The organism is Micromonospora sp. NRRL B-16802 (assembly GCF_001279555.1).
GTDB classification, from domain to species: Bacteria; Actinomycetota; Actinomycetes; order Mycobacteriales; family Micromonosporaceae; genus Micromonospora; species Micromonospora profundi.
In genome coordinates, this window is record NZ_LGEB01000064.1 from 1 (window position 1) to 115,343 (window position 115,343).

The window sequence follows — 115,343 nt, forward strand, 5'->3', positions numbered from 1 at the left end:
GACGCTCGGCGACGACCCGCCGCCCACCACACCGCCGCCCACCACCCCGCCCCCCGGTGGGAGCCCCGCCTGCACCGCCGTCTACTCCGTACAGGACCAGTGGAACGGTGGGTTCGTCGCCAACGTCAACGTCACGGCAGGAGCCACCCCGCTCACCGGCTGGCGGGTTACCCTCAACCTGCCGGGCGGCGCCTCGGTCACCTCGCTCTGGAACGCTGTCACCAGCGGCACCAGCGGGACCATCACCGTCGCGAACCAGAGCTACAACGGACGGCTGGCCGCAGGCCAGACCACCAGTTTCGGATTCCAGGGCACCGGAAACGGCAACGGCGCCACCGCCACCTGCACCGCAAGCGTGAACTAAGAGCGACCGGCAGTAGGTAGGGCGTCTGGACGGAGGGGACCCCGAGGTAGCAAGCAGGCACGGGTCCATTGATCATCGGAGTCTTTACGCTTCGTGACCGATGGAGTCCCGTGCCTGCACCAACTCGACACCCCGGCCACCGCCGACCTGCTGCACCAGCACGGCATCCTCTGGGCACCGGACATCATCGTCAGCGCCGGCGGCATCATCCACGCCACCGCCGTCGAACTGCACCGGGAAACGTCCGCCCAGGCCACCGTCCGGGTCCACGGCATCGCCGACACCCTCACCGACATCCTGCGCACCGCCCGCGCCACCGGCTCGACCCCGGCCGCCGCCGCCCGCGCCCGCCACCACATCGAACACGGCCGCCGCTGACCCTGCCGCCACCCGACCGCAAGTCACGGTACGCGTGACCTGCTTGGCCAGCTGGCGGTGCGAGGCCACCGGTGGAGAAGTCCGGCAGTGCGCTGGGCGAGGACCATCGCCTGGCCAGTATCGGTGGCTGGAGGAGGCGTTCCGCAGCCATTGATCCACCGTCGCACGCACGTCCCGCCCTGGCCGCCGCGATCCCGACCCCGTTCGGAGATCCCGCCCGTGGCGAGCGTCCTGGTGGGAGCCCGAGCATGGCCGTTCCGACGGCACGACGATCGACTTTTCATATACGTGTATCGATCTCTGGTATATCGTCCTTCGGGTATATGTCAGCCTCTCAGCTCTCTCTGGAGCGGACATGATGAGTACGCGACGCTGGCTCGGTACCGCCACGGCGGTCCTGCTCGTTGCCACCATGACCAGCACCGTGCCGAGCGGCGCCCACGCCGCGCCGGCCAACGACGTCACCACCGCCGTACAGCAGAAGCTGCTCGCGGAGGCCGCAGTCGCGGCGGACCAGGCGTTCCGGACCGCCGATGTGGCGGACACCCGGGTGAACGTCACCCGCAAGGACGGCCGGGCCTGGGCCTTCGGCACCGCCGTGCTCGTCGCCCCGCAGGGAGAGGATCTCCACCCGTCCGGTTGGCTCTTCGTCGCCCGTCAGCAGCGCGGCGGCTGGCAGGTCGCCTTCGAAGGCGAAGCCACCTTCGCCGAACTGACTGCGGCCGCGCCCGTCTCCGTCGTCGCTGAGCAGGAGAGGGACACCTTCACCGCCCCGAAGACGATGTCCGCCAACGGGGACTTCCGCACCGGCATGCGCCTGCCGTTCACCGTTGGCCAGTCCTGGATCCTCCGGGGCGGCCCACACGGCTGGTCCGGCTCCCCGCGACCGTTCAGCTCCATCGACCTCTACGGCGGTGACGAGCGGGTGCTGGCCGTGCGCGCCGGCACCGCGTACACGATGTGCAAGGGCTGGATCCGGGTGGTCCACGACCGGGGGTACGCCACGGACTACTACCACCTCTGGAACAACATCAACGTCGACGGTGCCTCCGTTTCGGCGGGCACCTTCCTCGGCAACACCGGCACCGACATCACCTGCGGCGGCTCCGCCAGCAGCCGGCACGTGCACCTGGGGCTGCGGCAGAACAGCGCGTACGTCGCGGTCGCCACCCACAACCTCGGCAAGTGGGTGCCGCGAGAGGGCAGCACGGCCTACGAGGGTTACGCGCTGCACGGCTCGACGCGCGTGAACGTCAAGGGCACGCTCTACAACTACGGCGCGCTCGGCTTCACCGAGGGCATCGTCGACAGCAACGGCGGCACGTCGATCAGCCGGCGGTCCGGGCCAGGCACCGGGTACGGCGTCGTCGGCACGATCGCGGACGGCGCCACGGCGGCCGTGGCCTGCTCGGCGAACGGCACCACCCACACCGGCCGCTGGGGCACCACCGCCCTGTGGAACCGACTCACCGACGGTACCTGGATCCCCGACGCGTACCACTACACCGGAGCGGCCAACCCGGTCAACGGCTGGTGCTGACGCGCCGCCCCGCCCCACCCGGTGCGAAAACAGCCGACGAACTGTTCCACCTGTACAACGAACGGGTCGATACCGGCACGGACTCGTTCGACGCTGACGACGGGGAGTGCCCCTGCTTCCATTCCTGGATGCAGGGGCACTCCCTCGCCTTGGTCGCTGACCACCGGACCGCCCGGGTGTCGGGGTACGCCTACGGCAGCCACCACGGTGCGAAGTACGGCGCCGACGCTCCCTCGTTCGAGAAGGACCACCCGCCCGCCGGCGCGCTCTGCAGCCTGACGACGACGTTCGCGACGTACGGCGAGCTGACCGGGCTGAAATCAACGTCGCTGTACCAGGTCCTCCCGTTCGGGGCGCAGAAGTCCGACGCGCTGTCGGTGTAGGGCACCACCACGCCGTTCTGGTAGGTGATGACCATCTGGACTCGGACACACTCGCCGGACGCGTTGTTGATGTAGATACGTCCGAGCAGCCGGGGCTCCCAGGCGCCGTTGACCAGATCCCACTCCAGCCGGCCGTCAGCCTTGGGATCTCCGGAGATGTTGCCCAGGTCGCCGTCGCCGAAGTCGAAGTGCGGCTGGGTGATGGAGAACCGGTCGGTCCGCTGCACCGCGGCCTGCGCCGGGCTCGCCCCGATCAGCGCGAGTGCGCACACCATGGGCAACATCAGGAGCCGGGTCGCCGTTTTGCTGAATCGCATGTCTTTCCTCCTCGATCGCGCCGCGGCCTTTGCGCGGCGTTCGTCATCGAGTCTCGGCAGGGACGTCAGGGTCACGTCACGATCCGCTCCGGGTGGCGGCTCGGGCGGGCGAACCATGACGCCACCCTGAGGTCCGACCGGACCATGGGTGCTGCCCGGCCCGAGTGGGCCGGCGAGATCGACCATCGCCCGGCCCGAGTGAGCCGGCGAAACCGGCCATCGCCTGACCCGGACGGGTCGGCAGAAGTGAAGGAGCACGATGCGCACAATGGACATGGCGCGGCGGACCGCGGCAGGCGCGGTCGTTGTCGTGCTGGGTACGGCGGCCGGGGCGGCCGCACCGGACCGGCAGGCCCACGCGGGAGGGTTCGCACCGGTACGGGTCGTGGAGGCCAGCGAGAGCGACGGGAGCGGGACGAAGGTCGTCACCGCGACCTGCCCGGGGGCGCGATCCGTCTTCGCGGCGGGCGCCCGGATCGTGGATGGGAACGGCGGGGTCGTGCTGACCGCGATGGAGCCTGACGCGGAACTGAACACGGTGACAGTCGCCGCGACAGCCCGCACGGGATACGCGAGCGCGTGGTCGGTGGTGGCGTATGCCACGTGCGACTTGTCGACGAGCCCACCGGTGCGGGCGACGTCCACCGTCGAATCGGCGTCAACTGTGGAGGTGAGCTGCCCGGGCAGCACACGGTTGTTCGGCACCGGCTTCCGCTTCGAAGGACCGGTGGACCAGACGTACGTCGACGAGGTTGGCTTCGGTCCCGGACTGCGGACGGTGCGGGTGCATGCGGGCGGCGCCGAGCCGGAAAGTCTCACCGCCGTCGGAATCTGCAAGGAACCCACCCAACCGACCGGGCCGCCCGGCGAACGCGTCGAGGCCGTCACCGAGTACGACGGCACGTGGCCGAAGACTGTCGTCACCGCGGAAGCCGGTCCGGACGTCCACGTGTACGGCGTCGGCGCCCGCGTGACGGGCGCGGGACCCTTCTTCCTCAGCGCGCTTGTCCCCAGCCCGAACCTGCGTCAGGCGGGTGCCGAGGCCGTTCGGGCGAGCCAGTTGCCGTGGGCACCCGCCGCCCGGACCGATGCTGAAGGGGACGGTGAAGGCTCGCTGGCAGTAGCCGCTCTGGAGTCGGCCGTCTTCCACTGACCGGTCGCCATTCGCGGGCCGGCGACACTGGTCGGGTGCCGGCATTCCGCGGCAGGTCAACGCCCGCGATCGGGCGCCGGGTCCCGCCGGCCGTTGCCAGCGGTCGGCGGGACCTGGCGAACGACGGCCTGTGGTTGTGGGCCTGGCCCGGCCGGCGCGAGGATGAGCTCGTCCGGCGGATGCACCCCGATGGCCCGCATCGCCTCGCGGTACCGGGCGAGTGCCCGGCGCGCTTCGCCGTGCTGGCCGCCGGCGACCAGCGCGCGCACCAACGCCCGGTGCGCCGGCTGGTCGTACGGGTCGCGTTCAAGGAGCCGCAGCAGGTACGTCACCGCCGCCGCCGGGCCCGCCGTGGCACGGCTGACCTGGGCCAGCATGCGCAGCAGGCCGAGGTACGCCGCGCGCGCCTCCTCGCGCAGTGGGCCGGACCAGTCGGCGTACGGCTCATCTTCGAACGCGTCTGCGCGGTACTGCCGGTCGGCGGACAGCAGCACCGTGCGCGCCTCCGCCAGCGCCCCTCGTTCCAGCAGGCGTCGCGCGTGCGCGACGTGCGCGAGGAACTCCTCGACGTCCACCCGCAACCGGCTGACGTCGAGCGCGATGCACGCCTGATCGGCGATGAGGAAGTGGTCGGGCGCGAACGACTTCGTCGGGTCGAACACCCCGCGGACGATCGAGAGCAGGACCGACAGCCGGTGGCCGGTGCGATCCGGGTCGTCGTCCGGCCAGAGCAGTTCGCACAGCTCGCCTCGTGGCACCGGCCGGCCACGCCGAGCGACGAGGACACGCACCAGGTCACGCGCCTTGCGGGACTGCCACTGCGAGGCCGGAACCGGGTGGCCGTCCAGGTGCACCTCGAAGCGGCCGAGGGCCCGAATCACGACCCGCTGGTAGACCGGCCCGGTGCCCGGCGCCCACCCGCCGAAGCTGCTCGCCGTCCGATCCACAAGGGCGCCGGCGAGGGCAACCTGCTCGCCCGCGAGGAGACCGGCCAGCCGATCGTCGATGTCGGCCCCGGGCAACCGTCCGAGGAGGACGAGCAGCCGAGCCGCCTCGACCGCCGCACCGGCCCGGGTCCAGATGGCGTACCCCTCGCGCAGCGCCTCGCGGGCCCGTTCGAGGTCCTGCTCGGCGGCGGCCCGCAGCTCGAGCGCGTCGGCCATTCCGGCCAGGTCGCCCTGAACGCGGGCGATGCGGGCCGCCTCGTCGGCGAGCACTGTGGCCCGGTCGGGCGCGGCCATCCGGAGCGCGACCCAGCCCTGGGCCAGCAGTGCCGGTACGACGATCTCGTCCCCGACGTCCCGAGCGGCCCGGTCGGCGTGCCCCGCGGCGGCCGGCACGTCGTCGTCCAGTCGTACGAGCGCCAGCCCGGCGAGCGCGGACACCAGGACGTGCACGTTACCGGTCTCCTCGGTGACCCGGATCGTCTCCTCGTAGGCGGCGCGTGCCTGCTCACGCCAGCCTCGCCGACGGTACAGCTCACCCAGTCCGAGCAGCGCATGGATGAACCGGCGGGAACCCTTCTGCTGGTAGAACCCCAGCGCCGCCTCGTACCGCTGCACCGCCTCGTCGTAACGGCCGAGCATCGCCAGCGCTTCCGCCTCGTTGCTCGTCGCGATGGCGCGCAGGCTCGGGGCGCCGGCCAGCGCGGCATAGCGGGCCGACCGCTCGGCCGTCGCCAGCGCCTCGGCGAACCGGCCGGTACGCAGGAACTGGTGGGTGCGGTTGGTGTGGATCCGGGTGAGCAGCAGGACGTCACCGATGCGTTCGGCAATCGGCAACGCCAGGGCGAAGTGCTCCTGGCTGCCCGCGATGTCACCGGCCACGCTGAGGCACAGGGCGACGCTGAGGTGGGTCGAGGCCAGTACGTCGTCCTGCCCGGCGCTTGTCGCGGCGGCGAGCGCCTGCCGCGCGTACGCAATGGCGGCCTTGGTGTCGCCGGTCAGCAGGTGCGTGTGTGCGGTCCAGGCGAGCAGCAGCGCCTGATCGGCGAGCGGGGCGGACCGGGGGAGCGGCCGGTCGAGGATCGCCAGGGCCGCCCGGGCGTCACCTCGCTGGTAGTGGATTCGACCCAGCCGCCAGGCCAGGCCGGCGTCCCAGGCCTCCTCGGCGGCGGCGTCGTACTCGTGGGTGGCCGCACCGAGGTCGCCGAGGGTGCGTAGGGCGTCGCCGAGCAGCAGGCGCAGCCGCCGGCTGCGATGCCGCTCCGGCAGCAAGCGGACCAGCTCGGCCACCGCCACGGAGCGGCCCGCCGCGATCATCCGATCGCCGTACGCTTCGAGCACCCGGGCACCCGCGGCATGGTCTCCGGCCCGCAGATACTCCCGGGCCGCGGCGACCGGCGGCCCGTGTTCGTCGTACCAGCTTGCTGCGGCGGCGGCCGTGTCGCGGATCTGATCGGCGGTCGGGGCTTGGCGCCCGTGCCGGGCGGTTTCGACGATGATCGGCACGACATGCTCCTCGGGCGCCGGTGCACCTGGCCCGGCCGCGGCCCAGGCCGGCCGGGTCAGTAGGCCGGTGCGGCGTAGCCGGTCGACGATGCGCGGGGCGCCGCGATGGCCGAGCGCACGGCACAGCCCCACACTCACCGGCGTCAGCGCACCGACCTGCCGCAGCAGCCGGTTCGCGTCCGCCGGCAGCGCGGCCAGCACCTCGTCGGCGACGTACCGCGCGATCGGCCCACCGGGCTCGCTGAGGATCGGGGCGAGCGGCCCGGACGGCACCCCACCCAGCCGCAGAGTCTCGGCGGACAGATGGACGAGCGCCGGCCAGCCACCGGTCGCCGCGTACACCCGGTCGGCAAGGCCCGGCATGGAGAGGCCGTACTCCTCGGCGATCAGGTCGGCGATCCGTTCCGGGGAGAGCGCCAGGTCGGCCGGGCCCAGCTCGGTCCAGAGGCCGCTGCCCAGCAGGCGAGTGGCCGGTGCCGACAGCGGCGACCGCGATGCGAGGACGACTGTGACGTCGTCCTCCCACCGGCCGACCTCCTTGAGCAGTAGGTGCAGCTGCTCCGCCGAGGTCGGCGGCAGGTCGTCGACCACGACCAGGCGGTCGCCGGCCGCGACGGCGTCGGCGACGAGCTGGCGCACTGGTGCGTCCTCCCCCCGGCACCAACGGGCGCCCGCTCGGGGAAACCAACGGTGCAGCGCGGTGGTCTTGCCATAACCGGCGGCGGCCACGACGCAGTAGACCCCCCGCTGATGGCCTGCCCGCAACGGATGCACCGCGCTCCTCCTGGCCGTGCGGCGCGGACGACTGGCGTTCGCCCGCCCGTGGATTAAGGTTCACCGTCGGCATCGGGGGAGGCAAGACCCCCGATTGGTCGCGTACCCGATCCAGAATGCGCGCGAGTGCTGACTATGGGTACTGAATTTCCGCTGGCCAGGGCTTTTATGATCGCCGATCGGAATCAGGCGTTTCGGGTCCGGTCCCCGGTCCAGGCCGCGTCGAGGATCGCGGTCAGGCTGGCGGTGTCGGTTGGTCCCGGATGGTTCTGGATCAGGCGGGTGACGCCACCGGCCATTTCCGCGAAGCGCGGGAGGTCGGCGCGTGCCACGCCGACGTCCGCCAAGGTGGGAGGGATGCCGATGTCGGCAAGGAGCCCGTCGAGCCAGGTGAGGAACACATCTGCGGCCTCGCCATCCGACGCACCGGCCACGTCGAGCCCGCACACCCTGGCGAGGGTGGCCAACCTGTCGCTGATCGCGTCCTTGGCGGCGTCCAGCGCGTAGGGCAGGAGCAGCCCGACGCCCAGGCCGTGCGGCGTGTGCGTGGCGGCGCCGATGGGGTACTGGAGAGCGTGCGGGGCTGCGTTGCCCGCGTGGGAGAACGCGAGCCCGGCGAGCACCGCCCCATAGGACATGTCGGCGCGCGCGTCCGTGTCGCCTCCGTCCCGGACAGCACGACGCAGGCTACGGGCGATGCGTTCCGCCGCCAGGAGCGCGTAGTGGTCGGTGATGGGGTTGCGGCCGAGGAAGACCTGCTCCACCGGGTCGCGCGGCCCGTGGGGCCGACGTCGCGCGGTGTAGCTCTCCACCGCGTGACAGAACGCGTCGATGCCGGAGTGGGCGGTGACGGTCGCAGGGCAGGTGTAGGTGAGTTCGGGGTCGACGATGGCGAAGTCGGGCACGATGTGGACGCTGGAAACGCCCACCTTCAGCTCGCGGTCCGGGTCGGTCAATACCGAGACGGGTGTGAGCTCGGAGCCGGTGCCTGACGTCGTCGGGACGGCGACGAGAGGAATCGTCGGCCCTGGCACCTTCGACTCGCCGTAGAAGTCGCGCGGCGTCCCGCCGTGGCGACGGATGACACCGACGATCTTGGCGAGGTCGATCACCGTGCCACCCCCGATGGCGAGGATCACGTCGGCTTCCACAGCGGCGGCGGCCGCGACGGCCAGTGCGACGTCGGCGAGTGGTACGTCCGGAGTCGCGTCGGAGAACACCTCGACGACCTGGACCTTCTCCCGAACGGCGGCCACGATCTCGGCCACGCCCGGCTGCCCCAGAAGAACCTTGTCGGTCACGATGAGGACTCGCGAGCCGCTCTCGGCCACCACTCGTGGGATGTTCTGCGCGACCCCTTCGCCCACAATCAACTGGCGTGGTCCGCGGACGGTCTCAAGCATGTCGGTGCCTCTCCGGAACGTCGGCGGCGGCGTGCGGGGCGGACGTCCGGGTCACCTGCGGGACCCCGACGGCGTCGGCAAGGTCGGCCGCCAGGGTGGTGCGGGCGCGCGCGCCGGGCGGCCGGAGCAGCAGGCCGGTCACGGTAGGTCGATCGCCGCGTAGGTGAGGTCGAGGTACTCGAGGATCCCCTCGTGCGACCCCTCCTTGCCGATGCCGGACTGCTTCACGCCTCCGAACGGAGCCGACGGGTCCGATATCAGACCGCGGTTGACGCCGATCATCCCCGCCTCCAGCCCTTCGGCGAACCGGAGCGCCCGCTGGAGGTCACGGGTGAAGACGTATCCGACCAGGCCGTACTCGGTGTCGTTGGCCTTCGCCAGCACCTCGTCGTCGGACGTGAACGAGATGATCGGCGCCACCGGGCCGAAGATCTCCTCCTGCAACATCCGAGCGTCGTCGGGCACGTCGACGAGGACCGTGGGCGGGTAGAAGTGGCCCGGCCCGTCCGGCCGTTCGCCGCCCACCAGGACCCGGGCGCCACGGTCGACAGCGTCGGCCACGAGTTCGTCGATCTTGGTGACCGATGGGTCGTCGATCAACGCTCCGACGTCCACGCCGTCGTCGAGACCGTGGCCCACCGACAGCGCGCCCATCCGCTCGGCGAAGCGCGCCGTGAACTCCTCGCGCACGGGCTCCTCGACGTAGATCCGGTTGGCCGCGATGCACGACTCACCGATGTTGCGCATCTTGGCCACCATGGCACCGTCGACCGCGACGTCCAGGTCGGCGTCCGCACACACGATCAGGGCCGCGTTGCCGCCCAGTTCCATCGAGGTACGCAGTACGTTGTCAGCGGCCTGCCGGAGCAGCACGCGCCCGACCTCGGTCGAGCCGGTGAACGACAGCTTGCGGGTACGCCTGTCGGAAAGCAGTGCGGAGACCACCTCGCCGGAACGCTTGGTGGTGATCACGTTGACGACGCCCGGGGGTACGCCGACCTCCTCCATGATGCGGGCCAGCAACAGCATGGTGAGTGGCGTCTGGGCTGCCGGCTTGGTGATCGTCGTGCAGCCCGCGGCCAACGCGGGAGCGATCTTGCGGGCACCCATCGCCAACGGGAAGTTCCAGGGAGTCACGAAGACGCACGGTCCGACCGGCTTCGGCACGGTGAGGATGCGGTATCCACCTGCGGGAGCGGTGCTGTAGCGCCCCTCGACGCGTACCGCCTCCTCGGCGAACCACCGGAAGAACTCGGCGCCGTAGGCCACCTCTGCCCGAGCCTCGGCGAGCGGCTTGCCCATCTCGAGCGTTATCAACCGGGCGATCTCCTCGGATCGCCCGGTCACTGCCCGGTACGTCGCTGTCAACAACTCCGACCGCTTCCGCGGCGGGGTCGCCGCCCATTCCGCCATCGCCCTGCTCGCCGCGTCCAGAGCGGCGAGCCCGTCGGCGACGCCGGCGTCCGCCACCTCGGCGATGGTCTTGCCGGTGGCCGGGTCCTCGACGGCGAATGTGGCTCCGCTCGCGGCGTCACGCCAGGCGTCGCCGATCCGGAGCCGCCGGTGCTCGGGGGCCAGGACGTTCATCGGGTCACTCATTGCGCCGCCTCCTGTGCTCTTCGTGGTGATGTGCAGGGCGACGCACCGCGCCACCGATCGCCTTCTGACCGGTGACGGTTCGCGGGCCGGATTGCCATGTGCGGGCGCAATGGCGCCGTCGCCGCCCGGCGCGGCTACCGCCCGGCCTCGGACACCGACAGCCCGGTGTCCGCATCGAACAGGTGCGCGCGGTCCAGGTCGACAGTCACGGACAGCCGCTCGCCCGGCGTACCGGCGACGGTAGGTCGCGCCTTGACCTTGAGGATCGCCGTCCCCACTCGGACGTCGACCACCGTTCGGTCGCCGAGCGGTTCGAGCCCGTAGAGTTCCCCCGACAACGACGCGCTCCCACGCTGCTCGACGGACAGGTCCTCCGCGCGCAGGCCCAGCAGCAGCGCACGACCGTCCTCGGCAGTGGTCCAGCGGGGCCGTGGCAGCGTCCAGCCGCCCGCGCCGACCAGGCGATCCCCCTCGGCGTGGCAGGGGAGCAGGCTGATCGGTGGGCTCCCGACGAACCCCGCGACCCACTTGTTGGCGGGACGCTCGTACACCTCGGTCGGCGTTCCGACCTGCTGCACCTTGCCCTCCTTGAGGACCGCTACCTGGTCGGCCATGGACAGGGCCTCGACCTGGTCGTTCGTCACGTAGATGAAGGTCGCTCCGAGGCTCCGGTGGATGCGGGTGAGCTCGGTACGCATCTCGACGCGGAGCTTGAGGTCGAGGTTCGTCAGCGGCTCGTCCATGAGGAACGCGCGCGGGCGACGGACCAGCGCCCGGGCCAGGGCGACACGCTGCATCTCGCCGCCCGACAACTGCGCGGGACGACGCTGCAGCAGACGTTCGATGTGCAGCAGGCTCGACATCTGCTCGACGGCAGCAGCGATCTCGCTCGAAGAACAGCGGCGTGCCCGCAGCGGCGAGGCGATGTTCTCGTACACAGTGTGTCGCGGGTAGAGGGCGTAGCTCTGGAAGACCATTGCCAGGTCGCGTGCGGCCGGGGCGTCACCTGTCGCGTCCCTGCCATCAAGATGAACCGTCCCTGCGTCGAGCTTCTCCAGGCCGGCGATCGCCCGCAGGGTCGTCGTCTTGCCCGCCCCGGAGGGTCCGAGCACGACGAAGAACGCGCCGTCCGGTACGTCCAGCGTCACCCCGTCCAGGGCCTGGACCTTGCCGAAGGACTTGCGCAGCCCGTGCGCTGCCACGGTTCCCATCAGGCCACCAACTCTTCCGTGCGCACGTCGTAGACTGCCGGGGTCCCGCCGGTGTGGCGCAGCCCGACCAGTGCGTCAGCGTCGAAACGGACGGTCGTTGGCATCCGGACCCGTACGTCACGCTGGCCGCTGTGGTCGACCACATAGATGATTTCGTCGCCCAGCCATTCCGCCGAGACCACGCGGGCCGGCACCGAACCGTCCGCCCCCGGCTCGGTGACCTCCAGCGCCTCCGGCCGGACGCCTGCCACCAGACGACGGTCGCGCGGCAGGCCTGCCGGTGGCGTGAGGGCCAGTCCGCCCTGACCGCGCAGCTTCCCGTCCTCCACCTCCACCTCGATCAGATTCATTGGCGGAGAGCCGATGAACGCGGCGCAGAAGAGACTCGCCGGACGGTCGTAGACCTCAAGCGGCGTGCCGATCTGCTCGACGCGGCCCTTGTTGAGGATGGCGATCCGGTGACCGAGCGACATCGCCTCGACCTGGTCGTGGGTGACGTAGACCATCGTCGCCCCCAGCTCCCCCTGTAGGTGCTTGATCTCCGTGCGCATGTCCGCCCTCAGCTCCGCGTCCAGATTGGTGAGAGGTTCGTCCATGAGGAAGGCTCGCGGCCGTCGTACCAGGGCACGAGCGAGCGCGACGCGCTGCTGCTCCCCGCCGGACAGCTGGCGAGGTCGCCGGTTCAGCAGCGGTCCGAGCCGCATCAGTCGGGCGGCTTCCTCGACCCGCTTGTGTACCTCCGACTTGGGCAGTCCCTCGGCCCGCAGCGGGAACGCCAGATTGTCGCGGGTCCTCAGATGCGGGTAGAGGGCGTAGAACTGGAACACCATGGCGATGTCGCGCTCGGCGGGCGGCAGGTCGTTGACGAGGGTGTCGCCGATGCGGATGTCGCCCGTCGTCTGCCTCTCCAGACCGGCTATGGCCCGCAACGTCGTCGTCTTGCCGCAACCCGAGGGGCCGAGCATCACGAACAGCTCGCCATCGTCGATGGACAGGTCCACGCGGTCGACCGCGACCGTTCCGTCCGGGTAGCGCTTGTGCAGGGCGGTGACCTCGATGCCCGCCATCAGCGTCGCACCGCCCCGAGCGTCACGCCGGCGACGAGGTGCTTGCGCACCAGGTACGCGAAGACGAGCACCGGTAGGGCGAACACCACGGAGGCGGCGGCCACGAGACCCCAGTCGACTGTGGTGCCGCCGATGAGGCCGGCGATGGCGGGTGGGGCCGTCCGTACGTCGTCGCTGGAGGTGAGGAAGATGGCGAACACGAACTCGTTCCACGAGAAGATGAGTGCGAACACCGCTGTCGCGGCGATGCCGGGTAGGAGCAGGGGAAGTGTGTATTTCCAGAACGCCTGCAAGCGGGTGTAGCCGTCGAGCATGGCGGCGTCCTCGTACTCCGCGGGCACCTCGTCGACGAATCCCTTCATCATCCAGATCGTGAACGGGACGTTGAACGCGGTGTAGATCAGGATCAGGCCGAGCTTGGAGTCGATGAGTCCGACCTGCCGGTACATGAGGAAGATCGGAACCACGACCACCACTGGCGGCATGAAGCGGGTGGACAGGATGAAGAACAGTTGGTCCTTCTTGGCCTTCACGCCGAAGCGTGAGTAGGCCCAGGCCGCCGGAACCCCCAGCACCGTGGCCAGCACCGTGGAGACCCCGGCGACCACTACGGAGTTGAGGAACGCGACGGACAGCGCCGAGCGGCCGCCGCCGGGGGCGACGAACACGTCCTTGAAGTGGTCCATGGTGACCGTGAAGCCGAAGAACTTGGCCGGGATGGCGTACACGTCCCGGTTCTCCTTGATTGACGTCTCGATCATCCAGAGCACCGGAAAGAGCATCACGACGGCCAGGACGATCAGCAGCACGATCTCCAGCGCGGAGCGGCCCCGGCCGCCACTGCGACGCGCGGGCGGCGTGTGACCCGGGGCAGGACCCGCTGACACTGCCTCGTCGACGGAGACTGCCATCAGTCCTCCTTGAGCTTGTTCAGGTAGCGCAGGTAGAGCTGCGTGAGGACGATGACGACGAGGACCATGAGGATCCCGTACGCCGAGGCGGTGCCGGTGTTGAAGCCGAGGAACGCGACCTTGTAGACGTGGAACGACAACGTCTCGGTGGAGACACCCGGGCCTCCGCTGGTGAGGATGTAGACGAGGTCGAACAGCCGGAAGGCTTCGATGGCCCGGAACAACACGGCGATGAGGAGCAGCGGCCACACCAGCGGAAGAGTGATGGTGCGGAACTTGAACCACTCGGACGCCCGGTCGATCGAGGCGGCTTCGTACAGGTATTTCGGCACCGCGGTGAGGCCCGCGAGTGCGATGAGCATGATGAACGGCGTCCACTGCCAGGTGTCGACCACGATCAGGGAGACCAATGCCGTCCGCTGCCGGGTGAGCCACTCCACCTGCCCCAGGCCGAGCGAGCCGAGCATGCTGTTGACCACGCCGAACTGCGCGTCGAGCATGAATCGCCAGAACAGGCCGACCACGACCGGCGACAGCATCATCGGAACCAGGAACAGGGTGGTCAGCGCCCCTCGTCCGTGCGTGCGCCGTGAGATCAGGTACGCGATGCCGAAACCGAGCACGGTCTGCAGGCCGACAGCACCGACCACGTAGATCAACGTCGTGAGGGCCCTCTGGTGGACCTGTGCCGACGTCAGGATGGCCGTGTAGTTCCCGAACCCGACGAAATGGGCGGGCCCTCCGCGGGTGGCCGAGTAGTCGGTGAAGGACAGGTACAACGCCCACAGCAGCGGGAACACCGACATGGCGAGCAACAGCAGCAGCGCGGGGGAGATGAAGGCCACGGCGAGCCCGCGGTCACTCAGCCGGCGGGACCGGCCCGGTGCAGGCGGCGTCGCGGACGCCACCTGCCCGGGCTGGTCGGTCGTCAGAGGGACGGGATCGCTCACAGTCCGCCGCCACCCTTGCGGCCACTGGAGTCGAGCACGCCCTGCTGCTCCTTGGCGATGTCGTTCAGCGCGGTCTTCGGGTCCTTCGCGCCGTTGAGAGCCGCGTTGACGTTGGTGTTCTCGATGTCGACGAGGCGCGCGTACTCAGGCACGTTCCACATGTCCCGCATCCGCGGAACCGAGTCGGCGTACACCTGGTTGAACGGCCCGGCGTTGATGAACTCGGGCGACTGCAGGGCGTCCGTACGCGATGGCACGCCGCCGGCCGCGGCCCACTTCTTCTGGATGTCGGCCCGCTGGAACCACTTCATGAAGTTCAGGGCCTCGGCCTGGTTCGCCGTGGGGGAGTAGGCCGACACGTGCATTCCCATGCCGCCGAGAGGGACCAGGTTCGTCTTCTGGCTAGGGAGGGTGGCGAAACCGAGCTTGTCGAGAATCTGCTCACGCGAAGTGCCCAGCGTCGACTGCTTCGGATCGAGCAGGCCGCCGCTCGCGGCGATCCAGTTGAACGCGATGCAGGCCTTGCCCTGGGCGACCGCCGCGTTCACCTCGTCGATGAACCAGTTGCCGGAGCCCTTGGCGGTCAGCGGCTTCATCTTGTTGACCAGGACGTCCATCGCCTCCTGGCCCGCAGCGTCGTTGAGGACGCCGTCGATCTTGCGGGTCTTGGCGTCCCAGAGGTTGCCGCCGTAGACGCCGTTGACGGTGTTGTAGGTGACTGCCGCGGCGTCGGAGCCGTTTGCCTGGTGGAAAGCCAGCCCGCTGACGCCGGGGTTGTCCGCCTGGCACTTCTCGGCGGCTGAGATCATCTGGTCCCAGGTCTGCGGTGGCTTGTCGCCGATCAGATCCTTGCGGTAGATCATCGTCCAGGTGTCGCCGAGCAGCGGTAGCCCGTACAGGCTGGCGTTCTCGTCGCGCTTACCGGTCTCCGCCTGGGGGAACTGGCCGTAGGCCGCCAGGAGGTACGGGTTGTAGGCGTTGACGTCGATGTTGTTCTTGACGAAGTCGGTGAGGTCGAGGATGTTGCCGTTCGTCACGGCCTCACCGATGTGTTGCGAGTCCAGGATCGCGATGTCGAAGTCGGTCTTGCGCGCGGCGAACTGGGTGAACATCGCGTCGTGCCAGTTCGCGTTCGGCACGGTGTTGACCTTGATGGTCGCGTTCGGCCGCTCCTTCTTGTACTCCGCGTTCGCGAAGTCCTCCAGGGCATGGGCCGGGGGCCAGTCGAACCAGATGAAGCTGAGGGTCAGCGGGTCCTTCGTGAGTTCCGGGATGGTCGCCGGCGCCTTGGGGGCGCTCGCCTTCCCGCCGTCGTCCTCGTCACCGCCGCACGCCGCCACTGTCGTGGCCACCAGCAGCATGGCCGCCGCCGCCAACTGCACCTTTCGTCCGGGAGTGGACGATCGTCCTATTCGCTTCGGGTATCGCATCTTCCGGCCTGCTTTCTGGATGGGAACTTCTAGGGCCTCGCTATGTGCTTCGCCGAGCAGTTGCTGGGTTGCCAAGGCGCGCGTTGCCGGGCGGTCGCGGGGGCCGACCTGCGGCCCGGCGTCACGAGTACGCCGCGATGTGGAGGAAGATCATCCGCCACTTTTCCTATACGATCCGGTTGGGGGCGTCAGCATGTCGCAGCGTTGTAACTGATGTCAATAGGTTCCCGAAGGCGCACGAGAGGACCTCAGGTCACGATGGACGACGAAGCGATGATCGTGCGGGGCCGTAGGGCCGCGACGGGCGGAACGCCGCCGGGAAGAGCGCGCGGCCGGCTTGCTGACGAGGTGTACGACACGCTGCTCGAACAGCTGATGTCGCTACGGATCGAGCCCGGCTCCCGCGTCACGATCGATGTCCTGGCGCGAGAGCTGGGCGTATCGCAGACGCCGATCCGAGACGCTCTGAACCGCATGGAGGCCGAGGGTCTGGTCGTCCGCGTGCCGCATGCCGGCTACCGGATTCCGCCCCAGATCACCCGCCACCGATTCGAGGACATGCTCGAGGTCCGCCTGCTCCTTGAGCCTGCGGCGGCGCGCCGATCCGCCGAGCGCGCATCGTCGGAGCAGGTGGCCGGTCTGCGACGGATGCTGGAGGAGATGGCGGAGTTGGAGGGAGGCAGCGGGCCCAGCGCCTATGGCGCCTTCGGGCTACGCGACGCCGCTTTCCACGATCTCGTCGCCCTGAGCGCGGAGAACCAGGTCATCCGCGAAGCGCTCGCCCGCCTGCACAGCCACGTGCATCTCTTCCGGCTGCACCGCGACGCCCAGGTCACCCACCTGGCAATGGCCGAGCACGAGGACATCGTGGCCGCGATCGCCGCGCGCGATCCCGACGCCGCCGCGTACGCGATGCGACGGCACATCCTGCGGTCCGGCGAGCGTTTCCGTCGATTGTTCGACGAGGTCAAGGATGCGGAGGCGATGGCGGCAGAGGCTTGACGGGTGCAGATGGGCCGGGGAATGCTTGCTCAACCGGATCGGATCGGATTGGATCTACCTCACCCACCACCAGATGCGAGGAGAAGCAGATGCCCAGAGCACTGCTCCTGACCGGCGACGCCGCCGAGGAACTCGACACCATGTATCCCTACTACCGCGTGCAGGAGGGCGGTTGGGACGTCGACGTCTCGTCCCGGACGATGCGAGACGTGCAACTGGTCATCCACGAGTTCGACCCCAACTCCGACGCCTATGTGGAGAAGAACGGCCGGAAGCTGCCTGTCGACGTGCCCTGGGCCGAGGTCGACGTCGAGCGCTACGACGCCCTCATCATCCCCGGGGGCCGTGCCCCCGAATGGATCCGGGTCGACGCCGACGTCAGGCGAATCACCGAGCACTTCTTCGCCCGCAACCTCCCCATCGCGCTGGTGTGCCACGGCGCGCAGGTCCCAGCGGTGTACGGGCTGCTGAAGGGTCGCAAGACAGCGTGCTTCCCGCCCATCACCGGTGACATGGAGAACGCGGGCGCGACGGTCATCGACGCCCCGGATGTCGTGGACGGCAACCTCGTCTCCTGCCGGGGATGGCCCGACATGCCGCAATTCGGCAGGGCGATGATGGAGGTCTTCTCGAAGTCCGTCAGCTCCGGGGCGGCGTGAGCGCACCTGGCCTGCCTCTATGACACCACTTCGGACGGTCACGGTCGGCGGTTTCCCCGTCCGCGTCCTGGAGAGCGGCACCGGATCCGCGGTGCTGATGCTGCACGGCTCCGGACCCGGCACGACCGGGTCCGGAGCCTGGGCAACGACAGCGCAGGCGCTGGGCGAGTCCTGGCACCTGGTGGCTCCTGACCAGGCCGGGTTCGGCCGTACACCCCTCCCGGCAGGCTCCAAGGGTGGGCTCCGGCTGTGGACGGAACAGGCCGCCGGCCTGATGGATGCCCTCGGCATCGACAACTACGCAGTGGTGGGCCACTCGATGGGCGGCGCCGTAGCGCTGGCGTTGGCCGCCGCGCGCCCCCAGCAGGTCACCCGTGTCGTGGCGGTCTCGACGATGGGCGCCCCCGGGGCACCCCTGTCCGCCGACCTCGACGCGATCTGGGCCGCCCCCGCCAGCCCGCTCGGGGCACGGGACATGCTGAGTCGGCTCGTCTTCGACCAGGCGCTCGTGACCGAATCGGCAGTCGATGCCCGAGCGGCTGCGATGCGGGCGGGGGCGACCGTATTCGCGTCGTTGTTCCCTGCGCCCAGGGCACGATGGGCCGACGACCTCGCCCTCCCGGCGCAGACACTGGCAGCGATCCGCGTGCCCGTGCTGCTCGTTCACGGTGCCCAGGACCGGGTCACCCCGCTCGGGACGGCAGCCCAGCCCTTGCTCGACCACCTGGCCGATGTCCGTCTGCACGTGTTCGGCCGGTGCGGGCACGTGCCGGCGATCGAGCACCCGCACGAGTTCCGGCAACTGCTGTCGTGCTTCCTCGGTCAGAACCGAGGTCACTGACTGCCGCAGCAGGTCCGCAGCACGCAGTGGCGCTCTCGCACTGACCGCCAGCGGCGCCCACGGCGTACTCGGCACCTCGGCCACTGATGCACGTCGATGTTGCCCGAACGGTCGCGGGTGTGCTGGAATGGCGAACATCGCTGCAGCGCGGAGGCAACCGCGCTGGGAACGGTCAGCGCGGGAGCATCGCAGTGTTGGCACAGCGCCGCTTCGGCGGACGCGCGCCGCACCGCCACACCATCTCCACGACGACGTGCAGGTGTCCGCCGTACGTCTCGTGTTCCCACGACACCACATCGCTCGACCTCTGGCACGCCGGAGGCGTCCGATGCGTCACGTCGACGCACCTGAACCGGTGACGAGGTGAGCAGCGATCGCGATGCCCGGAGCACTGATCCGGTCCCTGCCACGGTAGGGGCCCAACGTCATGAAGGATGACCATGCGCCGTTCCCTCGCGGTGTTCACCGCCGCCCTGATCCTCGGCACCACAGCCGGCAGCGTCCCCGCCGGGGCGTCGGGTGCCTCCCACCGCACGTGCACCCGCGACCTGCTCTTCTGTGAAGACTTCGAACGTTTGCCGCGAGGCGGCGCCAGCACGTTGGACTGGGGCATCGACACCCGCAACGGCACACTCACCGTCGAGCGCGCCCGCCACGGCAACCAGGTGTTGCACGTGCACACCGTCGACAACGGCAGGGCCTTCCTGCGCGTCGACGATTTCGCCGCGCCGGGCAACCGCTTCTACGGCCGGATGCGCCTGCGCGTCGACGCGTTCCCCACCGCCCCCGACTGGGCGCACTTCACGCTTGTGGAGGCGACAGGCACCGGCAGCCCGGAGGTCGTCCGTCCGATCGGCGGCCAGTACGCGCCCACAGTCCCCGGCATCTTCTGGGGCGTGGGCGCCGACGGCGGCCCGACCGGCGACTGGACCAACTGGCGGGAGTCGGCGCCCGTGGTCGAGGACACCTGGCAGTGCTTCGAGTGGCAACTCGACCCGAAAGACAACCGCGTCGTGGTGTGGATCGACGGGGTGGCAAACCCGGAGCTGACCGCCTCCACCACGCAACACGGCGGCAACGACGTGCCGTTCATCCTGCCGACGGTGAACACCGTGAAGATCGGCTGGCAGCTCTACCAGGGCGGCACCACGCCGGACGAGTTCGACATCTGGATCGACGACATCGCTCTCTCCACCAAGCGGCTCGGCTGCTGACGTCGTTCGTCGCGTTCCACCGCGTGCTCTCACCGGGCGCAGGCCCTCGCCGACAGCGCGCCCACCCAGCCACCGGGAGGCGGCCGGGGCGTTGCCGACCGAGGCGTACCTTCCGCGACCGCCGTGGTCGCGGAAGGTACGCCTACACCGGCTTCCAGACCGCAGAGTGCTGCCTCAGACGCGTTACCACTGCATGCTTGTCGCGGTTGCGCACGTCCGTTGTTCGGGGGCGGCACCGGCGGTCATGGAGTTGCCGACCACACCCTGCCGGCTGTCGACCATCCACAGCAGACGCAGCGGCTGTCCTTGTGTCTATCCATTCACGGTCAGTGCGTGCGACGATCCCTCCGGCGATGCGCGCGATGGGGGGCCGGGTGGGTCGGAGCCAGCGTTGGTACGCGGTGGTCGGCGTCGTCCTAACCGGCATTTTCGGGGCCGTGGTGAACCTGGCCACCAGCGGGTTCGACGTGGCCGACCGGAAATGGTGGCTGACCGTCGCCGCCGTGGTTCTTCTCGTTGTGCTGGTGGCTGTCACCTACTTTCAGACGGATTCCGGCTCGCTGGCGGACTGGGACAACACGGTCGAGGCGGAAGCCGCCCGGTTGGCTTCCGAGGTGGAGCGCAGGGGGAGCGCGCAGCGGGCCCGGTACGGCAGCTCGCTCCTGCAACTGCGGTTCCGCCTGGCGCCCGCAAAGGTTGTCGGTCAGTTGCCGAACGTGCGCGTCTCGGCCTACGCCGGCGCCTTTCCGACGACAAAGCTGGACGGCCGGCTCGACGACATCGCCGACGTGTACCGGCAGTCCACCGGATGGCTGGTGGTGCTCGGCGGGCCGGGGGCTGGCAAGTCCGTCCTCGCCCGGCACCTGGTCGTCCGCCTGATGGAGACGCGCAAGCCGGACGAGGTACGGATTCCCGTGGTGTTCCCCGTGCACACCTGGGATCCGGACGTCGAGTTCGAACAGTGGCTGGCGCAGTGCCTCATGCGCGACTTCAACGGTCTGAAGCGGGAAGGTCCGGGCGGGACGAATGTTGCCGCCGCGCTCGTCGAGCACGGGCACATCCTGCCGATTCTCGACCGCTTCGACGAGATCCCGCAACGAAGGCTCAGGGACGCCCTCCGCGAACTGAATCACGCGCCGATGCCGCTCGTCCTTCTCAGTCGCACGGAGACGTACGCCGAATTGGTCAAGGAGGGAGTCGCCCTGCGCCGTGCCGACGTCATCGCTCTGGATGACCTCACCCTGCGGGATCTCCGCAGGGCTCTGCCCACCGACACGCGGACGGAGGCCGGTAGGGCGAAGTGGGACGTGGTCCTCGACCCGCTGAGCGAATCCGGTGATGCCGGCGGTGTCTCGGCGTTGGCGAGCCCGCTGATGGTCAGTCTCGCCCGCGCGGTCTACGAAGAGCCCGGCGAGAACCCGGCCGACATGCTGGAGTCCTCCGGCCGGCGTCTCCGGGATGCGGAGGAGTTGAAATCCCGACTGCTGGCCAGGTTCGTCTCCACCGTCTACCGCCGGCAGTCGCCGTGGCGGCCGGAGAACGCCGAGCGCTGGCTGGGCTACCTGGCCCGGACGAACGGTCCTGGCGACTTCGCCTGGTGGAAGCTCGTCGACTCGGTGCCCCGCCGCCATCGGGTTGGTGCGTTCCTCGTGCTGGGCGCCGTTCTCGGTGCGGCCGCCGGGGGACTCCGGCTGGGGTGGACCGGCCTGGTCCTGGGCGCGTTGATCGTCGGGGTGTTGGGCGCGCTGATCGGCTGGTCGCAGGGCCCCGAACCGGAGCGTATGGACCTCAAGCTCTCGGGTAGGGCGAAGCACGCCCTGGCGCAGGTGGTGCCCGGGGTGGTCGGCGGCCTGATCGTCGGGATCGTCGGGTTCTTCCTGGTCGGGCAGTGGGGTTGGTGGACGCTGGGCGTCGCCGGCGCGCTCGGCAACGCGGTGGGCGGCGGCCTCACCGGCTGGGCCCGGCACCGGGCCTGGAACGACAGCGCGAAGCCGATCCTCAAGGAGGTGGGCCTGGGAGCCTGCGGCGGCGCTGCAGGCGCGTCCACGGTGGGCGCGATCGGCGCGCTCTCCCACGCGCCTACCGGCCAGAATCTGCCCCTGTGGCTGCTGGCCGGCCTCATCGTCGGAGTGGCCTTCACGCCCGGCGCCGGACTCCTGGCCGAACCCGAGGTCGAGGTCGCCGTCACCCCCACCGCACTGTTGCGGTCCAACCGCCGCTACGCCGTCCTCCAGACGATCATGGTGACGATCACGTTCGGTCTGGCGATCGGCATCTTCACCGGCATCGTGAACGGCTTCGTGTTCGGCTGCGCCATCGGTGCCGCCTTCGGCGTCGGCGCGCACGCCTGGGGACGCTGGCTCATCATCGGCCGGGTCTGGCTGCCGCTGACCGGCCGTCTCCCGTTCCGGAAGGTGTGGAGGTTCCTGGAGGACGCCCAGGAGCGAGGTCTGCTCCGCCAGCGGGGCGCGTTCTACGAGTTCCGCCACGCCCTGCTCCGGGACACCGTGGCGGCGAGGTACGCGGCAAGTAGTCGTACCAGATTCTGGTCCGACTGAGAGCCGGCCGTCAGGCGGCCAGAATGGCCCGCAAGGTCTCCTGCGGACGCTCGATCAGCGGAATGTGCCAGACGCCCGCCCGTCCGTCGATGGTGACCTCGACGAGCCCTGGAAACGCCCGCCGCCACTGATCGACCGAGTCGGCGACCAACACGAGCGGATCATCCGCCGGTTCCCGCGCTTGAAGGTAGACGACCCGCGCGGCACGCCCGGTCAGTTCCCCGTCGCGCAGGGCAGGGGAGGAGGCGATGAACTCGGCCTGACTGGTCAGCGCCGGCATCCCCACCCACGTGGAGTGCCGCCGTCCGGCTTTGACAATGCGTGGATCTGCGCCCGGTTCCGGTTCCGGCTGATCCCCGAACTGGTTCAGCAGTGCCCAGCCGAGGCTGGTCAGCGGCCCACCCCGATACCAGGAGGCGAGCCCGAACAGCCAGTCCGGCCGCTTGATGCGTGCCGCGCTGTCGGGCGCCGTGTCCAGCACGAGCACCGCCTGCCCGTACGGCGACCCATCCTCGGCGTACCGGTCGAGGAACTGCCTGGCACAGAGCCCACCCATTGAAGCGCCGTACACCCGGACGTTGCCTGGCCGGATCACCTCCAGGGCCGCCATGACCTGCCGGTAGAGCCCGTCTACATCCACTGCCCGCTCGGCGTAGTCGGCCACCACCATGGCGTCGCCCGGCCCGAGAAACGGCGCGAAGGCCCGGCTGAGCTGGGCACCCGACATGATGTACCCGGGAAACACGACCACAGCCTGCCGAGCCGCCCCAGCCCTGCTGGCTGTGACGTGCACGGTCGCCGCCGTACCGGTGCGGTAAACCGTTCCGGTGAGCCCGTCGACGGCCAGCAGCGCCAGGACTACCGAAAACGCCAGCCCCACACCTTTGACCACCCGCACCACCGGGCGCCGGCCCGCGCTGCCGGCCCCAGCCCCGAAACCCGGCGACCCGATCGGCCGCTCCCGGCCCGAGGCACTCCGCATGCCGCGCATTATCGTCCGCAGCCTGCCCACCCAAAAATCAGGCAACACAACCCATCCCTGGTACGGCCGGACAGCGCCGTACCGATCCCGTCATCCTGATCGCCGGAGCGGTTCGACCGGCCTCGCTCCAGGCGCTTGTGGAGGCGTTGTTCGCGGGCGTGAGCGCCTGAGATCGGCATCGCCGAGGGTTTGCCCGGTCAGAAGGTTGCCCGGTTCACGGGTGGGTGACGGCGCGTCGGCCGGTCCCGCCGTAGGTCGGGCTCGGAAAGCGCCAACCGAGTGTGGCCTGTGACGAGTCCGCGACGGCCTTTGAACTTTCGGAGATCCTGCGCGTCGTCCCGGGTATGGACCGTACGACAGCTGTAGTCCGCTCGATCGACGATCTCGCGCCGCAGCTGGCCAACAGCCGCGAGTATTGGTTGGGTTGGGGTGACGGCGAGGACGACGACCTCGCCATGTACCGCAGTGACCTGCCCGACCCGTTGCTGAACGGGGTCATGCGAAGCCGGAACACCGACGTCGCATCGGTCGTCGACGAGGTTCGGCGATACTTCGACGGCTGCCCCTGGTACTGGCGGGTCGCCCCGGACAGCGACGCCGGTGTGCGAGAGGCCCTCGTCGAGGCCGGTGCCGTCGAGGCGCTGACCATGCCGGTGATGGCGTTCGACCTCACCGCCCTGCCCGACGTTCCCGGTACGACCGGCCTGCGTATCAGCGTGGCCGAAGCGACGCCGCAGGGCATCGCGACGTTCGTCCGGGCGTACGGGCCCGCCCTGGGGGTGCCGCAGGAAGGGCTGCAGGCCACCACCGAGAACGAGTTCGCGCGCGCCAGCCGGTCGGACGCCGAGATCCGTTTCATCGGCTGGATCGACGATCGCCCGGTCGCCACATCGATGCTGTCGGTCGGCCACGGCGTTGCTGGGATCTATACCGTCGCCACCCAGGCCACGTATCAGAGGCGGGGAATCGCGACAGCCATGACTCTTGCCGCCCTGCGCGCCGGATACGACCTGGGCATGCGCGTTGCCACCCTGCAGGCCACCGCCCAGGGTGAGCCCGTCTACCGGCGCATGGGCGCCAAGACGGTCGCGCACTACCACATGATGTCGTTCCCGCAGTGATTCCATGACTCGCCGCTCGGCAGGCGATGATCTGACAGCACCGGTGGCAACGCGCTGCCGCATGCACCACACCGCCCGCCGTGCCGACAATGGTTCAGGCCCCGGTCTCGACGTTCGGAGGAAACCGTGACGATCACGCATTGGCGTCGGTCACTGACCGCGTTCCTGGCCGCCGGCCTCGTGGCCGGATGTTCGAGCGGCACGCCGGAAGCCGCCGATGTGAAGCCCCAGCCCCGAGCCGCTGGCCTGGCCGTGGAGAACGTCGTGGCCGGCCTGGAACACCCATGGGACATCGGCTTTCTGCCCGACGGCCGCATCCTGCTCACCGAACGGCCCGCCAGTTTCCGCATCGTCGACGGCGGCACGGCCGGCGACGTGCGGGCCGACCTCACCGATGTGTTCGTCAGCGGCGAGGGCGGCCTGATGGGCCTGGTGATTCATCCCGACTTCGACCGGACCCGTGAGTTCACCACCTGCCAGACACACCAGGACGGTGGTCAGCCGGTGGACGTACGCCTGGTCACCTGGCGCCTGTCGCCGGACGCGACAAGCGCCACCCGGGTACGCGACCTGCTCACCGGGCTCCCGATCAGCACCGGCCGGCACTCCGGCTGCCGCCCGACGATCGCCGCAGACGGGGCGCTCCTGGTCGGCACCGGCGACGTGGCCCGGCCCTCGCACCCCCAGGACCGACGTAGCCTGGGCGGCAAGGTGCTGCGTCTCGACCTGCACACCGGTGAGGGCCTGCCGGACAACCCGTTCGCGTCATCGTCCGACGCCAACGAGCGGCGCATCTACAGCTACGGCCATCGCAACATTCAGGGCGTCGCCGTGCGTCCCGGCTCCGGCCAGGTGTTCACCGCCGAGCACGGGCCCAGCGGCTTCGACGAGATGAACCGCATCCAGCCCGGCGGTAACTACGGCTGGGATCCCGCACGTGGCGGTACCGTCCAGACGTACGACGAAAGTGTCCCGATGACCGACCGCGACCGCTTTCCCGACGCCGTTCTCCCGCTGTGGACCTCCGGAGCGACCTCGACCGAGGCGCCGTCCGGGGCCGCGTTTCTCGACGGTACGCAGTGGGGCCCGTTGAACGGCCGGCTGGCCGTGGTCGCGCTGCGCGGACAGAAGACACTGCTGTTCCAGCTCGACGACGCTGGCGAGAAGGTTGTCGACCTGGCGCTGCCCACCGAGCTCAACGACGCCTACGGCCGCCTGCGCGGCGTACGCACCGGCCCGGACGGCGCCCTCTACATCACCACGTCCAACGGCACCGACGACCGCCTGTTGCGCATCACATACCGAGCCTGACGCTGTGGCCGCGAGATACGCGACAGGCAGCACCGCTGAGGCGCCCGCCGCCGGGTGGCCGCCGACAGGGGCATCCCCGGCGCGCTGAACGAACACCCGCTTCCGGATACAACACCCGGGTAGAGCCCTCCCGCATGGGCTCTACCCGGGTGTTTGCTGGCCCCACCGGGTCGACCAGATCGGCAAGGTAGCCGTATCCATGCTCACGGTGTTCAGTGAGGGCGTAGGCACGGCCTGCCACCTGCTGGTGGGGTTTGGCGGTTGGCGGTGCCGTATGTCAGACCGCATTGCCCCGCTTGAGGGCGCCGGCGATACGCACGACCCGCTCGGCCTGGTGGCGGGCGGCGTTGCGGGTGTCGTCGTCGATGGAGCCGAGGTCGGGGCCGAACACGGCGTGGTGTGAGGTGCCGTAGGGGTTGCCGTCGACGTACTTGATCGGGTCGGTGTATCCGGGCGGGACGATGATGCCGCCGAAGTGGTGGATGCTGTTGTAGAGGGCGAGCAGCGTGGTTTCGTGTCCGCCGTGCCGGGTGCCGGTAGAGGTGAAGCCGCTGTAGACCTTGTCCGACAGATGGTTCGCCTGCCACGGCCCCGACAGCGTGTCGATGAACTGCTTCAGCTGGGCGGTGATGTTCCCGAACCGGGTGGGTGATCCGAAGATGACCGCGTCCGCCCAGATCAGATCGTCGGCGCTGGGAGCCGGCACGTCGGCCGTCGCGGCGTGGTGGGCGGCCCAGATTGGGTTTGAGTCGATCGCGGCCTGGGGTGCCAGCTCGGCGGCCTTACGGATTCGAACCTCCGCGCCGGCTGCCTCCGCCGCATGAGCCATTTCGGTGGCGATCGCTGTGCCGGTGCCCGTCGAGGAGTAGTAGACGATGGCGAGATTGACGTTGTGGGACATGGTGGCTCTCTTTCCTGAGGAGATGGCTCCGGCGGTGTCGCCGGCTGTCCATGGATGGAGCGGACAGCGGGCGGCAGCCAACCGTTGGTCGAGCACTGCTGGCCCGCGGCAGCGGCCAACCAGCCGCTGTCACGGAAGGGGACGCCGGCCCTACGGCAGGTGAATCGCTACCACGCCTCCTTGCCGGAGATCGCGATGCCCTCGGGCGAGAATCCGTTCGGCAGCGGCAGCACCGCAGGGAACGGTCTCCCTACTGTGATGGATTGCCTACTCAGACGTCGGCCAGCCGGCGACGATCGGAGAGCGTCGGCAGGTGACCGGTCACTCCGCCGTCGACGTAGATCAGCTGGCCTGTGATGAACTTCGACTCGTCCGATGCGAGGAACACGACCGCGTTGGCGACGTCAGCTGGTTCCCCGAAGTCCTTGAGCATCTGGGAGTTCAGGATCAGTTGGGTCGGCGACACCTCCTCGAGCCGGTGGTTCCCGCCGGCGCTCGGCGGCATGGGCGGGATCAGCCCAGGAGCCAACGCGTTGCTGCGGATGCCGAGATGACCGAAGGACGTGGCTACCGACTGGGTCAGGTAGTTGATCGCCGCTTTGCTCGTGCCGTAGGCGATCAACGCCAGGTCACCACCTGCGGCCTGGATCGATGATGTGTTGATGATCGATCCGCCACCGGACTCGGCCATCGCGGGAACGGCGTACTTGCTGCCGAGGAAGACGCTGCCGGTGTTCACCTCGATGGTCCGCAACAGGTAGTCACGGCTGATGCCCAGCACGTCGGAGTCCTGGAGAACCCAGTCGGCGCTCACCAACCCGGCGTTACTCCACAGCACGTCGAGCCGCCCATAGGTCTCGGTGGCGAGCGCGACGGCGGCGGCGATGTGCGCCTCGACGCTCACGTCACCGGTGTACGGCGTGACGTCGAAGCCGTTTTCGGTGAGCTCCTTTGCTCGCTCGTGAACGGTCGGAGACAGGTCCATCATCACGACCCGCGCACCCTCTGCCGCCATGGCGCGCACTCCTGCGAAGCCGAGGACACCGGCCGCACCGGTGACGACGGCAACCTTGCCTTCCAGACGATCCATTGAGAGCCCCTCTCACAAGTAGTTGAAATTTCATCATCGAGGTTTACGGTAGCATGAGTCGCTGAAACTTCAACTACTTTGTGAGGGCACTTCATGACGGAGATCCGGTGGCTGGACGAGGAGGAGCAGCGGACGTGGCGCAGCTTCCTGCTGGCCAGTCGTCTGCTGTTTGACCGGTTGGAACGGGACCTGAAGCAGGACGCGGATCTCTCGTTCGCCTATTACGAGATCCTCACCCGGCTCTCCCAGGCCCCAGGGCGCTCGATGCGGATGGCCGACCTCGCAGCCGCGTGTGTGTTCGACCGCAGTCGGCTGAGTCACGCGGTCGACCGACTGGTGCGCAGCGGCTGGGTCCGCCGGGCACCCTCCACCTCGGATGCCCGAGGTCAGCTCGCGGAACTCACTGACGAGGGCATGGACAAGGTCCGGCAGGCCGCCGGCGGTCACGTCGAGCAGGTGCGATCACTGCTGTTCGACCGCCTTACCCGAGATCAACAAGTGGCCCTGAGGGAGATCAGCGAGGCGCTCGCAACCGGCATCGTCGAGATGCCGAAGCTCCGCGGGATGGGTTGGCCGTCGCAGTGACGGCCGGAGTCGTCGGCGACGCCGGGCACTGTCAGGCGGCTCGTCGCGGTGCGGCGACGTGGGTGGGGAACCGCATAACGGATGCCGAACCCCGGAGTTCAGCGCGCTGGCCATCGAAATCTGCCTACATCATCACGGCTGATCTGGGTGGTCTGCGAAAACCCACCGAGCGAAAGTTACGGCGTGCCTGGTCGGGTCGTCCAGGCTCCGGACCGACCGTCCCCACAGCAGACCACAGGAGGCATCACCATGAGCAAGAGAGCGCCGGACCTTCACGCCTGAGAGGTTCCAGTCCTTCCGGGCGTACTGACCGGGGGTGTGACGCCCGGGCGATCACCGCTCCGACCTCCGGTGATCGTCGCCATCAGCCTGGCCGCCCCACAGGCGGAGGCATGTGATCGCCCGGGCGCCGTCGTGGGTTGAACCTGCTACTCGGGCAGGGCCGTCCTCCGCTGCCCGCCTCCGCGGCCCCGGCCAGCCCTGCGCCAGTCCGCTACCCGGTGGTGGGGGAGCCCCGGGACGGGCAGCGGGAGTGGCTGCCGAGGTGGTCAGCACGGTCGTGCGTTCCGGTTGGCTGCGCAGGATAGCGGCTGTCGCGCGTACCGCGGACAGACTGTCGGCGCCGGACCGCACGATCAGGATCTCGCAGGCTGTCTCGGCGGCGTCATCGAACTCCATCACGTCTGCCTCCCGGCGTGCCAACCCGGCGGCAGAGGATGGCCATCCGGGGTGTATCCCGCGACCGGCGCGCCGAGCGTGGCACCGCCGGCGGTGGACCACGTGGCGGACGACTGCCCCACGACGTCCCAGGAGCCATTACCGCCCGAGCCGCCCCAGCCACTCGGAGCGCCCGGGCCTTGCGAGGCGGTGGGGTCGGGCACCGGGCTGGTGAACTCGGCCAGGCGCCAGTGCCCGCCGCCGTCGGTGTACACGCCCAATCTGTGCACGACGGCAGGAGGCACCTGATCCACGGCGGTCTCCGCCGGCCGCCCGGTCGCATACATCGTCCGGTGGGTGACGGTGCGGATCGTTCCTCTCACCTCGGGACGCTCGAGGATGAAGGTCAGGATGGCGTGCCAGGCCGCGTCCGGATCCGGTAGCCCTGCGATCACCGACGCCACAGCGGTCAGGTGCAGATCCCCCTCGCGGTTGCGCAACTCGCGCAACAGGGTCGCGACGACCCGTTGCAGCACCACGTCGACCTCGGCAGCCCCGTACCGGCGCTGGGGAAGCAGAGGTGAGCGGCCGGGGTGGAGCCAGGTGTTCTCGGCGCCGGCGGTGACGATGCTCGGCCCGATCGCCGCGACCGGCCGGTCGAGGCCATACCCCATCCGCCGGGTGACCGGCACGAGGTTCTGTGGGCCGGTGCGGGCGTGCACCGAGTACCGGCGATGTGCCCGGTGCCCCAGGACCAGCTCACGACTGTGCTGCGCGGACGTCTGCGCCCAGACGTTGTCGTAGTTGGTTGCCTCCCGCTGGTACAGCTGCGGCTGGGTCAACGAGTAACCTTCGCCGACGCTGGTGATGTAGTTGCTCGCGAAGGGGTGAGCCCGGGCGGCCATCATCAGATCGTTGTTCGTCCGCATTCCGAATCCGGACGAGGTGAACAGGGCGTGGAATGGGCCGAGGTGGAGGAGACGATTGTCCGAATCGATGTAGATGCCGCCGAAGTTCCACAGCAGGTGAAGGCGAAGGATATCGCTGGCCGCCACGTAGCCGAGCGTCGTCTGCCTGTTCATCTCCAGCATGAAGAACTCGGTGTCCCAGAGCGAGGAGCCGTGGCCGAAGATCTCGTACACGTTGAGGAGCGTCACGTTCGCTTGTGTCGCCCATCCCAGCATCTCGTGGATATGCGGAAAATCGTCGGGCCGCTGGCGGGCCTGCTCGAACAGGACCCGTGGCACATCGGTGAAGAGCGCGACACGCCAGCCTTGCGGGCCGACCTGACGGGCGAGGTCGGCCAGGTTGATTCGCCGCGCCTGAACGCGGGGCCCAGCGAACGGACCGCCCAACCAGATTGCGAACGCGGTCGTCGACAACTCCATCGGAGCGTTCTGGTTGTCGAGATTCTGCCGCCACTGTGCCAACTGACCCGGTAGGTGCGGATACTGCCGGCCTGGCTGAGGCGGCTCGCTCCACACGCTCTGCCCCCGGGACTCCAGATGGTCGACCGTCAGGCCGGCATGCGGCGGCCAGACGTTACGCAGGTCGAATTGCTCGAAGAGCGCCTGAACCTGCGACGTCCGCACCTGGCGAACGTCAATCGAAGGCATGCCCGGCCATGGGGCCGGCGGTCGCCGCGTATTGAACAGATCCGGCCCGATCAACGGATGAGGCGGGCCGACCGGCGAACGCCGCGACAGGGCGACCCGGTCCGCCGAGGACCGCAACCGTGCGGCAAGGGCCGCCGACCGCTGCTCCAGCGTCGGTCCCGCGGATCCCTGCACCCCGGCCGGCTGCCCGCCCGACCGGTACATGTAAACCTGGATGATCTGGCGCGGCACCGGGCCCCACAGCTGCTGCGTCGCCGGGTCCTGACCGCCGAGGCGGTACGACGTGCCCAGGCGCCCTGCCCGACCGACGCGGGCATTGCGACGCCAGCGCGCACGCTCGGCCGACATCCGCCGCTGCACCGGCACCGGACCGCTGTCCTGCGGTCGCGCGCCGATCCGAGGCAGCACCAGCCGCCCACGCCGCACGGCACCGGGCCGACGTGCCGGCGGCGACACCGGCCACAGCGGCACCGCACGGGTACCCGCCGCGGCGAGCTGGACGCCACCCCGCCCGGCCTGGCTGCGGTGACCATCCGACCCGTCCACCACCGATGGGCTCCGGTCGCCCCTGCCTGAGCTGTCACGAGCGCCGCCGCGCCGCTGATCGCCGCCCGAGCCGGCACCGCCCCGAGGTCCATCGGCACCTGGCCTGGTGGCGGGGTGCACCGATCCGGACTCCTGGCGAGCCGGCTCTGCCGGGAGGACGGTGACCACGACGTTGCGGCTGCCCTGTCCTCTGTGCTCGCTCAACTCGCCCGACATCATGGCTGGAGGCAGCATGTTGGTGACCGTTTCGGGGTCGAGGCCGGCAGCCACCAACTCCCCGCTGAGGACCGCGTGGACTGCCTCGGCCCGAGCGAGCCCGGTCCGTTGAGCCGTCTCCTCGCGGCGGAACCCGAAGCTTCCGTTGCCGTACCCGGTGATTGCCACGGTCGGCAGTGGCCCGTTCGACGCCCGGGCTACCGCAGCCACGTCTATCAGCCACTGCGCGAGCGCCATCAGATCCTGCGAACGGGGCACGTCGGCCGCCGAGGAGTGCCGGTGTGCGAACGTGACCGTCACGGGAGGCGGCTCACGCCGCGCCGCGCCGCTGTGCAAGACCTGGTCCCCGTCGAGTTCGTTGCGGTGGGCTGGTCTGACCACCACAGAGCCGTGAGACGTGGCGTGCCCGACGACCGTGAACGCACGCCGCGCCGGTGCGGGCAGGTGGATGGCCCGCCAGCCGTCCGGCGCCTCGTACAGGTCGCGGACGAATCGGATACGGTCGTCCACCTCCGACTCGGTCAGGCCCTGCAGCGCGGCCCGCCAGATCAGGTCGGGCCGTGCGTGGCTGCGGACCGCCGGCTCGACAGCCGCCAGATCCAGGACGCCATCGCGGTCAAGCGCTGCGGCGAGCGTATCGACAGCGGCCCGCACCCGAGCGAGTGTCTCGCGGCGATCGGACAGCGGGATCGGGGTGCTCGTGGCTCTCGCCGGCGCGTAGGCCCAGTTCTGGTGGTAGGCCGCGGTCAGTTCTTTGACGATCGCGTCCTCGTGCGCGGGAAGCAAGCCGCCGAAGACGTTCCAATGCCCGCCGTGGTGCACCCCCAGGTCAGGCGGGTCGATCAAGACGTCGCTGGCATCGTCGCTATCGACCTCATCGCGTGTCACGTACGACGCCGTCGAGGTCGCGTAGACCCGGACATCGTAACCGCGCTCGCGCAGCCGGGCCCAGAAGTCATGGGCACCGCCGCCTCGCCGTGTCAACGCGCCAAAGTCACACGAGATGAGGGTGACCGACCGGACGCCCGCCTCGTAGCGGCCGACGAGGAAGCCCTCCTCGATCACCACATCGGCCAGGGTCCGCCCGTTGATCAGCACAGTCTCGCCGCCCTGCCGCTCCAGCTCCGCTTCGGTCGAATCGCCATGCACCGCGACTACGACCGTCTCGCCGTCCGAGACCCACGGCGGCGTCACACTCATCGAACGGCCGTCCAGCCCGCTGGTCCCGGCGCCCACCTCCCACATGGTCATGTCGCGGGGGGAGCCGCGCCTGAACCACGGAGCAAGGAATTCGGTCGACAGGTTGGTGGCGAATGAAACGCCGTAGCGTCGGCCCGAACGATCCCAGAGGGGATTGGCCGCCACGGATCTCAGGGTGAACTCGGTGGGCTGCTGGGCCTCGTCCAGCCCTTTGTACCGCTGGCCCGACTCTGGTTGCGCCTGCCTCCAGTTCCTCGTGGCCCTTTCCGACCGACGCATACCGGGACGCGGGGACGCGGACGGGTCGAGCAGCGCATCAAGCGTCCCGTCGGCGGTGACAGCGCCGTGGGGCACCAACCCTCGGTCGGGATCCAGTTGGGCGAGCTGCCCCGTGGCAGTCACCGGCATCAGGATCGGGCCGGTGAGGGCTGGGTTGACCTCGCGGAGCGTCGGGTCGATGCGGGCGTACCGTCGGCTGTCGCTCTCCTGGGTCTCGATCAGGACGAGGTCGCCGTTCGTCAGACGCTCGACCAGCACGACGTGCATGGGGTCGTTCGGTCGGTGGACCCGGACGGCGGTGATGGCGCCCGGCTGCAGATGCGTCAGCGTGCCGAGGGAAGCCGGCTGGAACTGTTCCGCGCCCAGCGCGGCGGCGATCGCCGAGGCATCGGTGGCACCGTCGTCGCGGGTGCGTGCGTTGCCGCCCAGGTGGATCAGGGCGGATACGACCCGCGGCACGCAGTCCGGCGTCACACCGTCCCAAGCCGGGAGTGTTCCGACAACAGCGGCAACCGCCCGGGACGGGGAGACGGTGAGTGCGGCGGTGGGCGGGTAGGCAGCAGCATCCGCCTCCTCTCGCAGTCGTGTCGAGTCCGCCGGGACAAATCGTCGTTCCGGATCGATCGCGCCGGAGTACCCAGAATCGAAGCGGCCCCGATCGGCAGATCCCTGATGGGATCGAACGGCCCGGGGGGAGGTTTCGGAGGCGGCCGGGGCCGGCGCCCTCGCCTCAGAGGAGGGCGTGGCATAGCCCTTGCCTCGCGTCGGGCGCATCAGTTCGCCCAGCCACCACGTCTCGTCGTTGACCTGGTCGTTCATGCCGAGCCAGAGCTTCACGATGGCCGGTAGCGGGACCTCAACTTCGGCGACTTCTCCGCCGAGCGTCGCCGGCACCATTGTCCGGTATGTCACTGTCCGTAGTCGAGCCGCGAGGTCTGGTTGCTGAAGAATGAACTCGACCACCGCCTCCCAGGAGGCCTCCGGGTCTGGCGTTCCGTCGATCACCGACGCCACCGCCGTCAGATGGAGGTCTCCGTCCCGGTTGTACAAGCTGCGGACCAGGGTCGCAGCGACCCGTGGCAGCACGATCCGCTCGGTCTCGTCCTTGTTGTACTGCCGGTGTGCCGCGAACGGCTCCCAGCTCAGCCAACTGTTCGCGTGCCCCATCCTGATCCCCGACAGCCTGGGCAGGCTGGCGACCCCTCCGGCGAAGCCAGCAGATTTGGCAAAGGGCACCAAATTATCCGGACCAGTACGGCCCATCACCGAGTGCCGCCGGGCACGCAGGACAGGGTTCTTGGTCAAAATCTCGCTAAACTCGCGAGTCCGGTCGCCTGGGCGACCCAGGAGCTGGAACTGCGTCTTGGCGTAGTTTCCCTGCAACTGGTCCACGAGAAGCCATAGGGCAGGATGGTTTCGCGCGGCGAGAATCGCTGAGTTGCCGACGTTACCGCCGCCGCCGTGGTGAAAGGCAAAGCCTCGATCGTGGAAGTGCCGTGTGAAGTCCGCTAACCACTGAGGTTCACGGCCCGGCCTGTGGCGCCCGAACGAGTTGTCGCCGTCGGTGTAGACGCCGCCGAACAGGGCCAGAATCACTACCCGCAGGTTGTCGCTCGCCGCCGCGTAGCCCCGGCCCTGTTGTTTGTTCCGCTCCATGCGGGACTCGCGGATCAGCGGCATGTCCAGATCGGCGTGGAACATCTCGTCAACGTTGAGCAGCCGAACATGGTGCTTTCGTGCCCAGCGGAGCATGTCGCGGACCTGATCGAGGCGAGCACCCTCCGGATCATCTGTCGACTGAACGGACCCGGACCGTTCCGCCGCAGCGAACTCCTCGCGGCTGACGTCGGTCCAGAGGTTGACCTTGAAGCCCTGCTCTTGGGCCTGGTCTGCCATCTTCTGCACATTTCGCCGGAACTCGTCGGGCGCGCCCTGGCCGGCAAGTGGGCCGCCGAGCCAGATGCTGTGTAGCAGTTTCGGCATCTCCGTCGAGGGATGGAGGCGCTGTCGGTGCTCGGGCACCGCTGAACTGTCCGGTGACCAGTCCTGGCGGTCCTCGTCGCGCTCGTCGACCCAGACGGTATCGGGATAGGACGCTAGCCGGTCCGGATGCAAGGCGTTGGGACGAGGTACCGCCGGCACGGCCAGGTCGAGTTGTGAGAAGAAGGCATGCAGTTGCTCGGTGTGCAGGTCCTGATACGAGACGTCCTTCAGGAAGTCCGGCGGTGGTGCCCCCTCCAGGAGGCCGAACAGGTCCGGTCCGTAATGCTGATCGTCGGGATGCGTCGGCGCGGGGTCCTGCTGAGCACGATGTAGCGCTTCCAGCAGTGGCTCGGCTGCGGGATTGTGGTGCCGGGGCACGGTCACGTGAGACTGTTCCGGTCGGATGCCGCCGCTGGGGTGGCCGGGCGGCGGGGACGCAACAGTGTCGCCCTCGATGCGGGAGTCGCCGTACTCTCGGCTCGTCGGTCGGTCGATCACGGCCTGAGCCTGGGAGCCGGGCAGCGTGGCGTCGACCGTCCAGATCAAGACCTGCCTGCGCTGCGCGGTGTCGAGATAGTGACCGGCCATACCGGGGTGCCCGGAGAAGCGGTTGCTGCCTCTGTCCCGCTGCTTCAGTTCAATGAGATCGTCCGGCAAGGTGGCATCGTTCGGCCGAAGCTCTTGGACGTCGTTCACGAGCTTTCTGGTGGCGTCCTCCAGGGCCTCCGACACCACCTGCGCGCGCTGGCCGCTGGCCGCTGACTGTGCGTTGTTGCCGCCACCTTCGACCACCACGCGGGTGCGGACCCCACGGGCGAACCAGGCCCGCGCCGCGTTCCGAACGATTTGGTGCGCCAGTGCACCTACGTGCTGCCGCGCATTCGCGGTCAGAGCCTTCTGCCTTCTTGCGAAGGCCACCGACATCGGCTGCTCCACGACACCGGCGGATAGAGGTCGGAGGGAGCCGAGATACATATCGACGTAGTCCGAGGTGACCATCGCCGTCGTGAACGGCGCGCCGGACATACCCGCAGCGCTTGCCGACGTGGAGGGACGCTGGAAGTCCATGCTGGCGGTGATGTCCGTCGCGGTTGTGGAAAGCTCGTCGCGAGGATTCACCAATGTCCCTGGCGGCCGGACGTCGCGACGACTGCTGCCGCCGCCCAGGCTGCCGGTGCGTGGATGGCCGACGGCCAACCTGATCGCGATGCCGCGCGCGCCCTCCGTGTCGTCAGGGTGGTTGCTCAGATGGTGAGCGACAACGGAGACCACCCGCGACCCGTGCGAGGCAGTGCCGTCCTCAAGAGGAGGTCGGAGAGGCAACCCGACATCGCGAACAATTCTGATGGCAGCCAGCAAATGGGCAGGCGCATCGGAATCCTCAGGTCGTTTCTCCAGCCACCTGTCGAAGCTGTCGGCCGCTGCACGGTCCTCGTCGGTCAGTACGGCCGGCCCCTGAGTGTTCCCGAGCGTCGCGTCCTGTCCGGTGTGCCGATCCTGCGGCACCACGGGCGGTTCCGGCGCAGCCGGGGGTTGCGCTAGCTGGCGTCGTGGTGCCGTCTCTCCAGCCGGGGGTGGTGGCAGCGAGGCTGACGGCGGCGGGGCTGCTGGCGGCAGGACTCCTCCGGGACGCCTGAGCCTCGGTCTGCGCTGTGCGTTCAGTACCTCCTCGGCGCGGTGCTTGGCCTGCGTCGTCTCTCTTTCGACTTCCGGTCCGCCGGGCCAGGACTGCTCGCGGTCGTAGGCGTTGACGGCCACACCGACGAGACGCTCGTGATCCTCTCGGGCGGTTCGGACCGACGCATGCCGCTGTCCGTACGAGCGGATCTCCAACACCACCAGAGCCTCGGCGATCTCCCAGTCCAGATCCTCAAGCGTGGTCCCGACATTGACGCTGCGGTACTGATCGATTCTTTCGGCACTTCGGATCAGGCCGCTTTGGAGATAGAAATAAATTGACCGGGCGTGCTTTTCGGTTTCCGCAGCGCTTTCGCCTCCGATCCGAGATGGCGTGTACCTGACGGTCCTGAGGTTGATGGCCTGGTCGCCAGGGAGATTGCGTGTGGAGCGTAGGCGGCTATCGAAACCGGAAACCCGGTTGCGAAATAGCTGCTCGAACCGCCGCCAGATGAATTCGACGTCGCTCCTGAGATATTCTTGTATGTCCGTATCTATGTTGAGCAAGGCGTCGTGCAGGGTCACCCGGGAGGCAACCGCCAGGAGTTCCTTTCCTAGTCCGTCGTGCACCTGCATCTCCGCGAGGGCTGCGGCGTTCGATGCGAGCAGTGCGACGTGGCCGGCGACGATGGCTACCGACCGGTCGTGGAAAGGGACGGGCAGCGACGCGCTGACGTCGTCGGATATGCCCCACAGCGTCTCCTTGCCCAGCTCGCGGACGGCGAAGTACCGCGCCGCTGTCTCCCTGCCCAGTGTCAGAGCGTCGAGCAGGTGTGCCTGGGTGTTGTATCCCAATCCGACGTTCCGCCACGTCCTTTTGGCAACATGGTCGAGTAGGTCGTAAAGGCCGCTCTGGACGACGCCGATCGTCGTGTGGAAATGGGCACCGTTCCAGTCGCCGATCGGACGCTTGCCGATCGTCGTGGCCTTACCGAGTTCGGTAACGTGGAAGCCCTCGGCGGTGAAGAGGTCTTCGAGGTCGGTCTCGGGATTGTCCGATCCCTGATCGCCGGGAAGATCTGCGAGCTGTCGCTCCAACCGCTCCAGGTGGTCCCAGACCGGGCTGGGCCGCAGCCGGCCGTTCTCGAGCGGGTGGTCGGCCAGCACGCCGCTGACGAACTCCGGGATGGCTGTGGTCTCCCCCTCGCCAGTGCCGCCCGCAGCGATCGCCTGCTCTTTAGTGCGGTAGAGCATGCCGTCGGCGCCCGGATAGTAGACCTTCGTCTCGACCGTGATCTTGAATCCGGTCGCCTTGTCGGGCGTCTTCCAGACAACCAGGTCTCGACCGCGTTGTCTGGCGGGGTCGGGGACGCCGAACAGGTGCATGATTTCGGTGAATTCGGCCTCGATGCCCGAGCCGCCGTACCTCCGGCTTGTCGGTGGGTCGATGAGGGCTTGGACCTGGGACGCGGAGGCTTCGACTGCGGGGACAACGTCGCGGACGGTCCCGGTGTTGTCGACGATGAGTGCGCGGGTCTCGATCGCCGGCCTCGTCGGCCCGGCCAGGGGGCCGTCCGGCCGGTCGGCCGCACTGTCGACGTCGGTGATATACGCGCCATCACCTTCCGGATTGAGGTCGACAAGCACAGTGGTGACAGGACTCGCAGCGGTCGGGTCCGCGGCAAGGTTGTACAACGCGACGGCATGTCCCAGGTCAGCGCCGGCGCGACGCTTGCCCGTGTTGAGGGTGTGCAGGAGAACGAAAGCGATCGAGCCGGCGGGTAGCTCGCTCATCGCCGGCAGCAACGACTTCCAGTTCTCGGTCCGGGCCCACGCTGTGCTGGCGCCGAACGGGTTGTCGGCCTTCTCAGTGCCAATTGCGGAGTCGTCACGGGTGCTGGTGCGACGGATGAAGGGAAATAGCTCGTCGCGGAGGACGATGAGACGGTTGAGGCAGGCGTTGGGGTCGTTGCCGGGTGACGTTGCTGTGATCAGTTCGACGGCCGTGCCGAGGGCAGCACGGTCCAGGGGCTGTGCGGGCGTCGTGAACGGCCACAAGTTTCGGCGCAGGTCCGCGGCAGTTGGGTCGTCGAATGCGGTGCCCGCGTCGAAGAGGACTTCACCCGTGGTGGTCTGGTCGGTTGTTTCGGCCAGGGGGAGTGGCTCTTGACCTGCTGTGGAGGTCGAGGTGCTGTCTTCGTCGGTTGGTTGGGGGGAGGTCGGTGGCTCGGTCACCAGAAGCCGGTCGGCGAGGCCAGGATCGCGCAGGGTGCGATGTACGGTGCCGAGTTGGCGGGACAGGGTGGTCGCCGCTGTTCTGCCATCGGTGTCGTAGGCGGCCGCCACCATTGTCAGGAAGGCGTCGAGCAACGTGAGTTGCCGAGCCTGGTGAGGGGTGGGGGTGTGGGTGATTATGGGGCGCTGGTGGTCGATGGCGATCTGGAACTGCGCCCAGGCCAACGCGTCGGCAAAGGCCGAGGTTCGCGAGCCGAGGAGGTCGAGGTGTCGCCTCGCAGCGAGGAGCCCATCCTGGTGCCGCTGGTCCAGGTCTATGGTGCCGGTCGTGCCGTCAGCCCAGGACCAGTCGGTGTTCCTGCCGAGCGTCGCGATCAAGCTGTCCGGTGTGGTGACTGGCGCGTCGAGGAGGCTCTGCTTTACCGCTCTTGAGACCAGTTCGACGGCGAAGACCACACAGTTGTCCGTCAGTAGGTGGTAGTCGGTCTGGGACCGTTCAAGGGCGTATAGGTATGCCGCGGTTAGGCCTTCCACGTCGGTGTCGTACCTGCCGAGAACCCGTGTCTTGGGGGCCGCGATGTAGGCGCTGTCGTCCTTGATGGTGCCGGGAGCGCCCAGCAGGCCCTTGTCGGGGTAGAACCCGAGGGTGACCCGTTCGCCGTTGGGGAGTCTGAAGGCCACGACGACGTGTCCCGCGCTGAAGGGGGTATCGGCAGCTGCGATACGGGACGGTGCTGCCATCAGTACGAGTTCGATGTCGCGTGCCGAAATACCCTGTGCCGCCTCGGCATATTTCTGCAGTGGCCTGATGAGCTCGACGATCCTGTCCAGCGACACGTCGGTGTTGACGCGCTCGGATGCCGCCGGGGTGTAGGGAGTGAAGTTGCGAAGCGTGCCGTAGGTGCGACCCAAAGTCAATGAGAGCTCAGCGGCGGTACCCCGGCCGTCGCGGAGGCTGCTCGCCGCGATCAGGGTGGCCAGGTCCTCCATGAACCGCAACTGCCGTTGCTGGGTGGGACCAGACGTCCCGCCGGTTGACAGCGGGCGCTGGTGATCCAGGGCCACCTGGTAGTGCGCCCAGGTCATCGCCGAGTCCTTGAGCGCGCTGTCCGAGACGGCGTGTAGATATTCGTCGGCGTCCGACAGATCGAGCATGTCGATCTCAGGATCCAGGTCGGTCACCGGGTCTGCTGCCTCAGCCCAGGTCCGACTCGAATGGGCCGCCATCGCCTCGACGAATTGCGGGACGCTCGCTGTCATCGGCGCGTCGGTGATCTGGTGCCCGACAGCAAACTTGGCGAACCTCCTGACGAACTCCGAGTTGCCAGCACGCAGCGAGTGGGCCCACAGCTCCGCATGCAACTGTGCGAAGGCGACAGCGTCGTTCAGATGGTCCTTCGATCGGGCCCGGAGCACGGCCACGACGGCCAGCGACGGGTCGAGAACGGACCTCCCGGCGTGAGCCGGCCCCAGGTTCACCGGCTCGTCCCGACCCGGGACACGGACCGCCAACCAGACCCGCTCGGGCGTCGAGGCCGCCACGATCACCAGGTCGATGTCCGCCCCTGCTGCCGGCTCCAATCCCCGCAGAAAGTCCGCCAACGGACTGAGCCGTTTAGCCAGGACTTCGAAAGCGTCCTCATCACGTACCTCTTCCGACCACAGGACTGGCGAAGAGGACGTCTCTGAGTCGTGTGGCGCTCCTTCGACGCTGTCGGAAGATACCGTTCTGCCCACCGGTGGAACCTCAACCGGGCCGACCGGGATAAAGAAGAGCCCTGTGCTTCCGTTGGGCAACGCCGCAGGCCGCCCTGTCTGACCGTCGGCGAAGATCACGCCAAATTCGTCTCGGAAGACGTTGAACACGTGGCCCGGACTGACCACGACGAACCCGTGCGCGCCCGGTCCGGCGGCATCGATCGCCTCCGCCACCTCGTCGAGCGACGTCACCTCGGCCAATCGCCGTGGTTGCTGGCGTTCGACTGTCTCTGCCCGGGTGTCGTTGGCGTAGGTGACGAGGTCGTTGGTGGGCATTCCCGGTACGTCGGCGGGCAGCTCCACTGGCGGCGCCTCGTACCGGTTGTCGGGATCCTGTACGCCCATGTGAGTGGCGATAGCGGTCAGCAAGCAGTTGCGGAGCCAGCCGACGTCCGTGGTGCCCGAGGCCTGGCTTCGGCCGCCATCGTTGACGGTCGTCAGCCAGCCGTACCGGACGTCGAATTCCTCCGGCGTGCCGGACCAGTACGCCAGGCCGACGTTCTTGTCGGCCGAGGTGGACTCGGTGCCGCTGACGTACCACGGCGGGCTGCCGTATGGCGGAGTGCCGCCGAAGTAAGGCACATGGCCGATGGGATGGCGCCCCGATGGACCAGCTGACGGCGGCGTGCCGCCCGGCGGGAACCGGACCACCGGCACTGTCATACCCTCGGCCTCCGCGACGGCCTGCCGGACCAAACTCTCCAGACGCCGGTACCCGTCCTCCGCCTGCAGCATCGTCATCATGTACTGGCCGAAGGCCCGTACCTCGATCGGCACCAGCGGCGGCCGGCCCGGGCGGGAGCGGTCAAGGTTCGGAATCTGCGAGTTGACGCCGAGCATGCTTCCTTGGTTGACCGGAGTTACAGCGGAGGCATCGAGCAACACGTTGTCGAGATAGTTGCGGGCGCCGGCGACGCCCAGCGGCCGCACGTCCTGCCGAATTCCGGTGTAATCCTCGTAAGCGGCGGCGAAGTCCGGGAAGCGTGCCAGGAAGACTGTTTCGAACATGTAGTGGATGTCGGCCGCGTTGCGGCCCAGGAGAGCACGAGCCCGATCGCTCAGCCCTTGGCGTACCACGTGCATAGGCGTCCGCGAGACCACTGCGGCGTACGACTTCCCGGAAATTCTCATGGTGGTTGTCATGGCCACGGCGGCCACCTGGACGTAGGCAAGCGCGAGGACACCCTCGATCTCCGCACGGTCCGCTGCGGAGAACCGGTGGCGCTGCGACAGCCGGTCCGCGACGGCCTCGGAGAAGGCGACGGCATCCTCGGCGTACTCGCGTACCATCATGCTCTGCTGGGCAGTGACGAACGTGCCGGCGGCGACACCGGCAATGAAGGGCTTCAGCGCCCGCAGTGGAACGCCGAACGTGTAGTGCATCTGAAGATCGGGAATCCCACCGGGGTACGTAGGAACGTATTCCGCATTCAATGCCGCCGCATTCAACCTCCAACCATGCCGATCGGTGAAGATGTCCCGCAGCGGCACCGTGCGAAGTCGGTCACCCGTGCCGGGTATCGCTGCCGATCGCAGTTCGATGCGATTGAGCAGGTGGCGTACCACGTCGAAGGCAGCCTGCGACGACGGGCCGGTCTCGCCGGGCAGTACGGCAAACGGATCCCGATCGTTGACGACCTCCAGGATGTCCTTCTGGATTGAACGAACAGCCTGAGAGACGGGAAAGTCGATGCGATTCTGCTGCCGTGATCCGTCTGCCATTTCTCGGAACAGACCGGCGTCCAGCGTCACGGCGAGGCCCTGCGCGTCATGCCGGGCGATCCACTCCAGAGAGTCCGGGTCGACGTTGTGTGGGAACCGGAGATAACCGCTGTGCAGCTCGAATTCGGCGCCGCCGCGGCCGTACCGCCTGCTCGTGGGCGGGTCGACCATCGCCAGCGCCGTCGATCCGGAGTCGAGCGTGGGCGTGAACGGCCGTACCTGCCCGTCTCCGGCCACCACCAGCGCGGAGGTGTCGAACGGGGACTCGGCCGGACCAACCCGTCGACCGACGAGATCGACCTCGTCGTCCACCACCGTGGTGAGCCACTGTTCCGGCTTCATCGACGGATCCGCCCGCAGATCGACGAAGACGAGCTCGCCGTCGTCAAGCAGGTGAATCGCGAACGCGTGTCCCGGCCCCCGCAACCGCCGCAGGTGCAGGTAGGCCGTCGCTCCCGGGCCCGCCCGGCGTACCTGGTCGAGTACCTGCCGCCAGGAGCCGACGCGGGTCCACCCGTCCACGCCTCCGAAGCGTTCCCGGCCGCGTCGGGTCCCGATCTCCAGGTCGTCGCGCGTCCCGGTCGCCCGCACACCACGGGAATGCAGCTTCTCCCGTAGCCCATCCAACAAGATCAGGCAGATCTCCGGGTCGTCCGCACGGTGGCGATCGGAGACCGCATCAACCACCTCCTTCAGGGCGACAAGGAGATCTGCGCGGCTCCTTGCCCTCCCAGCAGGCTCTGGGGCGTGGCGCATACCGTCGAGGACTGTGGACTCTTGGGGCTGATCGACGGCATCCGCAACGACGGTCTCGACGCGGAAGGCGGCCGTTGCCACGCGTGGATCCGGTCGGTCAGGGCTTGACCCGTCCAGGGCGGCAGAGAGCTCGACGGGCTCCAGGCCCGGCAGTCCGCCCATTGTGGCCGCCGCTGGAGAAACTGTCGGCTGGGGCGGGTTCGTCATCAGCGTGAGGCCGTCGGGCAGTAGCGCCTGCGTCGCCGGTGGTGGTGTGGGTGTCGGGGCGCGGCCGCTCCGACGGCTTGTCCCGACGGTGGTGGCCGTCTGGTCGGTGGCTGCCGTGCTGTTCGAAGTCGTGCTGGCGGGCGTTGTCGGGTTGACGGCGCTGCTTGTGGTCAGGGTGGGGCCGCCGGCCGCGCCGCTTGTGGTCGTGGGGGGAGCGGCGGACAGGGGTGGTATCCCGGCCTGCGGGGTGGAGGCGGTTTCGGCGGGTTGACGGTGCGCGGTGTCCAGGTCTGGCAGGCCCACCGCGTGAACTGTCGGTGCGGACAGCCCTGCCGCGAACTCGCTGCGTCCGGCCACGCCAGAGCTCGGTGCAGTGGGGGCGGAGCGGCCGGCGTGATCGTCGGCGTTCGGGCTGGTCGAACCGGTGCCGGTTGGTGTGTTCCGGTCGGATGCGGGTGTACCGCTGTCGGCGGCAAGGGCTGGTGTGCCCGTGGTGGGGTTCGGGCCGCTCGTCGTGGGCGAGGTGCTGTTGTTCGAGGTAGGCCCTGATGGTGCGATGTTGCTCGAGGTGGAGGCCGTGGGCGCGGGACTGCCGGTGGCCGGAGCGGACGGGGTGGTCGAGGCCGGCGTGCTGTCATTGCCGCGGGGAGGCGCCGCGGCGACCGGCGCGTCCGTCGACGTCGGCCCGCCGGCGGTGGGGGCAGTAGAGCCTCCGCCAGCGGGGGCGGTCGAGCCGCTGGTTGCCGGCGTGGCGGAGCCGCCGGTTGCCGGCGTGGCGGAGCCGCTGGTATCGGGGGCCGGCGAAGGGGAGCCGATGGCGGGCGCTGCAGCCGGGGAGCCGGCGTTGCCGGTGGCGGGGCCGTCGGACGGCGGCGCACCGGCCGGGCGGCCGGCCAAGGGGTCGGTGGGGCTGTACGGCGGCGGCGGGTCCGCCGAGCTGTCGCGTAAGGGATCCACCGGGCTGTACGGCGGCGGAATGTCTGCGCCTCCTGCCTCCCGATGCCGGCGCTGCATGTCCGCCACCACGCCGTCGGCCCAGAGGTCCATCCTCGTGATCGAGTAACCGGTCACCAGGCTCGAGACGAAGGTGGCGAACGGGTTGAAGTTGCCGGTCAGCGCCAGCATGAGGAGACCCTCGCCGACCATCTCCAGCTTGGCCGCGAGGACTTCCCGGGTGAACAGGTGGTGGTTGAGGTTCGGGAACCACTTGTTGATCAGGCCCATGCCGGCGGAGACGAAACCGCCGATCGCAGCGCCGGCGGCGCCGGCCATCAGGACTTCCTTGCCGTCGACCGAGGTGCGTTTGTTCTCGACGATCTGCACGACGTGAGCGAGAGTCTGCTCCAGCATCTCCTGGACGCCCTCTTGGATGGCGTCGATGCCGATTCGGACGAGCCGGTTGCGCAGCCGGTCCTTGAACAGGTCGAGCAGCTGCCGGACGATCTGCTGACCGATCTTGATGAGGCCCGGGACGGCCGCGGCGCCGAAGCCGGTGGCCATGGCGAACGCGATCTCCACCACGATGGTGAAGGCGGCGATGACGATGCCGTACTGCGTAGCCTCGGAGTCGAGGGCGAAGTCGTCGGCCGCGCCGGCGAGCATCGTGGTGATGTCGCCACCCATCGGCAGGCCGTTGGTGATGTTCACGGCGAATCCGGCGAACGCCTCCGCGGCCGGCCCGTCCAGGCTGCTCTGCAGGGCCGTGCTCAGCGAGGCGGTCGAGTCCACCTTGCTCAGCAGAAGGCCGCCGGCGGTCAGCAGTTCCTGCGACATCGCCCGCAGCGCTGTCGGATCGGCCTCCGGGAACTCCTCACCGACGGTGTAGAGGATCAGGTCGTAGACCCACTGCCACTCGGGATCGTTGGGAATGTGGAAATCGGGCACGGCGCTTCCGACCTCGGCGGGTCAGGCGGCCGGCCGGTTGCCACCGGCCGGGAACGAGACGTGCAGCGGCCGGTATCCGGGGGCGGAGGGATCCACCTCGGAGGCGTCGCGGACGACGAAGAAGCACCGTCCGTCGGGGTCGATCGGCTGTCCGTCGGGACCGGTCACCACCCCGCTGGTGACTGGCGTGAGGGTCTCGTAGAGGTTTGCGTCGACCTGCACGGTGCCGTCGGGCAGCGGGACGAAGGCGACGAGGCGCTCTCCCTCCGACATTGGTCGTCCGTCGACCTTCGCGCTGGACAGGTCGCTCGCGTCGTAGGCGGAGAAACCCGGGGTGGACGCGGTGAGGTGCCAGGTGGCCGGCTCGACGGGTGACGTCGCGGGGGCGGGGATCGGCCGGCCGGATTCGTCGACGGCGAGTGTCGCGGGCAGGGCCGGGGTCTGCTCGGTGGCGGCGGCTCCGGAAGGCAGGGTGGCGGCGAGTGTCGCGGGCAGGGCCGGGGTCGGCGGCATCGCAAACGATCCGGACGGCAGGCTGGAGGCCACCGTGCCGGCCGGCGTGCCCTCGGTGGTCAGGTGCTGGTCTGCCTGGCGGGCCAGCAGCAGGCCGGCCTCACGGGCATTCTCGTCGGCGGTCCGGTACTCCCGGCCGCCGGTTAGGAGGCCGTCGGACGTGTACCGGATCAGACTGATGGCAGCCTTGACGATCTGCTCCACGGCGTCCATGCCCCCGTTGAAGCTGGCACCGAACTCCTTGCCTATCTCGTCGTCGCCCCAGCTGCCGCCGTACTGCACGCGCAGATTCTGGACGTACGCCAGATAGCTTTCGTAGGTCCGGGCGTGCTCGCCATACCTGGCGCCGGTCGAGGTCACGCCGTCCGGATCGACGTAGATCTCGGTGTTGAATTGGGTCATCGCTGTTCCCGGCGGATGCCGAGCATCTCTCGCACGCTGGTGGTCATGCGCGGCTCGGCCGGGAAGTAAGCCTCGGGTCCGGCGGTGCCGCGGACCAGCGCACCCGCATCCATTCCGTCCGGGAGGAGGGGCTTGAGCACGTCCGTGGCCTGAGCCATGGCCTGCTCCTTGGCGTCGCCGTAGGCGGCCAGCAGGGCCGACCGGAGCTCGGCGGGCGTCATCCGCTTGTAGGCGCTGGTAGGGAACTGGACGTCGGTCAGCACACCGTTCTGCCCGACGGTGACGGCGACCTCACGGCGCTGCGACGTCGCGGTCGCCGAGATGGCACGCATCTTCTGCTGCATCTCGCCGAGGCTGCTGCGCTGGCGCTCGTACTCCTGGAACAGGCTCTCGATTCGGGTGGTGAAGTCCATCGCCGGCGGCTCCCTTCCTGCGGCGCCAAGTGAATGCCGGGCTTGGCCCGGACGGAAGGGACCGGCCGCAGGAAGGGCCGTTCGTGCAGCGGCTCTGCATGCGCTTTCGTGTGCCGCAACGGCTCGGACGGATCCGCGTGCAATTTCGACGGACGTTGGTGCATGCCTTGCGCGGGGAGTTGGCAGACCATCGACGCGTCGCCGCACACTTGCCGCTGCGTCGCTGACCGGTCCCGGCGACGCTGCTGACGTCTGTCTACCGAGGAGCATGACTGTGGCATCGAGGAACATCTCCACCACCGAAGAGGGCATGCGTGCCGCGGCGCAGGAGTTCGCGGCGAAAGCCAGTGAGTTCAGCTCGGCCAACCAGAACGTCGATGGTCAGGTCGACATCCTGATGGCCTCGTGGACGGGCCAGGCGGCGATGGGCTTCCAGAGCGCGATGGACTCGTGGGGCCAGTCGTTCAACGAGGTGATCCGCGCGTTGCAGGAAATGCAGACCCAGATGGAGGCGACCCTCGCGGGCTATTCCCGGGGCGAGGACGAGGCGTCGACGTACACCAGCTCCCTCAACTCCGCGCTGCCCGGTTTCTGATCCCTACCTCGCAGAGAGGTCATCACCTTGTCCAACTTCACCTTCAACTTCGCCCAAGCCGACGCCGTTCTTGACGACGTGGCCCGGATCAACCAGCGGATCAACCAGGCTCTCGACGAGCTGGAGAACAACGTCGAGCGCAACCTGGACGCCTGGGAGAGCGAAGAGGTCAAGACGATCTATCAGGACACGAAGCGACGCTGGGACCAGTCCGCCAAGCAGATGAACGCCTTCCTGGAGCGCGCGCGGCTGACCCTGACCAGCGTCTCCGACAACTACGGGGCGACGGAGCGCAGCAACGCCGCCCGCTGGTCCTGACGTTGGCCTTCGCCGCACCGTTCCGCAGGCTCCTCGGCGAGGGCCACGACACCGCACGTAGAGATCGGGAAACATGAGCATCGACCTGGACCGCCCAAGCATCGAGGCTGCCGACGAGATCGACCTGTTCCGGACCTACGACGCGCAGAAAGGCCATCCCGCCGAGGGAGACAGCTGGACTCGCGCGGTGGTCACGAAGATCATCGAGGATCAGGCTCACCGCCACACCGGCGCCCGCAGCTCCGATCTGCAGATGCTCGGTGGGATCGACCGGAGCAAGTACACAGCGGAGGAGCTTGCCGCCTACGACTGGTACAGGTCGCAGACCGAGCCGGGCCGCTGGAAGGAACTGGTCTTCGAACACCGGCAGAAGGACGCGCGGGAGCAGGTCGAACCGCCCGAGGAATTCAATCCGGACCGGAATTACCGCGAGAAGCCGATGCACGCCGTCGAAGGTCTGAACCGCAAGCCGTTCGACGGGCAGGGCGGGCGTGCGGGTGCGGTCGCGGTCAGCACCGAAGCGATCCTCTACTTCGCGAACGTGCTGGAATCGATCGCTCCGATAGCCGGCGGGAACGGGCCGTTGCAGACCGTTGTCAACGTTCTCAATGAGATCAATCCGCGCCCAGGCGCCTTCGCGAAGGCCGAGGTGTATCGCAGGATTCTGGTGCCCGCGGAGGAATCGTCCGGCCTGCAGGGCGAGACGACCAAGACGGTGGTCGACCTTCAGGCCGTTTTCGCGGTGACTCAGACCGAACTGCGGGCGCTGGTCAAGGAGTACGACACTGCCGAGGAGCTGAACGGCCTCACCGTCAAGCAATTCGGCGACGTGATGACCGGGAGCAACACCCGCATCGATGCGCTGGGTGCACCGGCGACCAAGGAGAAGACCTAGGGCGGCAGGGGCACCCCTCCGAACCCTCGATAACCGCTCCTTCGCCCCACCCGAGGTCCAGTCATGCCTGACGAGAACGAGAAGTCCTCCGGCCCCGAGGAACAGTGGAACCACCCGATCGAGGAGGGCGCCACTTTCCCGCCGGTGACCATCTCGCCCTCCGACCCGGACGACTACAAGAAGTGGGCGCGGGAGAGAGGGGGGTGGCGGAAGCTCCGCACCGCGGTCACCGGTGGTGCGGCCATGTCAACCGACGAGGGCCGGCAGCACGCGGAAACACTCGTCAACGCGCAGTCGGTGATGGATGCCGGCGCTGCCTTCGATCTGGCCGGCCGCACTTTCGGTGAGCTGGGGCCCTACTTGCTGACCCATGCACGGGCGATCGCGGGTGAGGGCAAGCCGTGGCAGGGTCCGGCCGCCGACGCGTTCCTCGGTCAGATGGAGTATCTCGCCAAGATTCTCGACGCCCAGAGTGAACGGATCACGGGTCCTCCCGGGACCGGCGGCAGCCGGTCCATCCCTCAGCAGCTCTACAACGACGCCAACGCCCTCGCCTACGCGCAGTATGCGATGGAGTACTACGACCACGCGTTCGCCAACCTTGCCCGCCAGGCCGGCAACGCGGTGGGAGGCGACGGTCTGGTGTCGATCACCGGGTCGCCGCTGGAGACCCCGATGGCCCAGCGCATGGAGGGCGTGATCGACGTACTGGCAAATCAGTACGAAGGTTTCACGCACGAAGCGGTGGTGCCGGTCCGCCGCGACAACCCGAGCACGGTGTCCCCGCCCCCGCCTGCGCCTCCGCCCGCACCGCCTGCGCCTCCGTCCGCCCCGCCTCCGTCCGCCCCGCCTCCGTCCGCCCCGCCTCCGCCCGGTGGACCGAACGTCCGGCCCCCGAACTTCAACAATGCCTCCAACGGCAACGGGTCGAACGGCCCGAACCTGTCGTTGCCGAATCCGCCCCCCACTCCCCGGCCGAACGGCAACGCGACGACCGGCCCGAACGGACCCGCCCTCAATCTGCCGAACGTGCCGAACCCGAACGTCCCGAGGCCGACCGTCCCGAACCCGAACGCGCCGAACCTGAACGTGCCGAATCCGAACGTCCCGAGGCCGAACGTTCCGAACCTGAACCTGCCGGTGCCGCCGGTCCTGCCGCGGCCCAACGGCGCCGGGGTGAACGCGCCCGGCATCGGTCGACCCGGCGGGTCGGGCGGGGGCATCGGATCCGGGATCACGTCGCCGACAGCGCCGAGGGCTCCGGTCGCTCCGCCGGCGCCGGTGGCCCCCGCAGTGCGTCCGCCGGCACTGCCGAACGCCGGTGCCATCGGCAGCGGGGTCAACGTTCCCGGGCTGACCGGAACCTCAGGCAACAACGCCGGCGGGATCCCGCCGGGCGCCCCGCCCGGCTCGCCGGGTGGCGCCGGCAGCGGCTCGGGTGTGCCCGACCGCCCGGATGCCAGCGGCCTGCTGGAGGGCGACGCGGAGGCATGGAAACCGGTCGGCGACCCGGCGCCGCGTCCGCCGGACGTCGGCTCGTTCACCCCACCGGGCGGCGCCGGCCTGCAGACGAGCAAGCCGGCCTCGGGCGCCGCCGCTCCGGGCGGCATGCCGACGATGCCGGGCAGCCCGTCCCCCGGGGCCCCCGGTGGCAACGGCGCTGGTGTGCCGGACCGGCCGGACGCTGCCGGGCTGGTCGAGGGTGACGCCGCCGACTGGGCGGCCGGCGCTGTCGATGCTGTGGACGGACCGGAGGCGCCGGCCGGTGCGGCCCAGGGCATCGGTCTCGGCCTGGACGCCATCGACTCGGATCCGGCAATGGCGGGCGACCGCGGCCCGCAGCTCGCTCAGGCCGGGCCGGCCGGGATGCCGATGATGCCGATGATGCCAGGCATGCCAGGCGGACCGTCCGGCTCCCCGGCTGGAGGCGCTGGTGCGGTGCCGGACCGCCCGGACGCGTCCAGCCTGGTCGCAGGGGAGGACACCGAGTGGACGCCGACCACCCCGGCGGCCGGCATCGACGGCCAGCCAGGCGAAATCCCGGCCGGCGGGATCGGGCCGACCACGGGCGGGCCGGTCTCCGTGCCGATGCCGGTCTTCGGCGTGATCGACCCGCCGACCAGCGAACGGGAGCGGGAACGGACGGTGGGCGCGCTGCCGCACGTCCCGGGCGCCGGCGTGTTGGAGGCGGCGGCCGCCGTCCGGCCCGAGGCCGCCGCGTTGCTGGTCGAGGCGGCCGGCGCCTGGGGCGCCACCGCACCGGAGGTTCCGGCCGACGAGGTGGTGCCACTGCTCCGCCTCGACGACGCCGACGCGGACGTGGCGGCTTGGGACGACACGGACGGGAGTTGGCTGCTGGCCGACGAGCCGGGCGAAGGGAGAGACACCGATGGCTGATCGGAACGGCACGGACGAGGCGCCCCTGCGGGTGTGGCGGCGATCCACCGAACGGGCCGCCGCCCCCGCCGACGAGCCGAAGCTGTTCTGCGGCGGGCCGGATCGCACCGTCGACGAGATCTTCGAGGAGATGCGCGAGCGCAAGCGGCAGTGGGACGAAGAGCGCGAACGGCAGAAGGCCGAAGCCGAATCGGAGCGTACGGACAAGAAGAAGGACGACGCGGACGACCAGGCCGCCGTCGATCGGTTCCGCAACGACCGGTACGCGGTCAAGCTGCTGCGCCAGGACACCACCGCCTGGGGTGACGGGCCCTCCCTGTCGGGGACTCTCGGATGAGTACGGTCACCGTCAAGCGTCCGCCGCGCGCCACCGGTCCCGACGCGCCCGAGGGCGAGGTGAACCTGCAGGAGCCCCCGCTGATGGCGGAGGAGGCCCCGCTCGACTTCCGGTCCTTCGCGATGGTTGTGCCGATGGGCCTCGGCATGGGCGCCATGATGGCGATGTTCGGCCTCTACAGCCGGGCCCCGATCATGTACGTGATGGGCGGCGCGATGGCCGCCGGTATGCTCCTGATGGGCGTGGTACAGGTGGGCCGGGGCGCCGCCGAGCGTAAGCGCAAGATGCTCGGTGAGCGACGCGACTTCCTGCGCTACATCGCCCAGCTGCGCAAGGAGGCCCGCGCCTCGGCCGACGAGCAGCGCCGGCACGTGCTGTGGGACAACCCGCAACCGGACTGGCTGTGGTCGGTCGCGATGAGCAGCCGACTGTGGGAGCGCCGGCCGACCCACGACGACTTCGCCCGGGTACGCATCGGCCTCGGACGGCAGAACGCGATGCGTGCCTTCACCCCGCCGACCACCAAACCGGTGGAAGACCTGGAACCGCTGTCGTCGATCGCGTTGCGCCGGTTCGCCGAGGCGTACCGGACGGTCTCCGGAATTCCGATCTCGGTGAACCTGCGCAGTTTCACAAGCATCGAGTTCGAGGGCGCGGCCGGGCCGGCGGTCGCGCTGGCCAGGGCCATGGTCGCCCAGCTGGTCACGCTGCACGCGCCGGACGAGCTGCGGGTCGCGGTCCTGGCGCCGGAGGTGCACCGGGGGCCGTGGGAGTGGGTCAAATGGCTGCCGCACAACGCGCACGCGGGTAGTGCCGACGCCGCCGGGCCGGCCCGGCTCTTCGCCGGCACGCACGACGCGCTGATGGACCTGCTCGGCACCGACGTCACCGACCGCGGTGACCACGACCGGACGGCCCGTCCCTCGTCGACCGAGCCGTTCCTGGTGATCGTCGCTCACCTGACCGAACTGCCGGACCACTCCCGGCTGCTCGGCGCCGGCCTGCGCAACGTGGTGCTGCTCGACCTGACCGGGGCGATGCCGGGCGGGCCGAAGGTGCTGCGGCTGACCGCGGACGGCGCCGAGGTGCGCTACCCGGCCGGCGAGGTCACCGGTTCGGCGGTGCGTGACGAGTTGGCCGAGGCGCAGGCGCTCGCGCTGGCCCGGATCATCGCTCCGAAGCGGACCAGCGGCACCTTGGACATCGTCGAGGAGCCGCTGGAGACCAGCTTCGAGCTGACCGCGCTGCTCGGCATCCGGGATGCGAACACCTTCGACGTGCCGGCCCTGTGGCGGACCCGGCAGCCGCAGCGCAACCGGCTGCAGGTGCCGATCGGGGTCACCGAGGACGGCGAGGTGATCGAGCTCGACCTGAAGGAGTCGGCCCAGGGCGGCATGGGTCCGCACGGCCTGCTCATCGGTGCGACCGGGTCGGGCAAGAGCGAGCTGCTGCGTACGCTCGTCGTCGCGCTCGCCGCGACGCACTCCTCGGAGATCCTCAACCTGGTGCTGGTGGACTTCAAGGGCGGCGCCACGTTCATCGGCATGGAACACCTGCCGCACACCTCCGCGGTGATCACCAACCTGGCCGACGAGCTTCCACTGGTCGACCGGATGCAGGACGCGCTCAACGGCGAGATGACCCGGCGCCAGGAGATGCTGCGGGCCAGCGGGTACGCGTCCCTGTTCGACTACGAGAAGGCGCGCGCGTCCGGTGCGCAGCTGGTGCCGTTCCCGACGCTGCTGATCGTCGTGGACGAGTTCTCCGAGCTGCTGTCCAGCAAGTCCGAGTTCATGGACCTGTTCGTGTCCATCGGCCGGCTGGGCCGCAGCCTCGGCGTCCACCTGCTGCTCGCCTCGCAGCGGCTGGACGAGGGCCGGATCAACCGGGTCGAGGGCCACCTGTCGTACCGACTGGCACTGCGCACGTTCTCCTCGATGGAGTCGCGTGCGGTGATCGGCGTCGGCGCCGCCTACGAGCTGCCGTCCGAGCCGGGCAACGGCTACCTCAAGGTGGACACCACCAACCTGGTGCGGTTCAAGTCGGCGTACGTCTCCGGGCCGTACACCGGCACTGGGGCGCGCCTGGAGGCGGGCACGGACGTCGACGTGGTGGCCGCCGACGTGGTGCCGTTCACCACCCGGAACGTCCCGTTGCCCGAGCCGGTCGAGCGCCTGACGGCACCGGCTGAGGGCGCCGCCGCACCGGCGGACGACGCGCCGGCCGAGGCGAGCGGTCCCACCCTGGTCGAGGTGCTGCTCAAGCGACTGACCGGGGCCGGGCCGCCGGCGCGGCAGATCTGGCTGCCGCCGCTGTCCACGGCGCCCACCCTGGACTCGCTGCTGCCCAGTGTCGTACCCCATCCGGTCTTCGGCATGTCCGTCGAGGACCTGTCGGTCCGCGGGCGGCTGCGGGTGCCGGTGGGCGTGGTCGACAAGCCGCAGGATCAGCTGCGGGAACTGCTGGTCGTGGACCTGGCGACGGCCGACGGCCACGTGGGCATCGCCGGTGCGCCGCAGAGCGGCAAGTCGACCCTGCTGCGGTCGATGATGCTCGCCCTGGCGCTGACCAACACGCCGGCCGAGGTGCAGTTCTACGGCCTGGACTTCGGCGGCGGTGGGCTCACCTCGGTCGCCGGTCTGCCGCACGTCGGCTCGATCGCCACCCGGCTGGAGCGTGACCGGGTGGTGCGCACGCTTGAGGAGATCAGCCAGGTCATGGAGCGGCGGGAGGTCGAGTTCACCGAGCGTGGGCTGGACTCCATGACGTCGTACCTGGCGGCCCGCAGTCGGGGTGAACTCGAGGACCCGCACGGCCACGTGTTCCTGGTCGTCGACGGCTGGTACACGATGAAGCAGGACTTCCCCGACCTGGAGAGCCGCGTCCAGGAGATCGCCTCGCGCGGGCTGTCGTTCGGCGTACACATCGTGGTGACCACCACCCGCTGGTCGGAGCTGCGCACCTGGCTGCGCGACCTGCTGGGCACGAAGCTGGAGCTGCGGCTGGCCGACTCGATGGAGTCGGAGTTCGGCTCCCGCAAGGCGGCGACAGTGCCCAACCAGCCGGGCCGCGGCCTCACCCCGGACGGGCTGCACTTCCTCGGCGCGCTGCCCCGGATCGACGGCCATGCGGCGACCGCCGACCTGGCCGAGGCCACCAAGTCGGTCACCGAGGAGGCCGCGACGTTCTGGAGCGGCCCGCCCGCACCGCCGGTGCGCCTGCTGCCCACCCAGCTGCCCGCGGCGTACCTGCCCGACCCGGAGCCGGAGCTGCGGATCTGCCTCGGTCTCGACGAGCAGCGGCTGGCGCCCGTGTGGCACGACTTCATGGTCACGCCGCACCTGCTGGTTTTCGGCGACAACGAGACCGGCAAGACGAACATGCTGACCCTGATCCTGCGCGCCATTCAGCGGCGGTACACGCCGGAGCAGGCGAAGGTGGTGCTCGGCGACTCGCGGCGGGACCTGGACACCGCGATCGGCCAGGAGTACCAGGTCGGATCCAGCTTCACCGGCGACGGGCTGTTCGAGCTGGCAGGCAAGGCGTCGGTGTCGGTCAACCGCCGGGTGCCGGGCGCGGACATCTCGTCCGAGCGGATGCGCCGCCGGGACTGGTGGGAGGGTCCAGAACTGTTCGTGGTGGTCGACGACTACGACCTGCTGACCCGCGGCACCGGCGTCGGCTCCACGTTGGAGCCACTGTTGCCGCTTCTGGCCCAAGGCGTGTACATCGGTCTGCACGTGATCGTGGCCCGGAGCACCTCCGGCGCGATGCGGGCGATGATGGACCCGGTCATCCGCCGGATGTGGGAGCTGGGCACCCCGGCGATGTTGTTCTCCTACCCCAAGGAGGAGGGCAAGTTCCTCGGCGAGGCCGCGCCGCGCCGGCTGCCCGCCGGACGGGCTCAACTGGTCACTCGCCGCGGGGTGCGGCTGATGCAGACAGGCAACGCGCTGGGCCGGGCCGCCGGATGAGGCGGGACCGGCAGAGGAGAGGACGACGCGGATGAGCGCCGTTGTTCAGGCGGACAAGTGCCGCATCACAGTGGTCGGGCCGGAGCGTCGGATCGACCTGGCGGTCCCGGTCACCACCACGGTCGCCGGTCTGCTGCCGGTCCTGGTCGGCCACGCCGTACCGGCACACCAGCAGGACGACGCCACCGGCAGCGGCTGGGTGCTGCAACGGCTGGGTGGTGCGCCGTTCGAGCTGACCGGCACCCCGGAGACGCTGGAGTGGCTGGACGGCGAGGAGATCCACCTGCGCCGGGCCGAGGACCCGCTGCCCGAGCTGGACTTCGACGACCTGGCTGAGGGCGTGGCGACGTCCGTCAACCGGCGGTCCGACCGGTGGCAGCCGGAGTACCGCCGGGTGTTGTTCCTGGTGCTGTCGGCGGTGGCGATGACCACCGTCGCGTTGGTGATCACCGACCGTGGCCCGGTGGCCGGGCAGATCCTGTCGGCCGGCGTGCTCGCCGCCGCGATGCTGGTCGCGGCGCTTGTCGCCGCCCGCAAGCTGACCGACGAGGCGTTCGGCCTGCTGTTCGGCGGTGCTGCGGCCCTCTTCGCGGGGATGGCCGCGGTCAGCGCGGTGGACGGTGACCCGGACGGCATGTCCTGGACCGGGCTGGCGACGCTGGCCGCGGCGTCCGCGGTCGTCGTCGTGACCGGGGTCCTGCTGGTCTGCCAGCGTACTGTCACGCCGCGGCTGCCGTTCACCCCGTTGCTGCTGGTCGGGGTCAGCGCCGCGACGGTGGTGCTCGTGCTGGTGTCCGGTCAGCTCGCCGGGATGACAGCCGCCCAGGTCTCGGCCGTCGCCGCCGCGGTGATCCTGGCGATCGTGGTGCTCGCCCCCCGCGCCGCGGTGAAGTTCGCCCGGCTGCGCGGCCCGCAGCTGCCCAAGACCGGCGCCGACCTGCAGTACGACATCGAGCCGACGGACTCCGGCCTGGTCCGGGAGCGGACCGCTGACGCGGACACCTACCTGACCGCCGGGCTCGGCTCGGCCGCGCTGCTGCTGCCGTTCCTGTTCGCCTTCACCATGCGTACGCCCGGCTGGTCGGGCTCGACGCTGGTCGCCCTGATCTCCGCGGCGGTCCTGCTGCGGGCCCGCTCGTACTTCGGGGTCTGGCACCGGATCGCGCTGGTGACCGCCGGGACCACGGGCTGCCTGCTGGTGGTCGCGCAGCTCTCCGGCTCCCTGTCGATCGGAGGGCGTTACGTCCTGCTCGCCGGTCTGGTCGCGCTGCTGGTGCCGTTGGTGATGGCGGCGGTGCGGCCCTGGCCGCGGCGGATGCTCCCGTTCTGGGAGTACGCCGCGACGTTCTTCGACGTGGTGACCGCGCTGGCCGTGCTGCCGGTGCTCGCCCAGGTGCTCGGCCTGTACGGCTGGGCCCGCGGACTGTTCGGGTAGGCGCGCCGTGCAGACTCAGCGCGACCACGTCCACGCCCACCAGTTCATGATGGGCCGGCTCAGCTCGGCCCTGGTGCTCGGCGACCCGTCCGGCGCCGAGGTGCCCGGCCGCCGGGCCCTCACCGGCCTGGTGTTCGGCGTACTCATCGCGGTGCTGGTGGTGGCCGGTTTCGGGGTGTACGGCTGGATCGTCCCCGGCGGCAGCACGGCCTACCGGCAGCCCGGCCTGATCCTGGTGGAAAAGGAGACCGGCAGCCGTTACGTCTACGCCGACGGCCTGCTGCATCCGGTGATCGACCGGCCGGCGGCGATGCTCTGGCAGGGCCCGTCGGCGAAGGTGAAGCTGATCTCGCAGGCCTCTCTGGCCGATGTGCCGCGAGGTGACGTGCTGGGCATCCCGGACGGGCCGCGGGAGATCCCGGCGCCGCAGTCCTTCGTGGCCGGTCCGTGGCTGGCCTGCCTGTCTGGACGGCCGGGCGACTCGGGTCGGGGCGGGCTGGGCATGAATCTCGACCCCCGCGCACCGGCCACCCCGATCCCGCCGGAACGGCTCATCGTGGTGCGGGACCCGGACGGCAAGATCCACCTGATCGCTCAGGGCAGCCGGTTCCGGGTGACCGACGACGCCGTTCTGGTCGCGCTCGGCATCAGCGCGGGCGACGCGATCCCGGCCACCGAGCCCTGGCTGAGCCAGCTTCCCGCCGGACCGGACCTGGCCCCCGCCGGGATCGACGGCGAGGGCCGCGACGGGCCGCGGATCGCCGGCCGGTCCTACGACGTCGGGACCCTGTTCCGGCAGAACGCCGGCGCCGCCGGCGAGCAGTTCTTCGTGCTGCGCAAGGGCGGGCTGGCGGCGCTGAGCGAGACCGAGTTCCTCTTCGCCGGCGTACGCAGCCGGTCCGCGCCGGTCACGCTGGCCGGCGCCGATCTGCTGGACGCGCCCCGGTCGGCGGACCGGACGCTGCTCGACCGGCTGCCCGACCTGGCCGGTGCGGCGGAGCACCGGCTCGACGACCGGATCCTCTGCCTGCGCCAGACACCCACTGCGGCGAACGCTGTCTACAGCGTCCTGGTCGAGGCGCCCCGGACGATGGCCGTCGACGCGAACGGCCGGGGCGTGGTGTTCGGTCCAGCCGGCGGCGGGATGGCCGTGTACGGCGTACCGGTCGCCCCCGGCACCACACCGCCGGTCGTCTTCGTCTCCTCCGGCGGGGTCGCCTTCGCGCTGAAGGACGCGCAGGCCGCGGCGGCACTGAAGATCAACCAGGTACGACCGGTCCCGTTCCCCCGCGAACTGCTGGCCACCCTCCGGCAGGGACCGACGCTGAGCCGCGAGGCCGTCACTTTTCTCGCAGAAGGGTAGGCCGACATGGCATCCGCGATCTGGCAGAAACGGCGCCGCCGCCGGGACGACGAGCCCATCGTCCAGCACATGGTGGGCAACGCGATGGTTCTGCACGCCCCCGACTCGATCAGCGCGGAGGCGCAGTCGCTCGCCCTGGCGGTCACCGAGGACGCCGACAACGACGTGGTGGTACTCGACCTGGTCGAGGGCCTCGCCATCGACTCGTGGGAGTCGATGGCCAACGTGCTGCCCCGGCGCCGCCGCGGCATCCGGCTGATGGCGTGCGGCCGGCACCGGGACTCCGCGGCGATGGCCGGGCAGTGGCTGTCCGAGCGGCTGAACCGTACTGTCATCGCACCCGACGGCGACCTGGTGCGCGGAGCCGGCGGTGCGCTCCTGGTGCACTCCAACCGGCGAAGCGGCTGGGTGCGTTTCCGGCCCGGTCGGCCGCCGAGCTGGGACGCCAAGCGGTACCCCGCGCCGGTGTGGGACGGCGCGGTCATCGAGAACCGGGCGACCAGCGCCACCGCCGGCATCCAGCCGCTGCCCGGTGGTGTGTGGATCCACGACAGCCAGTCCCCGCAGATCATCGCCCAGCACCGGCGGCAGCTGACCGACGACGTCCCGTGCGACCCGGAGACGATGACGGTGCTGCTGGGATGCCCGGGAACGCCGCCGTTGTCGCTGGACGACGTGGTGCGGTTCTGGCGTGAGCTGGAGCCGGACGTGCAGGCGCGGGCCCGTTTCGTGCAGTACGGCGAGGTCCGGCTCCCCGAGGGCGAGGCGCTGGGGCAGGCACTGGCGGACCTGTTCGGCACCTCGGTGATCTGTTACACCGGCGTGCCGGTCGGCACCCAACGGGAACGGCAGGTCCGCACGGTACGCGCGGACGGAACCCGCGGGTGGCCGCCGTTCGCCATCGAACTCGGCTACACCCCGCGGGCGCACGAGAACTCCCGCGCCGCCCGGCCGGTCATCCTCAGCCACCGGCCGCCGCTGCGCTGGACCGAGGAGATCGACCCCCGCGTCTACTGGTACGCCCCCGACGCCGTCGTCGAGGTGGTCGAGGCGGGCCTGTGGGTGCGTGCGGTGGACGAGCCGGGCAACGCCGAGCGGGTGCGCGCGGCGACACTGGACACCTCAGGGGTGACGCTGATCTTCGACGACTCGGAGCCCAAGCGCGTCGACCGCCTGCGGGGGCTGGCCGCGGACCTGGCGGCCCGGCTGCCGGAGCGCGAGGGCGGGACCCTGATGGCCGCGTCGGTGCTCACTCCGGGTAGCAAGTCGGCAGGCCGGGCGGACGCTACCCTCGACGTCACCCCGATCGCCGCCCTGAACGGTGTTCCGGTGGAGATCAAGGCAGCACCGGCCGTCGAGGCGCCGCCGGCCGTGGCGGTGGCAGCGGTGGTCGAGTCACCGGCCGTGGAGCCCCTCTCCGAGCGGACGCTCGCGCTCCGTATGCCCGCCGCGTCGCCGCCGATCGGCGAGCCCCGGCCCGCCCGAGGTGTGGCCTCGATCGACCGTGTTGATCAACCGGTGCCGCCTCCGCCCACAGCGTTTTTGCGGCCTGCGGCGTCCGTGCCGCCGCCACCTGCGGCGTTCATGCTGCCCGTGCCGCCCGTCGTGCCGCCTGCGCCGCCGCCACCCGCTGCGTCCGACGCGCCGCCGACCCCGGACGTCATGCCGCCTGCGCTGCCGCCACCTGCGGCGCTCGAGGCGCCGACCCCGGACGTCGAGCCGCCTGCGCTGCCGCCACCTGCGGCGTTCGTGCCGCCCGCGCCGGCGGTTGTGCCGCCTGCGTTGCCGTCGCCTGCGGTGGACCCCGCGCCGGCGGTGGCCCCGCCATCCATGCCGACCGGGGTCGTCCTGCCCGTCGACGTCGAAACGGCGGCTGACACCCCGGTGCCGGCGCGGTCAGCCGAGGCGACGAAACCACCCACCGAGGCGGCATCCGAGGAAACCCCACCTCGCACTACCGCCGGCATCGTGCGGGTGCAGCCGGTTCCCACCGCGTCGGCGAGCGCGCTGCTGCCCTCCCGGCCGCTGGACGAGGAACGCGGCTGGCTGCGCCGTACGCTGAGCCGGGAATTCGACCACATGGCGTCCTCGGTGTCGCGGATCATCTCCGAGCACCCCGGTTTGCAGGCCGGCGGCACCCCGGCCGGCGACCTGCTCGCCGACTCGGTCGCCGTACGGCTGTACCTCACCCGCCGTGGCGAACGCGTCAACGCGGCCCTGCGGACCGGCGTGGCCGGCCCGCACGTGCCGTTCGCCCGGTGCGTGGTTGCCGGTCTGTCGCGGCTTCCGTCGTTTCGCGGGAGCACGATGTTCCGCATCTCGCCGGACGAACGGGAGTGGGCGTTGTACCGCGGCCGCAAGCTGGTCACGGACTGGTCGCTGGTCAACGCGCTGACGCGTCCGCACGAGGGCCAGGAGGGTGACACCGACCTGCTGATCTGGTCGATGACGGCCCGACGTACGGCGCTGCTCGAACCGGAGGGCGAGGACCGGATCGAGGACCGCGTGCTGTTCCTGCCGGGAACGAGTTTCAAGATTCTCGAGGCGCGGCCGCCTGCTGACGGTCAACGCGGAGCGATTCTGCTGCGCGAGATCGGCACCAACGAGATCGACGCGGACGGCCGGCTCCACCAGAACGGTGCGTCCCTGGACGAGTTGGCGAACACCGCGCTGCACCGCAGCCTGGAACGCTGGGGGACGCCGACGCCGACGCCGACGCCGTCGCCGTCGCCGGTCACCGCCACGACACGTGGCTGTTTCCGGGTCCTGCCCGGCTTGGACGGAGAAGGTGAGGGCCGATGAGCCGACAGGTGTTGACAGTGGGAGGGGCGGAGCCGGGTGCCTTCGCGACGATCGGTGCCGCCGTCGCACGGGCCGATCCCGACGCGACGATCATTGTGCATCCCGGCCGGTACGCGGAACGGTTGGTGCTCGACAAGAGGGTGACGATCAGTGCGGCGCCGGGCGGCCCCGTGGAGGTGCACGTCGAAGAGGGCAGCGTGCTGGTCGTACGTGGCCAGGGTGCCCAATTGCGGGGCGTCACGTTGATCAGCGAAGACTCGCAGCTGGCAGCCCTGGACGTCTACGCAGGCGAGGTGGCGCTCGACGACTGCCGGGTGACCGGCGCGGCGTGGACGGCGTTGCTCGCCCGGATGGACGGCTCCCTGGCCCTGCGCGGCTGTGACGTCCGAGCCCCGTCGGGCGCGGGGATCGTGGTGATGTCCGCGGGCGTCAGCACCGTCGAGGACACGCTTGTGCACGACGTTGGCACCTCCGGCGTGGTGGTAAGCGAGCACGGGTCCCTGACCCTGCGGCGCTGCGTCGTCCGAGGTGCTGCGGCGAACGGCGTGTGCGCCAACGGTGATGCTCGACTTGTCATGGAGCAGTGCGAGGTCGAAGCCTCGGCGAAGCCGGCGATCGTCGTCGAGCAGCGTGCCACAGCCCAGATCCGGCACCTGACGGTGACCGGCAGCGCCAACGTGGACCTGTTCCTTCGTGGCGCGATCGACGTGTCGATAAGCGATTCCACATTCAGCGGGGCCGCGGTGCAGTCGGCGCACATCACCGACGGCGCCGCCCCTCGATTCACCCGCTGCGCGTTCAGCGAAGCCGGTCACACCGCGATCCACGTCGGCGGCGGGGCGCGGCCGGAGTTCACCGAGTGCATCGTCACCGACACCCCGGTGGGAGTTCACGCGGAGAACGCCAGTCCGCACCTGAACGGCGTGACGGTGCGCGGCACGAGCGAGCACGCCGTCATCGTGACCGGGGAGAGCGCCGTCAGGCTGCGGCGCCTACGAGCGAATTCGACGGGCGGCGTCGCGGTGCGGGACGGAGCCACCGTCGACGGCGTCGACCTGGTCCTGGAGGGCGTCGCCGCGCCGGTGCTGACGCTCGCGGACGGGTCCCGGGCAGTCCTGCGCGATGTCCGGGTGACCGCCGCCGGGCCGGACGCGGTGACAGCTACCGGCAGTTCCCGCCTGGATCTGCGGTCGGCGGTGCTGACGGGCGGGGGCCTGCGGGTGGACAACGCCGAGTTGGAGGTGACCGACACCGAGATCCGCGAGGCGGCGCGGGACGGTCTGCTGGTGCAGGACCGGGCCGCTGTCACCGCGACCCGGCTGCGGGTGCGGCGGGCCGGCGCCGACGGCGTCCGGTTGACAAGCGGCGGCGCCGGTCGCTTCACCGACTGCGAGATCCTCGACAGTGCTGTCACCGGCTTCAACGTGGACACCGCCGAACCGGTGTCGCTGGTGCGATCGGTCGTCCGCAACAGCGGCAAGAGCGACCTGCGCCGGGCCGAGGGCTCCCACCTGACGGTGGAGTCGCTCACCAGTGGCGGGCCGCCGGTCGGTCAGCCCGTGCGGGAACAGGCTGTCCGGGACGACACCGATGCGGAGCCGCGGCAGGATCAGGGATCCGACGAACTGAGCGGCCCGCTGCAGGAGCTCAACAGCCTGATCGGTCTGCGCGGCGTCAAGCAGGAGGTGACCGCGCTGATCAACCTGATGAAGATGGCGCAGGTGCGACAGCAGCGGGGGCTGCCGATGCCGCCGATGAGCCGGCACCTGGTCTTCGCCGGACCGCCGGGTACCGGCAAGACCACCGTCGCACGCCTGTACGGCTCGGTGCTGGCCGAACTCGGCATCCTGTCGAAGGGGCACATGGTCGAGGCGGCGCGCGCCGACCTGGTGGGGCAGTACATCGGGTCGACCGCGATCAAGACCACCGAGCTGGTCACCAAGGCGCTCGGCGGGGTGCTCTTCATCGACGAGGCGTACACGCTGTCGGCCGGCTCCGGCGGCTCGGGGCCGGATTTCGGCCAGGAGGCCATCGACGCGTTGATGAAGATGATGGAGGACCACCGCGACGAACTGGTCGTCATCGTCGCCGGGTACTCCGAGTTGATGGAGCAGTTCCTCGCCTCGAACCCCGGTCTGGCCTCCCGCTTCACGCGCACCGTCGAGTTCCCCAACTACTCCGTCGAGGAACTTGTCACAATCACCTCCAACCTGTGCGGGAAGCACTACTACGAGCTGACCGACGACGCGGTGGGAGCCCTCACCACGTACTTCGAGCGCATCCCGAAGAACTCGACGTTCGGCAACGGCCGGGTGGCGCGCAAACTCTTCGAGGCGATGATCAACAATCAGGCGTCCCGCCTCGCCGCCGAACCGCCGTCCACGGAGATCCAGCTCAACCGGCTCACCGCCGCCGACATCGAGCCGGAGCTGGCCTCCCTCGCCGAGCTGCCGATGGAGCAGACCGCACAGCTGGATGTCGCCACCCACCCGCGAGAGGCCGTAGCAGCCTCCCGGACGTGGGCGCGTGTCGCCAACCTGGTCGGTGCCCCGTCCGTACGCGAGGCCCTCGGGCAGGCCGTGGTGGGACTCTGCGATCTACACGGTCGCCGCCGGGCGTTCGGACGAGCCGGGAACATCATCATCTCCGGCCAGCGGGGCACTGGCCGCAGCGAGTTCGCCCGGCTGTACGTGATGCTCCTGTCGGAGCTGAATCTGATCCCCATCGGCCAGCAGGTACGGATGTCCACCCGGGACCAGCTCGCGCCGCAGTGGGCCGGGCAGGCCGACGACCTGATCCGGGCAGCGCTCCAGGAGGCAACCGGCGGGGGCCTGGTCGTGGAGGCCACCGGGGAGGAACAGGACGCGGAGGTCGTCCACGCGCTTGTCGAGCAGGTCCGGGCCGCCCCGGGGGGACCCGTCGTCGTCCTTGTCGGCGAACCCGCCGGCCTGGCCGCACTTCACTCCGCGGTACCCGGCATCCCGGAGACGTTCGGCCAGGAATGGTCCGTGCCCGCCTACTCCCCGGCCGAGCTCGGCGAGATCGCGGTACGGCACCTGCTGCGTCGCGGGCACATCGTCCCCGACGACGTGCGGGCCGCCATCGTCGAGCTGGCAACGAATCTGCCCGCACAGACGGTCCACGCGGCCCACCGATTCTCGTACGCCCTGACCCGCACCGCCGCATCGCGGACGCTCGCGCCGGCCGACCTCACCGGCTCCGCGCCGGCGTCGATGTCCGGCGGCCTGTCCGCGGTCGGCTGACCTGACGAAGGAGATCACCATGCAACCTCGGCTCGATCAGAACGCCACCGCGATGGAGGCGCGGCTGGCCGGCGCGACGGCCACCGGCCGGTCGGCGGACGGCCTGGTCACCATCGTGGTGGGCGGCCTCGGCGACGTCCGTGCCGTGCGCGTGGAGCCGCGCGCGCTGGACCTTGAGGACGTGACCGCCCTGGAGGCGGCCTTTGCGGAGGCGCTCCGCTCCGCCTTCGAGGCCGGCCGCCGGCTGGTCCTGGACACCATGATGGCGGCCGCGCTGGAGCGGGCGTCGGCGACCTGACGGTCAGGCCAGCAGGGCCGCGAGGGCCCCGGTGCTCGCTCGGCGGTGTCGGGTTCGCGGCCGTGGGCGGATGTCGCTGAACTTTGGCCGCGTACGAGCGTCCTCAGAGGGGATGGAACCTATCTTCCCGTTGGGGGTTGCTGGTCGTGGCGGAGACGCGTGTTCTGGTACAGGCGACCGACCCGCTTCTGGCGGTCGGGCTGTCGAGCTACCTGGCGATGCATCCCGACATCACAGTGGTGGAGGCGAATGACCCGGACTCGTTCGATGTTGCCGTCGTGGGGGCCGAGGGCTTCACGGCCGCGACGATCAGGATGCTTCGCCTGACGGCAGTGACTGCGGCGCGGCCCGTGGTGCTCGTCATCCCCGACATCGACGATCTGCAGCTGATCACGGCGGTGGAATGCGGGGTGGTTGCCATCCTTCCCCGTGCTTCGGTCAACCAGGAACGCCTCGTCCGGAGTGTCCAGGCCGCCGAGGCCGGCGGTGGGATCATGCCGCCGCACCTCATCGGCAGCCTGCTCGAGCACTTCCGGCGGCTGCAGCGGGAGGTGCTGCTGCCCAACGGCCTGACCCTCACCGGGCTGACCTCCCGCGAGATCGAGGTGCTGCGGCTGATGGCCGACGGATTGGACACCACCGAGATCGCCGAGGAGATCCGGTACTCCGTACGGACAGTCAAGACGATCATCTACGGGGTGATGGACCGGTACGAGCTCCGTAGCCGGTCACATGCTGTCGCGTACGCGGTGCGCGCGGGTTTGATCTGAGGGCTCGCGCGCAATGAGGCCGGTGCGGATCCTCCGGCCGGACGCTCAGGACAGGAGGCTGGACAGGGCGCGGTGTTCGGCGACCGGGTCTGATTCGGGCACCAGATAGTCGCGGGCGCGGATGTGAGTCAGCAGCTTGTCGTCGGGGCTCACCGCGTAGGTACGCAGGAAGTACGCGACCGCGTCCGTCCAGATCCACCGTCCGTCGGTGCGGAAGCTCAGCGGCACCACCGGGCCGGCGCTCTCGTCGAAGGGGTCGGTCTCGCGCGCCTCGGTGGCGAGCAGCACGGCCCCGCCCTCCAGGTAGTCCAGCACGCGCCGCATCTCGTCGCCGTCGGTGATCGTCGGGCGGTCGGCGGAGAACTGCCCGCCGGTGGTGGGGTGGTAGGCGTCGAAGACCCGGGCGGTCGAGACCGGCTGGGCGTCTGCCGCGGCCCAGAGGAGCGCTGACCGGCCCCGGGCGAGTTGCTGGTAGCGCGGTAGGACCGTCCGATTGTGGAACGCCTCGACCTGAGGATGGGCGACTCCGCTGCTGGCGAGGGCGTCCTGTACCTGTGCGCAGGCTGCCGGTAGGCCGTTGGGATCGCCGCCGACCAGCAGCAGATAGATCGGGACCTGCTGGTCCTGATCTGGTGAGTCCCGACGCCATGCCCGCCAGAGGGCAACCCCGCCTGCGACTCCGCGCGCGGCGTCGACGGCGGCCGAATCCGGCTCGTCCATACGCTCGACGGCCCCGGTCAGGTCGAGGACCAGCGGTGTGACGCCTATCGGATCGGACCGTTCCGGGGCGAATTCGGGCTCCGGCGGTGCCGTGCCGGCGTTCGGCGCAGCGGCGGCACGCCACGCCGCAACCCGGTCGTCAGGCACGAGCGTGGACAGCAGGTCCAGGTCCGTCTCGCGCAACGACATTCGAGGGGTAGCCGTGCTCGTCAGCACCGCGTCGGCCGCCTCGGCGAGCCGTCGCCCGGCGAGGTGGCTGCGCGCTGCGGCGACGGCCGCGTCGGGCATCCAGCCCGCCACGCGCAGCAACAGGTAGTGGAGTTCCAGTAGGCGGCTGTCAGCGGCGCCGGTCATGATGATCTGCTCCGTCCCGATGAAGGGTCACCAGCTGCTGATGGAGCTGAGGTGTTTGCCCGCGAAGTGCTCGGGCCGGGGACGTACGCCCGCGATCAGGCAGGCGATCTCGACCGGTGGCGGCAGGAAATGCCTGTCATCGTCGGTGTCGCGGTAGCGTCCGAGTCCGATTGTCCGCATGAACGGAACGACGGCGTCGGGCTGCTCTCCCTCCGCTGCCGGTTCGCCGCGCTCCAGCGCCTCGTCATCCCAGTAGATCGCCGACGGGATGCCGTCGACGGCCCAGCCGAGGTAGCTCTCGCCGTCGTGATCTCGTCCGCAAACCACCGCCTGGGTGCCGCGCGACATCGGTACCAACTGGTCGGCGCCGACCATCGCATCGAGTCCGACGACCATCACCCAGTCGTCGATCTGCGCCGTGAAAATCCGCTGTTGCTCGCCTGTCGACGTGTCACCGAGTTCCCGGAGCGTCATCGGCGCGACACGGTCGTCCTCGACCTCCAGCCGCGACAACGCTTCACCGGCCGAGATTCCCCGCACCAGCGTGATGGAGTAGGGCGGCGAGTCTTCGTCGTCGGCGTAGACGAGGTTGAACCAGTCGGCAGGCAACCCGCTCCCGTGCGGCCGCACGGGTTTCGCGAGGTCGGCACGCTCGCGTAGGGTCCATTCTCGCTGTAGCTTGTCGAGCCTGGCTGCCTCGGCGGCGCTGCCGCTGCGATAGACCGCCGAGCCGTCCTCCGCCATCAACACGACGTCACCGTCATCGTCGACGACCAGCGCCGACACCGTGTGGGCCATCGGATCCAGGCGCAATCCGGTCCACTTGGACAGCACCGTGGAGTCGGCGCCGGTCCGCAGGATTCCGTCGTGCCCGAGGGTCAGCTCCTCGCCGGGAACGCCGGCCTTCCGTGACCACAGCTGAGCGGTCTGGTCGCGGAAGAGCACAGTTTCCGCCTCTGTCGTGCGGTGTGCGAGCTCGTACCTGCCATTCGGTGAGACGAGGGGCTTGGTCAGGCGCTGCCCGCGGGTCAGGCGGTCGCCGGAGGCCGGCAGGAAATCCGCCAGCGCGGCGTCCGAGAGGAGATCCCTGCTCCAGCGCTGAAAGCCGTCCGGATCCGTCAGGACCAACCGGCCGTCGTTGGTGACCACTGCGGCATCCACCCGACGGTCGACGTCGCCCGAGCGCCAGAGCGGCCGGCCGTTTCCATCCACCAGCCACAGGTAACCTTCGGGCGTCAGCTCCAACCGGCCGGGCCCGCCAACGCCGCCGCCGATCGTCCAGACGTTCTCGGCGCGCGTCCGATCGCGCAGAACGAGGCCGCCGGTATGGCGGTGCTCCAGCGCGAACGCCTCGTTGGCGGACACGAGCGTCCCCAGCGACAGGAACTGCCCAGGTCGGAGAACAGTGAATTCTTCATCGTCCACGAGTTAGACGACGCAGGCGGGCGCACGAGGTTCACGGACCCGCGGTAGTCGACATGGCGGCAGGGAACGACGATGTGTCACTGCGTCGAACATCAGGTCTGCGATCGACGGTCCGAGCCGCGAAGCCCACCGCCAGTTGCAGTGCTCCAGAACCGATCACTGTCGCGTTGAACCGTCGTGACCCCGGCTCGTATTACAGGACCGGAACGGCAGGATGTGGATGGACCGAGGGTACGGAGGCGATGGTGCTGATACGGCGAGCCGTGGCGGCGGCACTGGTGCTGGTCGGGCTCGTCGTGGGTGCCCCAGCGGGGCAGGCGCGTGCGGCCCCCGCCGAGACCGGCCGGTACTACGTGGTGGGGCCGGCGGTCGACGGCCAGAAGGAGTACCTGTACGCGATTGCCCTGCGCACCCTCGGTAACGGCAACCGGTACCGGGAGATCGTCGAACTCAACGTGGGGCGGAAACAGCCTGACGGCGCGACGTTCACCGACGGCCTGGTGCTCGAACCAGGCTGGATGTTGGTGCTGCCCGCGGACGCTAAGGGCCAAGGGGTACGCATCGGCCGGATGCCGACGATCGCCGCTCGATCGCCGCGACCGTCGCCGAGCACGCTGACGCCGAGCGCCGTTCCGTCGAGGCCGGCTCCCCGGTCGGTCGCGCCGTCCACACCGGCCCCTTCGACGGCTGCCCCGTCCACGGCTGCCCCGCCGCCACCCTCGGCCCCTGCGGTGGCGGCCACGGACACCGAAACGATTGCCCGGCCGTGGGACGAGCGGGAGGTCACCACTGATCCCGTCAACCCGCTGCTGGTGCGAGGTGGTGCAGGCGTACTGGCGGTCATCTTCGCGGTGGTGGCGCTGATGCTGCTACGCCGTGCGGGATCACGCCGGGGTGCGCTCGCCCTCACCGACGACGGGCCGTGGCCGCCGCAGCGGCACCACACCCCGACCCCCGCCGAACTCGCCACCGACTCGGGCAACGGTCACGCCCCGTCGCCCGGCGCCCAACAGTTGTCCACCACAGCGCCGTCCACCGCAGCGCCGTCGTCCGCCGCCTCGCGCCCGTCCGCTGGCGCTCCGCCGTCTCCCGTCGCCCAGCCCTCGTCGTCTGCCGTCTCGGCGTCCACGGAACAGGGGCGTTCCGAGACCACGGTGCCCGTCATCACGACGCCGACGCCGTCCGCGCCCCCGACCCCGATCCAGAGCGGTACACGACCAGGTGAGACTCCCGTGTCACCGACCACTTCGGAGCCGGCGACGAATGCCGAGCACCAGGTGCCGGACCCCGTGGCGGCGGTGCCATCGAGCGAGCAGGAGCCAACGCAGGCAGTGATGCCGGAGGTACCGCGACCGACGGTGCCGGGCGGCGACGACGTTCCCTACCTGAGCGCCGATCTGGACAGCGAGGCCGGTCCGATGCGGGTCCGGTTGGCAGGGGTGGCGACGGGCCGTGGTGCAGCGCCCGCGTACGCCTGGCTCGGTGAGCGGGAGCCCGCCCCACCGGCCATCCTCCCGCTGGTGTTGGGCCACAAGGGTCCGTGGCGGCTGCACGTCGACCTCGGTCGGGCTCCGGACGTACTCACTCTCGTGGGGCCCGTCGGTGCCTGCCGGCGTGCGGCGGTGCTCCTCGCCCGGCGGCTGCATGCCGCCGGGATCGGTGTGGCGGTGGTCGGCGCGGCGCTCGGCACGCAGGCCCCCGGCGGCGGCCGGGTCCTGGACGCCCTGCCGCAGCCGCCCACGCCGGAGGAGGAGTTGCCGAAGCCGTACGTCGTGTTCACCGCCGGGTTGGCCGCCGGTGACGCGGCCGGCGCGCGGAGCCTCGCAACCACGACGGGCGGACGGTGCGTCCCCGTGGTGATCGGCCCGGTCCCCGGCGGCCGGTGGTCGATTCAGGTCGGGTCGGATGCCGGGGTGGTGGCACCGGACTGAAGTCGGCGCAGCGTGGCTGGCAGCGGCCCGGAGGCTGCACCCGGGCTGCGCTGCCAGGCGCCGTCGCGGGCGTGGTGGACGCGCCGCACCTGGATCCGGTCGTAGGAGCGGCTGCCCAGGATCAGCTCCACCCCGGCCCGGTGCAGCGCGTCCGCCCGGGTCCGCACCGAGGTGAGCGGGGCGAGCATCGCGGCGGTGGCGCCGACGTCGACGGTACGGCTCCGGGGCACCCGCACGTCGACAAGCAGTCGGCCCTGTCGCGCCGGTGGTGGTTGCCGGTACAGCCGCAGCCAGCCCTTGGGGAGACCGCGTGACCGCACCGGCAGGAGGGCGTACGCCTTCCGAGTGCCGAATTCGGGCCAGCGGCGTACGTCGTTGGGCAGGCCGGCTGTCGAGCGGGCGGTGGGCGCTGACCGGATCCGCACCGTCGCGTCGTACGCGTCGCCGACCGGCAGGAGCCAGCCGATGCCCTCCGTGCGGAACCCTCCGACGGCGCGTACCCGGTCCAGTCGGGCCGCCGGCAGCAGGTAGGTGTCCGAGGTGCCGAGGAGGTACTGCAAGCGGGCCGGCACGTGTGATCGCAGCGTGGCGACCGCTATCGCGCCGCCCGGCTCGATCCGTACCCGCAGCAGGTCGCAGCCCTCGGGCGCGGACCGGGGGTCGAGGAAGGCGATCAGGAACAGTTCGGTGCTGGGCATGCCGTCGGCGACCACCTCGGCGGGGTCGCCCGGTGTCCGGACGAACGCCTCGAACGTCTCCGCGTTGACCTGCTGGCCACGGCGCAGCCACGGCGGACCGTAGTCGGACGCGCGCCTCCGCTCGGTGACGAGCGCGGGGCGGGACAGCGGCGGGGTCAGCACCGCAGTGGGTGCGACGGCGGGCGGATCTGGCGCAGTCGGTTCCTTCGACGTGCCGATCGTCGTCTGTTTCGTCGGTGCCGCGTCTGTCACGCGGCCGTTCGCCGGCGTTCCGTCCGCAGCCTTCCGGCCCGCCTCCGGCGAGCCGTCGACGCCCGCCGGCGACCCGCCGGGGTCCTGCGCCGACCCGTTGACGCCTGCCGGCGACCCGCCGACGCCCGGCGCCGACCCGACCGCGCTGGACGCCGGGTCGTTCGGCGCGGTGACGGCCAAACCAGCGGCGACACCATTCGCGACGGTCAGCGTGACCCGCTCCCGGCTGAGCCGGGACACCAGCAGCCCGTCGGGGGTGGCGTCGAGGGTCGCCGGGCCGTCGGCGTACCTCGGCCGGTACGCCCGCCACGGCGCGACGGCGCCCGCCGCGTCGAGCGCCCGCAGGTCCCGGTGGTCGTCGATCAGCTCCGCGCGCCCTCCCGGCGGCGGGGTCCAGACCGTGGCGCCGGTCGTCTCGGCCAGCTCGATCGTCTGCTCGGCGAGCCGGGCCTGCTCGCCGGCATCGGAGGGCCAGGTTAGCCAGAGCCGCAGGTCGGCACCGTAGAGGGGAAGGTCGCCCACGAGGGCGGCGAGCTGCCGGCCGCTGTGCACGCCCTGGGTACCGCTGTAGTTGCCCACCAGGAAGCCGTCGGCGCGGGCCGTGACGGCGATGGTGACGATGCCCTCGGAGACCAGGCCGAGCCGGTGCGCGGTGGCCCGACGGGCCACGAAGTCGGCCCGGGTCGCCAAGGCGAGCCCGTCGGCGAGCGGCAGGCGTACGACGCCGGTGCGGGGGCGGACCAGGCCCTCGTCGAGGGCGAACCAGCCGGGCAGGTGGGTGGCGAGGTCGGGTGGCTGGAGTACGAGCCAGTCCATCGGCTGTCGGGTGACCCGGTGCAGCGGCACGGCGTGCAGGGGACCGGCGCTGGTCGCGCTCGCGGTGTCGGCGCCGTTGACCCGGTGGGCGGTGTGCCGGATGTCGGTGCCCTCCGGGCTGACCAGCACGTCGTGACCGAGCAGCCCGGCCACCTCGGTGAAGAGGTCGGCGTGTCGGGCGCCGTCGTCGGTGAGGATCCGGACGTCGTCGGCGGCGTCACCGGTGCGCCGTACGAGGTCGGCGATGGATCGGGCGTCGAGCAACCGGTTGGGATCGGTGGGCACCATGAGACGGCCCTTCGGACCTGGGGCGAGCCACAGGTCGAAGAGTCCGGCGACCCGCCGGTGCCGGCGCGGGTCGAAACGCCGGGTCGCCGGAACCCGGTCGATATCCCTGCTCGCCACCGCCCTGGCGGTCCGTCCGAGTGCTGTCACCGCCGCCCCGCCTTCGTCCCCACTGGATCATCGTCGTGATGTCACCACTGTGCACAGCCGGCGAAACACGCCGTCTACGCGAGTCCTGAGAAGATCGTCTCTCAGCCCTCGCCGGTACGCTCGGCCGACCTCATGACGAGGTTCGTCGGGGCCTGGTTCAAATTGATTTGAACTAACGCGGCGCGAATCCGCAATAGACGGTGGAACGCGGCGACGTTCATGGCCGTGGTGACTGAAGGAGGACACCCAGTGCTGGCGAAGCACCCCATCCTTGCCCGCCTGCTCGTGGTGGTGATGACCGGTTGCGTGCTGTTGGCCGTACCCCGGCTGTCGGCGGCGAACCCCACACCCGACAACCGGCCGTACGTGAAGTACTACGTGGTCGCGGCCCAGTTTCAGGGCCAGCCGGAGAATCTGACCGACATCGCGTGGCGGCTGCTCGGCAGCGGCGAGCGATCCGATGAGATTTATCACCTCAACACCGGACGGGTGCAGCCGGACGGTCTCCGGCTGACCGACCCGGGAGTCCTGACCGCCGGCTGGTATCTGGTGCTGCCCTGGGACGCCGCCGGTGAGGGGGTCAAGTACGGCCAGCTTCCGCCCGCACCGGCGCCGACACGGACGGCACGTCCCGGAGGCACCACGAAGCCAGGTGGCACTCCGAAGCCCAGCGGCAGCCCGTCGCCCACGGCGAGCCCGACCAGGGGCAGCCCCGGACCCGGAGCCACTGGCGGCACCCAGAAGTGCACCGCCGCCGCCGGGTCCAGCAGCCGCTCGGACTGGGCGCAGCTGCGGATGGCCGCCGACAGCGCGTGGACCCTTACCCGGGGCAACGGGGTGAAGATCGCGGTGGTCGACACCGGTGTCGACGCGAGCCTCCAGCAGTTGAGCGGCCGGGTCGCCGTCGGGGCGGACGTGACCGTCGGCAACGGTCGCGGCGACACCGACTGCGTCGGTTCCGGCACCGCGATGGCGGGCATCATCGCCGCTGACAGCAGTGTCGACGGCAGCCCGGTCGGGATCGCCCCGGACGCCACGATCCTGCCGGTTCGGATGGTGGGTTCCGGGGCTGCCCGGGCGGCCGACGCGGCGACCGCCATCGAGGTGGCGGTGAGCGCCGGAGCGTCAGTCGTCGCGCTCGGCTCCCACGTGGACCTGGCCGCTCCCGCGGTCGCGGCCTCGCTGACCACGGCCCTCAACCACGACGTGCTCGTGGTGGCGGGCGCACCTACCAAACCGGCGCCGCTGCCGTCCCCGGGCACTGGGGCCGCCGGTGGCGCGCTGCTGCTCACCGGCGGGGTGGGACCGGCCGACCAGTTCGCCGACGAATATCTGGAGGGGACCGTCGAGGTCGTCGCACCTGGTGTCGACGTGGCGAGCCTCGGCACCGGCGGCAGGGTGACCGGCCGGACCGGTACCGGACTCGCTGTCGCCTTCGTGGCGGGGCAGGCGGCACTGATCCGGGCGGCCGAGCCCGACCTCACGGCGGCCCAGGTCAAGGAGCGAATTCTCGGCACCGCCGATCCGCTCGGTGGACAGGACCCGCACCCCGCGTTCGGCGCTGGGATGATCAACCTGGCTACGTCGGTGGCGGGCGCTCTTGACAACAAGGGTCCGGTGTCCACCGGGCAGGAGAGGCGAGGCTCAGGCGCGGCGATCATCGTCCTGCTGGGCCTGGCGCTGGTGTGCGGAGTTGGTGTGGTCTTCGGCCTTCGGATGCGCCGGCGCCGCTTCGCCGGCTGATCGCCTCGCCACAGACGCCGGTGCCCGGCGGCCGCCCTTTCGGGACGGACCGCCGGGCACCGGCTGTTACGAACGATCCCTGCTGGGGCGGGGCTACCTCTGGCTGAACGTCTGCTTCGGGTTGAACACGCAGATCCAGATCATCATGGGTGCGCCCGGCGCGTGGCCGTCGACGTCCAGGCACTTGTCGGTCGCCCGGTTGAAGAGTGAGCGACGTCCATTGCTCTCGATCCACTCCCACTTCTGGGCGGGCACGGCCGTGCAGTGGGCCGACTGCACGGGAGCGCCGTCGCGCTTCTCGCCCCAGGCGACGTCCAGGCAGAGGCCGTTCGCCCGGATGGTGCCGTCGGACGAGAAGGACCACCACTGGTTCCGTACCTCCTGGCACTTGCGCACAGTGGCCCGAACGCCGTCGCCTTCGCCGCCGCTGAGGCAGAGTCCGGTCTCCTTGCCGACGATCTGCTTGGCGCCGGCGGGTCGGACCGGCGCTGCCGGTGCCTTGGTGGGCTCGTCGGGCCGCTCCGGCTGCGCGGGCGGCACCGGGGGCCGGGGGTTGGCAGCGGTGGCGGTGGGGGAGGGTGACAGGGACGGTGAACCGCCGGGCTTCGGCGGCACGACCGGCTTGGTGGGTGCCGTCGGCTTCAGCCGGGAGTCGAGGGCGTAGAACTCGGTGTTCTCCCGGACGGTGCGCAGGAACACCTGGGTCGGGCCGTCGAACTCCCCGCCGGTCTGCCGCACTGTGGTGGGCCCGTTGCGGAACGCGGCAAGCGCCAGCAGGTAGGGGTCACCTTCGATGCCGCTCAGCTCGTTGCGCAGCGCGCACATCACGGTGCCGACAGCGGGTACGGCCACCTGCGGGTCCCAGACCGACCCTCGGGCCGGGCCGTGCTCCTGCCAGACCTCGGGCAGGAACTGCGCGATCCCGCGCTGCCCCTCGTCGCCGAGCATGTTCGGGTCGAAGCCGGACAGCGCCATCACCTGGCCGGCGACCGCCGCGGGCGGGACCTCGGGACAGGCCGCCCCGGCGCGGACGACGAGCGGGACGTACCCCTCGGGGACCGCCCTGGGCTGCTGCGGCTTGTTGTTCGGTTGGGGCTCGCCGGCCCCACCGAACGGCACGAGGTCCGCGTAGAAGGCGGCGTACCCGCTGGCGTGGTCGACATAGTCGACGGCGCTGGACGGGACCCCCTTGGCCTTGCGTACCTCGTCGATGCCGGCGTTGAACGCCGCCAGCGAGAGCCGCCACGGGTCGCCGTCGATCTTGGTCACCCGGACCTGGCCGCTCAGATCGCACATCTTGTGAGCCAGGGCGAGGATGTTCGCCGCGCTGTCCGAGCGTCGCGCACCTGGCCACGGCACCCAGGCTTCCCATGCGGCGTCGTCCAGGCCGGCGATGCCCCGGCCGCCGGAGGCGGTCTTCCGGGCGCGACCGTCGAGCCCGGACTCGGCCATGAGCTGGCCGGCGAGCCGGGCCGGTGTCAGGGCCGGGCAGGACCGGGCGGCGGATCGGATCGTGGTCAGCTGCTCGTCGGTCACGGCACGGCCGACGAAGTCGTCGTCCTGAGCCGAGGCGACTCCCCAGCTGACGGTGGCGACGACCGCGGACAGCACCGCCAGGCCGGCGACCACACCGGCGGCCGCGCGTCGCGAGATCGGGCCCAGTCGGCGCAGGGGGGAGGGCTGATCGGATTCCACGGGGTATCCCTTCCGGTGTTGGCATCGCTGTCTCGACGGGCGGGCGATGCCCTCGGTTCACCGGCTCGTGTGCGGATCTAACGAAAATCTTTTTTCTGCTGGGGTATTGAACCGAGGGGCATGCCGAGCCGTCAACGCAGCAACCGCCGGCCCGCGTTGTGTGTCACACCGCAACACCGCCGACGGCTGACCGTCAGAACCTTTGATCGGAGTTGATGAATGCTGACTCGGCGCAGGATGCTCCGGATCGGACTTGCCGGGGCTGCCGTGGTCGGGGCACCCCTGGCGGCCGCACCGCTGATCTCCCGGGCACACGCCGCGGACGGGCTGCCGTTGACAATCGTGAACAGCACCGGCCGTTTCGACAGCGCCGCGATCACCATGTACGTCGTCGGCACCGACCAGGCGACAGGCCGGCTGGGGTACGTCCGCGAGAGCGGCCGGTTCACCCCCGCCAACCCGGCACACAACGGCCCGGACGGCTTCGCCGACATCGGGATACGGCTTGACGCCTCCGGCACGACAAGCTTCGTGCTGCCCAGGATGTCCGGACGGATCTACTTCGCGATCAACGGACGACTGCCGTTCACTGTGACCGGCGGCGGTGACGGCCAGCCGGGGTTGCAGTACCCGGTGGGCTGGGCGGAGGGCGACCCGGCGTTCGGAGTGCTGCACGACTGCTGCGAGTTCACCTACAACTCCTCCGTGCTGGCCTGCAACACCACGACAGTGGACATGTTCAGCATCCCGATGGCGATCCGGCTTCGCGGCAACGACGAGCAGGTCACCGGCAAACTCGTCGACGGTGGACGCGAGGCGATCTTCGCGGAGCTGTCCCGCCAGCCCGGCTACGAGCGCCTCGTCATCGGCGACGGGCTGCGGATCATCGGGCCGGGCAAGGGCATCGAGACAGGCCGGTTCGACCCGCGCTACTACGACAGCTACGTCAACGAGGTGTGGGACCGCTACAGCCGTACCGAGCTGCGGGTGCACACCCCGTCCGGCACCCGCCGGGGCCGCGTGGTCGACGGGCGATTTGCATTCGACGGCGGCGTGCGAGCCTTCGACAGGCCCTCGACACTTGATGTCTTCTACTGTGCCGGCGCTCTCGGCATGACCGGCGACGAGGCCGCCAACCAGGTGGCACGGGTCCTCGGCGCCGGGTTCAACCGCTCCAGCCTGGGCCAGAGCGACCATCCCACCACCAACCGCAGCGCCTTCTACCAGCATCCGATCACCAACCACTACTCGCGGATCCTGCACCGGAACGCCGCCGACGGTAAGGCGTACGGGTTTCCGTTCGATGACGTGATCGATGACGCTTCCTACATCCAGGACACCTCGCCCCAGGAGATGACCATCACGCTCACTCCGTTCGGCGGAGGACAGGTGAACGTGCCACAGCCGCAGGCCAACGAGACGATCGTCGTACCGCCGGTGGTGGCGGCCGCGGGCGCCGCACCGGGTGCCCGGCAGGTGGGCAAGGAAATCGCCGCCGCGAGCTTCGATCGGCAGCACGGGGTCCAGACCGAGGCGTCCAGCGAGGGTGGCGAGCACATCGGCTTCCTCGCCAACGGTGACTGGGCCGGCTACCGAGGGGTCGAGTTCGGCGGTAAGCCGGTCACGCAGTTCCAGGTGCGGGTCGCCTCCGGGGCGCCGCACGGCGTCTCCGGCCTGATCGAGGTACGCCTCGACGCCCCGGACGGTCCGCCGGTGGGCTCGATCGCGGTGGCAGACACCGGCGGCTGGCAGAGCTGGACGACGGTGCCGGGCACCCTCGCCCCGGTCACCGGCACACACGACGTCTACCTGGCGTTCGTCAGTGGACAACCGCAGGAGTACGCGAACGTCCGCTGGCTGCGGTTCGGCACGTGAGCGCCACCGCCCTCATCGACGCCGACCGGACAGACGAGCGCACCGGCGGCGGGCGGCGGCCCGCAATCGGCAGTGTCGATCCACGACCGCGTGAGCCCGTCGGACGGCGTCTACAGTGGGCGTCTCCGGCATCCGGCTATCCTTTCCCTCAGGCTGTGATCGACGTTGACACGTCGGCGCGACCGTACGGGCACACCCCGTACGTGAGGGGGAGGCGTTCTGTGTCGGCGGTGCCCAACGAAGCGCTGGGATCTGAGGTCGTCAGCGACACCGTGAGCGGGCAGACCTCTCCGGATGCCCTGATGCGGTGGATCCACGAGCAGTACCGGGCGCCCTTGCTGCGGTTTCTCACCCGGCTCGTCCTCGGCCAGCACGAGCTGGCCGAGGATCTGGTGCAGGAGACATTTCTGCGCACCTGGCGCAATTTGGAGACGCTGGCCGCCGATCCGCGGCGGATCGCCCCGTGGCTCTACACCGTCGCCCGACACGTGGCGATCGACGCGATGCGTGCCCGGCAGGCCCGTCCGCCCGAGGTCGCCATCCCCGACCTGAACCGGCTCTCCGTCGCGACCGACGACATGGACCGGGTGGCGTCCGCACACACCGTCCGGCTGGCGATACAGCGGATCTCCCCGGAGCATCGCGCGGTGCTGATCGAGATGTACTACAAGGGCGCTTCGGTCGCCGAAGCCGCGGAGAGACTAGGAATTCCGGAGGGTACGGTAAAGTCCAGGACGTACTATGCGGTGCGCGCGCTGCACGCGGCAATTGGTCCGATCGAGTCGTCCTGATGTCATCTCTCCTGATGCCTCGTCGCCCCGTGTCCTCGCCAGACCTCCGGCACGGAGGTTGTCGCGTGTGGCATTCCGCCGTTCGCGGTGCTCTGGGTCCGAGATGGGGGGCGTGATGCGAACCGGCGAGGAGAACCCGACCGCCGAGCACGCCACGCTTGCCCGCTATCTGCTCGGTGCCCTGGACGAGCCCGAGCGCGTCGCGTTCGAGGCGCACCTCGCGGGCTGCTGGGAGTGTCTGTCCGCGGCGGGGGACATGGGGAGCGTGACCAGCGCCCTCCCCGAGTTGGACGCCGCCGACTGGGAGGCGTTCGCTGCCCTGCCGCCGGAGGTCGTGCTCCCGACCGAGCCCGCTACGTCAATGGTCGTGCCGCCGGCCACCGGTCCGGCCCTGCCGCCCGATGGCCTAGCGGTCGGCGCCGCAGCTGACCCGGTCGGCGCCGCAGCTGACCCGGTCGGCGCCGCAGCTGACCCGGCCGATGCCGCAGCCGACTCGGCCGATGCCGCAGCCGACTCGGCCCGCGCCGTCGTCGACCCGGTCGAGGCCCCAGCCGTCCCGGCTGAGCCGCCTTCGGACGGCCCTCCGGCAGAGGTGACAGTTCCGACGCAGGCCAGCGGCAGGGCTGACGTGGCCCGCCGCACTGGCAGCCGCGGCGGCGCCGGTCCACGTACCGTCGGATCGGACCGGCCGTCCGGGAGCCGACCGGGGCCGCCGGCGGGGTCCGACAGCCGCCCGGGTCGGCCGCCGGGCGACCCACGGCGTCGCCGGCTCAAGCTCTGGGCCGGGGTGGCCGCCGCGGTGCTGGCCGTCGTCCTTGCCGGCGGTGGTGTCGTGGCCGGCCTGGGCCTCACGAACAGCGACGTGGTGCTCACCGCGAACGGGGAGGCGCCTGCCCAGGGCGTGAGTCTCGCCGTCACGATCACCACCGACGAGGACAGGTCCAGCATCAAGGTCACCGCCATCGGTCTGCGTCAGGGCCTGCGGTACCGCCTCTTCGGCGTGACCCGGGACGGCGCCACCCACGTGATACGTGACTGGACGGCGTCGTCCGGGCCGCAGGAGGTGAGCGCCGAGCTGTCGCTGCCCGTGAACGACCTCGCGTTCGTCACGGTGGGGCTTGCCGACGGCACAGCGATCGTCACCGCCCCGATCTCCCGCTGACCGGCGTTCGGGGCGGCTCCACGGATCGGGCTGAACCGAACGCCGGTGGCAGCCGTAGGGCCTCCGACGGCGATGACCGAGGCCCACCGGAGGTGTCCGTGCCCGAGCAGAAGCGAGCGACCAACCCACACGTCGAGCGGCTGGCGCTGAAGATCGTCGAACAGGACCTGAACCGGATCGCGCGGGAGGCTCACGCCCGCTCGCCCCACCTGGCCCACAAGTGGAGCGACGCGAGGATCTTCGTCGACGACAAACAGCGCAAGCTCGACCGTGGAGGCCCGCTCCCGCCCGGCGGGGGGAGGCGGCGCGACCGAGAGCCGGCACCGGATGACGACCTGGACCCGTCGCAGGCGCAGTGGCAGCCGGAGCCCGCCCACCACCAGGGCGTGGAGAGCAGCTTCGGAAGGCTGGTACGGGAGCTGTGGCAGCTGATCGACGGGTCGTCCGCGGACCGGACGGCGACCCAACCGGCGTGGCAGGGTCCACCACAGGCGACCCCCGGAGCATGGCAGGCGGCACAGGGGCCGTGGCAGGCGGCACCGGCTCCGGTCCCGACCGCTACGCCGTACGGGCTGCCTCTGCACGATTCGCCGATCGGCGGGCAACTCACGTCCGAACTCGACGAGGCGGTGCTGCGCAGCCAGCTCACCGAAGCGGTCGACTCGATGCTGAAGGAAAGCCCCGCGCTGCGCGAGCTGTACGACCGGGTCGACCTGCCCACTGTGTCCCAACTCCTCAAGGGCCGCGCGGACGGGGTCGAGGCGACGCCGGAGCGGGCCGAGACAGGGCTCGACCGAACGCCGGCCGAGCCGACGGTCGCGGACATGGCAGCGCTCACCAGCCCGAACCTCGGCCGGTCGCACTCCTCCCGGAGTGGGTCGGAGGTGTCGGTCGCGAGTGTGGCCTCTCTCCGGTCGTCCCCGGACATCACGCGGGCAACGCCTGCGGTCTCGCCGAGCAGCCGGCAGCCGAGCATCGCCACGCCGGGCCGGCGCCTGGCGCGTGGCTAGTGCCCTGACCGCGAACGTGCAGGCTGTTCGTTGACACGCTGTACCGATACCTGCGGACGTCGCGGCTCCCTTGACCGGCAAATCACTGCTTTACTAGGGTCCTAGTAAAGCAGTAAGGGGCAACCGTGTTCGTCTTCCGGCTCGACACCCACTCCGGCGTGCCGCCGTACCTGCAACTCGTCCAGCAGGTCCGCCAGGCGGTGCTGCTGGGCTTCCTCCAACCCGGTGATCGCCTCCCGCTCATCCGCGAGGTGGTCGAGGACCTGGCGATCAATCCGAACACCGTCGCCAAGGCGTACCGGCAGATGGAGCAGGAGAACCTCGTCACCGGGCGGCCCGGCCAGGGCACGTTCGTCAACGAACAGCAGTCGGCCGCGATGTCGGCATCGACGTACACGTCGCTGCGCCGCGGCCTGGCGACGTGGCTGCGCCGCGCCTACGCGGCAGGCCTCGACGAGCAGGCGGTCAACGCGCTGTTTACCTCCGTCCACCAGCAGACGAGGAACGAGGACGTGGCGTGACAGAGACCGAGTTCGCGCTGCGCACCGACGGTGTGGGCAAGCGGTACCGGAAGGGCTGGGCGCTGCTCGACTGCACGCTGTCCCTGCCGGCGGGCGGCGTGATCGCCCTGGTCGGGCCCAATGGCGCGGGCAAGACCACGCTGCTGCGCCTGGCCGTCGGGTTGCTGGCACCGAGCACCGGCACGGTGGAGGTCCTCGGCCACGACGTCACCGCCAGCACCCCGCAAACGTTGTCCCGGGTCGGGTTCCTGGCCCAGGACCACCCGCTGTACAAGCGCTTCACAGTCGCCGAGATGCTCCGTTTCGGCCGGGCCTGCAACCTGCGGTTCGACAAGGGTCTGGCCGAGCGCCGGCTGGCGAAGCTGGGCATCCCGCTCGACAGCAGGGTCGGCACGCTCTCCGGCGGGCAGCAGGCCCAGGTCGCGCTGGCGCTGGCCCTGGCGAAGCGGCCGGACCTGCTTGTCCTCGACGAGCCGGTGGCCAGCCTCGACCCGCTGGCCCGGCACGAGTTCATGCAGGTACTCATGGGCGCGGTGGCCGAAGGCGGGGTGACGGTCCTGTTTTCTTCCCACGTCGTGCACGAGTTGGAGCGCGTCTGCGACCACCTGGTCGTGCTCAACCAGGGCCGGGTCACACTCACCGGTGACATCGACACCCTCCTCGGCGAGCATCGGCTGCTCGTCGGCCCGCGCACGGCCACCGACCTCGACCGGGCCGGCACCGTCGTCCAGGCCGTCGACAGCGACCGGCACACAACAGTGCTGGTACGCGACGGCGCGCTACCGGCCGCGCCCGGGTGGCAGGCCCAGCCGGTCGCGCTGGAGGACCTGGTGTTGGCGTACCTGCGCCGGCCGTCCGAGCCGAGCGTCGCGGTCACGTCGGGGGTGGCGGTATGACGTGGTTGATCTGGCGCCAGCACCGGACCGAGGTCTGCGTCCTGGGTCTGCTCGTCGGCATGTTCGGCATTGTCCTGCTCGTGCTCGGGACGCAGGCCCACGACCTGTTCCCCGGCGGTCCCGCCCGGTGTGCGGGAGAGGCCGGCATCAACGAGGCCTGCGCGGCCTCCTTCCGCCGTCTCGACGAGGAGTACGGGTACGTCGAGAACCTCCTGGCGGCCTTCTATCTGGTCCCCGTCGTCATCGGTGCGTTCCTCGGTGCGCCGCTGCTCGCGCGCGAACTGGAGGACGGCACCTGGCAGCTCGCCTGGACGCAGGCCGTACCGCGGATGCGCTGGCTGGCGGCCAAGCTCGCGGCACTGGCCGGCGTAACCGTCACGCTCACCGGGATGTTCACCGCTGTGCTCACCTGGTTCCGTCAGCCATTCGACGCGTGGGAAGGGCGGTTCCAGTACGATGCCTTCGACCTGGAGGGACTTGTTCCGGTGGCGTACGCGCTGTTCGCGTTCGGCGTCGCCACCGCTGCCGGGGCGATCCTGCGGCGCAGCCTGCCCGCGTTCGGCGTCGCGTTCGGGGCGTTCCTCGCCGCCCGGATGTCGGTGGCGCTGTTGGCCCGTCCCGCGTACGCCACGCCTCTCACCACAATGGAGCCGGTCCCCGTCGGCGGCTCGACGGACCAGGCGGGGCACCGGCCCGTGCACAGCTTCGCCGACTGGGTGATCGAACGCGGCTACGCGGACGCCACCGGGCGCAGGCTGAGCGGGGCCGAGTACTACGAGCTGGAGGACGCTGCCAACCGGGCCGGCACCAACGTCAACCAGTTCCTGCGTGCGCGGGGCATCCAGCAGTTCGGGGTCTACCACCCGGCCGACAGGTTCTGGACGTTCCAGCTCATCGAGGCCGCCCTGTTCGTCGCCGTCGCGGCGGTCCTGATCGGCGTGGTGGTGTGGCGGGTGCGGCGCCGCATGATCTAGTGCCTTGACCACAACCGTGCACGGTGTTTGTTGACACGCTCTGGTCGGGGCACTGCCCGCGCCGTCCTGCGGCCTCCCGTCCCCCTCGGCCGGGAGGCCACCGGCGGGACTCAGTACGGCTCGACGTGCGGGATCTCCTTGGCCCGGTGGGCGCCCGGCTTACACCCGGCGAACGGGCCGGACGGGTCGCGCAGCGTGCTCATCACCGGACCGAGGTGGTCCCGGTGCCAGTTCGCCGGCCCACTCAGCCCGGCGTTCGGGCCGGTGAGTTCCTGCCACGCCAACCACAACCCGTACAGCTGGGCGATCGCCTCGGGGTGCAGCCACCACCGGGAACACCAGGGTGCTGTGGAGGCGACCTCCCGGGCGTAGACCGGCACGAGCAGGTGCCGTACCCACATCGTCAGCATGCGCAGCGCCTCGGCGTACTCGTCCCCTTCCAGGTAGAGGATGAACGGCGGCTTCCTCGGCGCGGGCGCGCCCGTGGCCGGTGGGGCCGGTTTCCCGGCCGGCTGCGCGGGCTCGGCGGCCTGCTGCTGCTCCTGTGGTGACAGCATGTCCTCTCCTTCTCGGGTTGTCGGTGCGGTGACGGTCAGCTCGGCGCGGCGAAGTTCTGCGTCCAGTACGGGCCGTCCCCGGTGTCGGCCCGACCGATCCCGATCTCGGTGAACGCGCAGTTGAGGATGTTCGCCCGGTGGCCCGGGCTGTCCATCCAGGCAGTCATCACCGCCTCCGGCGTCGACTGGTTGTACGCGACGTTCTCCCCGTAGGTGCGCCACGCGTAGCCGGCCCGGTCCAGCCGCTGGCCCACGTCGCTGCCGTCGCTGCCGGTGTGCGACATGCTCCGGTGCTCGGCCTGGTCCTGGCTGTGCCGCTGCGCCGCGGTTGTCAGCTCCGGATCGCTCTGGACCGGCGCGCAGCCGGCCTCTGCCCGCCGGGCGTTGACGAGTTCGAGGACCCGGCCCGCGGCGGCGGCGCTGTCGCCACCGCCCGCACCGTCGGAGTCGTCATCGGCGTCGTCGTCCGCGTCGCCTGAGTCGTCGTCCTCGTCGGTGGTCGCCTCCGGACTGGGGCCGGTGGTCTGCGGCGTGCTGTACGGCTCGCCGAGGAGCCCCATGTACTGGCCGAAGTACGCTCGTACCTTGGCGACGTAGGCCCGGGTGTTCGTGCTCGGGCTGACCCCGCCGGCCTCGCGTACCGCGTCGATTCCGTCCTGGTACGCGGACAGGGTCAGGTCGAGAACGTTGCCGATCACCTTCCCCTCGTCCAGCAGGGTCTGCACCTCCTTGGCGAGCGCGCACATGTACTTCGCCTGCGCCATGATCGAGTCTTTCGGGTCCTCCGGGCGGGTCTTGTCGTTGTCGTCGGCGTCCTCGCCGTACTTCTCGAAGATCTCGGGGTCGAGCTGGGAGATGCCCACCTTCCCGTCCTCGCCGACCTTCGCCGTGTACCACCCGGAACCCACCTGGATCTGGGCGGCGATGACCACCGGACCGATCTGGGTGCACTCCTTGCCGGCGTCCTCGATGGTCTCCGACAGGGACGCCGGCACCTGCTCGGTGTCCAGTTCGCCCTTGCCGTCTCCCCGTCCCGCCTCGATGGACTGTCGGGCGGCGTCCTGGACGTCGATGTCCGGCCCGCCGCCGCTTCCGCTGAACCCACCGAAGAGCCAGATGAGCAGGATCAACGGGAGCAGCAGGATGTAGAGCGCGCCGACCACGACGACCAGGGCGCCGCCGAGGGCCAGCGCGATCGGGCTGGACATCAACGCCATGCCGCCACCGATTGCCGCGCTGATCAGGGCGATCCGGGTGCCGCTGCTCTCCCCACCCGCACTGGAACCACTCACGTCGCCTCCCGTCCTCGGATCGCTTGAAAAATCTGGAACTCCTCTTGAACCGGGGCGTCGGGCGCCCCGTAGAGGCGTCCGTCAACGAGCCGGACGGCCGCACAACGGGGCCGAGGGCTGATCGGTTCAACCCCGGTCGCGACAGATCAGATCGGGATTCACGAGGAGGAGGTGGATGGCATGGTGCCCGCGACGATGGCCGGGCCGGCATCGCGTGTGCCACCGGGATCGGTGTCCGCGCGCACACCCGGTCACAGCCCCGAGCCGCAGCCCCGCCGCTACCTGTCCGATGAGGGGATCGGCTGGATCGCGGCGCACGGAGGCGCCGGCACGACGACACTGGCCCGGCTCCTCGGTGGCACCGACCTCGGCTGTCGATGGCCGGACGCGGCGTTGGCCGAACCCGCCACGGTCATGCTCGTCGGCAGGACCAACGCGGAGGGGATCCGGGCCCTCTCGCGGGCCCTCAACGCGCTGCGCGAGGGTCGGCACCCACCGGGCATGCGGTTGACGGGCCTGGTGCTGCTCGCCGACGCCCCGGGCCGGCTTCCGATGGCGCTGTCCCGCCGAATCCGGGTGCTGCGCTCGGTCGCCCCGGTGCACAGGGTGCCGTGGGTGCCGGAATGGCGTCTGGGCCGCCAGGCGCGTACGACGCCGAAGGCGGTGCTGCGGCTGGCCGCGGCGGCCGGTCTCCGTTCGGACACGCGGGGGAGACCGTCGTGAACCTCGATTTCGAATCTATCCGCGCGGCGGATCCGAGCCCGTTCGTGCCGCCGCCCGGCTACACCCCGGTCACCGAGGCGAACGACCTGCTCGGCCTGCTCGCCTGGTGTGTGACGGCGGCCGCGATCGCAGGTCTCATCATCGTCGGCATCCAGATGGCCTTGCAGCTCAACCGGGGTACGCCGGGCGAAGGCGCCGAGCACTTCCGTGGCCTGGCCGTCGTCGCGCTCGCCTGCGTACTCGGCGCCTCGGCCGGTCCGCTCGTCTCGTTCTTCGGCGACCTCGGTCTCTGACCAGTCGCCGCCGGTCGACCGGGAGTTCCCGGATCGCCGATCGTCCTGATCCGCTAGTTCTCCACAAGGAGTTGTTCCGATGTCGATCACCAGCCTCGCCCAGTCCGTCGCCGTTCACGTGCTCACCCGGCTGCCGATGGAGCCGGCGCCCGGAGGCGGTGGCGTGGTCAACCCGACGCCTGCCGCCCCCACCGCACTCTCCAACCTGGTCAACAAGCTGCTCGGGTTGATCGCCTGGGGCGGTACCGCCGCCGGGGTGGCCGGAGTGCTGATCACCGGCACGATGATGGCGATCTCGGTGAAGCGCGGCGAGAGTTCCGAGCACATGTCCCGGCTCGGCCTCGTCCTCGGCGGATGCATCCTCATCGCCGTCGCCGGCCCGGTCGCGAACTACTTCCTCGGCAGCGGCGGCGGTGGGGGCGCCACCCAGGGTGGAGCCCAGTGACCGGCGCCGACCGAGGGTGGTCCGAGGGCGGCAAACCGCCCTTCTGGACGGAACGGGGGTGGATCGTCTCGGCGGTCTTCCTCGCCGGAGCGGTACTGCTCTCCGGGATGGTCTGGATCGCCGGGCTGGGTGGGGACGACAGGTCCAGCCGGAGCGATCAGGCGGCAGCGGAGTCCGCGAGGCAACCGGTCACGCCCTGCCCGGGAACCTCCACTGTGGCGTCGGCCCCGACGAAACCACCCACTGACGTGTCCTGGCGGGCCGTCGACATCGGCTACCAGGTGCCGGTTTCGGCCAGCCAGGGACCGCTGCGCATCGAGGGCGGTGTGCTGCGTTGTTTCGCGCACACTCCGATCGGTGCGGTGCTGGCGGCGCACATCATCCCTGTGAAGTTGGACGGTCCCGACTGGCGGACCGTGGCCGACCTGCAGGTTCTGCCAGGCCAGGGCCGGGAGGTGTTGACCGCCCGGCTCGACCGGGTGGTCAACAACAACCGCCGTGGTGGGGGCAACTACGCCGGCTACGCGGTCGACGCGTACACGCCGGAGGCTGCCACCGTGCAGCTGCTCGTGCACGGCGCCGGGTCGTACATGGCGAGCCGGATCGAGCTGCGCTGGGACGACGGCGACTGGAAGCTCGCGCCGTCGCGGGTCGGCGTGGTGTTCGAGTCGATCGGCACGATCGCCAGCAGCCGTGGCTTCAGTGTGTGGAGGCAGTGAGACGTGTGTGACACGAATCCGCTGAACAGCCTGAAGGACATCTTCGAGCTCATCATCAACCCGGTCGGAATGTTCGTCCGGATCATCGCCAACCTGATCCTCGCCGGGGCGATCTCGATCTTCGGTGAGTTGACCGACGAGGTGCCCACCCTCTCGGCGGAGGCGGACGGCGAGCCCTCCATGGCCGTCCCCGGGATGATCAGCGACCAGATCGAGTGGCTCATCGTCTACCTGGCGATCGGCTCGATCCTCTTCGCCGCCGCCAAGATGGCGATGGATCGGCGCGCCGAGGCCGGCAAGGTGGCGCTGCGCGGCTTCCTCCGGGTGATCCTGGTGGCCGGGGCTGGCTCGTGGATAGCGATCAAGGCCGCCGCCATCTCGGACGACTACACCCGGCACCTCTTCTCCACGGCTTCCCTGAACATCATCAAGAGCGTGCCGTGCATCGACGACGGCTCCGGGATGGAGGCGTTCCTCCTCCTGGTCCTGGCCTTCCTGCTGCTGATCTCGGCCATCGTGCACGTCCTGCTGCTCTACGTCCGCCTCGGCGTGATGATCCTCCTGCTCGGCACCCTTCCGCTGGCCGCCGCCGCATCCATGACGAGCTGGGGTGCCGGCTGGTGGCGCAAGCACATCGGCTGGACGGTCGCCTGGCTGCTCTACAAACCGGCGGTCGGCCTGATCATGTACGCCGGCTCGCAGATGATCGCCCAGGGGAACAACTACGAGAACGGCATCCACAGCCGAATAGCCGGGGTCGGCGTACTGCTGCTGTCGGCGATCGCGCTCCCCGCCCTGCTCAAGCTCGTGGTCCCGGCCACGGCGGCGCTAGGCACCGGTGACCCGGCCGGCACCGCCATCTCCGCGGCCGGTGGCGCGATCGCCTCAGGTGCGAAGAAGGTCGTCAGTTCCGCCGCGTCGTCGTCCGGCGGCAGTGTCGGGCCGTCCGGGTCACGGGCACCCAGCGGTGCCTCCGGCCCTGCCGGCAGAGACGGCGGGGGAGGGAGTTCCGGGAGTGGAGGCCGCGACGGTGCGCCTGGCCGCGACGGCGCTGGCGCACGGCCCGCCCCGAGCCAGGCCGGTGCCGCGACGAGCGCCTCCGGCGCAGCAGCGGCCGCCGCCGGGCCCGCCGCCGCCGTGATCGGCGCGACGTACCAGGCGGCTCAGGTCGGCCGGCGCATGGTGTCCGGCGCGGTGGAGCGCGCTGACGGCGACGCGGGCCACAACTGACAGTGGGTCGGCGGTCGACCGCCGACCAGAAGAGACGAGGGAGAGGTCCATGTCGACGGAAGCCGCCATCGAACCGACGTACGGGAACTGGCGCCGGCCACGCCGCGCCGGGCTGGGACCGTTCGGCCTGCTCGGCACTGTCGGGGTCTTCGGCGGGCTGGTGGTGGTGCTGCTGGCGTCCCTGGCATCGCTCCAGGCGGCGATGGTGATCGGTACGCCGTTCGTGCTGGGCCTTGTTCCCATGGCCGTGCGCACCCCGGACGGCCGCAACCTGTATCAGCTCGTGACGCTGCGGATCGGCTGGTCCCGGCGCCGGGCCCGCGGCGAGCACCTGTACGTCTCGGGGCCGCTGTCGGCCCGTCCCGAGGGTCGGTTCGCCCCGCCCGGCATGCTCAGCGGGGTGGTTGCCCTGGAAGGGCGGGACGCCTACGACAGGCCGTTCGGGGTGCTGCACCACCGCCGTCGCAACCTCTACACGATCGTGCTGCGCTGTGAGCCCGACGGCGGGTCGCTTGTCGACCCGGACCAGGTCGACACCTGGGTGGCGCTCTGGGGCGAGTGGCTGTCCCGCCTCGCCCACGAGCCGGGGCTGCGCGGGGCGTCGGTGGTGGTGGAGACCGCGCCCGACCCGGGCACTCGACTGGCGACCGAGGTGCTTCCCCGGCTCGACGCCGACGCCCCGCCCGCCGCCCGCGCGGTGATGCAGGAGGTGGTCGACGACTACCCGTCGGCGTCGTCGGAGATGAACTCGTACATCACCCTGACGTACGCGCCTGTGGGTGGACCTCGCCGCGACCCGGAGGACGTCGTCACCGACCTGGCCATCCGGGTGCCGAGCCTGCTGACCGGGCTTGTCAGCGCAGGCGGTGGGGTGGCCGAGCCGCTCGACGTCGAGCAGATCGCCGAGGTGGTCCGAGTCGCGTACGACCCGGCGTGCGCCGCCGACGTGCTCAGCGTGCGCGCGGAGCACGGCCGCACCGGGTTGGAGTGGATCGACGCCGGGCCGGTGGCGGCGGTGGAGACGGTCGACGCGTACCAGCACGATTCCGGGGTGTCGCGGACCTGGCTGCTCACCCTGGCACCTCGGGGCACGGTCCGGTCCAGTGTGCTGCGGACCATGCTGGACGCCTCCGCCGGCACCCGCCGCAAGCGCGTGGCGCTGCTCTACCGACCGATCGACCCGGCCACCTCCGCCCGGATCGTCGAGGCGGACCGGCGGACCGCCCAGTTCATGGCGACCTCGGGTCGCGGCATGGTGCAGGCGCGGGCCGCCGCCGAGGTACGCGCCGCCGAACAGGCCGCCTCCGAGGAGGCCACCGGCGCCGGGCTCGTCGAGTTCTCCCTGATGCTCACCATCACCGTCGACCGCCCCGACCAGCTTGACGACGCGTCGGTGGTGGTGCGCAACCTGACCGGTGCCGCCCGGATCTCCATGCGGCCGGCCAACCGGATGCAGGCCGCCGCGTTCAGCTGCACCCTGCCGACCGGAATTCTGCCCTGGGAACAGACCATGCTGCCGCACGAACTCCAGGAGGCGATGTGAGCACCCAACTCGGTGCCGGCTGGCCGGTCGGGCACGCCGGGGCGTCCACGGCGCTCACGGGCCTGGTCGGTGAGCCGGACGACGAGGCCCCGAAGCCGGCCAAGGCCACGCCACCGAAGCTCCGCCGGGACGTCCCGGTCTCGGCACGGGGCTGGGACGGACCGGGCGGCGGCAAGGTCGGCTACCTCGACGCCCCGACGATGTGGCGGGCCACCACCGTGCAGGCGTGCGGGCTCTGGCCATTTTCGGCGGGCTCCGGCGCGCCGATGTCGGGGGTGCCGCTCGGTCAGCATCTCTTCACCGGCGCGACGGTGTGCGGCGACCCGATCTCGTGGTTCACCCGGGCGAAGTACATCTCCAACCCGTCGCTGTTCATGCTCGGCATGCCCGGCCTGGGCAAGTCGACCCTGATCAACCGGATGGCGGTGGGGCTGGCCGCCACCGGTGTGGTGCCGCTGGTCCTCGGCGACCTGAAGCCTGACTACGCAGACACGGTCCGCGCCCTCGGTGGGCAGGTGATCTCGATCGGTCGCGGGGTCGGTGGCATCAACGTGCTGGACCCGGGAGCGATGGGGCTTGCCGCCGAACGGATCGGTGGCAAGGCCGGTCAGGCGCTGGCGGCCGAGACCCACGGCCGGGTGCTCAACATGGTGGCGGCGCTGCTGACAATCGTGCGGGGCCGGCCCCTGGACGATCACGAGCAGGCGGTGCTCTCCGCCTGCCTGCGGCACCTGCGGGAACGTACCCCGAACGGTCGTGCCCCGGTCCTTCCGGATCTGCTGCGGGTGTTGGAGGAGGGCCCGGACCGGGTCCGGGCGGTGACCCTGGACCGGGGGCAGGAGACCCGGTACCGCGACGCGGTGGACCCGCTGCACCGCTCGCTGCTCGGCATCCTCGACGGCGCGCTCGGTGACACGTTCGGCTCGACCACCTCGACCCGGATCAACCTGGACGCCCCCGCCGTCTGCATCGACATCTCCCGGATCGGCGAGTCGGACACCCAGCTCACCGCGGCGGCGATGCTCGCCGCCTGGTCTGACGGACTGGGTACGGTCGCAGCCGCGCACGCCCTGGCCGACGCCGGCATGGCACCGCGCCGCTGGTTCTTCACGATCCTTGACGAGTTGTGGCGCCCGCTGCGGGCGGCCTCCGGCATCGTCGACCGGATCGACGCGCTGACCCGGCTCAACCGGTCGCTCGGCCTCGGCGACGCGAAGATCACCCACACCCTCAAGGACGCCGAGGCGCTCGGCACCGACGCCGACCGGGCCAAGGCGCGCGGTTTCGTGGAGCGGGCCGGGATCGTCGCCTGCGCCGGACTGCCGGCCGCCGAGATGACCGAGCTGGGCCGGGTGATCGGCCTGTCCCGCCGGGAGATCGAGCTGGTGTCCTCCTGGTCGTCCCCGCCGGGCTGGGCGAGCAGCGGCAGCAACGAGGAGCCGCCCGGCCGGGGCCGGTTCCTGATCAAGGTGGGTGGTCGGCCCGGCATCCCGATCCGGGTGTCCATCACCGACACCGAGCGCCGCCTGCACGACACCAACCAGCGCTGGGTGCAGAACGGGTACGCCGAACAGCAGGCCGCCGAGCGGGCGGCTGCCCGCAAGGCGGTATTCGAGGCCGAGGCCGAGTTGGGCAACCTGGCCACCCGACCGGAGTACGCCCAGGTGAGCGACGAAGCCGGCCGGAGGTTTCAGGCGTGAGCGGGAAGATGTCCTCCGGTCCGCCACGCGGGGCGGACCTGTTCTTCTGGGCCTTCAGCCTGGTGGTCCTCGCCAACCTCGGGCTCTTCATCGTCGCCTGGACCGGCGGCACGCTCGGCGCCGGCGTGACCGGGCACGGCTGGCGGCCGCCGCCGTTCACAATGGGCTCGTACTTCGCGTTGGTCTCCGGCGACCTCGACACGCTCTGGCCCGGTGCGTCCCCGTACGCGGTCTACGGCGGGATGGTCGTGGTGGCCGCGCTCCTCGTCGTGCCGGTAGTGGTGGCCGGGCGCTGGCTGCTCGACCGGCGCAACCAGGGCGTCGGGCTGGCCCGCCGCCGCGATCTCGCGTCGCTGGCCCCGGCCGGTATCGCCGCCCGCGCCCGGGAACTGCGTCCCTCGCTGGCCGGGATGAAGCACCTGCCGCCGGACGAGACCGGCAACCTGCTCGGCGACCTGTCCCCGAACGGCCCGGAGCTGCGCTCCTCCTACGAGGATGTGGAGCTGGACCTGATGGCGCCCCGGGCCGGCAAATCCACGGGCATCGCCATACCCCGGGTGCTGCGTGCCCGCGGCGCGGTCCTGCTGACGTCAAACAAGTCCGACGTGTACGCGGTGACCCGCGCCGAACGGGAACGCGTCGGCACCGTCTGGACGTTCGACCCGCAGGGCATCGCGCACGCGCCTCGGGAGATGTGGTGGGACATCCTCGCCGACTGCGTCACGATCGAGGGCGCGCGGCGACTGGCCGGGCACTTCGTCGCCTCGGTCAACGACGACAGCTCGAAGAAGGACTTCTGGATCTCGGCGGCGCAGAACACCCTGACCGCGCTCTTCCTGGCCGCCGCCCGGGGGCGGGCCTCGGTCACCGATCTGCTCGGCTGGCTGGCCGACCCGGCCGACCGCACTCCGATCGACCTGCTGCGCGACGCGAACATGCAGGCGATGGCCGAGCAGTTGCAGGGCACCGTACGCGGGGCGGTGGAGACCCGCGACGGCATCTACGAGACCGCCCGGCAGTGTGTGGCGTGCCTGCTCGACCCGGACATCCTGGCGTGGGTAAGCCCGGACCCGTACCTGCCGCAGTTCCGTCCGGACCGGCACGTGCTCGGCCGGGACACCCTCTACCTGCTCTCCAAGGACGGTGGCGGCTCCGCCGCCGGGGTGATCGCCGGACTCGCCGACGCGACGCTGCGGGCCGGGGTGGTCGCCGCCGAGCGGATGGGCGGGCGGCTGGACCCGCCGATGACGGCGGTGCTCGACGAGGCGGCGAACGTGTGCCGGATCTCCGACCTGCCCGACCTCTACTCGCACCTCGGCTCGCGCGGGATCAACGTGGTGACCCTGTTGCAGAGCTACCGGCAGGGGTCCCGGGTCTGGGGCGAGGCGGGCATGGACGCGATGTGGGGCGCGGCCACAATCAAGCTGCTCGGCGCGGGGCTCGACGACGCCGACTTCGTGGAGAAGATCTCCAAGCTGGTAGGTCAGCACGATGTGAGCACCGTCAGCGTCTCGCGCAGCCGGGACGGCTCGTCGCGGTCCGTCTCGTACCGGCAGGAGCACGTCCTGCCTGCCGACCGGATCCGCGCCCTGCCGAAGGGGACAGCCCTGTTGCTGGCCACCGGCGTCCGACCGGCGGTGATCAAGCTGCGCCCCTGGTACAAGGAGCCGGACGCGGGACGGATCTCGGCGCTGGCCAAGCAGGAGGTCGCGGCCATCACCGAACGGGCCACCGCCAAGCTCGGCACGGGGTGGTCGTAGGGATTCGGCAGCCTCATCGGGACGCGATCAAATCTCCCGTTACGAGGTGCACCGCGCACTGTCCTCCACCGTAGTGCTGGCGACAGAGGGCGTGCGACGAGCACGGTGCCGCCGCGCTCGCGTGCAGGCCGTGGTCTGTTCTGGGTACGGCTGGTCACGGTCGGCGGGCCATCCAAAAAAGATCTCCGATCCGGACTGAACCGGCGCGCCGGGTGCCGCGTAGAGCGGGAATCCACGTCCGCCGTCGTCAGGAGACGATGAAATGGAACGTAGTCAGAACTCCAGACAACCCTACGACCACGGAAGCGGCTACCAGGGCTCCAGCCGCAGCGCCAGCGACCAGGGCGACGACAACGCCTACACCTACGACAACCCCTATCCCTACGCCTACGACAACGGCTCGACGTACGACGTAAGCCCGTGGGCGGAGACCGCACCCGTCCCAGACACGTCGCAGTACTACGCGGACACATCGCTGTACTACGCGAACACCTCGCAGTATGCGAACAGCGGTGTCGACGTCGCACCGCAGCCGCTCGCGGCTGTTGCGTCCTCCTCGATGCCGGTGAGTTACTCCCACCCGACCGAGTGGGCGCAGAGTGGTGAGGTCGATGACCTCACCACTCTGATGCAGCGTCAGCACCTCTCCGACGACTACGGCCCCCTCCAGCAGGACGTGCTGGAGGCGCAGGACGCGTTCGCCTCGTCGGGCGCTGATTACTGGGCGTCCGCGGCGGTCCCGGTGGCGCCGCCGCCTACCTTCGGCGAGATGGACGAGAGCACGGCCGCGTGGCAGAGCGCCGCTGAGGAGATCCTCCGCGGTGTCAACGATGCCGCGTCGGGGGCGGAGTTCCAGCTCGGAACCCACCAGGGGATCCCGAGCGAACTGATCGTCTCCAACGGCTCCCCGCTCGCCAGCCCCGGCCACTCCCGGGGCGGTTCCCCGACCGGTTCGATCCGCGACGGGGATGGCCGGGAGCCGGGGCGGGCGGAATCGTTCCGGATCACCGAGACGGATCGAGGGGAACTGGGGGTCGCGCAGAACACCGGTGGTGGTTGGCGGGAGGTCGGCCGAGACGAGGAGATCCGGACCCGGATCTTGTATGCGCTCGGCAGCACACTCGAGGGGATCGGGCGGACCGCTGCCGTCTCGATGGCCATCGCGACAGGCAACGCGACGATTCTCGGTGCCGACATCTACAACAGAGGGCAGAGCATCTACGAGAACCTCACCAACCCACCGGTCAACCTTCCGCGACTGGGCCGGGACGTCGCCGACATCGCCGGTCTCGCCGCCGGAGTCGCGGCCGGTTACACAGTGGTCTCGGGTGTGAACCGGCAAGCGTCAACGGACGACTACCTGGCGATCAACAGGCCCAATATCCGAGCGGCGGGCTACCTGAACTTTACGTCCGTTGCCGCGTACGGGGCAGGTTCCTATCTGGCCGGTGTGGAGAATCGGAGAGCTGCGGCCACGCCCACCGACGTCGGCGGCGAGCGCGGGTCGCACGAGACGTCCGCACCAGAGCCGTCGGGGTCACACCGGTCGCGGGGAACGACAAGCGACGCTGCCCGGATGACCGCTCCGGACACCTCACATCACGAGGCCGAGCAGGTGGGGGAGTCGAGCAACCGGTCGACACACCAGCACGTCAGTTCGCGACGCGCAGACAAAGCGCCGGCGAGACGGTGACGCCCGTCCTGCGCCAGGTCGGGCAGAGGTGCGTACCCAGCCTCTGCCCGCACTGACCGCAGGTGGCACCCCTGGCCGGTTGTGCCTGGTCAGGGGTGCCGCCCCTCCGCGGAGCACGGCCCTCGTTACCTGACGCCGGCATCCCGAGTGGTGACGGGCTGTCGGCGGATGGCGCCGCGGGGCCGCTCTCCGCTGCCGTCCGCACGGCGGCGCGGATGTCATGGCGCAAACGAGCGCAGTCCGGGATAGCCTTACCGTATATGGCTACCTATCGCAGCACCTCAGTGCTTCTCTCGTCGGACGGCACCAGGACCCCCGGCACCGTCGCGCTCTTCGCCGAGCCTGCCCGCAGGGGTGGGATCGCGCCGTGGGCAGGCGACTTCCGGCCTGCCAACAGCGCCGGTAACGGCCCCAAGAACGCAGTCGGAAAGACCTTCAGTCTGGAGTTGCCCGACGGCAGCACCGGCACTGTCGTGGTCCAGAGCCTCAAACAGGGCAAGGGCGGCACCGTGCTGGCGCTGATGGGCGAGGACGCGCCTCCGTTCTGAGGCAACGCACTACCGAATTCCTCATCCCGGTCGACGGGCGGCTGCCGGGGTGGCAGTTCGCGATCGACGACGTGGCCTGACGACCACGCGCCGCCCAGCACAGAGGCCGGGCAGCGCGTGGTCGGCGCTGCCTGATGCGGTGCTAGGTGCGCGTGCTCCACTGCTGGTTGGCGCCACCGTGGCAGGCCCAGAGGTGAAGTTGCGTCCCGTTGGCAGTGCCGGCGCCGACAGCATCGAGGCAGAGCCCCGACTGCGCCGCGGTGATGGTGCCGTTGGAGTTCAGGTTCCACTGCTGGTTCGCCTGGCCGTTGCAGTCCCAGATGATGACCGCGGTGCCGTTGGCGCTGCCGGCTCCGCTGGCGTCCAGGCATTTGTTGCCGTACACGGTAAGGGTGCGGTTGGCGGTATGGGTCCAGCGCTGGTTGGTCCCGCCGTGACAGTCCCACAACTGCGCCCGGGCGCCGTTGCTCGTGCTGGAATTGGGGATGTCGATGCACCGGCCGGACTGGCTGCCCGCGATCAGCACGTTCTGCCGGGCGGGCGGCGGGGTCGACGGCGGGGGAGTGGTGGGCGGCGGAGTGGACCCGAACTGGGTGAAGAACCGCCACACCTCCTGCTTGACCCAGCTCCGCGCGCCGCTCTCACAGCCGGCGCACCCGTCCACCGGGCCCTGCTGGTGGCCGCCGTCGAACGCGGCCCAGACCACCGGATAACCGCTCTGGCACGAGTAGGCGGTGGTGATGTGGGTCCGGCTGCCCGGTGCGGGCTCGGGTGGGTTCTGCGCGGCGCAGCCGTTGTTCCGGACGAACCTGTCGCGCAGTGACCGTCCGCTGGAGATGTTGTCGTTGATGCCGTGGATCCCCAGGTACGCCACCGGCTGCGTGCCGCCGCTGCACCCGCTGATCGGCCCGGGAGCCGCGATTGCCGCGACCGCCCGGAACACAGTGGGTCGGGAACACGCCAACGAGTAGCTCATCGCGCCGCCGTAGCTGAACCCGACCGAGAAACGTTGTGTCGTGTCGACACAGAGCGCGTTGTCGATCAGGCGGATCATGTCGTCGGTGAAGGTCACGTCCTCACCATTGGAATTGCCCCAGCCGTTACCGATGCCCTGCGGGGCGACGAAGATCGTGGTGTTGTTCGCCTGCGACTGCATGCCGTAGTACGCCCACGCGGCTCCGTCGGTTCCACCCGAGGCCACCTGCTCGGCAGTACCGCCCAACCAGTGGAACCCGAACGCCAGCCGGTGGGCATAGGTGTTGTTGTAGTTGTCCGGCAGCCGAAGGATGAAGCTGCGGCTCTTCCCGCTGCTCTGGATGGTGTGGGTGCCGCTGTTCAGCCCAGGCGCCCTGCCGCAGCCGGCAGTGGTGGCCGCGGCCGCCGACGCGGCGGTCGTAAGGACGTACGCTCCGACGGCGACCAGCGTCATGAGCGCCAGTGCTGCCCCTATCCAGGGGGTGGAGAGTTTGCGAACTAACACAGTTGAGCCTCCCTATGGGGCGAAGAAAACTCCGCGGGATCGTTGCCCTACCGAGGCGCTCGGCAGGGGTCAGCCTCGGCTCCATCGTTGGCTGGCCGCGCCGGTGCAGTCCCAGATCTGGATTCGTGTCCCGTTGGCAGTGCCGCCGCTGACGACGTCCAGACACCGGCCCGAACCAACTCCGGTGATTGAGCCGTCGGCATTGAGCCGCCACTTCTGGTTGGACTGGCCGTTGCAGTCCCAAATGATCACCGGGCTGCCGTTTGCGGTACCGGCGCCGCTGACGTCGAGGCACTTGCCGCCGAAGACCCGCAGCTCCTGCGAGGCGGTCGAGGTCCAGCTCTGGTTGGTCTGGCCGTGGCAGTCCCAGATGATCGCCGTGGTCCCGTTGGTCTGCGAGGCGCCGTTGACGTCCAGGCACCGTCCGGAGGACGTGTTGCGCAGGATCGACGTGCCGCTCGGCGGCGGGGTGGTCGGGGGCGGGGTGGTCGGGCCCGGCGTGGGGTCGGTGCTGCCGAACTGGGTGAAGAACCTCCACACCTCGCCCTTGGTCCAGGTCCTGGCTCCGCTGTCCCCACCGCCGTCCACCGGGCCGGGGGTGTGCCCGCCGTCGAAGGCGGCCCACACCACCGGATAGCCGGCCCGGCAACCGGAGTAGGTGGTGGTGATGTGGGTCAGGCTGCCCGCCCTCGGCTCGGGTGGGTTCTGTGCGGTGCACCCGTTGTTCCGCACGAACCTGTCCCGGAGAGAACGTCCGGCGGAGATGTTGAGCACCGAGTCCCCAAGGCCGTGGATTCCCATGTACGCGATCGGCTCGGTGCCGCCGCTGCACCCGCTGAGCTGCCCGCCCGAGTAGACCGCGACAGCGCGGAAGACACCGGCTCGGGAACAGGCGAGCGAGAAGCTCATGCCTCCGCCGTAGCTGAAGCCGAGCGCGAAGCGCTGCGTCGTGTCGACACAGAGGTCCGCGTCGATCAGCCTGATCATGTCGTCGACGAAGGTGACGTCCTGGCCTCCGGGGTTGGCCCAGCCGTTGCCGTTGCCCTGGGGGGCGACGAAAATGGTGCTGTTGTTCGCCTGCTGCCGCAGCCCGTAGTAGGACCAGGCAGCCCCGTCCGACCCACCGGAGTCGACGTCGTTGGCGGTGCCGCCGTTCCAGTGGAATCCGAAGATCAATCGGTAGGCGTGGTTGCGGTCGTAGTTGTCGGGGATCCTCAGGATGAAACTGCGGTTCTGGCCGCTGCTCTGGATGGACCGTTGTCCGCTTGTCAACGTGGGTGCCTTGCCGCACCCGGCGGTGGCGGCGGCCACCGCGACGTTCGCGGCCGACGCGGTGCCGCCCACACCGCCGGCCAGTGCGGTCGCGCCCACGGCCACGACGACAGCCGCGGCCGTCGCGAGAGAACGAAGGAGGGGTCTACGTTTTGTCATGATGGGGCTCCCGCCACTCGGCACGGATCGATCCACAGGTAGAAGAAGCTCGGCGACCGCGCGGCGTCGCGTCCGGGTGCCCCCGCTGACCACTCGCCGCAGCGGAGCCCGAGAAGACGCGTTGTGCACGGCGTCCGGCCGGCTCATCGGCACCAGATCCCGCCACCGGTCTCGCCGCCCACGCGGGACCAGTCGGTGGTCGAATCGGTTCGGCCAGACGCTAGATCAGGCAGAGAAGTGTGTCAATGCTGTGTCCGGCGGGTTGCGGGTCGATGCGTCCCGGCGCGCTCGGTGCCCGGGGCGATGCGGCCGAGGGGTGTCGGTGGCCTCCAGCAGCGGCCTCGCGGCCCTGCTCCATGCCGGCATGTCGATTCCTTGACACTCACCGATGCGATCGCTAACACTGTTCGCAACGCGAGGGTAACAAGCACAAAACATTGCGCCGCATTTCGCGTGATGTGCGAAACGGCAACCGCTCCGCATCGGTTGTCATGGTTCCAGATCCCGATGGTCCTCGACCTCGAACAGGTTGATCTTGTTAACGCTAACATTGATGATCATCCGAGGCGGGATGCTCGTGCGCTCCTCCAGCTGACTCGTATGGCCATCCGCGAAGGAGAAACACCATGTCGAGAGCCCTCTCCCGGCTGTGTGCGGTGGCGGTCGCCGCGTGTCTGCTGTTCACCACATGGTCGGCGGCGACCCCGAAGGAGGCGTCCGCGCTCGACCCGACCGTCGGATACCTGATGGCGCACTTCACCGGAGAGTCGTCGACCGACCAACAGATCTACCTCGCCCACAGCGCCGACGGCCTTCGCTGGACGGACCTCAACAACGGTGGCCTCGTCCTGCGTTCCCCCATCGGCACCCGCGGTGTCCGCGACCCTGTCCTGGTCCGCTCGCCCGGCGGTGACAGGTACTGGATCATCGCCACGGACCTCTGCATCGGCTGCGGCCAGGACTGGTCGACAGCGATCAACAACGGCAGCCGCAACTTCGTCGTGTGGGAGTCCACCGACCTGGTCACCTGGTCGGCGCCGTGGCTGCTGAACGTCGCTGGCGCCATCCCGGACGGGCGCAACGCCTGGGCGCCCGAGGCGATCTGGAACCCGGCCACCGGCGACTACGTCCTCTACTGGGCAACGAACGTCCCGCTCAACGGGGTCACCAAACACCGCATCTACTACGCGCGGACGAGGAACTTCCGCAGCATCACCACACCGCAGCTCTACATCAGCCGACCCGGCAACCAGGAGATCATCGACACCCAGATCGTCGAGGTTCCGGCCGGCGTCGGTGCCTACCGCTACGTCCGGGCGTCCCGGGACGGTCAGATCACACTCGAAGGCAGCAACTCGATCCTCGGCACCTGGACGACCCTCGGAAACCTGTCCGGCATCGGGCTGACCGGCGCCCAGGTCGAAGGCCCGATGTGGCTGAAGTTCAACACCCGCAACGAGTGGGTTCTCTACCTCGACCAGTACGCCAGCGGGCGCGGCTACCTGCCCGTGCTGACAACCGATCCGTCGAGCCCGGGTGGCTTCCGGCTGCCGGCCTCCGGCTCGTACTCCCTGGGTGGCACCAAGAAACGCCACGGATCGATCCTCAACCTGACCGCCGCCGAACAGAGCCGCGTGCTCGCCCGCTGGCCCGCCACAGCGGTCAACCGGATCCAGTCGTACAACCTCCAGGACCGGTACGTGCGGCACGCCAACTACGACGCCCGCGTCGACGCGAACGTCAGCCCCGCCCAGGACGGCCAGTGGCGGTTGGTGCCCGGCCTCGCCGGCTCCGGCACGGTCTCCATCCAGTCGGTCAACTACCCCGGCTACTACCTGCGCCACTACGGGTTCGACTTCCGGCTGGAAGCCAACGACGGCACCACCACCTTCGCGTCCGACGCCACGTTCCGGCAGGTCGCCGGCCTCGCAAACTCGTCGTGGACGTCGTTCCAGTCCTACAGCCACCCCGACCGCTACATCAGGCACTACAACTACCTGCTCCGGCTCGATCCGGTCACCGACGCGCAGAGCCGCGCCGACGCCACATTCCGCGTGACCAGCTGAACGTCGTCTGAGCCCACATCGATTGGACATGCCATGACACGGATCAGGTCGGTACGTCGGCTGCTGATCACCCTGGTGGCCGCGTTGACCGCGCTGGCCGGCGTCATCGTCGTCACGTCGTCGCCCGCCACCGCCGCCACCAACCAGTTCCGAGGCATGAACTGGGCGGTGCTGGGTGACAACTTCAGCACCGGCCCGCTCGTCGTGCAGGGCCTGAGTGCCTCCGACAGCAACGCGACGGTGCGGGTCAAGGCGAACGCCCTCTACGACGACATGGCCTCCACAATGGGAGTCAACACCGTCCGTCTGCCCATCAACACCCACACGGTCGGGACGGCGTGGTGGGAGGCGTACCGAGGTGCCATCGACGCCGCCACCGCCCGCGGCTTCAAGGTCATCCTCGCGTACTGGGAGGACGGCGCCGCCTCCGGAGGCAGGATCACGAACCTCGCCGCGTGGAACGCCATGTGGTCCACTGTGACGAACACGTACGGGGCGAACACGAGCGTCTACTTCGAGCCGATGAACGAGCCGCACGGTTACAGCTCGGCGGAGTGGCGCAACGTCGCGGCGAACTGGCTCAGCTACCACTACTCGGCGGTGCCCGGCCGGGTGCTCATCGGCGGCACCGGCTTCAGCCAGGACCTGCGGGACATCTGCAACGACAGCCGCTTCGCCTCGACGCTGCTGTCCTTCCACCACTATGCCTTCTTCTACGGCGCGATGACCTATGACGCCTTCCGGAGCCACATCCAGACCCGCCTCGGCAACTGCGCCTCCCGCGCGGTAGCGACCGAGTTCGGCGCGCCCATGAACGACGGCCGCAACTACGCCGACGCGGGCAGCAGCGACAACTTCGTGCGGCACATCCGCGCCATGGCCCAGGTCATGCGCGACAACCAGATGGGCGGCACCTACTGGCCCGCCCTCGGCGGCAAGCCCGGCACCATCGGCTACGACTGGTACTCGATGTTCTCCCTGAGCGGTACCGGCACCGACCTCAACCTCACCGTGCGCAACACCTCCGGCGCCGACCAGATCCGGTACGCGTGGGGCGACACCATCGGTGGCGGTCCCACGACGCCCCCGCCTTCGACGGGTACGTACTACCGGATCACCGTGCGGCACAGCGGCAAGGCCATGGACGTCCAGCAACCGAACACCGACAACGGCGCGCGCGTCGGCCAGTACACGTACGGCGGCAGCGCCTGGCAGCAGTGGCAGTTCCAGGATGCCGGCAGCGGCTACTGGCGCATCATCAGCAGGCACAGCGGGAAGTGCCTCGACGTGGTGAGCGCCTCGACCGCCGACGGTGCCGAACTCGTCCAGTACACCTGTGGCGCCGGCGCCAACCAGCAGTTCCAGATGGTCACCAGCGGCGGCTACTTCCAGCTCCGGGCGCGCCACAGCGGCAAGTGCGTGGACGTACCGGCCGCGTCGACAGCGGACGGGGTGATCCTCAAGCAGTACACGTGCAACACCGGCGCCAATCAGCAGTGGTCGCGCACCGTCGTCTGACGGGGAGTCCGGCAAGAGCATCGACCGAGGTGTGAGATAGATTGGCGATCATCGATGCACTGCGTCATCGTCGAGGTATGACAGGCGTCTTCTCGTCCTCGCTGTTCCGCCGCCTCCGGCCGGGCCTGCTGGCCGCGGCCGCGCTGTCGACGGCGGTACTCGCGTCCGCTCTGAGCGTCGCACCGGCGGCCGACGCCGGCACGGCACCGGCCGCCGCCGCTTATCCCGGGGTCGCACCGGCCCCCGCTGGGGCGGCCGACCCGACCGGGCCCGCGTCGCCGACCTCGGCGCCCAGCACGCCGAGCACCTCACCCTTCCCGCCGAGCGTGCCCACCAACCTGGCTGCCAGCCAGGTCCGCACCGGCTCGGTCACCCTCACCTGGACAGCTTCCACGCGCGGCTGTTGCGCCATCGAGGGCTACGACATCATGTACTACGAGGCGTTCAGCGATGTCATCTACAGCGCCAGCGTCGGGCCCGTCACCACCACCACGATCACCAACTACATCCGGCCGGGCTGGCAGTACTCGTTCCGGGTGTCCGCCCGGGACTCCCTCGGCCACCGATCGAGCTACGGGGACGTGTTGACAGTCGTCACCCCGGTGGCGGACACCGGCCCGGACACCACCCCGCCGAGCGCCCCGCAGAACCTGACCGTCGGCGCGGTGACCGCCTCGACCGCCACGCTGTCCTGGTCGCCGTCGACGGACAACGTCGGCGTCCTCGGGTACGACGTCTACCGGTTCGACGGCTGGTTCACCTCAAGGCTGGTCGCCACCGTGAGCGCAACGACGTACACGGTATCTCTGCCCGCCTCGACGCCGCTGCACAACCTGTACTACGTGCGTGCCCGGGACGCGGTGGGCAACGTGTCGATCGCCTCCAACACGGTCGAGCTGCCCACGACGTCCGATCCGACGTCGCCTCCGCCGTCCTCGCCGCCTCCGCCTCCGCCGCCCTCTACCTGCCAGGTGACCTACCGGAACCAGTCCCAGTGGCAGGGCGGTTTCGTGGCCACCGTGACGATCCAGAATTCCGGGGCGACGCCGATCGACGGTTGGACCGTCACCTTCGGCTTCCCGGGAGACCAGCAGGTCACCTCGGGATGGAACGCCACGATCGCCCAGACGGGTGCCACGGTGACCGCCCGCAACGTCGACTGGAACCGCGTCATCGCGCCGAGCGGCTCCGCGTCCTTCGGCATCCAGGGGCGGTGGAGCGCCAGCAACGCCCCGCCGACCGGATTCTCGCTGAACGGCGCGCCCTGCACCGTGGGTTGAGCGTGACCCCCTCCCCCTTCTGCGAAGGAGTCTCGTGAGCACGCATCCGGCCACACCTCATCGCCTTCGCAGGGCCCTGATCGGCGCCGTCACGGCCGGCATCCTCGTGGCCTCCACCACGCTCGGTGGCACGCCCGCCTCCGCCGCGAACACGCTGAGCATGCGGGGCGCCGACGTCTCATCGTTGCAGCGCAGCCTCGACCTGGGCGCGAAGTACTACGACGCCGGCGGCGCCGCCCGCGACCCGCTGGACATCCTGAAGTCCGTCGGCGTCAACTACGTACGGCTGCGCGTCTGGAACAACCCGATCAGCGGCTACAACAACAAGAGCAAGGTGCTGGGGCAGGCGAGGGTGGCCAAGGCGAAGGGCCTCAAGGTCCTCATCGACTTCCACTACTCCGACACCTGGGCCGACCCGGGCAAGCAGTACAAGCCGGCTGCCTGGGCCGGTCACAGCCTGAGCCAACTGCGCAGCGACGTGTACGCCTTCACCTACGACGTCTGCGCCAGCCTCAGGGGGCAGGGCACCACGCCGGACAGCGTGCAGATCGGCAACGAGATCAACGTCGGGATGCTGTGGAACGAGGGGAAGGTCGTCAACAACGACTTCGCCCCGCTGGCCGGGCTGCTGAAGCAGGGCTACAACGCCACCAAGGCGTGCGGCAGCGGCATCCCCGTGATGATCCACACCGCGAACGCCGACAGCAACGCCAACGCCCGTTGGTTCTACGACGGCATCCGCGCGCAGGGCGTGCAGTGGGACATCACGGCGCTGTCGTACTACTGCATGTGGCACGGCAGCCTGTCGAATCTCTACAACAACATCGTCGACGTTCGCGGGCGTTACGGGAAGCCGGTGGTGATAGTGGAGACCGCGTACCCCTTCACCCGCAACAACGCGGACAGCGAGCCGAACGCCATCGGCGACGCGACATGTGACGGCATCAGCGCGACCTGGGCCGGGCAGGCCCAGGAGTTCGACTGGGTGCAGAACACCGCTCGCAATGCGGGAGCCGTCGGTGTCTTCTACTGGGAGCCGACCTGGTACGCCGTCAACGGCAACGGCTGGGACCCGGCCAACATCAGCGGCACCGGGAACCAGTGGGACAACATGGCCGTCTTCGACTGGTCCGGGAGGGTGAACCCCGGCGTGCGCTGGACGCCCTGATCCGCTGCCACGCGTCGGCCTGATCGACACCCATCGCTCAGACCGGCGCTCGGCCCGATGAGGGCCGGCGCGAATCGTCGGCGCTGTCGGTTGCGCGGCAGTGTCCGAGCACGGACAGTGCGCGCCGTCTGACCTCGGCGCGGCCCGATGATGGACCACGTCGACGTGCCGCCACGACGGGCCGGCGGGCGTGGAACTCCGGGCAGGGGGATGGGCATGCCGTTCAACGTTGATTTCAACTGGGCCTCACAGGCGATCATCGAGACGGTGGCGGTGCCGTTCCCCTCGCTGGAGACGCCACCCGGCGTGGTCGTCGCCGACCCTCCCATCCCGCAGCTGGAGTCCAAGCGGTCCGGCCCGGTCACTGTCACCATGTTCGGCAACGGCCGGTGGAACCGGGACACCAGCTACCGGTTCAACGCCGGCTGTAACGACGATCGGGGCGTTGCGGCGAAGGTGGATGACGTCGGAGAGCTGTCCCTCGCCGAGGCGGAGCGGCTCGAGGAGTGGTTCCGGAAGCGGTATCCGGGATCCAAGCCGAACGTGCTCAAGACGGGCGGGAAGTGGAACTTCACCCTCGTCCGCAACGGCGCAGTATTCAACTTCCACGTCAGTGCCCGGGGAGCCCACGGGTAGCTTCCGGCACTTCCATGCGGCCGGGCCGGACCGAAAGCCTGACCTGACCGCCGCCATGACAGGACACACTGGACGGTGGGTCGCGGATGTCCGACGCGACCCACCGCTGCCATACTCGGCACTGGACAGGTGGGGATCGTCGTTGTGGTGATGGCGTGCAGTTCCGGGTGCTAGGTCCGCCGGAGGTCGTCCGGGACGGGCGAGTGGTGCCCCTCGGAAGCCCGAAGCAGCAGGCGCTGCTGGCCCTGTTTCTGCTGCGACCGAACCGGTTCGTCGCCGCCGACTGGCTTGTCGAGGCGCTGTGGGACGGACGGCCGCCGGCCAGCGCCCACATGACGTTGCGTACGTACGTGGCAGGGTTGCGTCGGGTCCTGGAGCCGGAGCGGTCCCACCGCGAGCCGGCGCGCTTCCTTCGTAGCCGCCCCAAAGGGTACGAGCTGCGGGTGAAGATCGAAGCCATCGACGCGATCCGGTTCGGCAGCCTTGTGGATCGGGCGGCGGACGCGCTCGCGGCCGGGGAGCCGGCGACCGCCGAGTCCGGCTACGCCGAGGCGTTGGCCCTGTGGCGGGGCGAACCACTCGCGGGCGTCGCCGAGCTGGCTGCGGTGCGCCCGGAGGCGGCACGCCTGGCTGAGCTGCGGTTGAGCGCCGAGGAAGGGCGGTTGACCGCTGCCGTCGTGGCCGGCAGGCACGCGACGCTCCTGGCGGAGCTGCGCCGGTTCGTGGCGGCGAACCCGTTGCGCGAGGGGGCGCGGGCGCAGTTGATGGTGGCGCTGTACCGGTCCGGCCGGCAGAGCGAGGCGCTTGCGATCTTCGACGAGGGGCGTCGGATCCTGGCCAGCGAGTACGGGCTCGATCCCGGCGAGCAGATGCGGGCGGCGTACCGGCTGATCCTTGAGCAGGCCGTACCGGCGCAGGCCGACCCTGTCGCGGCCGCCGGTCGGCAGACCGTGCGGGTGGCCGAGACCCCACCGCCCGCCGCCGAGCCGGGAGCACAGCCAACCGAGCCCGAAGCGCAGGCGACCGAGCCCGGAACGCAGCCAACCGAGCCCGAAGCGCAGGCGGGGGAGCGTGGGGCTGAGCCGTCCGGGCGGGAACAGGCGGTGGCCGACGTGTCGCCCGACCGGGGTGCGGGTCCGCTTGTGGGCCGGGACGCGGAGCTGGAGCGGCTACGGGAGACGCTGCACGCGGCCAACCGGCACGGCGGGCGGATGCTGGCCCTGGTGGGGGAGGCGGGTATCGGCAAGACCAGCCTCGCCGCGGCACTCGGCGCGCAGGCCGCCGAGAGCGGCGTACCGGTGGTCTGGGGTCGCTGCCCCGATGTCGGGCAGGCGCCGCCGTTCTGGCTCTGGAGCCAGGTCGTCCGCGCGCTCGTGGCGATGCCGGAGGCCAGCGCCACCGGCTCGGCGAGCCGCCTGGACGGGTTCGCCGCCGGATCGCTGCCCGGCTCCGCCGACAGCGGCGGACTCGACCCGACGGCGCGGTTCCAGGTGTACGAGGCCGTTTCGGAACTGGTCCACGCTGTGGCCCGGCGGCGGGGTCTGCTTGTCGTGCTTGACGACCTGCACGCCGCCGATCCGGACTCGCTGCTGTTGCTGCGGTTCCTCTCGGCCGACCTGTCGGCTTCGCGGGCGCTCGTGGTCGCCACCCTCCGACCGTACGAGCATGACCCCGTCCTGGTGGCGACAGTCGCCGAGCTGGCTCGCGGCTGGGGTTTCGGTCAGTTGCGGCTCGCCGGGCTGGACGCCTCCTCGGTTGCCGACCTCATCCGGGAGCGGACCGGGGTGGCACCACCGGAGCCGGCCGTGGCCCGACTCGTCACCCGTACCGGAGGGAATCCGTTCTTCATCACGGAGCTGCTCCGGTCCCGGGCCGACCCGGCGGATGCCGGGGAGCTGCCGCCGAGTGTCCGGGACACCCTACGGCTGCGGCTCGGCGGGCTGCCCGACCCTGTCCGGCGCTGCCTCGACCTGCTCAGTGTCGCCGGACACGACCTGGACCTTCAGGTGCTGGCGGCGGCGCTGGACACCACGGCGCCGGCGGTCGCCGAGCGGCTCGTCCCGGCGTACACGGCCGCACTGGTGACCGAGGCCGGGCCGGGCGCGGTCACCTTCCGCCATCCGCTCATCGCCGAGGTCACCTACGCCGAGCTGCCCCCGCCGCACCGGGCCGCGCTGCACGCCCGACTGGCGGTTGCCTACGAACGGGCAGCCGACGTCGCACCGGCAGAGCTGGCCCACCACTTCGGTCAGGCCATCGGGCTCGGTCACGGCGAGGACCACCTGCGGTGGTCGCTGCTCGCCGCCGACGACGCGACCAGGCGGGTCGCCTACGAGGACGCGCTCGGTCACCTCGAACGCGCCGCGCACCGGCTGGCCCCGACCGCGCAGGTGTCGCCCGACAGGGCGTTCATCGAGTTGACAGTCCATCTGCACCGCGCGTCGCTGTTGCAGATGACTGTGGGCGTCGGCAGCGACGCGGTCGACCAGGTCTGCGCCCGTGCCCGCGAGTTGTTGACGCTCGTGGGGCCGGACGCCGACATCCGTTCCGCGCTCTGGGCACTGGGCGAGCTGGCCGCCAACCGGGCCGAGTTCGCGATCTGCACCGACCTCGCCGAGCGGCTGGTACGGGCCGAGGACGACGGCAGCCGGCTGATCGCCGTGGCCGGCGAGTACCTGCTGGGCGTTGTCGGCTACTTCACCGGCCGGCCGGCCGACGGTGAACGCCGGCTCACCGCCGCGATCGACCGTCTGCGTACCGTCGATCGGGGGCTGCTGCGCCGCGAGGTCGGCAGGCGTCCGGTCCTGGGCTGCCACAACTTCCGGGCGCTTGTCCGCTCGGTGCGCGGCAACCCCTCCGGCGCCTGGGCGGACATCGCCGACGCCGAGGCGCTCGCCGAGGAGCTGGACGACCCGTACGGCCGGGCGAACGCGGCACTCTATGCCGCCTGGCTGGCGATGCAGGAACACGACGTCGACGCGGCCGACGCCGCCGGGCGGCGGTGTCGGGACATCGGCCAGGCCACCGGCCTGCCGCACATGATGGCCACGGGCGCGTTCTTCATCGAGTGGTCTGCCGCGCGTGGCGGCGACCACGGCCGGCTCGAAGCGATGCGCGCAGCAGGCCAGGAGATCTATCGTCCCGGGCTGCGGTCCACCCGGACCATCACGATCTGCGCGATGGCCGAGGCGTACCTGACCGCCGGTCGCCCGGAGACCGCGGCGACGCTCGCCGACGAGGGCCTGGCAGTGGCCGAGCGGTTGGGCGAGCTGGTGTTCGCCGCGGAACTGCACCGGATCCGCGGTGTCGCCCGCCGCGACCGCACGGAGTGGGACCTCGGCGCCCGGATCGCCGCCGAGCAGGGAGCCGGGCTGTTGCTGCCCCGGTTCGCCGGTTTCTGACCGGCGTGGAGGCCCGCCTCCACGCCGTCTCCACACCTTCTCCATGCCTGCCTGGTGCCCTGGTTGACGTCGGAGGAGGACGGCTCGGAGCCGTCCCCACGGGAACGTGTTCCGAGAGGGCACCGCCATGCGTCCAGTTCAGTCGTCGGCCCACTACCCGGTCCAGGATGTCGACGTGGCCGTCATCGGCTGCGGGCCGGTAGGTGCGCTCACCGCCAACCTGCTCGGCGCCCGCGGCGTCACCACGCTCGTCGTGGAGCGCAGCGTCGCCCCGCACGGCCAGCCGCGGGCCTTCTCCTGCGACGACGAGGCGCTGCGCATCTACCAGCAGGCTGGCCTGCTCGACGAGATCCGCGGAGAGACGATCGCCCCGCCGCTCGTCGAGTACGTCAACCACGCGGGCCGGGTCTTCGCCCGGATGGCGCTGTCCGAGACGGACTTCGGGTACGGACACGCTCCGCTGCGCTTCTTCGACCAGCCACGGCTGGAACACACGCTGCGGGCCGGGCTGGACCGCTTCCCGCACGTCCAGCTCTCACTCGGCACCGAGCTGGTCGGTCTCCAGCAGGACCAGGACGGGGTGACAGTGCTCCTGTCCGAGGTGGGCACCGGCCAGCGGCGTGCAGTCCGCGCGAAGTACGTGCTCGGATGCGACGGCGCCCGCAGCGCCACCCGCGCCGCCGTCCGGATCCCGCTGGGCGGTGCGAGCTACGCCGAGCCGTGGTTGGCGGTCTCCGGCGATGTGCCGCCCGACGCGGTGCGGGTCAGGGACACCCGGTTCGTCTGCGACTGGCGGCGCCCGGCGTTCGTGTCTCCCGGCGCGGCCGGCAGCTACCGGCTGGAGTTCATGCTGCGCCCGGGGGAGACCGAAGCCGAGATGCGGCGCCCGGACATGATCGCCGCGCTCGTCTCGCCGTACGTCGACCCGGACCGGTTCGACGTCACCCGGGCGGTGGTCTACAGCTTCCACCACCTCATTGCGCAACGGTGGCGAGAAGGCCGGGTGTTCCTGCTGGGCGACGCGGCCCACCAGATGCCCCCGTTCCTGGGCCAGGGCCTGTGCAGCGGTCTGCGCGACGCGGCGAACCTGTCGTGGAAGCTGGCTCTGGTGCTGTCCGGCGCCGCCGACGCCGCAGTGCTTGACACGTACGAGACCGAGCGGCGCCCGCACACCGTGGAGATGGCGCAGACGAGCGTCCGGCTCGGGCGCGTCTTCCTGACCCGCAACCGGGCCGCCGCCTGGATGCGGGACACAGTGCTCCGGGCGGTCCAGGCGATCCCCCGGGTACGGCGGTTCGTGGAGCGGTTCGAGTTCAAGCCGGTCCCGGCGTACCGGCGGGGTCTGATGGCCGGCGGCCGGCGCGACGGCGTGGTCGGGACGATGTTCCCCCAGCCCCGGATCGTCGTCGCGGGGTCGCCGGACGCGCGACTGCTCGACGACGCGCTCGGCGACGGCTTCGCGGTGCTCGGCCCCGCCGCAGCGGTCAGACCGCTCAGCCCTGCCACGGCGGGCGGTCCGCTCGGCCCGGGGTGGCGGGGGCTGCCGGTGCGGTTCGTCGCCGTCCACCCGGCCGGCACGCCGGTGGCCGACCTGCCGGAGGACGGCCAGCCGGACCGGGTCGATGTCGTCGACGTCGACGGCGTGCTCGGCGAATGGCTCCGGCGTCACCACACCGACCTGGTGGTGCTGCGGCCGGACCGGTTCGTGTTCGCCCTGTCGACGGTCGACGGGATCGACCAGGGCGGGGCCGACCTGTCGGCGGCCCTCGGCGTGCCGGCGGGCCGACCGGAGCAGGTCGTGCGGCCGGTGCCCGGGGCTGCCTCGTGACCCGGTGCCGTCACGACGACCGGCAGCCCTCGGTCAGCCGACACCAGTCGTCAGTACGTGACCTTCACTCCCATCTTGCGCCAGGTGCGCGGGCCGACCACGCCGTCGGCGGCGAGGCCCTGCATCTTCTGGTACCAGCGCACCCCGGCCTCGGTCCGGGCGCCGAACTTCCCGTCCGCCTTGCCGCACTGCCGCTCGCCGATGAACCGCTGGACGAAGCCGACGTCGTCGCCCGTCGCGTCCCGGCGCAGCGTACGGCTACCGGGCGTCCGTCGCGGCTGAGCCGGCGGCTTGCTCTGCGGCTTCGCGGGCGTGGCCGGCTTCGCGGGAGTCGACGGCTTGGGGGGAGTCGACGGCTTCGCCGGTTCCGGCTTGTTTGCCGCCCGGAGGGCCGCCACGGTCTTCGGCCCGACCAGGCCGTCGACGGTGAGCTTCTTCGCCTTCTGGAAGTCGCGCACCCACGCCTCGGTCCGGCTGCCGAAGTCGCCGTCCACGGCGAGCGGCGGCTTCGCGCCGAGCGTGTTCGCCAGGGTCTGGAGTTCGCGGACGTCACCGCCCGTGGAACCCTTGCGCAGGACCCGTTCGCCGAGTTTCAGCGCCACTGTCGGTGCGGCGGTGGCGATGCCCCACGGCCGGCGGCTGTTCTCCAGGTCGGTGGCGTGACTCACGCTGACGTGCAGATGCTTGGTGTGCGGGTTCGACCCGGTGTAGCGCGACGGCGTGAATCCCCGCGTACGGCTCCAGATGGTCCGGTCGAAGATCACGTACTGGGTGGACGGGTGGGCGATGGCCCGGCGTACCACCAGCTGCGGATCGATGCCGTCCCGGTCGACGTCCAGCGCGTTGACGGAGTTGTCCTGGTCGGGGTTGTGGTCGGATTTCGTGGCCTGGTGGGCGGTGTCGCCGATCCAGCCGTCCGAGGCGCGATCCCGGTTCGGCCAGCGGGCGTTGATCTCGTTTCGCAGGCACACGAGCACCGGGGCGAGCCGGACCGGTGGGCGCAGGCTGGGCGGTCCCTCCTCGTCGTCGTCCGGTTCCTCCCAACCGGGGTCGATGCCCGGGTCGTCGTCCGGTCCGAGGTCGTACTCGATCTCCTCGCCGATCAGGCTGCCCGGGTCGTCGTCCTCGTCGTAATGGGTGATGTCGGGGTAGTCGATGCCAGGTCCCCGGTCCATGTCGTCCTCTCAGGGGTCGGGTCGCGGCGGCGGTACGGGAGACGAACCATCCCGGTCACCGCGGTCGCCACCAGCCTGAATCCCGAAAATCTCCGTCCACAAGGGAGAGTCAACTTCCTTGCAGTAGGTGGGCCGAACAGGTTGAGGCACGAGCGACCGATCGGTAGGTCGGTCGCCCGCGAAAGGCCCCCGGTTGGCAAACGAAGGGTTACGAGTTGATCGGCAATCGAGCGATGTTACTCAGTGGTCACCGCGCGTTAACTGAATGCTCCGGACGTCGGCGAGCGTGGAATGGGTGGCGCGTGAAGGGATCCAGTGCAGTAGCTATGTCCAAAGTGGACGGTAATGGTCGGCTCGATGCCGCAGACTCGGGCTCGTGGAGGTCGGCGTGACCTGGCAACCCCGCCCGCTCGCCAGCCTCCCGCTGGTGCTCGCCGGTCCTCTGCTGCGACGGGTGGACGGCACGTCGGTCACCGTGTGGCTGGCGCTGCGCGAACCCCGCAAGGTCACCCTGCGGGTCTACTCGTCGGACGCCGACGGCGTCGGGGTGACCCAGGTCGGCGAGGGCAGCCGCAACACGGTAAAGGTGGCCGCCAACTGCCACCTGGTAGCGGTCACCGCCACCGCCGCGGCGCCGCTGGCCGCCGGAACCCTCTACCGGTACGACGTGTTCTTCGCCGCCGTCGGCGACGAGTCCGTGCCGGTGCCGGCCACCGAGCCCCGGCTGTACTCCCCGAACGTGGTCGCCACCACGGCGGCCGCCGCCCGCTCGGCCCTCACCTACGCCGGGCCGGGCGCGCCAAGCCTGCCGAGCTTCGCCACCCCGCCGGAGGACCTCAACCGGCTGCGCGTGGTGCACACCTCCTGCCGCAAGCCGCACGGCGGTGGCGACGACGCGCTCGCCGTGCTCGACGAGATCCTGCGGGCCGATGTCGCCGACCCGCTCGCCCGGCCGCAGCAACTGGTGCTCAGTGGCAGCCAGATCTACGCCGACGACGTCGCCGATCCGCTGCTGGCAGTCGTCACCGGGCTTGGGCAGACCCTCAAGGCCGGCCCCGAGGCGCTGCCCGGAGTCGTCGACGCGGACCTCCGACTGCGCCCCGGATACCGCCAGGAGCTGGTGTCCGGGGCGGCCGGGCTGACCGCCACGGCGGCGAAGAGCCACCTGCTGTCGCTTGCCGAGTTCTGGGCGATGTACCTGCTCGTCTGGTCCGACGTGCTCTGGCCGGAGAAGCTGCCGGAGTTCGCCGACGTGCACCCGGACGAGCACGCGCTGCTGGAACGCTCGCTCACCGACTCGGGGCTCTCCGACGCGTGGGCGTCCGTGGCTCGATACGGGCCGGCCAAGCAGCGGCGGGACACCTTCGCCGACGAGCGCGCGGCGGTGCTGGAGTTCCGGTCCAGTGTCGGCGCGGTCCGCCGGGTGTTGGCGAACACCCCGACCTACCTGGTGCTCGGCGAGCACGAGGTCAGCGAGGACTGGTTCTCGACGCAGGGTTGGGCGGAGAAGGCACTGGCCACCACCGGCGACGCCAGCGGGCTGGGCCGCCGGGTGATCCAGAACGCGCTCACCGCGTACGCCCTCTGCCAGGGCTGGGGGAACACGCCGGAGCGGTTCGCTCCCGCCGGCCCGGCCGGTGAGCCCGGCCAACGGCTGCTGGCGGCCGTCGCGGGCTGGGACGGCACCGAGAACGACACCTCGGCGGCCATCCGTGCCTGCGTCGGCCTGCCCACCGGCTTCAACAGCGGCGTACCGCTGCGTCCCGCCGGGGCGCTGAGCTGGCACTACCACGTCGAGTGGGCGCAGCATCAGCTCATCGTGCTGGACACCCGGACCACCCGGGTCTTCGTGGGCGGGCCGGACGACCCGCCCGCCCTGCTCTACGGCGACGCCGTCCTGAAGGATGAGGTGCTGGACCCGCCGGACCTCGGCCCGGACGCGGCCACCTTCGTGGTCTCCGCGACGCCGGTGGTCGGTTACCCGTTCGTCTCCGACTTCGTGCAACAACTGCTCGGCAAGCGCTACCGGGGTCGGGCCACCGTGGACGGCGAGGCGTGGGGGCTGCAACGCGCCGGGTACGAGAAGCTGCTGTCCCGGCTGTTCAACCGGGGGGCCGTACGACCGGACGGCACCCGCGGGCAGCGACTCATCCTGCTCTCCGGCGAGGTCGGCTACGGCTTCGCCGCGCGGCTGCGCTACGAGGGCACGGCACCGTTCCGGGCGACCGATCCGGTGCCCACCCGGGGAGTTGTCGCGCAGTTCGTGGCCAGCGCGGCGCGCAACGAGGACGGGCTGACCCGGTTCCTGCACGGCACCGGCTTCGACGTGACAGCCGACGTGCTGCCCCGCAGCACCCGGGTCGGCTGGGCGAACCCGGACGGCGGGAGCCTCACCGTCGGCACCGAGCTGGTCGACACGATCACCGGGCACCTGCGGAGCGTGCCGTGGACGGTGAGCGGCACCCCCGCCGTGGCGGAGACCGGGCCGCTGCGCACTGTCACGCGTACCCCGGATTGGTCCTACGACCTGAGCTTCGCCAAGCACGACGCCGCCGATCCGACGATCCCGCCCCGACCCGGCTCGCCGCGACCGGTCTACCCGCCGACCGGCGACCGCTCGGCGGCCCTCGGGCAGTACCTGGCGGCCACCGAGAACCACGACGACTACCTGGGCAAGTGGGGCGACGGCAAGGAGGTGGTGGGTTACGCGAACATCGGCGAGGTCAGCCTCTCGTGGCAGCCGGGCAACGCCAAAAAGGCGATCCAGACCCTGTGGTGGCGGCTGCCCGGCCAGGAAACCGCCGCACCGTTGACCCGCTGCGCGGTGAGCCTCTCCACCCGGGCGGCCACCGCGCCGCACGACCCCGATCACCTCGTGCTGATGACCGAACGGCCCGCCGCCGGCGCGGTCGCCGCGACAAGCCAACCCGCGGAGGACACCTGGGTCTACTGGCGTACGGGCGGCGCTGTCCGCCGGCTGCGCGCCGGCACCGATGGCTACCTGTACGCCAGCGCCGTCGCCGGTTCGACCGAGCCATGGGACTACACCGAGGCGTTCAAGCCGGCCGCCGGCACGGTCGCCGAGGTCGCCTACAGCACCGGGGCCCGGCCTCTGCCGGACGCGCTGCTCGGCACCGCGGGCCTGTTCCAGCAGCGCACCGTGCCACCCGTGCCATCGCCCGTCGACGGGGAACGTGAGCCGGTCGCGATCACCCTGCCCGCCCGTCTGCTGAACCTGGTCAGTCCCGAGGAACTGGCGCTCTGGCCGGTGCTGTGGCATGTGCCGGACACCTACGCCACGGGGGAACTCCCGCCGGGGGCCGAGGTGTGGACGGCGACGGACCCTGTGGACGGCACACCGGCCCCGGCCGCGGTGGCGCCGCACCGGCCGGTGGAGCGGGGCCTGCGCATCGAGGGGCAGGTCGACGGTGCGGCGACCCGGGTACGGCTACGGCTGCAGACCTCAGCCGGCGTCGCGCTGCTACTGCGGACCGGGATCGCGGTCGACGCGCCCACCGCAGCCGAGGTGACCGCGACGCTGGCACCGGCGGACGGCGGGGTGCGGACGTTCACCGCGACCGTGTTCCTGGCCGACGCGGCGGCGGCGTTCGGCCCGGTGGAGGTCCTGGTCGTCGCCGACGGCCCGGCGGTGCCACACGTCGAGTCGTTCACCATGCACCTGTGCGGCATGCAGACCGCGCTTGTCGACGACCCGACCGCGCAGGATCGCGGCCCGCTGCGCGGCGAGGCGGACGAACTCCAGGTCGTGGACTTCCTCCGCTCACCACAGGACACCGAACCACTTCTCCACGCCGAGACGAGGGTCCGGCGGATGGTGCCGTACCACTTGCGCAACGAGCGGCGGCCACTGGTTGCCGGTGGGCCGGACCGGCTGCGACCGCAGATGCCGATGTGGATGGGGGAGGTGCAGTTCGTCGGCGTCACCGACGACCAACTGCGCGACCTGCTGCGCCGTCGGTACGCCCGGTCGGCGGTGTCCGACCCGCCGGACCCGGCGGCCAACCCGGCCCCGCCTCGGAAGCTGCGCATCGACTGGACCTGGAACCTGCGGCTGAGCTGGGACGGCCCGGACGACAACGCCGATGCCGTGACCGCCCCGATGCAGAACGCGCACCTTGGCCACAACTACCAACTGGCCCTCACCGGCAACCCGACGGTGGTGCTGCACTACGGCGCCACCGGCCAGTTCACCGACGCGAAGGGGCGGGATCTCGTCGTGGACGGCCAGGGGAGGGTACCGGCGGCGTTTACGCCCGCACCGACTGCGATTCCGTTCCCGGTGGCGAACCGGCGGCTGCCCGCCGTGCTGGTCAGCGGGCAGCAGCGGCCGTGGGGGCGGCGCGCCGGCGCCCAGGACCGGCCGGCGCTGGTACTGGAGTTCCAACCATCGGTGACCGAGAACGGGCAGGAGGTGATCCGGGGCGGCGACGGGGAGTTGGGTGTGTCGGCCGTCTCCTTCGATGAGCGGTCGCTGGACCCGGGACTGATCCCTGGCACGCAGGGAGTGCTCGGGCCGCCGCCGCAGGGTGTCCCGCTGCTGGCGTTGCCCGCCTTCCGGGTCTGCGGCGTGAATCCCACGCCCGATGCCGACATCGAGGAGTTGATCGAGGAATTCGTTCAGACGTACTACCAGGACAACGACACGCTTCCTCAGGTCAACATCCTGAGCCAGGAGTGCTGGCGGCGGACCGCCATGTTGATCTTCACGCATGAGAGTGGGCTACGCGGTGGCTACAACCAGTTCCGCGAGGACGGCGCGTCGACCGTGACGTACAGGAACCACTGGTACGGCCATGAGAAGGACATGCCGCTGATGGGGCCGCCCCACGGCTACGGGATCGGCCAGCTCGACAACTGGGGCCCTCGGCCGCGGGTGGGCGCGAACCCCAACGA

At 70.2% G+C, this 115,343-nt stretch carries 74 protein-coding genes and 2 pseudogenes (1 of these 76 running past the window's edge); 52 read left to right on the forward strand and 24 right to left on the reverse strand.

What is annotated here, in order from left to right:
* The 3 genes from ADK66_RS16990 to ADK66_RS17000 form a co-directional block, all read left to right on the forward strand.
* Window positions 1-364, forward strand: a 364-nt coding sequence (locus ADK66_RS16990) for a cellulose binding domain-containing protein (RefSeq protein ID WP_197281548.1), incomplete at its 5' end; no start/stop codon positions are given.
* Between the two features lie 93 nt (window positions 365-457).
* The gene (locus tag ADK66_RS31895) at window positions 458-742 is read left to right on the forward strand and encodes a hypothetical protein (protein WP_053656420.1); all 285 of its coding nucleotides are present in this window, start codon (window positions 458-460) and stop codon (window positions 740-742) included.
* A 355-nt stretch (window positions 743-1,097) separates the two neighbouring features.
* The gene (locus ADK66_RS17000; protein ID WP_197281549.1) at window positions 1,098-2,282 is read left to right on the forward strand and encodes a peptidase M23; all 1,185 of its coding nucleotides are present in this window, start codon (window positions 1,098-1,100) and stop codon (window positions 2,280-2,282) included.
* 190 nt (window positions 2,283-2,472) lie between these two features.
* Here the strand turns inward: ADK66_RS17000 and ADK66_RS17005 are convergent, their stop codons facing one another.
* Complete coding sequence (locus ADK66_RS17005) at window positions 2,473-2,982, reverse strand: hypothetical protein (protein ID WP_053656423.1); 510 nt, start codon at window positions 2,980-2,982, stop codon at window positions 2,473-2,475.
* 259 nt (window positions 2,983-3,241) lie between these two features.
* Here ADK66_RS17005 and ADK66_RS17010 point away from each other — a divergent pair, with 259 nt between their 5' ends.
* Complete coding sequence (locus tag ADK66_RS17010; RefSeq protein WP_157552581.1) at window positions 3,242-4,135, forward strand: hypothetical protein; 894 nt, start codon at window positions 3,242-3,244, stop codon at window positions 4,133-4,135.
* Between the two features lie 56 nt (window positions 4,136-4,191).
* On the opposite strand, the gene ADK66_RS17015 is transcribed toward ADK66_RS17010, so the two are convergent.
* The 8 genes from ADK66_RS17015 to ADK66_RS17050 form a co-directional block, all read right to left on the reverse strand.
* Complete coding sequence (locus ADK66_RS17015) at window positions 4,192-7,224, reverse strand: BTAD domain-containing putative transcriptional regulator (protein WP_053656427.1); 3,033 nt, start codon at window positions 7,222-7,224, stop codon at window positions 4,192-4,194.
* A gap of 320 nt (window positions 7,225-7,544) precedes the next feature.
* Window positions 7,545-8,762 (reverse strand): iron-containing alcohol dehydrogenase, encoded by a 1,218-nt coding sequence (locus tag ADK66_RS17020; protein ID WP_053656429.1) that lies wholly within the window; start codon window positions 8,760-8,762, stop codon window positions 7,545-7,547.
* 138 nt (window positions 8,763-8,900) lie between these two features.
* The gene (locus tag ADK66_RS17025; protein ID WP_053656891.1) at window positions 8,901-10,361 is read right to left on the reverse strand and encodes an NAD-dependent succinate-semialdehyde dehydrogenase; all 1,461 of its coding nucleotides are present in this window, start codon (window positions 10,359-10,361) and stop codon (window positions 8,901-8,903) included.
* Between the two features lie 134 nt (window positions 10,362-10,495).
* A complete protein-coding gene (locus ADK66_RS17030) occupies window positions 10,496-11,572 on the reverse strand; it encodes an ABC transporter ATP-binding protein (RefSeq protein ID WP_053656431.1) in 1,077 nt (358 codons plus the stop codon).
* Window positions 11,572-12,639 (reverse strand): ABC transporter ATP-binding protein, encoded by a 1,068-nt coding sequence (locus ADK66_RS17035; RefSeq protein ID WP_053656433.1) that lies wholly within the window; start codon window positions 12,637-12,639, stop codon window positions 11,572-11,574. Before ADK66_RS17035 ends, ADK66_RS17030 begins: the two co-directional genes overlap by 1 nt.
* Window positions 12,639-13,550, reverse strand: a complete 912-nt coding sequence (locus tag ADK66_RS17040; protein WP_053656435.1) for a carbohydrate ABC transporter permease — start codon at window positions 13,548-13,550, stop codon at window positions 12,639-12,641. The genes ADK66_RS17035 and ADK66_RS17040 overlap by 1 nt, the downstream gene beginning before the upstream one ends.
* On the reverse strand, window positions 13,550-14,500 hold the full coding sequence (locus ADK66_RS17045) for a carbohydrate ABC transporter permease (RefSeq protein WP_082377501.1): 951 nt from the start codon (window positions 14,498-14,500) through the stop codon (window positions 13,550-13,552). Before ADK66_RS17045 ends, ADK66_RS17040 begins: the two co-directional genes overlap by 1 nt.
* On the reverse strand, window positions 14,497-15,882 hold the full coding sequence (locus tag ADK66_RS17050; RefSeq protein ID WP_231640069.1) for an extracellular solute-binding protein: 1,386 nt from the start codon (window positions 15,880-15,882) through the stop codon (window positions 14,497-14,499). The genes ADK66_RS17045 and ADK66_RS17050 overlap by 4 nt, the downstream gene beginning before the upstream one ends.
* A gap of 306 nt (window positions 15,883-16,188) precedes the next feature.
* Between ADK66_RS17050 and ADK66_RS17055 the strand changes: the two genes are divergently transcribed.
* From ADK66_RS17055 to ADK66_RS17075, 5 genes are all read left to right on the forward strand, one after another.
* Window positions 16,189-16,932 (forward strand): GntR family transcriptional regulator, encoded by a 744-nt coding sequence (locus ADK66_RS17055; RefSeq protein WP_053656440.1) that lies wholly within the window; start codon window positions 16,189-16,191, stop codon window positions 16,930-16,932.
* A gap of 89 nt (window positions 16,933-17,021) precedes the next feature.
* Entirely contained in the window at window positions 17,022-17,591 is a 570-nt protein-coding gene (locus ADK66_RS17060) for a DJ-1/PfpI family protein (RefSeq protein ID WP_053656442.1), read from the forward strand.
* Between the two features lie 19 nt (window positions 17,592-17,610).
* The gene (locus ADK66_RS17065; RefSeq protein ID WP_053656444.1) at window positions 17,611-18,432 is read left to right on the forward strand and encodes an alpha/beta fold hydrolase; all 822 of its coding nucleotides are present in this window, start codon (window positions 17,611-17,613) and stop codon (window positions 18,430-18,432) included.
* Between the two features lie 440 nt (window positions 18,433-18,872).
* The gene (locus ADK66_RS17070; protein WP_197281551.1) at window positions 18,873-19,646 is read left to right on the forward strand and encodes a hypothetical protein; all 774 of its coding nucleotides are present in this window, start codon (window positions 18,873-18,875) and stop codon (window positions 19,644-19,646) included.
* A 353-nt stretch (window positions 19,647-19,999) separates the two neighbouring features.
* Window positions 20,000-22,204, forward strand: coding sequence for an NACHT domain-containing NTPase (locus ADK66_RS17075; RefSeq protein WP_157552587.1), 2,205 nt, complete (start codon window positions 20,000-20,002; stop codon window positions 22,202-22,204).
* Between the two features lie 10 nt (window positions 22,205-22,214).
* On the opposite strand, the gene ADK66_RS17080 is transcribed toward ADK66_RS17075, so the two are convergent.
* Window positions 22,215-23,186, reverse strand: a complete 972-nt coding sequence (locus ADK66_RS17080) for a hypothetical protein (protein ID WP_157552590.1) — start codon at window positions 23,184-23,186, stop codon at window positions 22,215-22,217.
* A 281-nt stretch (window positions 23,187-23,467) separates the two neighbouring features.
* On the opposite strand from ADK66_RS17080, the gene ADK66_RS17085 reads away from it, so the two are divergent.
* Both ADK66_RS17085 and ADK66_RS17090 read left to right on the forward strand, forming a co-directional pair.
* A complete protein-coding gene (locus ADK66_RS17085; protein ID WP_157552593.1) occupies window positions 23,468-24,307 on the forward strand; it encodes a GNAT family N-acetyltransferase in 840 nt (279 codons plus the stop codon).
* 126 nt (window positions 24,308-24,433) lie between these two features.
* Window positions 24,434-25,618, forward strand: a complete 1,185-nt coding sequence (locus ADK66_RS17090; protein ID WP_157552596.1) for a sorbosone dehydrogenase family protein — start codon at window positions 24,434-24,436, stop codon at window positions 25,616-25,618.
* A gap of 277 nt (window positions 25,619-25,895) precedes the next feature.
* On the opposite strand, the gene ADK66_RS17095 is transcribed toward ADK66_RS17090, so the two are convergent.
* The gene (locus ADK66_RS17095; RefSeq protein WP_053656457.1) at window positions 25,896-26,519 is read right to left on the reverse strand and encodes a flavodoxin family protein; all 624 of its coding nucleotides are present in this window, start codon (window positions 26,517-26,519) and stop codon (window positions 25,896-25,898) included.
* Window positions 26,520-26,790: 271 nt separating this feature from the next.
* Window positions 26,791-27,609 carry an SDR family NAD(P)-dependent oxidoreductase gene (locus tag ADK66_RS17100; protein ID WP_053656459.1) on the reverse strand — a complete coding sequence of 273 codons (819 nt, stop codon included), beginning with the start codon at window positions 27,607-27,609 and terminating at the stop codon, window positions 26,791-26,793.
* A 93-nt stretch (window positions 27,610-27,702) separates the two neighbouring features.
* Between ADK66_RS17100 and ADK66_RS17105 the strand changes: the two genes are divergently transcribed.
* Window positions 27,703-28,194, forward strand: a complete 492-nt coding sequence (locus ADK66_RS17105; RefSeq protein ID WP_053656467.1) for a MarR family winged helix-turn-helix transcriptional regulator — start codon at window positions 27,703-27,705, stop codon at window positions 28,192-28,194.
* A 677-nt stretch (window positions 28,195-28,871) separates the two neighbouring features.
* Here the strand turns inward: ADK66_RS17105 and ADK66_RS17110 are convergent.
* From ADK66_RS17110 to ADK66_RS17120, 3 genes are read right to left on the reverse strand one after another with little or no spacing between them, the layout of a single operon-like run.
* On the reverse strand, window positions 28,872-44,870 hold the full coding sequence (locus tag ADK66_RS17110) for a glycosyltransferase (RefSeq protein WP_053656469.1): 15,999 nt from the start codon (window positions 44,868-44,870) through the stop codon (window positions 28,872-28,874).
* A 21-nt stretch (window positions 44,871-44,891) separates the two neighbouring features.
* Window positions 44,892-45,785 (reverse strand): hypothetical protein, encoded by an 894-nt coding sequence (locus ADK66_RS17115; protein ID WP_053656471.1) that lies wholly within the window; start codon window positions 45,783-45,785, stop codon window positions 44,892-44,894.
* Window positions 45,782-46,198 (reverse strand): YbaB/EbfC family nucleoid-associated protein, encoded by a 417-nt coding sequence (locus tag ADK66_RS17120; protein ID WP_053656473.1) that lies wholly within the window; start codon window positions 46,196-46,198, stop codon window positions 45,782-45,784. Before ADK66_RS17120 ends, ADK66_RS17115 begins: the two co-directional genes overlap by 4 nt.
* Window positions 46,199-46,466: 268 nt before the next feature.
* Between ADK66_RS17120 and ADK66_RS17125 the strand changes: the two genes are divergently transcribed.
* The 13 genes and pseudogenes from ADK66_RS17125 (at window position 46,467) to ADK66_RS17180 (ending at window position 64,645) form a co-directional block, all read left to right on the forward strand.
* Window positions 46,467-46,793: a WXG100 family type VII secretion target gene (locus ADK66_RS17125; protein WP_082377503.1), complete on the forward strand. Its 327-nt coding sequence runs from the start codon at window positions 46,467-46,469 to the stop codon at window positions 46,791-46,793.
* Between the two features lie 27 nt (window positions 46,794-46,820).
* Complete coding sequence (locus tag ADK66_RS17130) at window positions 46,821-47,111, forward strand: WXG100 family type VII secretion target (RefSeq protein ID WP_053656475.1); 291 nt, start codon at window positions 46,821-46,823, stop codon at window positions 47,109-47,111.
* A 73-nt stretch (window positions 47,112-47,184) separates the two neighbouring features.
* Window positions 47,185-48,006 carry a hypothetical protein gene (locus ADK66_RS17135; protein WP_053656476.1) on the forward strand — a complete coding sequence of 274 codons (822 nt, stop codon included), beginning with the start codon at window positions 47,185-47,187 and terminating at the stop codon, window positions 48,004-48,006.
* A 63-nt stretch (window positions 48,007-48,069) separates the two neighbouring features.
* Window positions 48,070-50,403: a hypothetical protein gene (locus ADK66_RS32630; RefSeq protein WP_053656478.1), complete on the forward strand. Its 2,334-nt coding sequence runs from the start codon at window positions 48,070-48,072 to the stop codon at window positions 50,401-50,403.
* Complete coding sequence (locus tag ADK66_RS17145; protein WP_053656480.1) at window positions 50,396-50,740, forward strand: hypothetical protein; 345 nt, start codon at window positions 50,396-50,398, stop codon at window positions 50,738-50,740. The genes ADK66_RS32630 and ADK66_RS17145 overlap by 8 nt, the downstream gene beginning before the upstream one ends.
* Window positions 50,737-52,885 (forward strand): annotated as a pseudogene (gene eccCa / locus ADK66_RS32720) (type VII secretion protein EccCa); the annotation flags it as partial. The gene ADK66_RS17145 and the pseudogene eccCa, both read left to right, overlap by 4 nt.
* Before the next feature lie 86 nt (window positions 52,886-52,971).
* Window positions 52,972-54,714, forward strand: a pseudogene (gene eccCb / locus ADK66_RS32725) (type VII secretion protein EccCb); the annotation flags it as partial.
* A gap of 31 nt (window positions 54,715-54,745) precedes the next feature.
* Complete coding sequence (eccD, locus tag ADK66_RS17155) at window positions 54,746-56,149, forward strand: type VII secretion integral membrane protein EccD (protein ID WP_053656484.1); 1,404 nt, start codon at window positions 54,746-54,748, stop codon at window positions 56,147-56,149.
* A 7-nt stretch (window positions 56,150-56,156) separates the two neighbouring features.
* Entirely contained in the window at window positions 56,157-57,512 is a 1,356-nt protein-coding gene (eccB, locus tag ADK66_RS17160; protein WP_053656486.1) for a type VII secretion protein EccB, read from the forward strand.
* Between the two features lie 6 nt (window positions 57,513-57,518).
* Window positions 57,519-60,314: a hypothetical protein gene (locus ADK66_RS17165; protein WP_053656488.1), complete on the forward strand. Its 2,796-nt coding sequence runs from the start codon at window positions 57,519-57,521 to the stop codon at window positions 60,312-60,314.
* The gene (locus ADK66_RS17170; protein ID WP_053656490.1) at window positions 60,311-63,577 is read left to right on the forward strand and encodes a right-handed parallel beta-helix repeat-containing protein; all 3,267 of its coding nucleotides are present in this window, start codon (window positions 60,311-60,313) and stop codon (window positions 63,575-63,577) included. The genes ADK66_RS17165 and ADK66_RS17170 overlap by 4 nt, the downstream gene beginning before the upstream one ends.
* Window positions 63,578-63,596: 19 nt before the next feature.
* The gene (locus ADK66_RS17175) at window positions 63,597-63,875 is read left to right on the forward strand and encodes a YbaB/EbfC family nucleoid-associated protein (protein WP_053656492.1); all 279 of its coding nucleotides are present in this window, start codon (window positions 63,597-63,599) and stop codon (window positions 63,873-63,875) included.
* 146 nt (window positions 63,876-64,021) lie between these two features.
* On the forward strand, window positions 64,022-64,645 hold the full coding sequence (locus tag ADK66_RS17180; protein WP_053656900.1) for a response regulator transcription factor: 624 nt from the start codon (window positions 64,022-64,024) through the stop codon (window positions 64,643-64,645).
* A 45-nt stretch (window positions 64,646-64,690) separates the two neighbouring features.
* On the opposite strand, the gene ADK66_RS17185 is transcribed toward ADK66_RS17180, so the two are convergent.
* Window positions 64,691-65,719, reverse strand: a complete 1,029-nt coding sequence (locus tag ADK66_RS17185) for a hypothetical protein (protein ID WP_053656494.1) — start codon at window positions 65,717-65,719, stop codon at window positions 64,691-64,693.
* A 27-nt stretch (window positions 65,720-65,746) separates the two neighbouring features.
* Complete coding sequence (locus ADK66_RS17190; protein WP_157552602.1) at window positions 65,747-67,144, reverse strand: DUF6461 domain-containing protein; 1,398 nt, start codon at window positions 67,142-67,144, stop codon at window positions 65,747-65,749.
* Window positions 67,145-67,389: 245 nt separating this feature from the next.
* Here ADK66_RS17190 and ADK66_RS17195 point away from each other — a divergent pair, with 245 nt between their 5' ends.
* Window positions 67,390-69,075, forward strand: coding sequence for a hypothetical protein (locus ADK66_RS17195; protein WP_157552606.1), 1,686 nt, complete (start codon window positions 67,390-67,392; stop codon window positions 69,073-69,075).
* Here the strand turns inward: ADK66_RS17195 and ADK66_RS17200 are convergent.
* Window positions 69,036-71,276 (reverse strand): hypothetical protein, encoded by a 2,241-nt coding sequence (locus ADK66_RS17200; RefSeq protein WP_231640071.1) that lies wholly within the window; start codon window positions 71,274-71,276, stop codon window positions 69,036-69,038. The two genes, ADK66_RS17195 and ADK66_RS17200, sit on opposite strands and share 40 nt — an antisense overlap.
* 249 nt (window positions 71,277-71,525) lie before the next feature.
* Between ADK66_RS17200 and ADK66_RS17205 the strand changes: the two genes are divergently transcribed.
* Window positions 71,526-73,019 (forward strand): S8 family serine peptidase, encoded by a 1,494-nt coding sequence (locus ADK66_RS17205; RefSeq protein WP_053656500.1) that lies wholly within the window; start codon window positions 71,526-71,528, stop codon window positions 73,017-73,019.
* Between the two features lie 93 nt (window positions 73,020-73,112).
* Here ADK66_RS17205 and ADK66_RS17210 read toward each other — a convergent pair whose 3' ends face one another.
* Window positions 73,113-74,714 carry a ricin-type beta-trefoil lectin domain protein gene (locus tag ADK66_RS17210; protein ID WP_053656502.1) on the reverse strand — a complete coding sequence of 534 codons (1,602 nt, stop codon included), beginning with the start codon at window positions 74,712-74,714 and terminating at the stop codon, window positions 73,113-73,115.
* 237 nt (window positions 74,715-74,951) lie between these two features.
* Here ADK66_RS17210 and ADK66_RS17215 point away from each other — a divergent pair, with 237 nt between their 5' ends.
* The 7 genes from ADK66_RS17215 to ADK66_RS17245 all read left to right on the forward strand — a co-directional run bounded on the left by ADK66_RS17215 (window position 74,952) and on the right by ADK66_RS17245 (window position 81,943).
* A complete protein-coding gene (locus ADK66_RS17215) occupies window positions 74,952-76,589 on the forward strand; it encodes a beta-1,3-glucanase family protein (protein WP_197281552.1) in 1,638 nt (545 codons plus the stop codon).
* Window positions 76,590-76,819: 230 nt separating this feature from the next.
* Complete coding sequence (locus ADK66_RS17220) at window positions 76,820-77,380, forward strand: sigma-70 family RNA polymerase sigma factor (RefSeq protein WP_231640072.1); 561 nt, start codon at window positions 76,820-76,822, stop codon at window positions 77,378-77,380.
* A gap of 115 nt (window positions 77,381-77,495) precedes the next feature.
* Window positions 77,496-78,542: a zf-HC2 domain-containing protein gene (locus tag ADK66_RS17225; protein ID WP_053656505.1), complete on the forward strand. Its 1,047-nt coding sequence runs from the start codon at window positions 77,496-77,498 to the stop codon at window positions 78,540-78,542.
* A gap of 98 nt (window positions 78,543-78,640) precedes the next feature.
* Window positions 78,641-79,552 (forward strand): hypothetical protein, encoded by a 912-nt coding sequence (locus ADK66_RS17230; protein ID WP_157552609.1) that lies wholly within the window; start codon window positions 78,641-78,643, stop codon window positions 79,550-79,552.
* Between the two features lie 125 nt (window positions 79,553-79,677).
* Window positions 79,678-80,073: a GntR family transcriptional regulator gene (locus tag ADK66_RS17235; RefSeq protein ID WP_053656509.1), complete on the forward strand. Its 396-nt coding sequence runs from the start codon at window positions 79,678-79,680 to the stop codon at window positions 80,071-80,073.
* Window positions 80,070-80,969 carry an ABC transporter ATP-binding protein gene (locus ADK66_RS17240; protein WP_053656511.1) on the forward strand — a complete coding sequence of 300 codons (900 nt, stop codon included), beginning with the start codon at window positions 80,070-80,072 and terminating at the stop codon, window positions 80,967-80,969. Before ADK66_RS17235 ends, ADK66_RS17240 begins: the two co-directional genes overlap by 4 nt.
* Complete coding sequence (locus ADK66_RS17245; RefSeq protein WP_053656512.1) at window positions 80,966-81,943, forward strand: ABC transporter permease subunit; 978 nt, start codon at window positions 80,966-80,968, stop codon at window positions 81,941-81,943. Before ADK66_RS17240 ends, ADK66_RS17245 begins: the two co-directional genes overlap by 4 nt.
* A gap of 110 nt (window positions 81,944-82,053) precedes the next feature.
* Here the strand turns inward: ADK66_RS17245 and ADK66_RS17250 are convergent, their stop codons facing one another.
* Both ADK66_RS17250 and ADK66_RS31480 read right to left on the reverse strand, forming a co-directional pair.
* Window positions 82,054-82,500 carry a DUF4913 domain-containing protein gene (locus ADK66_RS17250; protein ID WP_082377505.1) on the reverse strand — a complete coding sequence of 149 codons (447 nt, stop codon included), beginning with the start codon at window positions 82,498-82,500 and terminating at the stop codon, window positions 82,054-82,056.
* Between the two features lie 35 nt (window positions 82,501-82,535).
* Window positions 82,536-83,792 carry a CAP domain-containing protein gene (locus ADK66_RS31480; RefSeq protein ID WP_157552613.1) on the reverse strand — a complete coding sequence of 419 codons (1,257 nt, stop codon included), beginning with the start codon at window positions 83,790-83,792 and terminating at the stop codon, window positions 82,536-82,538.
* A gap of 180 nt (window positions 83,793-83,972) precedes the next feature.
* On the opposite strand from ADK66_RS31480, the gene ADK66_RS17260 reads away from it, so the two are divergent.
* From ADK66_RS17260 to ADK66_RS17305, 10 genes are all read left to right on the forward strand, one after another.
* Entirely contained in the window at window positions 83,973-84,515 is a 543-nt protein-coding gene (locus tag ADK66_RS17260; RefSeq protein WP_053656514.1) for a hypothetical protein, read from the forward strand.
* Window positions 84,512-84,808, forward strand: a complete 297-nt coding sequence (locus ADK66_RS17265) for a hypothetical protein (RefSeq protein ID WP_197281554.1) — start codon at window positions 84,512-84,514, stop codon at window positions 84,806-84,808. Before ADK66_RS17260 ends, ADK66_RS17265 begins: the two co-directional genes overlap by 4 nt.
* Before the next feature lie 79 nt (window positions 84,809-84,887).
* A complete protein-coding gene (locus ADK66_RS32330; RefSeq protein ID WP_231640073.1) occupies window positions 84,888-85,253 on the forward strand; it encodes a hypothetical protein in 366 nt (121 codons plus the stop codon).
* Window positions 85,250-85,972 (forward strand): hypothetical protein, encoded by a 723-nt coding sequence (locus tag ADK66_RS17275; protein WP_053656515.1) that lies wholly within the window; start codon window positions 85,250-85,252, stop codon window positions 85,970-85,972. Before ADK66_RS32330 ends, ADK66_RS17275 begins: the two co-directional genes overlap by 4 nt.
* Before the next feature lie 3 nt (window positions 85,973-85,975).
* Complete coding sequence (locus ADK66_RS17280) at window positions 85,976-87,202, forward strand: hypothetical protein (RefSeq protein ID WP_053656517.1); 1,227 nt, start codon at window positions 85,976-85,978, stop codon at window positions 87,200-87,202.
* 49 nt (window positions 87,203-87,251) lie between these two features.
* A complete protein-coding gene (locus ADK66_RS17285) occupies window positions 87,252-88,745 on the forward strand; it encodes an SCO6880 family protein (RefSeq protein ID WP_053656519.1) in 1,494 nt (497 codons plus the stop codon).
* Complete coding sequence (locus ADK66_RS17290; RefSeq protein WP_231640074.1) at window positions 88,742-90,445, forward strand: ATP/GTP-binding protein; 1,704 nt, start codon at window positions 88,742-88,744, stop codon at window positions 90,443-90,445. Before ADK66_RS17285 ends, ADK66_RS17290 begins: the two co-directional genes overlap by 4 nt.
* Window positions 90,442-92,205 (forward strand): type IV secretory system conjugative DNA transfer family protein, encoded by a 1,764-nt coding sequence (locus ADK66_RS17295; protein WP_231640075.1) that lies wholly within the window; start codon window positions 90,442-90,444, stop codon window positions 92,203-92,205. Before ADK66_RS17290 ends, ADK66_RS17295 begins: the two co-directional genes overlap by 4 nt.
* A gap of 262 nt (window positions 92,206-92,467) precedes the next feature.
* Window positions 92,468-93,898, forward strand: coding sequence for a hypothetical protein (locus ADK66_RS17300; protein WP_053656521.1), 1,431 nt, complete (start codon window positions 92,468-92,470; stop codon window positions 93,896-93,898).
* Between the two features lie 260 nt (window positions 93,899-94,158).
* On the forward strand, window positions 94,159-94,446 hold the full coding sequence (locus ADK66_RS17305; RefSeq protein WP_209273209.1) for a hypothetical protein: 288 nt from the start codon (window positions 94,159-94,161) through the stop codon (window positions 94,444-94,446).
* 142 nt (window positions 94,447-94,588) lie between these two features.
* On the opposite strand, the gene ADK66_RS17310 is transcribed toward ADK66_RS17305, so the two are convergent.
* Both ADK66_RS17310 and ADK66_RS17315 read right to left on the reverse strand, forming a co-directional pair.
* Complete coding sequence (locus ADK66_RS17310) at window positions 94,589-95,926, reverse strand: ricin-type beta-trefoil lectin domain protein (protein WP_369814803.1); 1,338 nt, start codon at window positions 95,924-95,926, stop codon at window positions 94,589-94,591.
* 69 nt (window positions 95,927-95,995) lie between these two features.
* A complete protein-coding gene (locus tag ADK66_RS17315; RefSeq protein ID WP_053656525.1) occupies window positions 95,996-97,357 on the reverse strand; it encodes a lectin in 1,362 nt (453 codons plus the stop codon).
* A gap of 626 nt (window positions 97,358-97,983) precedes the next feature.
* On the opposite strand from ADK66_RS17315, the gene ADK66_RS17320 reads away from it, so the two are divergent.
* From ADK66_RS17320 to ADK66_RS17350, 7 genes are all read left to right on the forward strand, one after another.
* Window positions 97,984-99,423, forward strand: coding sequence for a glycoside hydrolase family 43 protein (locus ADK66_RS17320; RefSeq protein WP_053656528.1), 1,440 nt, complete (start codon window positions 97,984-97,986; stop codon window positions 99,421-99,423).
* 33 nt (window positions 99,424-99,456) lie between these two features.
* Window positions 99,457-100,941 carry an RICIN domain-containing protein gene (locus ADK66_RS17325; RefSeq protein ID WP_053656530.1) on the forward strand — a complete coding sequence of 495 codons (1,485 nt, stop codon included), beginning with the start codon at window positions 99,457-99,459 and terminating at the stop codon, window positions 100,939-100,941.
* 77 nt (window positions 100,942-101,018) lie between these two features.
* On the forward strand, window positions 101,019-102,221 hold the full coding sequence (locus ADK66_RS17330; protein WP_053656531.1) for a cellulose binding domain-containing protein: 1,203 nt from the start codon (window positions 101,019-101,021) through the stop codon (window positions 102,219-102,221).
* 34 nt (window positions 102,222-102,255) lie between these two features.
* Window positions 102,256-103,389 (forward strand): glycosyl hydrolase 53 family protein, encoded by a 1,134-nt coding sequence (locus ADK66_RS17335; protein ID WP_082377507.1) that lies wholly within the window; start codon window positions 102,256-102,258, stop codon window positions 103,387-103,389.
* A gap of 216 nt (window positions 103,390-103,605) precedes the next feature.
* The gene (locus tag ADK66_RS17340) at window positions 103,606-104,025 is read left to right on the forward strand and encodes a hypothetical protein (RefSeq protein ID WP_157552616.1); all 420 of its coding nucleotides are present in this window, start codon (window positions 103,606-103,608) and stop codon (window positions 104,023-104,025) included.
* A gap of 203 nt (window positions 104,026-104,228) precedes the next feature.
* Window positions 104,229-107,426: a BTAD domain-containing putative transcriptional regulator gene (locus tag ADK66_RS17345; RefSeq protein WP_231640076.1), complete on the forward strand. Its 3,198-nt coding sequence runs from the start codon at window positions 104,229-104,231 to the stop codon at window positions 107,424-107,426.
* Between the two features lie 127 nt (window positions 107,427-107,553).
* On the forward strand, window positions 107,554-109,254 hold the full coding sequence (locus ADK66_RS17350) for a bifunctional 3-(3-hydroxy-phenyl)propionate/3-hydroxycinnamic acid hydroxylase (protein ID WP_157552619.1): 1,701 nt from the start codon (window positions 107,554-107,556) through the stop codon (window positions 109,252-109,254).
* Window positions 109,255-109,304: 50 nt separating this feature from the next.
* On the opposite strand, the gene ADK66_RS17355 is transcribed toward ADK66_RS17350, so the two are convergent.
* Complete coding sequence (locus ADK66_RS17355; RefSeq protein WP_053656539.1) at window positions 109,305-110,429, reverse strand: peptidoglycan-binding protein; 1,125 nt, start codon at window positions 110,427-110,429, stop codon at window positions 109,305-109,307.
* Window positions 110,430-110,805: 376 nt separating this feature from the next.
* Here ADK66_RS17355 and ADK66_RS17360 point away from each other — a divergent pair, with 376 nt between their 5' ends.
* A protein-coding gene (locus tag ADK66_RS17360; protein WP_053656541.1) for a hypothetical protein crosses the window boundary here: on the forward strand, window positions 110,806-115,343 show its 5' portion. The gene runs 415 nt beyond the window's last position; the window shows 4,538 of its 4,953 coding nt (coding positions 1-4,538); it begins with the start codon at window positions 110,806-110,808; its stop codon lies beyond the right edge, outside the window.

Bases quoted from the DNA above. Each gene is read 5' to 3' on its own strand.
- ADK66_RS17185 (WP_053656494.1), bottom strand. From the start codon at position 65,719: ATGACCGGCGCCGCTGACAGCCGCCTACTGGAACTCCACTACCTGTTG.
- ADK66_RS17035 (WP_053656433.1), bottom strand. From the start codon at position 12,639: ATGGCGGGCATCGAGGTCACCGCCCTGCACAAGCGCTACCCGGACGGA.
- ADK66_RS17100 (WP_053656459.1), bottom strand. From the start codon at position 27,609: ATGGATCGTCTGGAAGGCAAGGTTGCCGTCGTCACCGGTGCGGCCGGT.
- ADK66_RS17245 (WP_053656512.1), top strand. From the start codon at position 80,966: ATGACGTGGTTGATCTGGCGCCAGCACCGGACCGAGGTCTGCGTCCTG.
- ADK66_RS17070 (WP_197281551.1), top strand. From the start codon at position 18,873: ATGCGCCGTTCCCTCGCGGTGTTCACCGCCGCCCTGATCCTCGGCACC.
- ADK66_RS17215 (WP_197281552.1), top strand. From the start codon at position 74,952: ATGCTCCGGATCGGACTTGCCGGGGCTGCCGTGGTCGGGGCACCCCTG.
- ADK66_RS17010 (WP_157552581.1), top strand. From the start codon at position 3,242: ATGCGCACAATGGACATGGCGCGGCGGACCGCGGCAGGCGCGGTCGTT.
- ADK66_RS17030 (WP_053656431.1), bottom strand. From the start codon at position 11,572: ATGGGAACCGTGGCAGCGCACGGGCTGCGCAAGTCCTTCGGCAAGGTC.
- ADK66_RS17065 (WP_053656444.1), top strand. From the start codon at position 17,611: ATGACACCACTTCGGACGGTCACGGTCGGCGGTTTCCCCGTCCGCGTC.
- ADK66_RS17145 (WP_053656480.1), top strand. From the start codon at position 50,396: ATGGCTGATCGGAACGGCACGGACGAGGCGCCCCTGCGGGTGTGGCGG.
- ADK66_RS17350 (WP_157552619.1), top strand. From the start codon at position 107,554: ATGCGTCCAGTTCAGTCGTCGGCCCACTACCCGGTCCAGGATGTCGAC.
- ADK66_RS17135 (WP_053656476.1), top strand. From the start codon at position 47,185: ATGAGCATCGACCTGGACCGCCCAAGCATCGAGGCTGCCGACGAGATC.
- ADK66_RS17315 (WP_053656525.1), bottom strand. From the start codon at position 97,357: ATGACAAAACGTAGACCCCTCCTTCGTTCTCTCGCGACGGCCGCGGCT.
- ADK66_RS17320 (WP_053656528.1), top strand. From the start codon at position 97,984: ATGTCGAGAGCCCTCTCCCGGCTGTGTGCGGTGGCGGTCGCCGCGTGT.
- ADK66_RS17020 (WP_053656429.1), bottom strand. From the start codon at position 8,762: ATGCTTGAGACCGTCCGCGGACCACGCCAGTTGATTGTGGGCGAAGGG.
- ADK66_RS17285 (WP_053656519.1), top strand. From the start codon at position 87,252: ATGTCGACGGAAGCCGCCATCGAACCGACGTACGGGAACTGGCGCCGG.
- ADK66_RS17300 (WP_053656521.1), top strand. From the start codon at position 92,468: ATGGAACGTAGTCAGAACTCCAGACAACCCTACGACCACGGAAGCGGC.
- ADK66_RS17250 (WP_082377505.1), bottom strand. From the start codon at position 82,500: ATGCTGTCACCACAGGAGCAGCAGCAGGCCGCCGAGCCCGCGCAGCCG.
- ADK66_RS17125 (WP_082377503.1), top strand. From the start codon at position 46,467: ATGACTGTGGCATCGAGGAACATCTCCACCACCGAAGAGGGCATGCGT.
- ADK66_RS17170 (WP_053656490.1), top strand. From the start codon at position 60,311: ATGAGCCGACAGGTGTTGACAGTGGGAGGGGCGGAGCCGGGTGCCTTC.
- ADK66_RS17330 (WP_053656531.1), top strand. From the start codon at position 101,019: ATGACAGGCGTCTTCTCGTCCTCGCTGTTCCGCCGCCTCCGGCCGGGC.
- ADK66_RS17080 (WP_157552590.1), bottom strand. From the start codon at position 23,186: ATGCGGAGTGCCTCGGGCCGGGAGCGGCCGATCGGGTCGCCGGGTTTC.
- ADK66_RS32330 (WP_231640073.1), top strand. From the start codon at position 84,888: ATGTCGATCACCAGCCTCGCCCAGTCCGTCGCCGTTCACGTGCTCACC.
- ADK66_RS17305 (WP_209273209.1), top strand. From the start codon at position 94,159: ATGGCTACCTATCGCAGCACCTCAGTGCTTCTCTCGTCGGACGGCACC.
- ADK66_RS17225 (WP_053656505.1), top strand. From the start codon at position 77,496: ATGCGAACCGGCGAGGAGAACCCGACCGCCGAGCACGCCACGCTTGCC.
- ADK66_RS17115 (WP_053656471.1), bottom strand. From the start codon at position 45,785: ATGACCCAATTCAACACCGAGATCTACGTCGATCCGGACGGCGTGACC.
- ADK66_RS17060 (WP_053656442.1), top strand. From the start codon at position 17,022: ATGCCCAGAGCACTGCTCCTGACCGGCGACGCCGCCGAGGAACTCGAC.
- ADK66_RS17095 (WP_053656457.1), bottom strand. From the start codon at position 26,519: ATGTCCCACAACGTCAATCTCGCCATCGTCTACTACTCCTCGACGGGC.
- ADK66_RS17165 (WP_053656488.1), top strand. From the start codon at position 57,519: ATGGCATCCGCGATCTGGCAGAAACGGCGCCGCCGCCGGGACGACGAG.
- ADK66_RS17120 (WP_053656473.1), bottom strand. From the start codon at position 46,198: ATGGACTTCACCACCCGAATCGAGAGCCTGTTCCAGGAGTACGAGCGC.
- ADK66_RS17325 (WP_053656530.1), top strand. From the start codon at position 99,457: ATGACACGGATCAGGTCGGTACGTCGGCTGCTGATCACCCTGGTGGCC.
- eccD (WP_053656484.1), top strand. From the start codon at position 54,746: ATGAGCGCCGTTGTTCAGGCGGACAAGTGCCGCATCACAGTGGTCGGG.
- ADK66_RS17025 (WP_053656891.1), bottom strand. From the start codon at position 10,361: ATGAGTGACCCGATGAACGTCCTGGCCCCCGAGCACCGGCGGCTCCGG.
- ADK66_RS17175 (WP_053656492.1), top strand. From the start codon at position 63,597: ATGCAACCTCGGCTCGATCAGAACGCCACCGCGATGGAGGCGCGGCTG.
- ADK66_RS17260 (WP_053656514.1), top strand. From the start codon at position 83,973: ATGGTGCCCGCGACGATGGCCGGGCCGGCATCGCGTGTGCCACCGGGA.
- ADK66_RS17055 (WP_053656440.1), top strand. From the start codon at position 16,189: ATGGACGACGAAGCGATGATCGTGCGGGGCCGTAGGGCCGCGACGGGC.
- ADK66_RS17005 (WP_053656423.1), bottom strand. From the start codon at position 2,982: ATGCGATTCAGCAAAACGGCGACCCGGCTCCTGATGTTGCCCATGGTG.
- ADK66_RS17075 (WP_157552587.1), top strand. From the start codon at position 20,000: ATGCGCGCGATGGGGGGCCGGGTGGGTCGGAGCCAGCGTTGGTACGCG.
- ADK66_RS17105 (WP_053656467.1), top strand. From the start codon at position 27,703: ATGACGGAGATCCGGTGGCTGGACGAGGAGGAGCAGCGGACGTGGCGC.
- ADK66_RS32630 (WP_053656478.1), top strand. From the start codon at position 48,070: ATGCCTGACGAGAACGAGAAGTCCTCCGGCCCCGAGGAACAGTGGAAC.
- ADK66_RS17340 (WP_157552616.1), top strand. From the start codon at position 103,606: ATGCCGTTCAACGTTGATTTCAACTGGGCCTCACAGGCGATCATCGAG.
- ADK66_RS17040 (WP_053656435.1), bottom strand. From the start codon at position 13,550: ATGGCAGTCTCCGTCGACGAGGCAGTGTCAGCGGGTCCTGCCCCGGGT.
- ADK66_RS17000 (WP_197281549.1), top strand. From the start codon at position 1,098: ATGATGAGTACGCGACGCTGGCTCGGTACCGCCACGGCGGTCCTGCTC.
- ADK66_RS17355 (WP_053656539.1), bottom strand. From the start codon at position 110,429: ATGGACCGGGGACCTGGCATCGACTACCCCGACATCACCCATTACGAC.